This window comes from Pseudomonas fluorescens (assembly GCF_019212185.1).
Taxonomy (GTDB): Bacteria; Pseudomonadota; Gammaproteobacteria; order Pseudomonadales; family Pseudomonadaceae; genus Aquipseudomonas.
Window position 1 is genome coordinate 4,749,754 of the sequence record NZ_CP078138.1, and the last position, 115,343, is coordinate 4,865,096.

Here is a 115,343-nt window from a genome sequence, read left to right on the forward strand (position 1 = left end):
GCTAGCGCATCAGTCATCAGACGGAGCAATCAGCCTTGGATTGGCAAACCCTGCTTAATCGTGAACGCCTGGGAAAACCTGTACACAGTCCGCAGGAGCTCGGCCGCAGCCCGTTTCACAAAGACCACGACCGGGTCATCTTTTCCGGCGCCTTTCGCCGCCTGGGCCGCAAGACCCAGGTTCACCCCGTCTCAAGCAATGACCACATCCATACCCGCCTGACCCACTCGCTGGAGGTCAGTTGCGTAGGGCGCTCGCTGGGTATGCGGGTCGGTGAAACCATTCGTAGTGCCCTGCCTGACTGGTGCGAACCCAGTGACCTGGGCATGGTGGTGCAGTCCGCCTGCCTGGCCCATGACATTGGCAACCCACCTTTTGGTCATTCCGGCGAGGACGCCATTCGCTATTGGTTTCAGCAAGCGGCGGGCAAGGGCTGGCTGGATGCGATGAGCGAAGTCGAGCGCAACGACTTCCTCAACTTCGAGGGCAATGCCCAAGGTTTCCGGGTGCTGACCCAGCTGGAATATCACCAGTTCGACGGCGGCACCCGCCTGACTTATGCAACGCTCGGCACCTACCTCAAGTATCCCTGGACGGCGCGCCACGCCGACTCGCTGGGCTACAAGAAACACAAGTTCGGCTGCTATCAGAGCGAACTGCCCCTGCTGGAGCAAATCGCTCAGAAACTCGGCCTGCCTCAACTCGAAGAGCAACGCTGGGCACGTCATCCACTGGTCTACCTGATGGAAGCGGCGGATGACATCTGCTATGCCCTCATCGATCTGGAAGATGGCCTGGAGATGGAGCTTCTGCAGTACGCAGAGGTTGAATCGCTATTGCTCGGCCTGGTCGGAGATGATTTGCCTGAAACTTACCGGCAACTGGGTGCCAATGATTCTCGTCGCCGCAAACTGGCGATTCTGCGTGGCAAGGCCATCGAACACCTGACCAATGCAGCAGCACGAGCATTTGTCGAACAGCAGGACGCGCTCCTGGCAGGCACACTGCAAGGCGACCTGGTCGAGCACATGCACGGACCTGCCAAACGTTGCGTACTCAATGCCAAGGACATGGCCCGCAAGAAAATCTTTCAGGACAAGCGCAAGACCCTGCATGAAATCGGTGCCTACACGACCTTGGAAATTTTGTTGAATGGTTTCTGCGGGGCAGCCCTGGAGCAGCACGGTGGCCGTGCGGCTTCGTTCAAGAACCGACGGATACTCGATCTGCTGGGTAACAATGCGCCCGACCCTCAAGGCTCCCTACATGCTTCATTCTTACGCATGATCGATTTCATCGCCGGAATGACCGACAGCTATGCAAGCGACATGGCACTGGAAATGACAGGGCGCTCAAGCCACTCATAAAAGGTATCGAACAGTGACTGCACAACACGAGCCAGTCACTGTTCAGTTTCTCGCTCGACGTGTTTCCGACATTTTTCGAAACTTCTGACCACGATAAACATCATGTTTAATTCACTCCCTGCAATCATTACGACAGCCAAGACCACAAGAAACCACTTTCAACAATAAAAAGTGCAACACCGGAAATCTACACTGAGTTCTTTTAACGGAGAGCCCCATGTTCAAACACAACTGTAGAGTCCTGCTGGTGGAAGACCACCCCTTTCAACTCAAGGCAGCCCTATCCCTATTGGAAACTTATGGGTTCACTCACATCACGACGGCCGACAGCGCTGCCAACGCCTTGCAGCAGATGCAATTTGCCATTCATCCCTTTGAATTATTATTGTGCGACCAGCACCTTCCTGACTGCCCGGGCCTTGAGTTGATTCGAATTGCTCACCAGCGTGGTTTAGTTGAGCACGCCATACTCCTGAGCTGCCTGGAAATAGCCGAACTCGAGGCATTAAAGAAATCTGCACATGCCCAACGCCTGCCTCTACTGGGCTGCATGAGAAAGCCACTGAAACATTCTGAACTTATACTTCTATTGACTCCTCTGAATAACATCATTCAAACAGGCTAAACACAATCACACGCCATGCAAAAAGAAATACCTGATGAAGCACTTTGACCCCGGTGCAGGTCACACTTCAATGAAGGTGGCTTGCATTGACTAACACCATTAATCAACCGCTCACTTCCCCCCACCTACTCAACTACCCTGCTGCTTCGTAATCCCCTACCTTTTCTATTGTAGGACAAGTCCTAGATTGCATCCGTGAGGGCTTCGGTTAATACGTCAGTTCGGCTATCTGAGCTAAGGTGCTCGCTTTATTCGCGCACGTATGGGAATTGATTATGAACTCCGTTTTTATTGTCGACGATCACCCCGTCATTCGCCTTGCAGTTCGTATGTTGCTGGAGCATGAGGGTTACAAAGTCGTCGGTGAATCCGACAATGGTGTCGACGCCATGCAAATGATTCGCGAATGTATGCCGGACCTTATCATTCTTGATATCAGCATTCCCAAATTGGATGGTCTGGAAATTCTTTCTCGCTTCAACACCATGAACACGCCGCTAAAAATCCTGGTACTAACCGCTCAGTGCCCGAAACTGTTTGCCATTCGTTGCATGCAGTCCGGTGCTTGCGGCTACGTCTGCAAGCAGGAAGATCTCAGTGAACTGGTCAGTGCAATCAACGCCGTTTTCTCTGGCTATCACTACTTTCCCAGTCATGCACTGAACCCGACTCGCGGAAACGAAGAACAGTCGGTCGAGCTTGACCTGTTCAAGTCCGTCAATGATCGCGAACTGATGGTTCTGCAACTGTTTGCCCAAGGTCGCAGCAACAAGGAAATCGCCAAGGGCATGTTCCTCAGCAATAAAACTGTAAGCACCTACAAAAAAAGACTGATGCAGAAACTCAAGGCCAGATCCCTGGTCGAGCTGATCGAAATGGCAAAACGCAACGCTCTAGTGTGAGAAACAGGATGCCTAGGTCGTTAAAGGACTATTTGCTTTATTTGGGCACCGGCCTGTTCCTGAGTGTCTCAGTGTCCGCCGCAGAGCCCGGCGCAGGTCATTACACACTGCTCAGCCGCTCGACCGCCAATCAAATGGATGTCCAACTGAATAAAGCCCAATGGCAGTGGATAAAAAACAAGCGCAATCTGATTTTGGGCACATCCTCGCCTGACTACCCGCCCTTCGATCTGACAACCAGCGGGCGCGACTACGAAGGTTTCACCGCCGATTACGCCGGCATCCTCAGCACTACACTGGGCCTGCCCATCAGCATTCGTCGTTACCCCGACCGCGACACCGCGATCCGCGCACTCGAGTCAGGCGAAGTGGATATGCTCGGTACCGCAAATGGGTATGAGGCCCAGCGCTCGGACATTGAGCTGTCCACGCCTTACGCCATTGATCAACCTGTGCTGGTCACTCGGGAAACCGAAAGTCGCCCCTTGACCGAGGGTCTTGCCGGCATGCGCTTGAGCATGGTCTATCACTACCTGCCGATGGAGGTAGTGCGCGCCTTGTACCCCAAGGCCACCATTACTCCGTACCCGTCTTTCCAAAACGCCATAAATGCCGTCGCTTTCGACGAGGCCGACGTTTTCCTGGGCGATACCGTTTCAACACATTACATGATCAACAAGGGCTACCTGAAAAACGTGCGAATGGCTAACTTCGGTAAACACGAAGCCTTTGGCTTCAGCTTTGCGGTTAGCAACGACAATCAGGACCTATTGCCCATCATCAATGCGGTGCTCAAGGGAATACCGACCCGTGAACGAGAGAGTATCGCCAAGCGTTGGAGCGCAGGCAGCGACATCCTGCTCACCGACCGCAAGCTCCAGTTGACCGACCGCGAGGAGCAATGGCTGACGCAGCATCCAGTCGTCAGGGTAGCGGTCAGCGATGGCTCCGCGCCGCTGACCTTCTTCGACGCTGAGCAAAACATACGAGGAATTACCGCCGATCTCCTTGAATTGATCAGGCTGAGGACCGGATTGCGATTCGAAATTCATCGCAGCCAAAGCGAACGCAATATGGTCAACCTGATCGAAGAAGGTCAGGTCGACCTGATCGCGGCCCTGGTGCCCAATGCGGAATACGAGCAGCGCCTCAGTTTTTCACGCCCCTACCTTGAGAACTCCTACGTCCTGATAACCCGCAAAAGTGCGGCTGGTGCGCTCAATCTTGATCAACTGGCCGGCAAGTCCCTCGCCCTCACCCGAGGCAATCCACTGCACGACTTCCTGAGACTCGAGCACCCGAACATTCATCTGGTGGAAACGCCGGACACCTTCAGCGCCGTGGAGTTACTGGTCAAGGGTCAGGTCGAAGCCGCCGTCGATTCGTTGGTAATCGCCAACCACTTCATTTCGTCGCAGGTCTTCGAGGATAAGCTGCAGATCAGCGCAACTGTCGGTACCCAGCAAGCAGCCGTGTCACTTGCCACAGCGCGCAACGCCACCGAACTGAGCGCGATCCTCGACAAGGCTCTCCTGAGCATCAGCCCCGAAGAGCTGGGCATCATCAACAGCCGCTGGCGCGGTTACACCGGCACCTCCAGCAGTATATGGCGCAACTATCAGCGCCTGTTGCTCCAACTGGCGCTTGTCAGTGGCCTTTCCCTGCTGTTGCTCCTGGCCTGGAACACTCACATGCGACGCCAGATCAAACAGCGGCGCAAGGCGGAGCGCGCGCTCAATGATCAATTGGAGTTCATGCGCACTCTGGTTAATGGCACACCCCATCCCATCTATGTCCGTGACCGCCAGGGGCTGCTGCAAAGTTGCAACGACAGCTATCTGGAAACCTTTGGCGCCAAACGCGAAGACGTTATTGGCAAGACCATTATGCAAGGCGCCATAAGCAACGCGTTCGAAGCACGCGAATACCAGGCTGACTACCAGCGAGTGGTGGACGAAGGCGCCCCCTTGATTGTTGATCGGACCCTCAACATCGGCTGCAAAAAACTCACGATCTATCACTGGGTACTGCCCTACCGGGATTCTACGGGCGAAGTTCAGGGCATCATCGGTGGCTGGGTCGACATCAGCGAGCGACGTCGGCTGTTTGATGAGCTCAGAGCCGCCAAAGAACGGGCAGACGCCGCGAACCGTGCCAAGAGTACGTTCCTGGCCACGATGAGCCATGAAATCCGTACGCCGATGAATGCGGTGATTGGCATGCTGGAACTGACACTCAAGCGCGATGGCAATGATGCCCTGGACCGGTCTGCCATAAAGGTCGCCTATGACTCGGCCAAGGACCTGCTGGAGCTCATTGGTGACATTCTCGACATTGCCCGAATCGAATCTGGTCGCTTGAGCCTGGTGCCGGAACGGGTGAATCTCGGCGAAACCCTGGAAGGAGTGGTCAAAGTCTTCGAGGGACTTGCCCGGCAAAAAAATCTCGACCTGGTCCTGGACTTCCCCAGTCGCGATCAACAGCCTGATGTCATGACAGACCCTTTGCGCCTCAAACAGATAGTGTCAAACCTGATCAGCAACGCTATCAAGTTCACCGAGCAGGGCAAGGTCGAAATCATTGTGCGACTGAAGGCCGTAGAAGACTCGGACCAGTTGTCCATGGAGCTCCAGGTCAGTGACTCGGGCGCGGGCATCAGTGAAGACGATCAACGAAGACTGTTCCAGCCTTTTGTGCAAACCGACAATAACGGCCAGCAGGCCAGGAGCGGCGCAGGATTGGGTCTGGTGATCTGCCGCAGCCTCTGCGAGATGATGGGGGGCAATCTGCACCTGAGCAGCCAATCAGGCGTTGGCACCCAGGTTCGGGTCTGCCTGCACGTGAGCGCATTGCCTGACGCGCCCAGCGCGATCATTACGCAAGCCGCCTTGTTCACCCCTGCCCAGACGTCCTTGAATATTTTGGTCGTCGATGACCATCCGGCGAACCGGTTACTGGTGAGCCAGCAATTGGCCTTTCTCGGCCATCACTGCATCACCGCCAACGATGGGGAGGCGGGTTTTCGGGCATGGCGGGCGCAGCCTTTCGACCTGGTGATCGCAGACTGCAATATGCCTGTGATGAATGGCTATGAGCTGTGTCGGGCCATTCGCGAGGTCGAACAAGAAGAGCGACACGCCCCCTGTACGGTATTGGGGTTCACCGCCAACGCCCAACCCGAGGAAAAACAACGATGCCTGCAAGCCGGGATGAACGACTGCCTGTTCAAACCCGTCAGCCTGACGACGCTGAACCAATGCCTGGCAGCCCGCTGGGCGAACCCCGAAAACCAGCCTTTCAGCGCCGAGAGCCTGCAGACTCTGACTGGAGGGGACGAAGATCTCGCTCAACGACTGCGCAACGAACTGCTCAAGAGCAATCGCCTTGATCGCCAGGCACTGCTTGATTTACCGGCAGACAGTCCAAGCCAGGCGTTCGTCGATATCGCGCACAAAATCAAGGGCGCAGCACGCATCGTCCAGGCCAACAGGCTCATGGACAGCTGTGAAGCACTGGAGCAAATGTGCCACACGGACTTCAGCCTTGAAAACCTGAGCGCCTGTATCGCGGAAGTCGATAAAGCCATGCTCGAACTGGAACGAGCACTGCTTCGCCATTCTGCGGCGCACTACACTCCCTGACGCTCTGCCAACCAGCCTGCGTACGTTTGCCAGGCTGGTCGTTATTTGACGCGAGGATTCACGGCAAATAGCCACCGGCTTAACTATGCTTGCTCGCTTGGCAGTGCGTATTGACTTCGGAGAGCCCCCTGCAATGCCCAACTCACTGCTCCAGGAAACACGCCGCTTTCCGCTGCATGTTCATATCAGCGTGATGTTCACGCTCCTGCTGCTGTTCACGGGCATTGTCCTGGGCATTTTTAATTACCGGCAAACCACACAAATCATTCTATCCAGCAGCGAGGAGCTTTTTGCGCGCATAGAGCAGGACGTGCGCGACGATCTGCAGGCTACCTATCAACCCATTCGTCATCTGCTCAATCTGCTGGTGCACAATCCGGCGGTTCAAGGTCCGGATCTCCAACATCGACTGGAATTGCTCACGTCTTTCAGCCAGGCACTTATCGACAACCACGAACTCGCCTCTCTCTACGTCGGCTACGCCGATGGTGATTTCTTCATGGTCCGCCCACTGCGCAGCGACTCGCTGAAAAGCGCATTGGGAGCGCCTGACGGAGCGGCCTACCAGGTCTGGAGTATTGACCGCGACAGTCTGACCGGGATCAGCCACTCCCGATCACTGTTCTACGATCCGACTCTGAAGTTGCTGGCAAGCGTGGAAAATCCGCAGGAAACCTACGACCCACGCACTCGTAGCTGGTTCAAGAGTGCCGGTGCCCGTGATGAGCAAATCACCACCGAACCCTATATTTTCTTCTCGACCCACAACATCGGCACGACTCTCGCTCGTCGAATCGGCGCCAATGCCGTATTGGGCGCGGACCTGACCCTGGCCCAGTTGTCGGCGACCCTGGCCAGGCACAAAGTCACACCCAGCACCGAAGTCGCATTGTTCGACGGCGACACCAATGCCATCGCCTATCCCGATAGCAACAAACTGATCATCGAAGGCCAGAGTAACCATCTGGCCAAGGCCAGTGACTTGAGCCCGGCATTGGGCGCGTTATTGAACAACAACGCGCAAGGCAATCGCCTGGACATCAATCAACGCCCGTGGATTTTTGCCCGCAGCAGTATGCAAGAGGGAGGTCCGCGTGGATTACAGTTGGCGGTGATGGTGCCCGAGGATGAGCTACTGGCCGACGCCTTCCGGGTGCGCTGGCAGGGTGCGCTGATTACGTTGGCGACATTGCTGCTGTGTGTACCGCTGGGCTGGCTGACCTCGCGAATTCTGGTCAAACCCTTGCGCGCACTGGTCAGGGAAGCAGATGCCATTCGCAGTTTCGACTTCAATTATCCGATGGCTCGCCGCTCCCCCGTATTGGAGGTCGACCAACTGAGCGTCTCGATGGCCCGCATGAAGGACACGCTGGCAAGCTTCTTCGAAATAACCGACAGCTTGTCCGCCGAGACCCGCTTCGAGCCGCTGCTGCAACGCGTACTCTTCGAAACCGTCAAGATTGCACAGGCACAGGCCGGATTGATCTATCTGCGTGAAAGCGACGGCACCCACCTGATACCCCACGGCCTGGTGATCGATGGCGAATCACAGACACTCCAGGCGTTGAACATTCGTAGCCACGAACCGGAGAGCGCCGACGCGCCTACTTGGCTGCAAAAGCTAATGGACGAGGACTCCGTGGTCAAAACGCTGGGCTTCGAACAGGCCGGTGATTTGCAAAGCGTATTGCTGTCGATGCAAACCCCCAGCGTGCATCTGATCGGTATTCGATTGCACAACCAGCATAACGAAACCGTCGGCGCACTGGTTTTGCTGCTGCCCGACAGCGGCGCTCAAGCCGATCTGGAGAAACTGCGGCCGGACCGCATCGCATTCATCCGCGCAGTATCCGGAGCGGCCGCCGTAAGTATTGAAAGCCAGCGCCTGCAGGCTCGTCAAAAACTCTTGCTGGATTCTTTCATCAAGTTGATGGCCGGTGCGATAGACGCCAAGAGCCCCTACACCGGCGGCCACTGCCAACGGGTCCCGGCGCTGACGCTGATGCTCGCCCACGCTGCCGCCGCCAGCCAGGCACCGGAATTCATCGGCTACGATCCGACGGAGGACCAGTGGGAGGAGTTGCACATCGCCGCCTGGCTGCATGACTGCGGAAAAGTCACAACGCCCGAATATGTGGTCGACAAGGCAACCAAGCTTGAAACGCTCAATGACCGAATACATGAAATCCGCACGCGCTTCGAGGTGGTCAAGCGCGATGCGTGGATAGCCTACTGGCAGGGTGTCGCCCAAGGCGAAAGCCCGCAGCAGCTGGCTGAGGTACGTGATGCCACCCTCGCCGCCCTGGATGACGACTTTGCCTTCGTCGCCCGCAGCAACCTGGGTGGCGAAGCGATGGCCGATGCCGATCTACAGCGCTTGCACGACATTGCCCAACGGACCTGGAGTCGGACCCTGGATGATCGCCTGGGTGTGTCCTGGGAAGAAAACCGTCGCCAAGCTCGTAGCCACGCCCCCGTGCTACCCGTCGTCGAGTCCCTGTTGGCGGATAAACCCGAGCACTTATACGAGCGCGACGCTGCCGAACTCATTCCAACGGATAACCCCTGGGGTTTCAAACTCGACGTTCCACCGTACAAATACAACCGGGGTGAACTGTACAACCTGAGCATTACCCGAGGCACGTTGACCCGCGAGGAGCGCTACATTATCAATCACCACATGGTGCAGACGATCCTGATGCTCAGCCATTTGCCGTTTCCCGGGCACCTGAGCAATGTCATGGAGATTGCCGGTGGCCACCATGAAAAAATGGACGGAACCGGCTATCCGCGCCAACTCAGACGCGAAGAGATGAGCCTGCCTGCACGAATGATGGCCATCGCAGATATTTTCGAAGCGCTGACGGCCGCGGACCGCCCCTACAAGAAGGCCAAGACCCTGAGCGAAGCGCTGGGCATCATGGCCTTCATGTGTCGTGATGCGCACATCGATCCGGAGCTGTTCGCGTTGTTCGTCAACGAGAAAATCTACCAGCAATACGCCGACCGATTTCTTCAACCGCAACAAATTGATGCCGTAGACCCGCAGGCACTGCTGGCCAAGGCGGGCCTGGGCGCTTGATCAGCAGTCAGTCAGGCGCAGGAAAATCGCCGCCAATTGCTCGATACCGGCCTGGTCGTCGAGGGTAAATCGCGCCAACAACGGACTGTCCAGATCCAGCACGCCGACGAGCTTGCCATCCTTGACCAACGGCACCACCAACTCACTGTTCGAGGCGCTGTCGCAGGCGATATGCCCAGGAAACGCATGCACGTCCTCTACGCGCTGAGTGCTGAGGGTCGCCGCTGCCGCACCACAGACACCCCGCCCGAAAGGAATCCGCACGCAGGCAATTTGTCCCTGGAATGGCCCAAGCACCAACTCTTCATTGCGGTTGAGGTAGAAACCGGCCCAGTTCAGGTCCTCGACCTGGTTGAATAAAAACGCCGAGAACTGCGCGGCATTGGCGATGAAATCGCGCTCATCGGCCAGCAGCGACTCCAACTGCGCGCAAAGCAGACGATATCCGTCAAGGCCTGCGCCGCTGTTCTGCAAATCGATCATGCCTTGTGCTCCAACAATTTAAGCCCGACCCAATAGCGGGCGAACTGATAGGCGCAACGCCCGTTACGATTGCCCCGTCCAGTCGCCCAGCGCACCGCGAGGATCTCCAGTTCTTCATCACGTTGCCAGGCCAGTCCGGCCTTCGCGGCCAACTGCCCGATCCAATGCTCCACAACGTCGAGAAAGTGTTCCTGGGTAAAGGGGTAGAACGACAACCACAGGCCAAATCGATCGGACAGCGCGATCTTGTCTTCCACCGCCTCATTCGGGTGAAGCTCGCCGTCGACCATTTTCCAGTTTTCGTTATCACTTTCTTTCTCCGGCACCAGATGGCGACGGTTGGAAGTGGCGTATAGCAGCACGTTGTCCGGCGCCTGCTCGAGCGAGCCGTCGAGCACACTTTTAAGCACCCGGTAATCACCCTCGCCCGACTCAAAGGACAGGTCGTCGCAGAACAATACAAAGCGTTGCGGCAGCTTGGCGATTTGCTCGACCACACGGGGCAGATCCGCCAAGTGATCGCGCTCGATCTCGATCAGGCGCAGACCGCTACCGGCGTGTTCGGCCAACAAGGCCCGCACCAGCGACGACTTGCCCGTCCCCCTGGAGCCCCAGAGCAGCGCATGGTTGGCGGGCATGCCATCGAGAAATTGCCGAGTATTGCGCCCCAGTTGCTCCAATTGCTTGTCGACACCGATCAAGTCGGACAAACGCATGTCCAGACTCACCTCGAGCGGCAACAGAAACCCGCCACGGCCTTCGCGCTGCCAGCGGGCGGCCAGGCACTGCGTCCAGTCGATGGCGCTGCGCTGCATGGGCAACAGTGGCTCGATGCGAGCCAGTACCGCATCGGCGCGTTCTAGAAAGGCATTCAATCGAGAGTCCACGACTTCTCCTCAGGCACGTTCACGATAATGTTGGGGGGGCGGCGGTGTTCAGACAGTCCAGGAACTCCCGATGCCCATTCATGATCAGCTATGCTTGGCCCAGAACGGAAACGGAAGTGGTTCAGCACCCGATGGATATCAAATTCACCAACCGGCTCTCTTACAAGCAAGCCAAATTCACCGTGCTGGTCGGTTTCGTTCTGGGTATGGTGCTTAGCCTGGTACAAATAGGCATCGATTATGCCAGCGAAGACGCGTCCATCAACCGGGAAATACTCTCGCTGCTGGAAATCAGTCACAGCCCCGCGTCACGCATTGCCTACAACATCGATGCCGAACTCGCCCAGGAACTGACGCTGGGACTGCTGCGCTCGCCTGCGGTGATCGGCGCACAACTGACCGACAATAACCGTACGGTATTGGCCAACGTAAAACGCGCGCCCACGCAGAGTTCTTACCGCTTGGTCAGCGACTACCTGTTCGGTGCCAACCGCCTGTTCCAGGAACGATTGTTCCTCGAGCACTTGCCGGACGAATCCCTCGGGACGCTGCAACTTGAAGTAGACACCTACGCATTCGGCAGCCGATTCCTTCGCCGGGCTGAAGTCACGTTGTTCAACGGATTTGCCCGCAGCCTGATATTGAGCGGCATTCTCCTGGCGTTGTTCTATGTCATGCTCACCAAGCCACTGGTGCGCGTCATTCGCGAATTGAGTGGGCGCGATCCGCGTATCGCCGAGCAACCGCCACTCGAATGCCCCAAGCGGCATCAGAATGATGAAATTGGCGTGCTGGTCAAAGTCGCCAATCAGCAGTTCGCCAACATGACCACCGAAATCCAGCAACGGCGCGCAGCCGAGAATCGTCTGACCGACTACCTGGGACAGTTGGAAAACATCGTTTCCTCGCGTACCGCCGAATTGAAAGCCATCAATCGCCGGCTGACGGACTCCAACGAAGAGCTGGAAATCGCGCGGCAGACAGCACTGGATATGGCCCAGGCGCGCTCGGTTTTCCTGGCCAACATGAGCCATGAAATCCGCACGCCGCTCAATGGCCTGCTGGGCATGATTGCCCTGTCGCTCGACAGCCCGTTGAACGCGGAGCAACGCCAGCAACTTTCGATTGCCCATGATTCGGGAAAAGTGCTGGTCGAGTTGCTCAACGACATTCTCGATCTTTCGAAATTCGATGCCGGTCAACTGGAACTCGAACGTATTCCCTTCGACCTCGGCTCATTGGTGGAGGACACCGCCAATCTGCTCTCGCAAAACGCTGCACCCAATGTTGAATTGACCTGCCTGATCGACCCGAGCTTTCCGTTCCAGGTAATCGGCGATCCAACCCGGGTACGGCAGATTGTCAGCAACCTGTTGTCCAACGCCCTCAAATTTACCCGTTTCGGTCGAGTGGACGTACGCCTGAGTCAGCTTGCAGAGGGCATCAGAATTGAGGTGTGCGATACCGGAATCGGCATCCCGCAAGAGGCCCAGATCAGGATTTTCCAGCCGTTTACCCAGGCCGGCGCCGGTATCACACGGCAGTTTGGTGGAACCGGACTGGGCCTGGCGTTGACCTTCAATCTGTGCAACGCCATGCAAGGGCGCCTGAGCATCAGTTCGGAGTCCGGGTTCGGCAGCCAGTTCCGCGCCGACCTGCCCCTGCCCACCCATGTTCCGGCACTCGCACCAGCGCCACTGCGAGGCAAGGTCATCGCAATCACCTCGGCCAACAGCGGCCTCGCCGAACTGCTCGACAGCCTGTTGCCCGGCTGGGGTCTGGATTACCAGCAATACCCTCTCGACGCTCCATTGAGCGGTCTCGAAACTGACGTACTGATCACCGATTGCGCTGAATGCCTGTTTGGCGTGCGACCGACAATTGCCGCCCCCATCCTGCTGGTGACGGCCTACGGCAACTTCATGCCCAACGAAGAGAGCATCGCCCTTGCCCCTCTGCAACAACAGGCTCGGCCGTTGGCACGCAATGCGCTGTACCAGAGATTGCGCCACGCACTGAACGCCGGGCAGGACGAGGATCCGCAAACGCTGCAACTGATCAACGCAGTACAACAACGGGGAAGAGTCCTGCTGGTCGAAGACAACCCGGTCAACCAATTGGTCGCCAAGGGTATGCTGGGCAAATTGGGGGCGGACGTGATGGTGGTGTCGCACGGAGCCGAGGCGCTCGACCAACTGGAACTGAACCGTTTTGACCTGGTTCTGATGGACTGCAACATGCCGGTGATGGATGGTTATGAAGCCAGCCGACACATCCGCCGCAGCGGACGCTGGCCGGATCTTCCTATTGTTGCCCTGACCGCCAATGCCATGCCCGAAGAGCGTGAGCGCTGCCGGGCAGCGGGCATGAATGACTACCTGGCCAAGCCCTTTCGCCGCGAGGAACTGGCCGCCATGCTTGACCTGTGGGTGCCCCTCAGGAAAGAGCCTTGATCTGCCCCAGCAACTGATCAAGCCCCACCCGCAACTGATTCAATTGCTGCAAGTCGACGCCGCTGTCGCACAACAATCGCGCCTTGAGCGGCGCCACCTGATCACGCAGTGATTGACCGGCTGGTGCAAGACTCAAATGCACTTCGCGTTCATCTCGCGGTGAACGTTGACGCTGGACCAACTGCATCTGCTCCAGACGTTTGAGCAAGGGCGTCAGCGTCCCGGAATCCAGAGCCAATCGCTCACCCAGGGCCTTCACCGTCGGCTGCTCCGGCATTTGCGCCTGCCACTCCCACAACACCAGCATCACCAGGTACTGCGGGTAGGTCAGGCGCAACTGGTCGAGCATCGGCTTATAACCCCGAATCACTGCCCTGGACGCCGCGTAGAGCTTGAAACACAGCTGGCTGTCGAGCGCCAGCGAATCGCTTGGCTGATCATTCATTTGAGCAGGGCTTCAATCTCGCGGGTCAGGTCCTGCGGCTTGGTGGCCGGGGCGAACCGTTTGACCAACGTGCCGTCCTGACCAATCAGGAATTTGGTGAAATTCCATTTGATGCCCTGAGATCCCAGCACGCCAGGTGCGCGCTTTTTCAACTGGACGAACAAGGGATGGGCGTCGCTGCCGTTGACCTCGATTTTTTTGAACAGCGGGAAACTCACGCCGAAATTCAACTCGCAGAACTCCGAGATCGCCCCCTCGTTACCCGGCTCCTGTTTACCAAACTGATTGCACGGAAAACCCAGTACGACCAATCCTTGATCCTTGTAGGTCTGCCACAGCTCTTCGAGCCCCTTGTACTGCGGCGTGAACCCGCATTTGCTGGCGGTGTTGACCACCAGTAGCGCCTTGCCGGCGAAATCCGCCAAGGTCTTCTGCTCGCCCTTGATGGTGGTACAAGGAATGCTCAACAGGTTATCGGCCATGGGGGCAGGCTCCGCGCAGTAAAAAGGAAGATGTAAACATAGCGAGCAATTTGATTGTGCGCAATTTAATTACCCGTGAAATTGTGCGCACGGCCGGCCACCCCTTCGATGACCAGCCACTGCCCTGTCAGTCGCGCGGTACCAGATCCAGGCACACGGAGTTGATGCAATAGCGCAAACCGGTCGGTGGCGGACCATCGGGAAACACGTGTCCCAGATGCGCATCACACTTGGCACAAACCACTTCGGTGCGGATCATTCCGTGGCTGATATCTCGGATTTCGACCATGGCACTCTCGCCAATGGGCGCGTAGAAGCTCGGCCAGCCGCAACCTGAATCGAATTTCGTCTCAGAGTCAAACAACGGCTCGTTACAGCAGATGCAGTGATAAACACCCGCTGTTTTGGTCCCGTTGAACTTGCCCGAGAATGGTCGCTCGGTGCCTTTGAGGCGACACACGTTGTACTGCTCGGGGTCGAGCATCGCACGCCATTCCTCCAGGGTTTTTTCCAACTTTTCCATAGTCCTGCCTCGGCAATTTAAAAAGCCCGATCTGTACCTTTTCCACGGATCAGGCGGCACGTATGATTGCGCCTCGTCAAACGCCAGTCTGGCAGCCACGCTACACGCATTCAAACGGATTTTGCTGCGGTGTTGCGAGGCGCCGGGTCCACGTGAGAGCGCAGGACTCCCAGTACGGTAGTGCACACAACGTCTGGATCGTTCATTTTCGGGAACACATCGCCATGCAGGTCAGCAAATCGAACAAGCTCGCCAACGTCTGTTATGACATTCGCGGCCCGGTGCTCAAGCACGCCAAACGCCTGGAAGAGGAAGGCCATCGCATCCTCAAGCTGAATATCGGCAACCCGGCACCTTTTGGTTTCGAAGCACCCGATGAAATCCTTCAGGACGTCATCCGCAACTTGCCGACTGCCCAGGGTTACAGCGACTCCAAAGGCCTGTTCAGCGCGCGCAAGGCCGTCATGCAGTACTACCAGCAGAAGCAGGTCGAAGGTGTCGGCATCGAAGACATCTACCTGGGCAACGGCGTTTCCGAACTGATCGTGATGTCGCTGCAGGCCCTGCTGAACAACGGTGACGAAGTGCTGGTGCCGGCCCCTGACTATCCCCTGTGGACCGCCGCGGTGAGCCTGGCCGGCGGTAACGCCGTGCACTACCTGTGCGACGAAGGCGCCGACTGGTTCCCGGACCTGGCCGACATCAAGGCCAAGATCACTCCGAACACCAAGGCGCTAGTGATCATCAATCCGAACAACCCGACCGGCGCGGTCTACTCGCGGGAAGTCTTGCTGGGCATGCTGGAACTGGCGCGTCAGCACAACCTGGTGGTGTTCTCCGATGAGATCTACGACAAGATCCTCTACGACGACGCCGTGCACATCTGCACCGCCTCGCTGGCGCCAGACCTGCTCTGCCTGACCTTCAATGGCCTGTCCAAGTCCTACCGAGTGGCAGGCTTCCGCTCTGGCTGGATTGCCATTTCCGGTCCCAAGCACCACGCCCAGAGCTACATCGAAGGCATCGATATGCTGGCCAATATGCGCCTGTGCGCCAACGTGCCGAGCCAGCATGCGATCCAGACGGCGTTGGGTGGCTACCAGAGCATCAACGACCTGGTCTTGCCCCAGGGCCGCCTGCTGGAACAGCGCAATCGCACCTGGGAATTGCTCAACGACATTCCGGGAGTCAGTTGCGTCAAACCCATGGGCGCGCTCTACGCCTTCCCGCGGATCGACCCGAAAATCTGCCCGATCCACAACGATGAAAAATTCGTCCTCGATCTACTGCTCTCGGAAAAGCTGTTGGTGGTCCAGGGCACCGCATTCAACTGGCCATGGCCAGACCACTTCCGCGTAGTGACCTTGCCGCGGGTGGACGATCTGGATATGGCGATCGGACGCATCGGCAACTTTCTGAAGTCCTATCGCCAGTAATCACGCCGTCGTCGGGGAGTGCATGACTGACTCCCCGATGACTGATTCAGCAACATATCCTCCTGCCTCACCCGCCCGCTGCGCTTACGTCCTGATGCGATTGGCCGTTTGCCCTTGCTCGCGGGGCCCCACGTACGAAAATGCGCGTCGAATTTCACCGCAAGCCATGCGTGAAATATCCTGCAAGCATCTAGAATTTGGCTGTAGGACACAGTTTGAAATAGTCACCTGGTTGAATAGCCCGGTGCATCACCTTATATACCCCGCAGTAAGCTACATCTTTAGCATGAGGAGATTTCTACAACCATGATGCGCATCCTGCTGTTTTTGGCCACTAACCTGGCGGTCGTGCTGATTGCCAGCATCACCCTGAGCCTTTTCGGCTTCAACGGGTTCATGGCGGCCAACGGGGTTGATCTCAACCTCAATCAGCTGCTGATTTTCTGTGCAGTCTTTGGTTTCGCCGGTTCGCTGTTCTCGCTGTTCATCTCAAAGTGGATGGCGAAAATGAGCACCAGCACGCAAATCATCAGCCAGCCGCGCACTCGCCACGAGCAATGGCTGCTGCAAACTGTTGAGCAACTGTCCCGCGAAGCCGGGATCAAGATGCCCGAAGTCGGTATTTTCCCGGCTTACGAGGCCAACGCCTTCGCCACCGGCTGGAACAAGAACGACGCCCTGGTGGCGGTCAGCCAAGGTTTGCTGGAGCGCTTCTCGCCGGATGAAGTGAAGGCCGTACTGGCACACGAAATCGGCCACGTGGCCAATGGCGACATGGTCACCCTGGCATTGGTCCAGGGGGTGGTGAACACCTTCGTGATGTTCTTTGCGCGGATCATCGGCAACTTTGTCGACAAGGTGATCTTCAAGAATGAAGAAGGCCAGGGCATTGCCTACTACATCGCGACCATCTTCGCTGAACTGGTGTTGGGCTTCCTCGCCAGCGCAATCGTCATGTGGTTCTCGCGCAAGCGCGAGTTCCGTGCCGACGAAGCCGGTGCCCGCCTGGCCGGTACCAGCGCAATGATTGGTGCCCTGCAGCGGCTGCGTTCGGAACAAGGCTTGCCGGTGCACATGCCGGACACCCTGAATGCCTTCGGCATCAATGGCGGTCTCAAGCAAGGCTTTGCTCGCATGTTCATGAGCCACCCGCCGCTGGAAGAGCGTATCGACGCACTGCGTCGTCGCGGCTGATCCAGGCGAAATAGTAAAAGGGCGACCTCGGTCGCCCTTTTTGTGCCCATACGACTCAGCCGTTGGAGTCGAGAAGATAAACCCGCTCCTGCAAGCCAGCGACGCCAGCCTTGAGGAACTTCGGGCTCTCGCCGAGGATATCGGCTACCTCCAGGGTTTGCAGGCGCCAGCGCCCACCCAGCAAGACCTCAGCTTCTCCTTCGAGCACCGCAAAGGGCGGCCCCTCAATTTGCACCTGCGGATACTCAAGGGTGATCAACAGGCCCCGAGCACCTGAAGGAAGAATCTTCAGCAGATGCGCGGCATACCGTTCACGCATGGCCGGTGGCAGGGCGATCAGCGCCGCCCGGTCATAGAGCCCCGCACACTCGACCAAATCAGTTGCCTCCAGAGCGAAAAAATCGCCACACCATAGACGGATATTTCCGGCCTCAAATACCGTGAAAGCGCCACGCTGAGTCACGTTCGGCGTCAGCTCATGCCCGGCAAAAAAATCCTCTGCCGCCTTGCGCGACAACTCTACCCCCAATACTCGATGGCCCTGCCCTGCCAGCCACAGCATATCCAGGCTCTTGCCGCACAAGGGCACCAGCACCTGCGCGTCATCGGCAAGATTCAACTGCGACCAGTGCCGCTGCAAATATGGATTGATCTGCGCTTGATGGAAGCCGATCTGATTGTCGGCCCAACGCTTTTGCCAAAATTCCGGCTGCATGCATCACCCTGAAAATTCGATCAATATGCCCTAAAACTTATATTAGATTTAGATCAATGATCTGACTGAAGATGGTTCCATCTTAACGCTCAGGACCCTATCCATGTTCCCCAGCCTGTTTATCTCACACGGCTCCCCCATGCTGGCGCTAGAGCCCGGCGCCAGCGGGCCGGCCCTGGCCCGCCTGGCCAATGAACTACCAACGCCCAAAGCCATCGTGATCATCTCCGCCCACTGGGAAAGCCGCGATCTGCGGGTCAGCAGTGGCCAGAACCCGGAAACCTGGCATGACTTTGGTGGATTTCCCGCCGCCCTGTTTGCCGTGCAATATCCTGCGCCGGGCGCGCCACAACTGGCAGCCGAGGTGGCCGAGCTGCTGGCTGCAGACGGCCTGCCAGCGACACTGGATGACCTCAGGCCGTTCGATCACGGCGTCTGGGTGCCGTTGTCGCTGATGTATCCGCACGCCGACATTCCGGTGGTGCAAGTTTCGTTGCCGAGCCAGGCTGGCCCCGAGTTGCAGACGCGCATCGGCCACGCGCTATCCAGCTTGCGGGAACAGGGCGTGCTACTGATCGGCTCCGGCAGCATTACCCACAATCTGCGCGAACTGGACTGGCATGCCGGCCCCGAGAGCGTGGAGCCTTGGGCCTTGGCATTTCGTGATTGGATGGTCGACAAGCTGGCGGCCAACGATGAGGCCGCGTTGCATGACTATCGCCGGCAAGCACCGCATGCCGTACGCAGCCACCCCAGCGATGAACACCTGCTGCCGTTGTACTTTGCCCGTGGCGCAGGCGGTGATTTCAGCATTGCCCATCAAGGGTTCACTCTTGGCGCCCTGGGCATGGACATTTATCGCTTCGGTTAATTGATTGGGCTTTGCTAACGGCAAAAAAAATCCCCGAACCAGTCGGGGATTTTTTTATCTTCGATCAATCAGCCCGAGAGCAGATCAATCTTCGCGATAGCGACGCAGTTTCAGCTGCTTACCAGCAACGCGAGTGTCCTTCAGCTTGGTCAGGAGTTTTTCCAGACCATCTTCCGGCAGCTCCACCAGGGAGAAGCTGTCACGTACCTGGATACGACCGATAGCTTCGCGGGCCAGGCCGCCTTCGTTGAGGATGGCGCCCAGCAGGTTCTTGGCGGCGATACCGTCACGCGCGCCCAGCGCGGTACGGCAACGAGCACGACCTTCGGCCAGCGGGATCGGCGCACGACGCTCACGATCACCACGTTCCGGACGATCACCGGAACGCTCTGGACGATCGCCACGCGGGGCGTTGTTCGGCACCAGTGGACGCTCTTTCTCGATCGCGGCCAGGTTCAGCGCTTGACCGTTGGTTGCCTTGCGCAGCAGGGCTGCGGCCAGGGCACGCGGGCTGCAACCGATGTCGGCGGTCAGGCGATCAAGCAGATCACCGTGAGTCGATTCGGCGTCGGCCACCAGCGGCGACAGGCTGTTGGTCAGCTTCTTGATGCGCGCGTCCAGGACTGCTTGTGCGTCAGGCAGGCGAACTTCAGCAACCTTTTGCCCGGTTACACGCTCGATCACTTGCAGCATGCGGCGCTCACGCGGAGTCACCAGCAGCAGCGCACGACCTTCGCGACCGGCACGGCCGGTACGGCCGATACGGTGAACGTAGGACTCAGGATCGTACGGCATGTCAACGTTGAACACGTGAGTGATGCGCGGAACGTCCAGGCCACGAGCAGCAACGTCGGTCGCAACAACGATGTCCAGACGGCCATCCTTGAGGGAGTCGATCACGCGCTCACGCTGGTTCTGGGCGATGTCACCGTTCAGCGCAGCGGCTTTGTAGCCTTTGGCTTCCAGGGCACTGGCCAGGTCCAGGGTCGCTTGCTTGGTCCGCACGAACATGATCAGTGCGTCGAAATCTTCCACTTCCAGCAGGCTCAATACAGCCGAGGTCTTCTGGTCAGCGTGAACCAACAGGTGAGCCTGTTCGATCGCGGTCACGGTCTGGGTCTTGCTCTGGATCTTCACGTGCTTCGGATCGCGCAGGTGGCGCTCGGCGATGGCACGGATCGACTGTGGCAAGGTGGCCGAGAACAGTACGGTCTGACGGCTTTCCGGCATTGCCTTGAAGATGACTTCCAGGTCGTCCATGAAGCCCAGTTTGAGCATTTCGTCGGCTTCGTCGAGAACCAGGTGGTTCACGGTCGCCAGTACTTTTTCGTCGCGACGCAGGTGGTCGCACAGACGGCCCGGAGTGGCGACAACAATCTGTGCGCCATTACGGATTGCTTTCAGTTGTGGGCCCATCGGCGCGCCGCCGTAGACAGCCACAACGGTTACGCCCGGCATTTGCTTGGCGTAGGTTTCGAAAGCGGTTGCAACTTGTAGCGCCAACTCACGAGTTGGGGCCAGGATCAGAGCTTGCGGCTCGCGCTTGGACGGATCAATGCGGTGCAGGATAGGCAGGGCAAAGGCAGCGGTTTTACCGGTACCGGTTTGCGCCTGACCAATCATATCGTGACCGGCGAGGATGATCGGGATCGACTGCTGCTGAATGGCCGAAGGCTCTTCATAGCCGGTAGCGACTACTGCAGCGACAATACTAGGGTGAAGTTCAAGAGCGGCGAAGCCGCCGATTTCCTGGGTCATGGGTCTGCCTCTAAGTGCATCCGCAAAGACCCATGCTCCAAAGCTGCGCATGCCGTGTTGAGACTCAAGAGTCGCCCTGGCAGCTTTGTCGGCGGGGATTTGCGAAAACGAATGAATGAAAAAGAATCGTCAAGGAAGAGTCCGCTGGCGGACGTGCAGCCGAAGCTGACTTCGGGGAATTGCGCTACCTAAACGCGGCCCGGCTAAAGGCCGGCGCGTACTATACCGGAATTCGTTAAAAAAGGGAGCTTTATTTATATGAAAACGCCAGCTCACGCAGGAGTGTCCCAGGCTTTGCGGATAATCGTACAAGGGTCTATTTTTCAAAGGCCCGGTCCTGCTGGTCATCAAGCTTAAACGGTTCACCCTGCAGACTGGTACCGTCGCTCCGAGACGCCCCTACCCGCCCGAGGATTGCCAGCATGAATCAACCGGATTGCAGTCGTGTCAGCCGGGAACGGCGCGGTCATGTCTGGCTGATCGGACTCGACCGCGTGGCCAAGCGCAACGCCTTCGATATCGAACTGCTCAACGCCCTGAGCCTGGCCTATGGCGAATTCGAAGCGGACAGCGAGGCCCGCGTCGCGGTGGTGTTTGCCCACGGCGATCACTTTACTGCCGGACTCGACCTGGCCAGCGCCAGCGCATCCCTGGCCCAGGGCTGGCAGGTACCAGCTGGCGGTTGCGACCCATGGGGGGTGTTCGCCGGCCCACGAGTCAGCAAACCAGTGATTGTCGCGGCTCAAGGGTACTGCCTGACCATCGGCATCGAATTGATGCTCGCCGCCGATATTAACCTGTGCGCCAGCAACACCCGCTTTGCCCAGTTGGAAGTCCAGCGCGGGATTTTTCCTTTTGGTGGCGCGACGCTGCGCCTGCATCGGCTGTCCGGGTGGGGCAATGCCATGCGCTGGCTGCTGACCGGGGACGAGTTCGATGCCCACGATGCCTTGCACATGGGCCTGGTGCAGGAAGTGATGGCCAGTGAGGACTTGCTGCCGCGCGCCCTTGAGCTGGCCGAACGCATCGCCCGCCAGGCGCCCTTGGGCGTTCAGGCAACCTTGCAGTCGGCGCGCCAGGCCCACCTCGAAGGCGAGGCTGCAGCCGCCCTGGCTTTGCCGCTATTGGCAAAAAAACTGCTCAACAGTGAGGACGCCAAAGAAGGCCTGCGCTCGATGATCGAGAAACGCAGTGGGGTATTCAAGGGCTATTAGGTCGCCGGACGAATCGCCTTGATCAGTGGCTGCAATGAATAACCCAAGCGTGGCGCCAGGGCGTCGGCGCGGGCGCTGAGCCCGGCGATATCCAACCCTTGATCGAGATCGGCAGGCACCAGCAGGATGACGTTGCCCTCCTTTACCGGTAACTCCCAATAATGTCGGTGATAGAGCCCGCGCAACAAGGCCGCGCCCAATGGCTTGCCGTCATCGGTCGCCCACTGGTTGATGACCAGCCAGCCACCGGGGTTAAGGCGCTTCTGGCAGTTTTCCAGGAAACTCCAGGCCAGATGCCCTACACCCGGCCCGACATCGGTGTACAGGTCGACGAAAATCAGGTCGGCTGGTTCCGCCGTTTCCAGCAATTCCAGCGCATCGCCGATACGGATGTACAACCGCGGATCATCGTCCAGCCCCAGATACTCGATGGCCAGGCGTGGCACATCGGGGCGCAACTCGATCGCCTCGACGTCTTCCAGCGCCAGGAACTTCAGGCACGCCTGGGTCAGCGTCCCAGCCCCCAGACCGAGGAACAGCGCGCTTTCCGGCTGTTCATGGCATAACGCGCCGATCAACATGGCGCGGGTGTAGTCGTACTCGAGCCAACTCGGATCAGCGGTGAATACACAGCTTTGCTCGATCGCATCACCAAATTCGAGGAAGCGATAATCCGCCACTTCCAGCACGCGAATCATGCCGAACTCATCGTGCACTTCGGCGAGCAGATGCTCGACGCGCTCCTCAGTCATTTCCTCTCCTGGTCGTTGCCCGGCTGTTCCGCGGTTGCGGCAAAAGCGCAATTGTCCGCCAAGGGTCGGGAGCAGGTCACGCACTAATTTGCTGATAACATGAGGGCCCCGAGCGTAAACACTAGAGACCGTGATGAGCCAACCCTGGAGCCCTGAAAGCTGGCGCGCACTGCCGATCCAGCAACAACCCCACTACCCTGACGCGGCGCATTTGCAGGCTGTCGAGCAGAGCCTGGCCAGCTATCCTCCCCTGGTGTTTGCCGGGGAAGCCCGGGAGTTACGCCGTCAGTTTGCCGAGGTCACCCAAGGCCGGGCGTTTCTGTTGCAGGGCGGCGATTGCGCGGAAAGCTTCGCCGAGTTCTCGGCGGCGAAGATTCGCGATACGTTTAAGGTGCTGCTGCAAATGGCGATCGTCATGACCTTCGCCGCAGGTTGTCCGGTGGTCAAAGTCGGCCGCATGGCCGGGCAGTTCGCCAAACCCCGTTCGGCCAACGACGAAACCATCGACGGCGTAACCCTGCCGGCCTACCGTGGCGATATCGTCAATGGCATCGGCTTCGACGAAAAAAGCCGGGTACCGGATCCTGAGCGGCTGTTGCAGTCCTACCATCAGTCGACTGCTACCCTGAACCTGCTGCGGGCCTTCGCCCAGGGCGGCTTTGCCGACTTGCACCAAGTCCATAAATGGAACCTGGATTTCATCGCCAACTCGGCGCTGGCAGAAAAATACAGCCACCTGGCCGATCGAATCGATGAAACCCTGGCCTTCATGCGCGCCTGCGGTATGGACTCCTCGCCGCAACTGCGCGAGACCAGCTTCTTCACTGCCCACGAAGCCTTGCTGCTGAATTACGAGCAAGCCTTTGTCCGTCGCGACAGCCTGACCAATGACTACTACGACTGTTCGGCCCACATGCTGTGGATCGGCGATCGCACCCGCCAGCTTGATGGCGCCCATGTCGAATTCCTGCGCGGGGTGAACAATCCGATCGGGGTCAAGGTCGGGCCCACCATGAATACCGATGACTTAATTCGTTTGATCGACGTGCTCAACCCGGACAACGACCCCGGTCGCCTGAACCTGATCGCCCGCATGGGCGCCAATAAGGTCGGCGATCACTTGCCGCAGTTGATTCGCGCCGTCGAGCGCGAGGGCAAGAAAGTGCTCTGGAGTTCCGACCCGATGCACGGCAATACCATCAAGGCCAGCAGCGGCTACAAGACCCGCGACTTTGCACAGATCCTCGGCGAGGTGAAGCAATTCTTCCAGGTCCACCAGGCCGAAGGGACCTACGCCGGCGGGATCCATATCGAAATGACCGGACAGAACGTCACCGAATGCATCGGCGGCGCTCGCCCGATTACTGAAGATGGCTTGTCGGATCGCTATCACACCCATTGCGATCCACGGATGAATGCCGACCAGTCACTGGAGCTGGCGTTCCTGATCGCAGAGACCCTGAAACAGGTTCGCCGCTAACCTGCATCAGCCCGCCAACGCCACCCGCAACCGCGCCGCACTGGCGCGGGGGCAATTGAGCTGAATGCTGGACAACCCCAGCCAATCGGCCAGACGCCGCAGATTCAGAGCCAACGCCTGCATACCCTCCTCATCCAGCCCTCGGGTTTCTTCATGCACCGCATGCACAGCCAGGCGATTCAACGCGCGCTCGGCCCGCAAATCGACCCGCGCCGCTATGCGTTCGTGGTGCAAAAACGGCAAGACGTAATAGCCGTACTGGCGCTTGCCCGGCGGCGTGTAGATTTCCAGGCGATAGTGAAAATCGAACAGGCGCTCGGTGCGGCTTCGCTCCCAAATCAATGAGTCAAAAGGCGAAAGCAAGGCACTGGCGTTGACCTTGCGTGGCACAGTCACTTCCATCAGGCAGCAGCCTGGTTGCTTCCAACCCTGCACTTCGCAACGTTGCAACAAACCTTCCTCCAGAAGTCCGGCCAAGGCCTGGCGACACTCCAGGACGCCGAGCCGGAAATAATCGCGCAAATCCTTTTCAGTGCCGACACCTAACGCAGCCGCAGCGTGCAGCACCAGCGTGCGCTGCGCCTCGGACTCGCCCAGGACAGGCTGCTGAAGAATAGATACGGGAATCACTCGTTCCGGCAGGTCGTACAACCGCTCGAAACCACGGCGCCCCGCCACTGTGACTTCGCCGGCGGCAAACAACCATTCCAAAGCGTGTTTTTCAGCGCTCCAGTCCCACCAGGGTCCGGCCCGCTCCTGACGCGTCGACAGGCTACCCGCGCCCAACGCGCCCAACGCGCCCAATTCTTCCACCGACGCCAAGACCCGGCGAATGGTGTCCTGTTGCTCACGCCCAAAACGTGCGAGCTGCTGATAGATCCCCTGACCCTGCGCCGCACGCTGCATACGCCAGCGCATCAGCGGGTACATCGACAACGGAAGCAGCGAAGCCTCGTGCCCCCAATACTCGAAGAGGGTGCGCTTGCGCCCCTGACTCCAGGCCGCCAGGTCGAGTAGTTCGGGAGCATAGTTGCCGAGGCGGGAAAACAGCGGCAAATAGTGCGAACGCACCAGGGCATTGACCGAGTCGATCTGCAACACCCCCAGGCGTTCGATCAGTCGGTTGACCTGTGTCGACTTGACCTGCGCTGCTGGCTGGCGCCCGGAAAAGCCCTGGGCATTGAGCGCCAGTCGCCTGGCCTGTTTCAGAGAGAAAGCGAGGGAAGTAGTCATGGCGCGACTTTTTTGGGGGGACTCCCTTACCTTAGTGGCAAGCGAGACCGAGGCCAAGCAGATGGGTCAGCGTTTGAGGGGGTCATCCCAAAACGGCCGGGAGGTCTCCCTAAGCACATCCAGCCGATTCAGGCCAATGTCGCGCAGTTGCTCATTACTCAAGCGCGCCAACTCGGCGCGGTTCTGACTCAACTGCCGCCAGCGGTTCACTTGCGCCACAGCGCTGCGCAGGCGTTGACCGGCGGTACGGGCTCCAGCTCGAACGGTTGTTCTTTGTCGTTCCATGACACTACTCCTCGAAAAATGAGGGCGCAGTCTTGTCCAGGTGACGATGCCGGCCCAGCAAAGAACCGTGACCGCCGATGTCCTCAACAGCACAAGCCTCAACGCAGAGCCTTCGGCTATATGCGCTGAAGCCGTGACCGAAGATTTCAACAAGCGCTATTTACCTAACCCCATGGGGTCTTCCCAGAAATGTCGCTCAGACTCCTGCTCGACATCCGCCCGGCTCAAGCCAATGTCCTTCAACGCCTCATCACTCAGGCTGGCGAGCAACATGCGCTCGCGGTGGAGTTGATACCAACGCCCGAGTTTTTCCAGCATCAGGTGCGCTGAGAAACCAGGGTGGGAAACTGAATCAATCTGCTGGTACGCTTTTTGACCTTTCATCGTCTTGCCCTCCGTTGTGGATGGCTCAAGTTTCGCTCCGGGTTTATGATCAATCCAACGAATGTTTCTAATGCAACACATCTCGGAGATTGATGAGTGAGCCAATTCCCCAGCATCGAGACCGACGTTCTGCGCACTTTCGTCGCGATTGCCGACCAGGGTGGCTTCACTCGCGCAGGCGAAATGGTCAACCGCACGCAATCGGCCGTCAGCATGCAGATGAAACGCCTGGAAGAAGATGTGCTGCAACGCCAGCTGTTTCAGCGCGACGGGCGTCAGGTCAAGCTGACCGCAGAGGGTGAGGTGCTGCTGGGTTATGCGCGGCGTATCCTGAAATTGCACAGCGAGGTGTTCAATACCCTACGCGAGCCGCACATGGTGGGCACCGTACGCATTGGCACGCCGGATGACTATGTGATGCGCTTTCTGCCCGGAATTCTCTCGCGCTTTGCCCAGTCCTACCCGCTGGTGCAGATCGAGGTGCATTGCGAGTCGTCCAAGCAACTTCTCTTGCGCCAGGACCTCGACCTGTCCATCGTGACCCGCGAACCCGGCAACGAAATCGGCCAGCTGTTGCGCAAGGAGCGTTTTGTCTGGGCCCAGGCCCAGTGCTACAACCCTGTCGAGCAATCACCCTTGCCGCTGGCGATGTTCAACAGTGACTGCTTCTGCCGTCTTTGGGCCTGTAATGCGCTGGATGCCGCCGGACGTGAATACCGCATCGCCTACAACAGTTCGAGCCTGTCGGCGCTGATGGCAGTGGTCAGCGCCGGGCTGGCGGTGACCGCTCAATTGGAAAGCCTGATCCCGCAGGACATGCGCATCCTCGGCGAGGCCGAAGGCCTGCCCCAACTGCCCGAGGCGAGCATCATGCTGCTGCGCAATCTGCATAATCCGTCGCCGATTACCGAATGCCTGGCGGAGCACATCGTCGAAGGCTTCAAACTTTAAAGGCGAGCATCACCGCGCAGAGCACCAGAAAACCGCAGAACAAACCGCGTAGTAGCCGCTCCGGCAGGGCGTGGGCAATCTTCACGCCCCAACTGATACTGAGCAGACCGCCCACCGCCATGGGCAACGCGATGTGCCAGTCGACTTGCTGGTGCAGGGCGTAGGTCGCCAGGGTCACGCCGGTGCTGGGTAAAGCCAGTGCCAACGACAGGCCCTGGGCCACCACCTGGGTGGTGCCAAACAAGCTGGTCAATACCGGCGTTGCGACCACAGCGCCGCCCACCCCGAACAAGCCACCCATGACGCCGGACGCCGCGCCCAGCACCCCGAGCCAGGGCCACGAATAGCGCATCTGCGCAGTCGGTGCCGCCGCAGTCATGAACATGCGCATCAGGTTGTAGACCGACAAGGCCACCAGAAACACCACGAACCCGATGCGCATCACCTGAGCGTCGACCCCCACCGCCCAGATCGAACCGAGCCAGGCAAAGCAGAACCCCATGGAGGCCAACGGCAGCGCGTGGCGCAACTCGATGCGATTACGTTGGTGATAACGCCATAACGCCAGCATCACGTTCGGCACCACCATGACCAGAGCTGTGCCCTGGGCAAGCTGCTGATCCAGGCCAAATAACACGCCCAGAGCGGGAATGGCGATCAAGCCACCGCCGATTCCAAACAAACCACCTACGGTCCCCAAGGCTGCACCGAGCAGCAGGTACATCGTCAACTCAATCACAGGTCAAATTCCCTCACGTCAATGGGTGCATCCTACGCAGTCGGGGCTAGCGGGGAAACGCACAGCAACGCACAATGGCTATGCCAAATTCGCACAAGCAATCCTCCATGAACCCCACAACGCTCACCGATCAATTGGGTCTATTCCTTGATGTCGTGGAAACCGGCAGTTTTTCCGCTGCGTCCCGACGCCATCCGCTGACACCCTCCGCCGTCGCCAGGCGTATCGATAGTCTGGAACAGGCGCTCGACAGCCAATTGTTCGTGCGCACCACTCATGCTGTGCGTCCTACTCCAGCGGGATTGGCGTTTGCCGAGCGAGCCCGACGCATTGTCGGCGAGTTGCGCCTGGCGCGGGCCGAGGTCGCCTCCCTGAGCAGCGCGCCTGAAGGACTGATTCGGGTCGACGCCCCCGCAGCCTTCGGCCGCAGGCACCTGGCGCCGGTGATCGCCGACTTTCTCCTGCTCTACCCGGGGCTGGATGTGCAACTGCACCTGATCGACAGCTTCGTGGACATGCACGGCTCGCACCTGGGCAAAGTCGATCTGGTCCTGCGCGCAGGTCAATTGGCGGACACGCGCATGGTGGCGACGCCTTTGGCCAACATGGTGCGAATTGCCTGCGCCAGCCCGGAGTACCTGAAGCGTCGTGGTACACCGCAACAACCGAGCGAGTTGGTTAACCACGACGGCCTGGACTGGGATGGCCTGGCCCCGCCGTTCGCCTGGCGTTTCGAGCAGGACGGGCAAATGCAACTGCATCGGCCGCAACGCATCCGCTTGAGCGCCAACAATGCCGAAGCGTTCCTCTACGGTGCACTCTCGGGCTTGGGCATTGCTCACCTGCCCACTTGGCTATGCAGTGAATACCTGCTGCGTGGCGAATTACTGCCATTGTTCTGCGACAATGGTCTGCCAAAACCCGAGAATTCCGGGATCTATGCCTTGCGCCTGGAGCAACAGGCCAGTTCGCGCAGCCGCTTGCTCCTGGAGTACCTCAAGAGCCGTTTCAGCCCGGTGCCACCTTGGGATCTGGCACTGCAGCGCGACTTCAACCGCCTGTAACTGAATAATCCCTGGCGCGTTAAACACTCGCCCACTAGATTCATCACGACCACCGTTCAAGGTTTAAACATGACCCGCCAGAGCGATACCCCGGACCCTTGCGACAATCTGTTGTTGGACAATCAACTGTGCTTTGCCCTGCACTCCACCTCCCTGATGATGACCAAGGTCTATAAACCTCTGCTGCAGGCCTTGGGACTGACCTATCCGCAATATCTGGCGATGATGGTGTTGTGGGAAGAGGACGGGCTGACGGTAGGCGAAATAAGTGCCCGTTTGCTGACTGATCCCGGCTCCCTGACGCCGCTGCTCAAGCGGCTGGAAAGCGAAGGCCTGTTGAGCCGCACCCGCAGCCGCGAGGACGAACGGGTGGTGATCGTCAAACTGACCGAACGCGGCCAGGCCCTCAAACAACAAGCCCGCGACGTGCCGCCCTGCATCCTGGGCGCCAGCGGTCTGGCGCTGGAACAAATGCGCAAACTGCAAGAGGATCTGCAAAACCTGCGCAGCCATTTGCAACACAGCCTGTAATTCCTTCCTGACACGCGATCCGTACGCTTGATCCCACGCCACTTCCAGACAGTCACCTCGCGCTCGCGCTGATTTCGACAGACGAACGGCGAAACAAATTCGAGCATTTATCTTGCGCGCAAAACATTAGCGCGATACATTTATCTCGCACTTACTTAGCGCGCAAACCTTTAGCGCAAACACCCATTCAGAATGAGGCTCCCGTCATGCAAACCCTCTACACCGCAGTCGCAACCGCTACCGGTGGCCGTGATGGCCGCGCCGTCTCCAGCGACGGAATTCTCGATGTCAAACTGGCAACCCCCAAAGAACTCGGCGGTGCCGGTGGTGCTGCAACCAACCCAGAGCAACTGTTCGCCGCCGGTTACTCGGCCTGCTTCATCGGCGCATTGAAATTCGTTGCCAGCCAGACCAAGCGCAAAATCCCCGACGACGCCTCGATCACTGCCCACGTTGGCATCGGCCAGATCCCCGGCGGCTTCGGCCTGGATATCGACCTGCACGTCAGCCTGCCCGGCCTTGAGCAAACGGACGCGCAAAGCCTGGTTGATGCTGCGCATCAGGTCTGCCCTTATTCGAATGCCACCCGCGGCAATGTCGATGTGCGCCTGCACGTCAGCGTGTGATCCCTGGCAAACGCGCACAAAAAAGCCCGACTCAATGGTCGGGCTTTTTCTTGCCTACAAGAACGGTGCTTATTTAGCACGGCCTTTGTAAGAACCGCCTTCGCGGGTATCGATCTCGATCATGTCGCCGATTTCGATGAAGTCAGCAACCGACAGCTCGGTACCGTTCTTCAGTTTGGCAGGCTTCATCACCTTGCCGGAAGTGTCGCCGCGAGCGGAACCTTCGGTGTAGTCAACCTGACGCACGATGGTGGTCGGCAGCTCTACGGAAACCAGACGGTCTTCGAAGAACACGGCTTCGCAAACGTCGGTCATGCCTTCTTCCACGAATGGCAGAACGCTTTCGATGTCTTCAGCGTTCAGCTCGTACATGGTGTAGTCAGTGGTGTCCATGAACGTGTAGGTGTCGCCGCTGATGAAGGACAGGGTCGCTTCTTTGCGGTCGAGGATCACGTCGTCCAGTTTGTCGTCAGCGCTGTAAACGATCTCGGTCTTGTAACCGGTCAGCAGGTTTTTCAGCTTGGTCTTCATGATCGCGCTGTTACGACCGGACTTGGTGAATTCAGCTTTCTGAACCAGCCAAGGGTCGTTTTCGAGACGGATCACCGTACCGGGTTTCAGTTCTTTACCAGTTTTCATTGCGAATATCCGAATTTGGATGGGATTTACTAAAATCTAGGCCGCGTATCATATCCAATTTAGGTAAAACTGTACCAGCGCTGAGGCGAGATCAGGCTGCGAGGCCTGTTCCAGACACCAATCATCAGCGTGCTTTTGCAGTTCGGGCCAGTGTTCCAGGGCTAGAATCCACGCAGCGGCCACACCCGCGCCGGTGTTCCAGGCACGCCACAACCCCTCTAGCGCAACCCGGGCAGCAGGCGACAAGGATCTGCAATAGAGCGCCAGAAAGGCTTCGAGCTTTTCCAGATGGGCGTCATCTTCCTGTTGATAAATGTGCCACAACATCGGACGAGCGGCCCATTGCGCCCGTACGAATGAGTCCTCACCGCGCACCGCGTTGAAATCGCAGGACCAGAGCAGCTGGTCATATTGATCCTGACTGACAAATGGCAGCACCTGCACCGTCAGGGCACCCCGTTGCTCGATCGCCCCCACCGTCAACCCTTCAACCCCGAGCCAGCGTGCGACGTCACCCAGAATTCGGCCCTCGGGTACCAACAGTTGCGTCGGCCGGGCATCGCTGGCCATGACGTCCAGCCAATCGGCCAGCCCGGCATTTTCGTAGGCGAACAGCGACATCAATCGGGCGCCCTCGACACGCTGCACCCCAAGCTCCCACAGGAACTCACGTTGCGCATGGGCACTGGCTTGAAAACGCGTGCGGCTGGCCAACAGCTCGCGTTCACGCAGCAAGCCACCGGTTCCCACCTGGAAACCGGGGAAGAAAAAGTACTTCTGTACCTGCTTGAATTTGACCGAGGGCAGGCCGTGGCAGCCAACAACCCAGTCCTCTGCGCTGAGATAATCGAGGTTCATCCACAGCGGGGTCCGCTCTCGGGCAGCCATCGCGTCCATATAGGCGCTCGGCAATTGGCAGGCAAACGCTGCAATCACCACATCAGCGGCGGGAGTTGGCTGCCAGTCGCTCGACCAGTGACGCACCTCGACACCCTGTTGCCATTGCTGATCCCGGGTAATGTCGAGTTCCGGACACATGCGCTCGAACGCACGCAAATCATCGACCCACAAGCGCACCACGCAGGACTGCTCAGCCACCAGTTGCCGGGCGAGGCGCCAGGTCACGCCGATGTCGCCGTAGTTATCGACGACGGTGCAAAAAATATCCCAGTGGACTTTCATTCCGGGCTCCGTGGGCAAAGACCTCGATTGTCCGTATAAATCGTTGCGGGCAGAAGAGCCGACGTCGATTAATCTTCATGCGACAATCCAGCGTCGCCCAAATTGCCCCGCCAGGAGGCCACCATGCCCTACCGTCCGCCCGCTCGCCGCAGCGTGTCGATCACCCTCAACCCGCTGCAAGTGGTCGGCAGCATCGCGCTTGGCATGTGGCTGGGATTTGTGGCAATTGTCCTGACAGCGTGGCTGCTATCCAGACTGCTGTTTGGCGAGCAGTTGGCGGCGCTTTCCGAGATCGCTCATCAGGCAGCCCAGCCCAAACCGGTCGCAATCGAGTCGGCCGCGCCCAATCCGATGTTCGAGCAATATAAGGACAACCTCGCCAAACAGGCACAGCAGGAGTCTCTGGAACAAGCACGCAACAACCCACGCAATGAGTCCAATCCCACGTGTCAGTTCTGGTTGGCGCAAGACAAAAACATTCCCAGCGCAAAAAGTCGCGCCAACGTTCAGCAATTCTGCGATTGAAGATGAATAAACAAACCGTTCACAGCCTGATCCTGGAACAGCTCGCAGGCGATCTGGAGATCGCCCGGCGCGCGGCACAAACCGCCTACGAAACCGCAACCCACGAAGAGAACATTGCTGAAAACAAATACGACACCCTCGGCCTGGAAGCCTCCTACCTCGCTGCCGGCCAGGCCAGGCGAGTGGAGGAGATACGCCAGGCGCTGACGCTGTGCCAGAACCTCAGCCTGCGCCCTTACGACGATCAGTTGGGCATTCAGGTCGGTGCGTTAATGGCTCTGGAGGATGAGCAGGGGCGCCAGCAATGGCTGTTCCTGGCACCCGACGCAGCGGGATTGAAGGTCTACCTGGTGGGGCAGTTGATCACCGTCATCAGCCCCCGCTCGCCGCTGGGCAAAAGCCTGCTGGGCAAGTTCGAGGGCGACGAGGTTGAGATACTGGCAGGCGGCACCCGGCAACAGTTCACGGTCACCGAGGTCGTCTGACGGGTTTAGTGAACCGGTAGTTCGACGCCTTCGAACAACTCTTCCAGTTCCTGCTTGTTATGGCACTGGATGGCCTTGGCCATGACTTCACGGGTCAGGTGCGGCGCGAACTTCTCGATGAAGTCGCACATGAAGCCACGCAGGAAGGTGCCGCGACGGAAACCGATCTTGGTGATACTGGACTCGAACAGTTCGCTGGCATCCAGGACCACCAGGTCGTTATCGAGTTTGGTGTCGACCGCCATTTTCGCCACGATCCCGACACCCAGGCCCAGGCGTACGTAAGTCTTGATCACGTCCGCGTCGGCAGCGGTGAACACCACTTTCGGCGTCAGGCCACGATGGCTGAAGGCTTCGTCGAGTTTCGAACGACCGGTGAAACCGAAGACGTAGGTCACGATCGGGTATTCAGCCAAGGCTTCGAGGGTCAGCTTCGGCAGCTTGGTCAGCGGATGGCCCTGCGGCACCACCACGCAACGGTTCCAGCGATAGCACGGCATCATTACCAGGTCGCCGAACAATTCCAGCGCTTCAGTGGCGATGGCAAAATCCACGGTGCCGTCAGCCGCCATCTCGGCGATCTGCATCGGCGAACCCTGGTGCATGTGCAGCGCAACGTCCGGGTATTGCTTAATGAAGTTACTGATCACCGGTGGCAAGGCATAGCGCGCCTGGGTGTGGGTGGTGGCAATCGACAGCGTGCCCTTCTTCTCGTTGGAGAATTCCTGGGCGATCTGCTTGATGCTTTCGACTTTGCGCAGGATCTCGCCAGCGGTGGTGATAATGCGTTCACCGGCCGGAGTAACGCGGGTGAGGTGCTTGCCGCTGCGCGCGAAGACCTCGACACCCAGTTCATCTTCCAGCAGGCGGATCTGTTTACTGATGCCCGGTTGCGAGGTGTAGAGGCTTTGGGCGGTGGCGGAAACGTTGAGGTCGTGGTGCGCCACTTCCCAGATGTAGCGCAATTGTTGAAGCTTCATATGAATCCCTCAAAGCAGGTAGACGCCACGGGCATCAGCGACGATATATAACTATATTAATGGTTTGCAGAATAAATCTAGAACTTTTTCATCAAAAGGCCAGCACTCTCCCCTCAAATGTCACCGTGACGCCGGCGTTGGGACAGCGGCACCATGTACACCGGCACCTTCGACAGTTGCAGCACACGGGCTGCCGTACGCCCCAGGGGGGTCTCCCCGCCGGCCCCGTGGCTATGGCTACCGAGAATCAACAGATCCACCGACAGCTTCTCAGCCTGTTCGAGAATGACTTTAGACGGATCACCCTGGAATACCCTGACCGATTGGATCAGCTCAAGGTCCTGCTGCCCCTCCCCCAACTCTTCGCGCAAGCTGTCGAGCACCCGCTGCTCAATATTGATCATCACGGTGTTCAAACCCTGACTGTGAAACTCATTGAGGGCCTGCTCGTCCAGATAGCTTTGCAATACTGACTCCGCAAACAGTCCCATGGGTTCGACCGCATGGACCACATACAATTCGGCTTTGAATGTCCTTGCCAATGCCAGTGCGTGTTGCATGACAAAAGGTGCGTAGAGGCCGAGGTCAGTGGCGTACAACATCGAACGAATCATGTGACCTCCTCGAGTGCCAGGATGGCGGAGATGGATTCAGCTTAGCAGCGCTGCAAGGAGTGCGATGCGTCGCTCAAGCCCCGGAAGTCGGGGCCCGGACTTTCAACTCATTACTGATCCCGTGAGGCACATGACCGGTGGCCACCACCTCGCGTGCCAGCTCGCAATGGCCGGCCTGGTCGTCGAAAAATACATCGGCGGCGAAAGCCTCGAGGAACGCCGACTTGGTCAAGCCGCCGAGAAACAATGATTCGTCGAGACGAATGTCCCACTCGCGCAAGGTGCGGATCACCCGTTCGTGAGCGGGGGCCGAGCGCGCGGTCACCAGCGCGGTGCGAATCGGGCAATTGTCTTCGGTAAACTCGCGCTGCAAGGCGTTGAGCGCTGCAAGGAAACCCTTGAATGGCCCCCCACGCAACGGCTCACGCGCCGCTTCACGCTCACTTGCTTGAAAGGCCTCCAGGCCACCGGACTGATAGACCCGCTCCGACTCATCGGAAAACAGCACCGCATCACCATCGAAGGCAATGCGCAATTCCTCGCTGGCTGCGCGACTGGCGCCACCGGAAAGGATGGTCGCGGCGGCAAACCCGGCGTCCAGCGCGCTTCGCACATCCTCGGCGTGTGTGGAGAGAAACAGATCGCACTCGAAAGCCTTGAGATACGGATAGGGGCTGCGCCCACCGACAAAGGCCGCTCGGGATATCGCCAGACCGTAATGATGGATAGAGTTGAATACACGTAAACCGGTGTCGGCACTATTGCGCGAAACCAGCACCACTTCGACTCGCGCCTTGCCCAGGCTCGTGTTGAGATTCAACAGTTTTTGCACCAAAGGAAACGCATCGCCGGGTTCGAGGATCTCGTCCTCATGTTCGATCTGGTACTGCCGGTAGGCCTCGACACCACTGGCCAGATAAACCTTGTGACTTTCACTCAGGTCAAACAGCGCCCGCGAAGAAATCGCCAGCACCAGCTTGTCATCAATGCCCTTTGCCATCTGCTTCCCCCAGGCCGAACCCCTCAGCCGTTTCGCTCATCGATAAAACGCAAGGCTTGATACAACGCCTCGATTTTCGGCAACCGACAACCCGCAGCGTTGGCCGCGGCCAAAGGCGCCTGGTAAATAGCCGCCAGTTCCAGCGGCCGTTTATGAAGGTAGTCGTGATACATGCTCGGCCAATAATCGGGCATCTGCTCGGTGACCTTGAACAGATACTCGGCATAGCCCGGGGCCATGCTGTGCCCACAGGCCAGTGCACCTTGCACCACTTCGGCCATCAAAGCCTGGATCAGTTCCCGGCTGTACTCGCTCGCCATCAGTGGCGTAGTGCTCGCACCGAGTAAAACCGACAAGCCGTTATAGGGGATATTCCAGACCAGTTTCTGCCAACGCGCCTGCTGCAAATTGGCCATGGCCTGGGAATCGAGACCAGCGGCACGAAACAGTCCCGCGCCCTGCTCGACGATCTGCTGGCGCGCTGCCTGGTCGGTCCCTGCCGGACCGCTGTGATAGCCCACGTGGACGGCCCCAAGCGCCTGGTGTTCGATGATCCCGGGACCGGCACGGTGAACGCAGATGAAACATAGGCCGCCGAGCAGGTGCAGGGAATCGGGCAACAGATCACGCAAGCTGTCCTCCACATCCAGGCCGTTTTGCAGCAACAGGACTTTTGCCCCCGGCGCTGCTGCCTTGATGATCGCGGGCGCCAACTCGGCGTTGCCGGTGGTCTTAGTGCCGACCAGCAACCAATCGCACGCTGGCATGTCTTGCGCCGCGCTGTAAGCCTGCACGGGACTAAGCGTGATAGCACCATGGGCGGCGCTGCGCAGTTGCAAGCCGTGCTCAGCCACCGCTGCGAATTCGCTGCGCAGCAGGAAATGCACATCGAAACCGGCACGCGCCAGCATCACGCCGTAGAAGCCGCCAATGGCCCCGGTTCCGATAACGCCGATTTTCGGTCTGACTACTGATTCTGTCATGGCAACTCCTCAGGAATACGACACAGCGCCTGCCCCACTGCCGCATTCAGTTCGCTGCGGCTCAGGCGCGACTGGACTGCGCCAAAAAACTCACCGTCGCGTACCACAAACAACGCCGGCAAATGAAAGACCTGGTAACGCTCGACCGCACCGCCGTTGTCGCCAGCATCGATCCAGCACAAACGATCGACATCCAGCCCAAGCGTTGGCAGTTGCTGGCGTGCCCATCGGCAACTGGAGCAGCCGACACTGGTGAAAATCACCAGCGATACACCATTCATCGCCAACAGCTGTTGGTCGAGGTCAAAATCGGTCAGATCCGATTCGACCACTATACTGGGGGGAACACTGTCGAATGACCGACATTTGGAGTCCGTGTTCATGGGGCGTTTCATTCCTCATCCTGACGATGTGCCTGTCGAGCTGACGTTGCGCAAGCATGAATGTATCTCTCGGCAAGAGCTGCACACTATCAGTCTCGGCGGCGTGGCTTGCAATTATCACCGCGCCTGGCGCAAGGGAACGGCACTGGAAGTGCGCATGCCGACCCTGAGCGAACAGGTCTGCTACCTGGGCTACGTAGCCTGGTGCCTGCGTCGCAAGCACAGTTATCTGGTGGGCATCGCCTTCATCGACGAACAGACACTGTTCATGGCCCGCATGGGTGAGCAGGTCTGCCAGATCGAACGTTACTGCCGCCAGCAGCAACTCCAGGGCGAACAACCCGGCAGCCAGGCACTGGCCCTGCAATGGGTCGACCAGCACGCCAGCGAGTACTCGCACGAGACCGTTCGCCAGGCTTTTACGATTCCTGCACTGGATTAAACCGCTGCCTGCCCATTGTCGAGCCACCGTCTAACGCGCTAAGGTTCGGCTCCCCGCTGCGCTTAAATCATGCTGTGCTCCGCCGCGCGGGGATCGCTGGCGGCCGGCACCCGTGACCTGACGAGTAACACGATGGCTGATTTACCGATCAATGACCTAAACGTCGCCTCCAACGAGACGCTGATCACCCCTGACCAGCTCAAACGTGATATTCCCCTGAGCGATGCCGCCTTGCGCACCGTGACCAAGGGCCGCGAAGTCATTCGCAATATCCTGGATGGCACCGACCACCGCCTGTTCGTCGTTATCGGGCCTTGCTCGATTCACGACATCAAGGCCGCACACGAATATGCCGAGCGCCTCAAGGTCCTTGCCGCAGAAGTGTCGGACACCCTCTATCTGGTCATGCGGGTCTATTTCGAGAAGCCACGTACCACCGTCGGCTGGAAAGGCCTGATCAACGACCCGTACCTGGACGACTCCTTCAAGATTCAGGACGGCTTGCACATCGGCCGCCAGTTGCTGCTGGACCTGGCCGAAATGGGCCTGCCCACCGCAACCGAAGCCCTCGACCCGATCTCGCCGCAGTACCTGCAGGACTTGATCAGTTGGTCGGCGATTGGCGCACGCACCACCGAATCCCAGACCCACCGCGAAATGGCCTCCGGACTGTCCTCGGCGGTTGGCTTCAAGAACGGCACCGATGGCGGCCTAACCGTTGCGATCAACGCCCTGCAGTCGGTTTCCAGTCCACACCGTTTCCTGGGTATCAACCAGGAAGGTGGCGTGTCGATCGTGACCACCAAGGGCAACGCCTACGGTCACGTGGTCCTGCGTGGTGGCAACGGCAAGCCGAACTACGATTCGGTGAGTGTCGCGCTGTGCGAGCAAGCGTTGAACAAGGCCAAGGTCAAACCGAACATCATGGTCGACTGCAGCCACGCCAACTCCAACAAGGATCCGGCACTGCAACCGCTGGTGATGGAAAACGTCGCCAACCAGATTATGGAAGGCAACCAGTCGATTATCGGCCTGATGGTCGAGAGTCATTTGAACTGGGGTTGCCAGGCGATTCCCAAGGACCTCGCCGAGTTGCAGTACGGCGTCTCGATCACCGATGCCTGCATCGACTGGTCCGCGACCGAAACCACCTTGCGCAGCATGCACGCCAAGCTCAAGGATGTGCTGCCTAAACGTGAGCGCACCTGACCGGCATTTGCCGCACAAAAAAACGCCGGGCTCAGCCCGGCGTTTTTATTGGAAAATCCTGATCAAAGCTTGGCGGCGTGCCGCTGGTGACGCTCCATGTACCGCTCCACGTATGAGCATGAAGGGATGACGGTGTAACCCATTTTTTCTGCGTAATCGAGCGCCTGCTCGGTCAACGCGGCGGCAATACCACGGCCACGCAGCGCGTTGGGCACGAAGGTGCGATAAATATCCAGGGTCTGCTTACCCAGGTCCATATAGGTCAGGTAGGCACGATGACCGTCCACATTGGTCTCGAATTGATGACCAGCCTGGTCATGGTGGATGGACAACGCCTCGCTCATCACTACTCCTCGCGGGTCTTCAACTGACCCTACCTTACCGATGTTTGTCCGGCGAAGGAACCTCTACGCCACCCCGTGCCTGTGCGACACCGAGAAAAAGCTGGATCGATCTCACGCAGCCTGGCACGTGTCAAATAGTAGGCACCAAAGCCGTAAATGCTCAAGGCACGCTTGTCACGATGTCTGCTGCAAGGTTCGACACGCGTCACGTCGAGGCCGTTCGATCGAGACGCCTGGGTGGGCGGTCGCCTGAACATTGCCGGATATTGAGACTTGAGACGAAGCTCGCTAGTTAAAGTCACCTCTAACTGCAAAACAGACGTGAGAGACTGCACATTTCCTCAACAAAAGTGTAGACGAATCAATATAGAGCGACTTTAGGGCGTTACTGCGAACTGCTATCAGATTGCCTCGCAGGCTTCAACGGACTCGCTGAGGACGGGCCTCCTGGCTGCGCACTTTTTATACAGGACGATTAAAAGTTGCTCGAAAAAGAATCAGCGCCTACAATTTTTTTTGCTTCTTGCTCTACGTCAGTTTACTTACTAAAAGTAATGGGTAGTATGTACGCCGGCTGTTTCCTCACTCTGAGGTGATAGCTATTTAATAGAAAGTCCTTGAAGGGGAACACGATGAACAACGTTCTGAAATTCTCTGCTCTGGCTCTGGCCGCAGTTCTGGCTACCGGTTGCAGCAGCGTATCGAAAGAAACCGAAGCACGTCTGACTGCTACCGAAGACGCAGCAGCTCGCTCCCAAGCTCGTGCAGACGAAGCTTACCGTAAAGCTGATGAAGCTCTGGCTGCTGCTCAAAAAGCACAACAGACTGCTGACGAAGCTAACGAGCGTGCTCTGCGCATGCTGGAAAAAGCTAGCCGCAAGTAATAGTCCTTCGGGATTGTTATCAAGCCGATCCGTTTTTTGGGTCGGCTTTTTTATTGCCCGGCATTCGTCCAGGCAATAAAAAACCCGCCGCAGCGCTGAGGCTACGGCAGGTTCCTGACAGGCCTACTGCAGCTCGACCGGCGTGCTCGAGACCATCGGCGCAGCGCCGCTCGGTACGGCAATTTCTACCGGCAGGCCATCTTCAGCGGCGACCACATCGCGCACCACATCCCAATTCATGCGCATGTTGCTGGTGATGTCTTCACGCTTGAGCATCGCGTTGATCACCGCGGTGTGCTTGTCCACCACCGACGGATTGCCCTTGTCATCAATTGGCGTATGCGCTTCCAGATAAACCTTGCCGCCGCTCATGCCGAACTTGTACGGATCATTGAGGATGCGCACCGAAGTCCCCACCGGCACCATGCTGGCCATTTCCAATACGTTGTTGTTGAACATCCGGAAGCAGCCATGGCTGGTACGCATGCCGATGCCGAACTTCTTGTTCGAACCGTGGATCAGGTAGCCAGGGGTGCCCAGGGTGAACTTGAACGGCCCCAGCGGGTTGTCCGGACCGGCCGGGACCACGTTAGGCAACGGGTCGCCATCGGCGGCGTGTTCAGCCTTGATCGAAGCCGGTGGGGTCCAGGTCGGGTTTGGGGTCTTGGCCACGATGCTGGTATGGGCAATCGGCGAGCCCCAACCCTCGCGGCCGATACCCAGCGGGAAGGTGTAGACCACGTTGCGGCCTTTGGGGAAGTAGTACAACCGGTACTCGGCCAGGTTGATCACGATGCCTTCACGTGGCCCCGGCGGCAGGATGAAACGGGTTGGCAGGATGATTTCGGTGCCGGCACCCGGCAGCCAGGGATCGACGCCCGGGTTGGCCGCGACCATTTCCAGGTAGCCCAGATCATAGGTGGTACCCAGGTCAGCGAAAGTGTCTTCGTACTTGGCCTTGATCACCTGCACCTGGCCGACGATATCCTCGCCCGGCGGCGGCAGAGGCAGCTCCAGCGCTGCAACGGGACCCGCCACGCACAAGGCGGCAAGTGACAGGCAACGGGCGACAGCGGGAAAGCGCGACAACATCCGGAAAATCCTTTGCATGGTCGACGGAAAGATTAAAGGCGCGATTGTACACCGACGCTCATGCAATCGGGGAGCCGGGCGACAGTCCGCCCGTCATGGGAACTAGAGTTCGAAACGCAGTTCCGGCCAGATCGGCGAAGTGCCGCGCTTTTGCGATTCGAGGATCGCCCGGCACAGCGAGCACAGACGCTGGTCCTGGAACACCCGACGGTCCACGCTCGACCAGCGTGGCTGCGCAGGCAGCAAGGTGCCACACAGGGTACGGTCGGCAGAGCCCCCTAACTCCAGTTGACGCGTCACCAGATGCACCCGGACTTCCTGGCAGGCGAACAGATCCAGCTGCTCGTCAGGCTCGATCAGTTGGTAGGCAAACAGGGACCAGGCGGGACGCGGCATCGGGGGCTCCAGATCAGGGGGGCGCCACATTAGCCGAAAGCCCGTCGCTAGAAAAGCGTCAAAGCAGTGGTTTTAGCGTTGGCCAGACATTTTCCAGCATCTGGTCCTGGGCCCCGGCCGCCGGGTGGATACCATCGGCCTGCATCAGCTCGGGCTTGCCGCCGACGCCCTCGAGGAAAAACGGCACCAGCGGGACTTTTTTCTCGCTGGCCAGGGTGTCGTAGACCTGAGCGAATGCCTGGGTGTAACGCGGGCCATAATTGGGCGGCAGTTGCATGCCCAGCAACAGCACCTTGGCGCCACTCTCTCGCGACTGATCAATCATCGATGCAAGATTTTGTTGCAATTGTGTTGGCGGCTGTCCGCGCAGGCCGTCATTGCCTCCCAACTCAAGGATTACCAACTCCGGCTTATGGGCTGCAAGCAGCGCCGGCAGCCGCGCCTGGCCACCGGCACTGGTGTCGCCGCTGACGGACGCATTGATCACCGTATCGTCGTAACCCTCGTCGCGCAGCCGCTGTTCGAGCAGCGCAACCCAGCCCTGCCGGGTATCCAGGCCGAAAGCCGCGCTGATACTATCGCCAACGATCAGGACAGTACCCGCCGCTGCGTTCTGGGCCATGCACATCAGGGCCAGGCCAGCACTCAAAAACCACACACGCATCGGACTCTCCATGGGCGCAAGCATTCTCACTGCGCGGAACCTTAGCAAAGTGGTTCCCAGCGCGGAAGGTGAACTGACCATCCTGCACCAACTCAGCCTCGAACTGAACAAGGGCGACAGCCTGGCCATTGTCGGCAGCTCCGGTTCCGGCAAGTCCACCCTGCTCGGCCTGCTGGCCGGACTGGACCTGCCCAGCAGTGGTGAAGTCACCCTGGCGGGCCAGGCCCTGAGCCAACTGGACGAAGACCAGCGTGCACGCATCCGAGCCGAACATGTCGGTTTCGTCTTTCAGTCGTTCCAACTGCTCGACAGCCTCAATGCCCTGGAAAATGTCATGTTGCCGCTGGAGCTCGACGGCCGCAAAGACGCCCGCGAGCGCGCCACCGAGTTGCTGCGCCGGGTCGGCCTGGGCAAACGCCTGAGCCATTCACCGCGCCAACTGTCCGGCGGAGAGCAACAACGGGTGGCCATTGCCCGGGCCTTTGCCGCCGAGCCTGATGTGCTGTTCGCCGATGAACCCACCGGCAACCTCGACACCCACACCGGCGAGCACATCAGCGACCTGCTGTTCGAATTGAACAAGGAAAGCGGCACGACCCTGGTGCTGGTGACCCACGACGAGCGCCTGGCCCATCGTTGCCACCGCCTGATCCGCCTTGAAGCCGGCCTGATGGTCGCACCCCTGGAGCCTTGATGGCACGTTTGCCGCTGTTGCGCCTGTTCAGCCTCGCCATCCGCCAATTGCTGCGCGATGCTCGCGCCGGCGAACTGCGGGTCCTGTTCTTCGCGCTGGTGGTGGCCGTAGCGGCCAGCACCGCCATTGGCTACTTCGGCGCCCGCCTCAACGGGGCGATGCTGTTGCGCGCCACCGAATTCCTCGGCGCCGACTTGCTCCTTGAGGGCAGCTCACCTGCCCGTTCGGAGCAAATAGAAGGCGGCAAGACCCTAGGCCTGCAGCATGCGCAAGTCGTCGAGTTCTCCAGCGTCATCGCCACCGACAAGGGCATCCAACTGTCGAGCATCAAGGCGGCCGACAGCGCCTACCCTCTGCGTGGCCAACTGAAAAGCGCACCCGAGCCATTTGCCCCGGAGCAACCCGGTGGTGGTCCGCAGCCGGGTGAAGCCTGGGTCGAGGCACGCCTGCTCACCGCACTGGACCTGCACATTGGCGACAGCATCGACGTCGGCATGAAATCCCTGCGCCTGACCCGAGTGCTGACGTACGAGCCTGATCGAGCCGGCAACTTCTATAGCCTCACGCCGCGCGTGATGATCAACCTCGCGGACCTGGACGCCACCGGCGTGGTCCAGCCCGGCAGTCGCGTGAGCTACCGCGAACTGTGGCGCGGCAACGCCACGGCTTTGGAAACCTACCGGCAACAGGTCACCCCCGCACTGGCGGCCAACCAGCGCCTGCAGGACGCTCGCGACGGCAATCGACAAATTGGCGGCGCCCTTGGCAAGGCCGAGCGCTACCTGAACATGGCGAGCCTGGTGGCAGTGTTGCTGGCCGGGGTTGCGGTCGCGCTCTCGGCAAGCCGCTTCGCGACCCGGCGTTTCGACGCCAGCGCGCTGTTGCGCTGCCTTGGCTTGTCGCGCCGGGAAACCTTGCTGCTGTTTACCCTGCAACTGGCCGTGCTGGGCCTGCTAGCCAGCATCAGCGGTGCCGTCATCGGCTGGGTCGCCCAACTGGGGCTCTTTGCCCTGCTGGGCCAGCTATTGCCCAGCGACGTCCCACCAGGCGGCCTGCTTCCCGCCATCGCCGGGATCGGCACCGGGCTGGTGGCTTTGGCCGGTTTTGCCCTGCCACCTTTAGCCGCTCTCGGCCGCGTACCGCCGCTGCGGGTATTGCGTCGCGACATGCTGCCCATTCCCTCAAGCACCTGGATGGTTTATGGCGCCGCCCTGGCCGCGCTCGGCCTGATCATGTGGCGCCTGAGCCTGGACCTGGTACTGACTTTCGCATTGCTAGGCGGCGGAGTGATTGCCGCACTGGTGCTAGGTGGATTATTGCTGCTGGTGCTCAAGAGCCTGCGCCGCCTGTTGGCGCGCGCCTCCCTCCCGTGGCGCCTGGGCCTGGGCCAACTGCTGCGCCATCCGCTGGCGGCAGCGGGGCAATCCCTGGCGTTCGGCCTGATTCTGCTGTCGATGGCGTTGATTGCCCTGCTGCGGGGCGAGCTGCTGGACACCTGGCAAAACCAGCTGCCGAAAAATGCTCCCAATTACTTCGCGCTGAATATCCTGCCGGCTGAGAAGCAGGCGTTTACCGAGCGCCTGGTCAACCTCTCGGCGCAATCGGCGCCGCTGTATCCAGTGGTACCGGGACGCCTGATCAGCATCAATGGCGAACCGGTGCGCGGCATCGTCAGCAAGGACAGCGAAGGCGACCGAGCCATTCAACGCGACCTGAGCCTGACCTGGGCTGCCGACTTGCCATCGGGCAACGCCATCACCGAAGGCAACTGGTGGTCGGCACAACCCGAAGACGGCATTCCCGGTGTTTCAGTCGAGGGCAAAGTCGCGGCGAGCCTCAAGCTCAAACTCGGCGATCAGCTGGTGTTCACCGTCGCCGGGGTCAACCGCGAGGCCAGGGTCACCAGCCTGCGCAGCATCAACTGGGACAACTTCCAGCCGAACTTCTTCATGATCTTCCAACCCGGCACCTTGAAGGATCTGCCGGCAACCTACCTGACCAGCTTTTACCTGGCAGCCGGTCACGATCAGCAAATCGTCGAGCTGTCGCGGGCGTTTCCCGCGGTGACCATCCTGCAGGTCGAGGCGCTGCTGGCGCAATTGCGCAGTATCCTGGCGCAAGTGACCCTGGCGGTGGAGTACGTGCTGCTGTTCGTTTTAGCCGCGGGCATGGCCGTGCTGTTTTCCGGCTTGCAGGCGACGCTGGACGAGCGCATTCGCCAGGGGGCGCTACTGCGGGCGCTAGGTGCGGAACGGCATCTACTGGTCAAGGCGCGGCGGATCGAATTCGGCTTGCTCGGTGCGGTCAGCGGTTTGCTGGCGGCACTGGGATCGGAACTGGTCAGCCTGGTGCTGTATCGCTTCGCCTTCGATCTGCCCTGGCAGCCCCATCCCTGGTTGCTCGTGTTGCCGATAATCGGCGCCGTGCTGGTCGGCGGCGCCGGTGTGTTCGGCACGCGACGAGCATTGAACGCCAGCCCGCTGACAGTCCTGCGCGAGGGTTGATAGACTCGATGCTTTCCCCACACAAGAAACCGCAATGAGCCGTTACCGCCCTCCTCGTCCTGCCGGCACCGCCCTGATCACACCCGAAGGCGAAGCGCGGATGCGTGCCGAGTTCCATGAGCTCTGGCACGTGCGCCGGCCCCAGGTGACCCAGGCCGTCAGCGAAGCCGCAGCCCAGGGTGACCGCTCGGAAAATGCCGAATACACCTACGGCAAGAAGATGCTGCGCGAGATCGACAGCCGGGTGCGCTTTCTCACCAAGCGCCTGGAAGCGCTCAAAGTGGTCAGCGAAAAACCCAGCGACCCGAACAAAGTTTATTTCGGCGCTTGGGTGACCATCGAGGATGAACAGGGCAAGGAGTCACGCTATCGCATCGTTGGCCCGGACGAACTGGACCTCAAGCAAGGCCTGATCAGCATCGACTCACCGCTGGCGCGAGACTTGATTGGTAAAGCGCTGGATGCGGAAGTGCGGGTGCAGACACCGGAAGGCGAGCAGTTCGTCTACATCACCGCGATCGACTACCCCTGACATTCAGCGGCGAGCAATCAAACCCTGACGGGCCACACGCACCAATTGCGTGATCACTTCGCCGGCCTCTTCGGCAGAGGGCGACTGGATCACCGCGAGATCGAAACTGTCGCTGGCAAAGCGCGCCAGTGACTCACCGTCTTCGACGAACTGGATCAGGAAGGCCGCCGGGCCATTGTTGCGCCGTGGCCAACCGTCCAGATAACGCAACAGCGTCGGCTGGTGATTACCGCCAAGCAGGATTTTCGGGTTGCGTTGAGTCAAATGGGCCGTGATCGGCGCGGGACGTACTGGCGGGTGTAGTGCATTCATTATGTCGTGTCTCTGCCCCAGAGGTCTGCATGGCAGGTGAGAGGCAACACCGAACCAGCGCTTTAGCGGTATTTCGAAGCTTGCTGCAGCTTCTGACGGCAACGGATAGGTCACCTGGCGCCCCGCAAGTAGCTGTTTAAATCGGCGCATGACAATATCCTAGAGAAGCTGACCGGACAGTGTCAAGAATCGCCAATAACAAAAAAGGCCCGCACAATGCGGGCCTTAGCCTTGAGCCAGAGCACTTAGCCAACGATGGCACGGTCTACCGACAACTTGCCGGCCCCTTCCACCAGCACCGCGATACTGCCGCCCAGTAATGCCAGCGCAAACTCGTAGCCGTTGTTGGCCATGAACAGGCCGTTACTGATGTGCACCGAGAAGATCGCCACCAGGGACAAGACCGTCAGCCCCAGGGCGGCCGGGCGCACCAGCAGGCCGATGATCAACGCCAGTCCGGCAAAGAATTCGGTCCCGCCGGCCAGGATCGCCATCAACTGACCCGGGGCCAGGCCAATGCTTTCCATGTACTGCGCCGTCCCGGCAATCCCGTAGCCACCGAACAGGCCAAAGAGTTTCTGCGCGCCGTGGGCTGCGAAGATGATGCCGACGAAGAGGCGCACCACGGTGAGGCCGTAGCCGGCGCGAGTGGAAAGTACCTTGTTGATCATTGTGTTCATGCTCTGCCATCCAAGTGAGAGTGTGTTGGTTGGCCGCCATCATAAACAGTAAAATGAATGAGAAAAGCGCAAAAACCTCCGCAAACAAATCAACTTTTTCGATTACTTACGAGACACAACTTTCTGCGTCTGCGGCTCCAACGACTCTCGTTGCCGGTCATAGGCCAAGTAATACTTGTTTACGCTGTTCACGTAGCTGACCGGGCCCATTCCCACCTGCTCCATGGCAATGCGCTCGACCTGGAAGAACCACTGATTGGGATTCAAGCCGCGACGCCGGGCCTCGGCGCGCATGCCCTGGACCCGTTCCGGACCGATGTTGTAGGCGGCCAGGACAAACGCCATGCGCTCACGCTCGTTGAGTTTGGGGCTGGCGAAAAACTTGCGGCGAATCAAGGCCAGGTACTTCGCTCCAGCCTGAACGTTGTTGTCCAGGGATTGAACATTGTTGACCCCGACCCGCTGCGCCGCAGACGGGGTAATTTGCATCAGTCCGGTCGGACCGCTGCCACTGCGGGCAGTGGGCTGCAACGCCGACTCCTTGAACGCCAGCGCCGCGAGATTAAGCCAGTCCATGCCTTGCTCCCGGGCGTGCTTTTGCAGGACGCTGCGCACCTTCTCCAGCCGTTGCCGGTCGGCGCGCGCCAGCGGATCGCGTACCTGATACAGGCGGCGATAGACCCGCAGGAAGGCCACGTCCTGGTCGGACGGCGGTTTGTAGGTGGTCAGGAAACGGTCGATGCTGGCTCGCAGCATCGACGCGTCGCGGCGTACGAACCAGTATTCCTCCCCCGGCTCACTGATCAGCACCTGACGATCGAAACGCAGTTTTGGCAGGATCTTGCCCCAGCGCTCGGCAATCGGTTGCTCGACAATGGTCAGGTGGAAAATCCCGCCCTGGACCATCTCCAGCACGTCCTCGACCGCCAGGCTCGGATCGACCCACTCGATGGTCACCGGTGGCAACTTGCGTAGCGCCAGTTTCTGGTTGATCTGATTGATTGCCTCGCCAGCGGCGCTCCCAGTGGGCAGCGCCAGGGTTTTGCCGGAGAGTTGCTCAAGCTTGGTATAGCGACGTTCGCCCTTGATCCCCACCAGCAGCAACGGCACGTTGCTGACAATCGGCTCACTGCTGCTGACCGCATGAATACTTTGCGCGTCGAGCAACTCACCCGGGGCTACCAGATCGCCTTCGCCGCGTTGCAGGGCGCCAAGCAGTTGATCTTTAGCCTTGGGAATAATCTTCAGGGAGATTTCCTGGCCATCCCGGGCATGGCCATTGAGGTACTGCTCGAAAGCGCGCAGACGATGGTATTCCATGCCGATGCTCTGGCCCTGGACTTCTGCGGAACTGTTGCGGCTCTGATTGACCAGCACCCGCAGCACGCGGCTGGCGCGGATCTGCGCCAAGTCACGAACCTTGGCCGACGGCAGCGCTTCCACTGGCCCGGCCAGCCGCGCCTGCGCCGGAAACGGCAGCAGCATCGACAAGCACAGCACAAGTAAAACCTGGAGTCGCGTCATCCGTTCTCCGGAAAGAATACTGTCCCACTGCCGGAAAAAATCGGCAGAAGGTCGACAGAAACAGAGCGCCTGGAGCGCTGGCAACGAGCGGAGGCAGGAGCAACGACGGAAGACAAATCCGACGAGGCGCACTGCCGGCATCAAAAGACAGCTTTAACTCTTTGTAGTTCTTGGTTTTTCTTATAAATCTACAGCTCTGCTATGCTTTCCGGCCGCAGACCCAGGGTAGCACCATGCAACTCATCGATATCGGCGTCAACCTGACCAACCCCAGTTTCGCCGACAAACACCAGGCGGTACTTGATCGCGCCTACACCGCCGGCGTCTGCCAATTGGTGCTCACCGGCACCAGTGTCGAGGGCAGTGAACAAGCCCTGGAACTGTGCCAGCAACTGGATGAAAGCGGCCAGCGCCTGTTCTCTACCGCCGGCATTCATCCTCACAGCGCCAGCGACTGGAATGCCGACAGCGCCCGGCACCTGCGCGACTTGCTCAAGCAACCGAGCGTGCGCGCCGTGGGTGAATGCGGGCTGGATTTCAATCGCGATTTTTCGCCACGCCCGCAGCAGGAGAAAGTCCTCGAAGAACACCTGGCATTGGCGGTTGAACTGCAACTGCCGGTGTTCCTCCACGAACGCGATGCCAGCCAGCGCCTGCTGGAGATCCTGCGGGACTTCCGCGACCGCCTGCCCGCCGCCGTGGTGCACTGTTTCACCGGTGAAAAGAAAGCCCTGTTCAGCTACCTGGATCTGGACCTGCACATTGGCATCACCGGCTGGATCTGCGACGAACGCCGTGGCACCCACTTGCACCCACTGGTGCGCGAGATTGCCCGTGGTCGCCTGATGCTGGAAAGCGATGCGCCTTACTTGCTGCCGCGCAGCCTGCGCCCCAAGCCGAAGAATGGCCGCAATGAGCCGGCTTACCTGACTGAGGTCCTGCGAGAAGTGGCGCTGCATCGGGGCGAAAGCATCGAAGATCTTGCAACCCATAGCACTGCATGCGCACGGGCTTTTTTCGCTTTGCCTACGCTTGCCGATAGCGACTCTTGACCCATATCAAGACACAGCGTCTCTCATAGCGGCACAATGATGGCACCTTGCCAATGTTGTTTCCGCTATCAGAGAAGACCTCCATGGGTGCCTGGCTTAGCAATATCTCGCTGAAGTACAAATTCTGGGCGGTCAATGCCGTCGCCTTCGTCACCACCCTGCTCCTGGTGCTGTACGCGGTGCAGCTTGAGCAACAGGCTCGCCATCAGGCGGCACGCCAGGGTGCCGAGGCACAGGCGCAGTTGATCCGTCACTGGCCCGCCGATCAAGCGTTGCCGAAATCCGACTCACTGCTGAGCTACGGATCGGAGCAAATTCCAACCCTGAACCAACAGCCCTTGCCCCAACTGAGCCAGGCCAGCGGCTGGGTACCGCTCAACTCCATGCCGGTGTTTGGCCGCGACCTGCTGATCGGCGCCGAAGTCGTGCCCGGTGCTGAGGGTCAGCGCACGGCCGTACTGGCCTACGGACCCAGCTTGACCCAGGTCTTCAGCGACCGCTTCATGAACTATGCGCTGGCCGTGTTGATCCTGATGCTGGCCATGCTCGGCGCATCGCAGTTGTTGATCCGCTTTTTGCTCAGCCAACTCAACACCCTCAAGGATGTGATGCTGCACGTGGAGAAAACCGGCGACCTGGCGGCTCGCGTACCGCTGTCCTGCGCCGATGAAGTGGGTCAGATGGCCAGCGCCTTCAACGCCATGCAGGCCGGCTATCAACGGGTCGTAACCACAGTGGCCGACACCGCACGCCAACTCGATATTGGCGCCGCACGCCTGGCCAGCAGCATGAACGACGTGCGTCATGGCATGCTCGGTCAACAAAGCGAGACCGACCAGGCCGCCACCGCGATCAACGAAATGTCCGCCACGGTTCATCACATTGCCCAACACGCAGGCGCCACCCGTGATCTGTCGCAAACCGCCGACAACCTCGCAGGCAGCGGCCAGCAAGTGGTCAGCCGGGTGCAGGACTCGATTGCCGGGCTGTCCACCGGTGTGCAACAGACCGCCGAGATGATCCAGCGCCTGGCCGAGGACAGCCAGAAAATCAATGGCGTGGTCAGCGTGATTCACAGCATTGCCGAGCAGACCAATCTGCTGGCCCTCAACGCCGCCATCGAAGCCGCCCGCGCCGGCGAAATGGGCCGCGGCTTTGCAGTGGTCGCCGATGAGGTGCGTAACCTGGCCAAGCGCGTGCAGAGTTCCACCGACGAAATCACCCGGATGATTTCAGCGCTGCAGGCCGGGACGCGCGACGCCGTGGATTTCATGCAGGAGAGTTCGTTCAAAGCCGACGACTGCGCGCAGCAGGCGCAGGAAGCGGGAAGCGCGCTGGCAAAAATCACTGGCGCCGTGGCACAGATGCGGGAAAGCAATACCCAGATCGCGGTGGCCGCCGAGCAGCAGAGCCAGGTTGCCGAAGAGATGAATCGTGCGGTGGTGAGTATTCGCGATGTAACCGAGGACACCGTGCAGCAGACCGTGGATTCGGCGACCACCAGCCACGAGCTTGCGACCTTGGCCGGCCAACTGAACAAGGCGATTGGCCAGCTCAAGCTTTAACTGAAAAGCCCACTATCAACTCGATAGCCAACCTTGATTCGCCGGCCACCACGGGCCGGCCTATTCTTCAACCATGTGTTTCACACGGATCGAGGAGTAGCTTCATGGGCAAACGTCACCCCAACCTTCCCGCCTGGCAATGGCGGGCCTACCCGAACAATCACCAGCACCCGACCAACCTGGTCCTGCATCTGATTGCCGTCCCGCTGTTTATCCTGGCGTTTCTGTTGATCGTGTCCGGCGTGTTCAGCCTGAGCTTCACCAACGTTGCGATTGGCATCATCGGGTTGCTCGCCGCACTGGGTCTGCAGCGCCATGGGCACAGCCTGGAAGCGGAGGCGGCCGAACCTTTCAGTGATCGCAAGGACGCCCTCTCGCGCTTGCTGGTCGAGCAGTTCCTGACCTTTCCGCGCTATGTCCTCAGTGGCGGCTGGTGGCGCGCCTGGCGTGAGCGCCACCGCCGCTGAGCGGCATCAGGCGAAGATCGTCACCGTCTGCCGGCTCAAAGCAATCAACTTGCCCTCGGCACTCCACAGTGCCGCCGCGGCGTGCCCGTAACCATCGCGGGCATGCTCGGTGGTGACGCAGTACTTGCACCAGTCCAGCGTACTGAGCTCGAGCAACGGCTGGACGAATTCGATGGTCCAGGTCAGGGTGCTGCCGGCTGCGGGCTTTTTCAGGTGCGGCAACAGCGCCGGTGGCCAGGCGTCGACCAGCGCCAGGATGCAGGCTTCGCTGAGCGGTTGCGCGTCGACTTCATTGCGCAATCGAACCCAGCCGCCCATTTCCCGCGAAGTGTTGCCGGTAAACGGTAAGCCGCCGATGCTCCAGCGCATCGCCAGATGGCGCATGAATTCGGGCGTCACTCCCGGGATGTACGGCAACTCCTGGCAATCGTCCCAATGCTTCATTTGCGGCGCAGGAGCGGCCGCGATCTCGACTTCGGAAGCACGCGAGGCGCCGAAGCTGCCCTGTACCAGCGTGACCACCTGGCCATCTTGCATGGCGCGTCCCAGTACCTGACTCACGGCCTTGCCTTCGCGCAGCACCTCCACTTCAAACTGAATCGGCACGTCGGGCGCGGCCGGTCCGACGAAGGTGATCGCCAGCGAGCGCACCGGGCGATCCGCCGGGACCCTGGCACGCATGGCTTCGTACTGCAGAGCCGCGACCAGGCCGCCAAAACTGGCGCGTCCCTGGCTCCATTGGGCAGGGATCACCAACCCGGCAGGTGAGCGCCGAACCGCATCGATCAATTCTGAAAAGCGCATGGAAACCTCGGAACAGGGCGTAGGAATTATCCGATCTTACCCAGCCCGAAGGCTCTACACAGCACCTGTTTAGGCCAAAGTGACTGACAGATACGCCGCCGCTTCAAGATTTGAAGCAGGCCGCACTCAACTTGTCGAGCACCCGATCAGCGCGCTCCTGTGCCTCAAGCATGGTCTGCTGCCAGACCGCAACGCAGGGCACCAAGTCCGATTCGTGCTCGACACGCGCCAGCCATTGCCAGCAATCATGCCAGTCGCCCAGGGCACTTTGCGCCGCCTTGAGCCGTGGCATGGCGGCGGCCGGCAAACGGTCAAGTTCGGGGTAGGCTTCGATGGCGTACCGCACACGCTTGATCAGCAGGCGCAGGCGATGCCGATCATGGGCTGGGTCATGGAGGGTCCGGTCGAGGGTTTTCCATTGTTTGGCCAGGCGCTTTTCGATACGCCAGCGCAAGCCCTTGAGCAACCCCTGGCGTTGGGAGGCTCGCAAAAAGCGTGGGAACACATCGAGCACCATCAGCAATTGCGACAGTTGAGCGCTGTCCGCTACTTCGGGAAAGGCCGTGGCCATTTGCCGAATCCGCCGCTCGGCCGCTTGCATATGCCCCTGCTCGAGCAGGTAGGCGGCCAACACTTCACGATCGCGCAGCGGCGTGGTCAGTTCGCCGACGCTCGCCGACGCTGCTTCCAGTTGCTCGACCCCGGGCAAGCCACGCAAGGGCCGTAACAGGCTGCGCAAGCGGCGAACCGTGGTGCGTAAATCGTGCAAAGCCTCTGGGTCGGTCCTGGCACTCAAGCGCGCCTGACACGCCAGTAATCGCACCTGCACGCCCAGCACCTGAGCCACCAACCGATCAACCAACACTGACATACCGAACTCCACACTCAACCTTCACCCCATTGCACCCATGATCGGCACAACTCCAGACACCGGTATTGCCCCGGATCAACCGGAACTCAACGACCGGCGCGGGATTCGCGAATGTAGAAGCGCGCTTTCTCAGCCTTGTTGCTGCAACCTTCAAAGGCTTCGAATTGCTGCTGGGTCTTGGCGCCGGTCAGCAGCGACAGGGCCTTGGAATAACTCACGGTGCCGGCAAATCCTTCGGCCTTGGCCAGGTCCAGTTCTTTCCAGGCGGCATCCAGTTGGCTGGCGCAGCTATCGCGATAGGCGGTCTTTCCTGCGCAACCGGCCAACAGCAACGCAACCAATGGCAGACAAATCCATGCTTTCATCAAAGACACCTCAAGGTAGAAAAACAATCGTGCTGGGTATGACGGTCAACGCGAGCAAAAGTGCCTTGCCTGAGCGTTGGAAACAATAGCGCCGGCGAGAATACCCATCTGCCGTCATGCAGTGTCGAAAAAACGGCATGAACGAGTCAGTGTGATTGAAGCACGCCCCCGAAAAGGTGCATTGTTAAAACCTGCTTGGGCAAGGAACACCTACATGAAGAAGCGCGTCGCACTGGTACTCGGCTCCGGTGGCGCCCGGGGTTATGCCCATATCGGGGTCATCGAAGAAATTGAACGACGCGGCTACGACATTGCCTGTGTCGCTGGCTGCTCCATGGGGGCCGTGGTGGGCGGCATCTACGCGGCTGGCAAACTGAACGATTACCGTGACTGGATTGAAAGCCTGGATTACCTCGATGTCCTGCGCCTGGTGGACGTCAGTTTTCGTCTGGGTGCTATACGGGGGGAAAAAGTTTTCGGGCAGATCCGCAAGATTGTCGGCGAGATCAACATTGAAGAGCTGCGCATCCCTTACACCGCCGTAGCCACCGACCTGACCAACCAGCAGGAAATCTGGTTCCAGGAAGGCTGCCTGCACCAGGCCATGCGTGCCTCGGCGGCGATTCCCAGCCTGTTCACCCCGGTGATGCAGGGCAACCGCATGCTGGTGGATGGCGGCCTGCTCAATCCCTTGCCGATCGTGCCGGTGGTGTCGAGCCATTGCGACCTGATCATCGCGGTCAATCTCAATTCGACCAACCAGAAACACTACCAACTGCCAGTGATCCAGCGTCCGGCAGCCTTCAAAAGCCGCTTCGACAGCCTGCTCAACTCTCTCGGCTCGCATATGCCGTTCCGCCGCAAACAGGCCGAGCAACTGCTTTTGCTGGAACAGGAAGCACTGCGCAGTGAAGCCGCGGAGTTCAACCCCTGGATCGAGCCCGCCGAACCCGAAGCCCAGCAACCGGCCAACGGTCCGGAAAACGAAGGTGCGCCAAAGTCGGCCACCGGCTCGTTTATCATCGATAACGTCGGCCCCGCCTCATTGCTGGACCTGATCAACCAAAGCTTTGAGGTGATGCAAACGTCCCTGGCGCAGTACAAGATCGCCGGTTATCCACCGGACGTCCTGATCAACGTGCCGAAACGGGTCTGCCGGTTTTTCGAGTTCTACAAGGCGCCGGAGTTGATCGCCCTGGGACGTGAGATTGCGCGGGACACCCTGGACCGCTACGAGAATGAGCGCGACTGATCTGCAAAGAACAATGGTTCACGTCTCGCTGAGCAAGCGATAGCCCACACCCGCCTCGGTCAGAATGAACCGCGGCCGGGTGGGATCATCTGCCAGTTTCTGGCGCAGATGCCCGACGACGATGCGTAAATAGTGGCTGTCCTCGGTATGAGTAGGCCCCCAGATGTCCTTGAGCAGTTGCTGCTGGGTAATCACCCGGCCGGCGTGACGCGCCAGTTGCGCGAGTACCGCGTACTCCTTGCGGGTCAATGCGACATCGACCCCGTCGAGCTGCACTCGTCGATAGGCCAGGTCCACCGTCAATGGACCGAATTTCAGTGCCGCCTCCGGTGCCTCTGCGCCCGGTGCCTGGCGCAATAGCGCACGAATTCGGGCGAGGAACTCCTGAATACCGAACGGCTTGGTCACGTAATCGTTGGCGCCGCCATCCAGCGCCTCGACCTTCTGGCCTTCACTGGCGCGTACCGACAGCACCAGCACCGGCACCGTCGACCATTCGCGAAATTCGCGCAACACCTGTTGGCCGTCCATGTCCGGCAAGCCCAGGTCGAGCACCAGCACGTCCGGTTTGTTCAGCGCCGCCAGGGCCAAGCCCTCGGCGCCGGTGCCCGCCTCCAGCACTTTGTAGCCCTGGGAGGCGAGGCTGATACGCAGGAATTTACGAATCTGCGGCTCATCATCAATGACCAGGATGGTCGCGGTCTGCGTCATGTATTCAATTCAGCTCAGGTTAGTGGCAAGAGAGTAGCGCAGCAGGCATCAGGCTTCACCCTCAAGCCCCGGTTGCTCCTGCAGGGGCAGGTGCAGAGTAATGCAGGTGCCCCGCGCTTGAATGCCACTGGCCACGCTGATCCGCCCGCCATGGGCACCGACCATGCCCTGGCAGATGGCCAGGCCCAGCCCGGTGCCCTGCCCGCCCCGATCACCCCGCGCCGCGGTGTAGAACATGTCAAAGATCTTGCTTCGTTCGTCCTTCGGAATCCCCGGACCTTCATCGCTGACCGAAAAAAACACTTCGCTGTCGCCAGCGCCCGCACTCACTTGCAAGCGGCCGTGGGTGGGAGAAAAACGCGCGGCGTTTTCCAGCACGTTGACCAGCGCCTGCTCGATCAACGCGGCGTGGACGAACAGCAGCGGCAACTCGCTCGGCACCTCGATGATCACCTGCAGCGGCGCCAGCACCGCGCGCAGTCGGTTGAGCGCACTGCCGACGATATCGGCCGGAGCCACCCAGTCGCGCGTAAGCTTCAGCGCACCATGCCCCAGGCGAGTCATGTCCAGCAGGTTCTGGATGTAGCGATCCAGTCGCTCGGCCTCATCGCGGGTGCCTTCGAGCAACTCTCGACGATCTTCCAGCGGGATAGCCTCGCCCAAGGCCAACAAACTGTCGATGCTGCCGCGCATGGAGGTCAATGGCGTGCGCAGATCGTGGGACACCGAGGCCAGCAAGGCGCTGCGCAACTGCTCAGTCTCGCCATGCAGGCGCGCGGCCTCCAGGTCCTCGGCCAGGCGGGCCCGGGCCAATGCCTGGGCCAATGGTTGGCTAAGTGCGGTCAGCAAGCGTCGGCGCTGGGCGCTGAACACCTCTCCCGCCTTGGGACAAACACCCAGCAAACCCAGGGGACCGTCATCCACCGACAACGGCCACCACCACCAACGTCCGAAGGGCAACGTCCCGGTGCCCATGCCCGCCGGCTGATCGTGCTGCCAGGCCCAATCGGCGGCCGCGCGCTCGGCTTCATTGAACTGCAGCGGGCCGCCCGTCTCGACTTTCCAGCCGCCCTGCCCGTCCCGATTTACCAGGCACAGCTGCAGATCGTTCCAGCCCAGCAGATGCTGCGCCGCGGCACTGACCACCGCCTGCCGATCGGTGGCCGCAGTCAGTTTGCGCGACAGATCGAGCAGTTCACTGGTTTCCTCCTGAGTATCGCGCAGCGCTTGCAATTGCCGGCGCTGACGTGCGGCGAGGTTGCCTGTGAGCGCCGCCATCAGCAGGAAAAACAATAGAGTCAGCACGTCCTCTTCACGCTGAATCGCGAAGGAGAAATTCGGCGGGATGAACAGAAAATCGTAGGTCAGGAAAGACAGCACCGCACACACCAGCGCCGGCCCCAGACTGCTGCGCACCGCCACCAGCAATACGGCGGCCAGAAACACCAGGGAGATGTTCGGCAGCGGCAACACACTCGACACGGCCCAGGCCAGGGCGCTGGCCAGCACCGTCGCCACCGGTGCCAGAGCGTAATCGAACCACACCAGCGACTGCACCGGACGCTGGCGCGGCTGATGTTGTTCTTCGTCGCTGTCCAATACGTTGATTTCCAGGCCACGGGCATTGCGCAACAACCGTGAAGCCAGTCCACCGCCGAACAGCCGGCGCCGCAGACGCGGCTGGGACTGACCGACCAGCACCAAGCTGGCGCGCCGTTCGGCAGCATGCTGGATCAAGGTTTTCGCCACCTCACCCGCCCGCAGCAACACCACTTCGCCGCCCAACCGTTCGGCCAGTTGCTGGGCGCTTTGCAGGCGCAGCCGCGCCTGCTCATCGCGTACGCTGCCGTTGTCCACATGCACCAGGCTCCAGGGCAAATGCCGACGCTGCGCGACGCGACTGGCATGGCGTACCAGGCGCTCGGCCTGGGCATCGCCGTCGACCCCCACCAGCAAACGCCCGCGCACCGCCGGCGCCGCCTGGCCCAATTGCCGATAGCCGCGACTGAGGTCATCATCGACCTGCGCCGCCGCCGTCTGCATCGCCAGTTCGCGCAGCGCAGTGAGATTGGTCTGCGTGAAGAACGCGTCGATCGCCGCCCGCGCCTGCTCCGGCACATACACCTTGCCGTCACGCAGACGCTCCAGCAGTTCACGCGGCGGCAAGTCGATCAGCAGCAGTTCATAAGCCTCCTGCAGTACCCAATCGGGCAAGGTTTCGCGCACTTGCACGCCGGTTATGCCGCGCACCTGATCATTGAGGCTTTCCAGGTGCTGCACGTTGACCGTGGTATAGACGTCGATCCCGGCGGCCAGCAATTCCTGAATATCCTGCCAGCGCTTGGCATGCCGACTGCCGGGGGCATTGCTGTGGGCCAACTCGTCCACCAGCACCAGCTTCGGCTTAGCCAGCAACAGGCCATCGAGGTCCATTTCCTCCAGCTGTACGCCACGGTACTCACTGCGCAGCAAGGGCTGTTGCGGCAAGCCGCCGAGCAAGGCCTCGGTTTCCGCACGGCCGTGGGTTTCGACCACGCCCGCAATGACTGACACGCCCTGGCGCAAGAGGCTGTGGGCGGCTTGCAGCATGGCGTAGGTTTTGCCGACGCCCGGAGCGGCTCCCAGGAACACCTTGAGCCGGCCGCGCCCCTCGCGAGGTAAATCAGCCAGCAATGCGTCGGCGCGGCCGGAATCACTCATCGGGAACTCTCTTTGTTCGAGTTAATGGATTCATCAACAATTACAGCCTTTCCAAAGCCCTGTTCAACTCCAGCACATTCACCACTGGCGGGCCTACCAGCGGCCGCTCGATATGCGCCTCGAACAACTGCTGCAGAGTGGCCTGCGAGAGGTTGCGAGCGGCGGCAACCCGCGCCAGTTGATAGGCAATTGCCTCAGGTGGCAAGTGCGGATCCAGGCCGCTGCCGGAAGTGGTCAGCAAGGCCAGCGGCACCGGCCCCTGCCCTGCAACCTGCTGCTGAGTGGCCGCCTCGATTACTCGCGTGGCCAATGCCGGATTACTCGGAGCGAGGTTGCTGGCGCTGCTGGAAACGGTCGCAAACGCACCCGCTGACGGCCGTGGATGAAACCAGGCATCACCGACGAAATCCTGGGCGATCAGAGCCGAGCCACGCACCTTGCCATCGGCGTCCCGCAGCAAGCTGCCGTTGGCCTGATCGGGAAAGGCAACCTGGGCGATACCGGTCACCGCCAAAGGATAGGCGACGCCTGTAATCAGGGTCATGAGCACCAGAAGGCTCAACGCCGGGCGAATCATTGTGGACATGTCTGAATCCTCGAATCGGTTTGAACGCCGCGCACCTGGCGCGGCACGCAGCGCTTACACCAGGTGCAGCGCGGTCAATAGCAGGTCGATCAGCTTGATCCCGGCGAACGGTACGATGATCCCGCCAACCCCGTAGATCAGAAGGTTGCGCCGCAGCAGATGGGCCGCACTCGCGGCTTGCACCCGCACGCCACGCAAGGCCAGCGGGATCAGGGCGACGATGATCAGTGCGTTGAAGACGATGGCCGAGACAATCGCGCTTTGCGGACTGCTCAGGTGCATGATGTTGAGCACGCCGAGCTGTGGATAAATCGAGGCGAACAGCGCCGGCAGGATCGCAAAGTACTTGGCCACATCGTTGGCGATGGAAAAGGTGGTCAGCGCCCCACGGGTCACCAGCAATTCCTTGCCGACCTGTACCACGTCCAGCAACTTGGTCGGATCGCTGTCGAGATCAACCATGTTCGCCGCTTCCCGTGCCGCCTGGGTGCCGTCGTTCATCGCCATGCCGACATCCGCCTGAGCCAGCGCCGGCGCATCGTTGGCACCGTCGCCACACATGGCAACCAGGCGCCCGTCATTTTGCTCGTGGCGGATGCGTGCCAGTTTTTTCTCCGGCGTCGCTTCGGCCAGGACATCGTCGACCCCCGCTTCGGCAGCAATCGCCGCTGCCGTCAACGGGTTGTCTCCAGTGACCATGACCGTGCGAATCCCCAGCTTGCGCAGTTCGGCGAAGCGTTCGCGAATCCCCGGCTTGACCACATCCTTGAGATGGATCGCGCCCAACAACTTGCCATCGACACACACCAGCAGCGGCGTTCCGCCACTCTGGGCAATCCGCTCGATTTCCCGCACCATCGCCGGTTGCAGGTCGGTGCGGCTCTGGCCGATAAAGGCGAGCAACGAATCCACCGCGCCTTTACGGTACACGCGGCCCTGACAGTCGACACCGGACAAGCGGGTTTCAGCACTGAAGGGCACGGCAGTCAGGGCGTCGGCCGTCGGTTCAGCCTGTGGATAAAGCCCACGCAGGTACTCGACGATCGACTTGCCTTCAGCCGTGTCATCGGCCAGCGAAGCGAACAATGCCCCCTCGGCCAGTTCCTTGGCCGTCACGCCGGGCGCGGCATAAATGGCCGAGCAACGACGGTTACCGAAGGTGATGGTGCCGGTCTTGTCCAGCAACAGCACATGCACGTCCCCCGCGGCCTCTACGGCTCGGCCGGATTTGGCGATGACGTTGAGGCGCACCAGGCGGTCCATGCCGGCAATCCCGATGGCCGATAACAGGCCGCCGATGGTGGTGGGAATCAGCGTCACCAGCAGCGCCACGAGGAATACCAGCGGCAGGCTGCCATTGGCGAAATGAGCGAAAGGCTGCAAGGTCACGACCACTACCAGGAAGATCATGGTCAGGCCGATCAGCAGGATATCCAGCGCCACTTCGTTGGGGGTTTTCTGGCGCTTGGCGCCTTCCACCAAGGCGATCATCCGGTCCAGCGTCGATTCGCCGGGGTTGGCGGTGATGCGCACCAGCAGCCAGTCAGACACCAGTCGCGTATTACCGGTGACCGCCGAACGATCACCACCCGACTCTCGAATCACCGGGGCCGACTCACCGGTGATCGCCGCCTCATTGACGGCGGCAATTCCCTCGATGACCTCGCCGTCCCCCGGGATCATTTCCCCGGCGGCAACCCGCACCACATCACCTTTGCGCAGGCTGGTGGCGGGCACCACCTGAAAGCTGCCATCGGCCTGTTTGCGCCGGGCGCTGAGGCCCTCGCTCCCGGCCTTGAGACTGTCAGCCCGAGCCTTGCCACGCCCCTCGGCGAGCGCTTCGGCAAAGTTGGCGAACAACACGGTAAACCACAGCCACAGCGCAATTTGCGCCGCGACCAGGGTCGGCACCGCAGTGTCCGGGACCAGGCATAACAGGGTGGTGAGTATCGCGGTCAATTCGACCACCAGCATCACCGGCGAACGCTTCAATTGTCGCGGATCAAGCTTGACGAAGGCTTGCACCAGCGCCGGCCGCCACAGGGCCGAGATCGCGGTGTTGGGTTGCTCCGGCGCCTTGGCGGCGACGGCTTTGGTTGCGGGCATGTTCATCATCCAGCTCCAGGAAAAGAGGCTCAGAAGCCCAGGCTCAAATGTTCAGCGATGGGACCCAGCGCCAAGCTCGGCAGGAAGGTCAGGCCGCCCACCAGCAAAATGGTCACGGTCAATAGCGTCACGAACAGCGGACCATGGGTCGGGAAACTGTTCTGGCCAATCGGCGCGGTCTTTTTCATCGCCAGGCTGCCGGCCAGTGCCAGCACCGGGAGGATGTATCCGAAGCGGCCGATCAACATGCCCAGACCGAGCATCAGGTTGTGGAACGGCGTATTGGCGCTTAGCCCGGCGAAGGCCGACCCGTTATTGGCGCTGGCCGAGGTGTAGGCGTAGAGCAACTGGCTGAAGCCGTGAGGACCGGGGTTGCTGATGGTCGCGGCCGGGCCGGGCAGACTCGTTGCCAAGGCACCCAGCACCAGCACACCCAGCGGCATCACCAGCAGCGTCACCACCAGCAACTGCACTTCCCTGGCCTGCAGTTTCTTGCCCAGGTACTCGGGGGTGCGGCCAATCATCAACCCGGCAAGAAACACCGCGATCAGCACGTTGAGCAACATGCCATAGAGGCCTGCGCCCACCCCGCCGAAAATCACTTCGCCGACCATCATGTTGACCAGGGCCACCATGCCGCTCAGCGGATTGAGGCTGTCATGCATGCCGTTGACCGAACCATTGGAGGCTGCCGTGGTGGTCACTGACCAGAGCACCGTCCCTGTGGTGCCGAAGCGCGCTTCTTTACCTTCCAGTGGCGCCGCCTGTTCCACCGCAACGTTGTTCAACAGAGGGTTGGGTTGGTACTCCGCCCACAACGACACGGCACCGCCGATCAGGAACAGGGCCAACATGCAGGCGATGATCGCCCGGCTCTGGCGCAGATCCTTGACGTAATGGCCAAAGGTAAACACCAGCGCCACCGGGATCAGAATGATCGAGGCGAGTTCGAACAGATTGCTCCAGGCCGTCGGGTTCTCGAACGGATGGGCCGAGTTGACGCCGAAGAAGCCGCCACCGTTGGTGCCCAATTGCTTGATCGCGATCTGACTGGCAGCCGGCCCCAGAGGTATGACCTGATCCGCGCCCTGCAGGGTCAGCGCATTAACGTACTGAGCAAAGGTCTGCGGGACGCCCTGCCAGACCAGAAACAGTGCGAGCAACAGGCACAGTGGCAGCAAACCGTAGAGCGTGGCGCGGGTCATATCGACCCAGAAGTTGCCCAGGGTCTGCGTCGACTTGCGAGCGATCCCCCGGCACAGCGCGACCAGCACGGCGAGGCCCGTCGCCGCGCTGACAAAGTTCTGCACCGTGAGGCCAACCATCTGACTCAAGTAACTGAGGCTGGCCTCACCACTGTAAGACTGCCAGTTGGTATTGGTCATGAAACTGACCGCAGTGTTGAAGGCCTGGGTCCACTCCTGGGCCGGCAGGTTCTGCGGGTTGAGCGGCAAATGGTCCTGGAACAACAGGATCATGAACAGCAACACAAATCCCGCGAGGTTGAAGGCGAGCAACGCCAGGGTGTACTTCTGCCAGCTCTGTTCCGTCTGCGGATCGACACCGGCCAGACGATAACAACCCCGCTCGACCGGCCCAAGCAGCGGCGACAACCAAGTGCGCTGGCCTTCCATCACCCTGTAGTAGAACCGCCCCAAAAACGGTGCCGGAATCAACACCAGGGCGAAGAAGGCAACAATCAGCCAATAGTCATAACTGTGCATAGCCGCCCTACCCCTGATCCGCGCGCAGAAGCGCAACCAACAGATAAATGAACAGTCCCACTGCCAACAGCAGGGACACCCCGTCCAGAACGCTCATGGAATTTCTCCGTGTTACGGCGTATTGCCGCGTGTGGAGGAATTTTCCGTGGTCAGGGCGTAAAGGTGCGAGATCGAGGGGGCAGGCCTGGCATAAAGAAAGTGTAAAGAGTGACCTGCAACGCAACTGCTGCGGGACTCACCGCGCTGGTGTTCCATGGAGGCGATTGTTCGCATTCCACCGACAGTTTGGGTAAGAATGTCGGCCATCAATATCTACTGCTGGAGAAAGTGATGAATGTAGTCCCCACCGATCTGCCCGGTGTTCTAATTCTCGAGCCAAAGGTGTTCGGTGACGAGCGAGGTTTCTTTTACGAGAGCTTCAATGCGCAGGCCTTTGAGCAGGCGACGGGATTGACCACCCAGTTTGTGCAGGACAACCACTCTCGTTCGCAAAAGGGTGTTCTACGCGGCCTGCATTACCAACTTGAAAACACCCAGGGCAAGCTGGTGCGTGTAACGGCGGGTGAAGTGCTGGACGTTGCGGTGGACATTCGCCGAAGCTCACCCCACTTTGGAAAATGGGTCGCGGTTCGCTTGTCGGCAGATAACCATCGCCAATTGTGGGTTCCAGAAGGCTTCGCCCATGGATTTGTAGTGCTGAGCGAGTTTGCCGAGTTTCTTTATAAAACCACTGATTACTACACACCTGCGGCAGAACGGAGTATTCGCTGGGATGACCCAGACCTCGCTATCGACTGGCAAATGGATCAAGCACCTCGGCTTTCCGCCAAAGACGAGGCGGCGTCCTTCTTCAAAGATGCCGACGTATTTCCTTGAAGCCGACTTCAAGTACCCAAGACCTCGAAGGGAACGTTGGGCTGTGCTATGACTCAAAAAGGAAGTACGTGAGATATCTACGCGAAACCGTTCGCCTCGACACGTATCTTTAAGGAGAGCCCTATGCCTTGGTATGCCTGGTTGATTCTGGTGGTAGCGATCGGATCGATCGTCGGAGGTTTAATGATGTTGCGCGATACCGCGAACAAAGTCGAACTGACCGATGAGCAACGTAAACGCGTGGCTGAGCGTAACGCAGAGATGGACGCCAAAGACGCTCAAGACCGCTAAGAGATGACCGCGCCAGTTGCTAACTTCCGCTATCAACAGCGATACCACAGCTAGCGCGGCATAACTTGGTTGCATCTGCATGGCATTTGCGAGTAGAAGTACAATCACCATTCCATAAAGCTTGGTTAATATGGCGCATTATCATGGAGATTACTGATGCGCTACTCGCAAGACCATAAGGCCCAGACCCATGAGCGAATCATCAAGGAAGCCGCTGCACGCTTTCGTCGCGACGGAATTGGCGCCACTGGTTTGCAACCCCTGATGAAGGCATTGGGCCTGACTCACGGCGGTTTCTACTCACACTTTGCCTCCAAAGACGAACTGGTTGAAAAGGCCTTGCAGGCGGCAGGTAATGAGCTGGATGTTCATTGCGCAAAGCTGTTTGCAGAAGACCGTCCACTGGAAGCTTTCATCGACAGCTACCTTTCCGAGTGGCATCAAACCTCCCCCCACGAAGGTTGCCCGTTACCGACCATGTCCTCGGAGCTCGGCTTGCGCGGCCAACCGAGTCCAACGACCGACGCAGTGCTCGATGCGCGTCTTGAACAGGTAGCGAACGCACTCGGTAACGACAGCGCTGATGATCAGAGTGTGGTCATCATGTCGACGCTTGTCGGTGCATTGCTGCTGTCACGCAGCGTCGAGAATCCGCTGCTTGCTCAGCGAATCCTCAATGTCACCCGCACGCACCTCAAGAATTCAATCAAGTGAAAACTCTGGTCGGCTGAACGTCCTTAACCTTCCGTGCGGGAATGACGCAAGTAGTGACGCTCGAGCGTTATGCCTCGGCAAGTCCTGGATGGTAGACACAAAAAAGCCGGTCAATGACCGGCCTCCAAAACGATATAGTTTGCTTAGTTCACTTCGAGCTTCTCGCGATTTTTCTCGAGTATCGCCTTGCCGATACCGTTGACCTCCAACAGTTCGTCCACTGAGTTGAAAGCTCCGTTGCTTTCACGATATGCAACAATTGCTTGCGATTTGGTTGCTCCAACTCCGGCGAGCTCACGCTGCAAGGTGGCAGCGTCCGCCTTGTTCAAATCCAGTTTTTCCGACATCGCCGCCGCCGAAGGTTGCACAACTGCGGTAGGAGCCGGCTCGTTCTTCGCTGCAGGAGCCGCATTCGTCGCGACGGAGAGGCTGGTTAGCAGGGCGAAAACCAGAGAGGAGAAGTAGCTGTTGCGCATAAGTGACACTCCATGACCTAGTTGGGAAAAGCAGCTTTCCGAAGCTGCTTCTCAAACTTAGGACATAGGAGTGATCTGTCAAAAAACCGTACGTTGCAGCGTGTGTAACAATCAGGGCTCTAGACGACGTTGCTGATAGATCCAGTCGACGATCTCGCCATCGGGAGCATAACCGCTGACCGTCTCGCGCAAGAGTTGCCGAACCCGAGCGTAGTCGTCGTGTTCAACAGCGCTGAGTAACTCGGTCAACTTGAGCTTGAGCACGTCCCAGGACAGGTGATCTTCGTTGGCGGTCATGATCATCGGGTGTTGAGTTGGAGCAACGTTATCCCCGATCAGTAATTCTTCGTAGAGTTTCTCGCCAGGGCGCAGGCCGGAAAATTCAATCGAAATGTCACCATGGGGATTCTTGTCCGAACGTACGCTCAAGCCGGACAGGTGGATCATTTTCTCTGCCAACTCGACGATTTTCACGGGTTCGCCCATGTCCAGTACAAACACGTCCCCCCCCTGCCCCATCGAGCCGGCCTGAATCACCAGTTGCGCCGCCTCCGGGATGGTCATGAAATAGCGAGTGATTTTCGGGTGAGTAACCGTCAGCGGGCCGCCTGATTTGATCTGCTTGTGGAAAAGCGGAATGACCGAGCCGGAGGATCCCAGTACGTTTCCGAATCGCACCATCGTGAATCGCGTCTTGTTGACCCGAGACACGTTGGTCTTGTCACCAAACATCACCGGCGCCTGTTCGCGACTCAATGCCTGCAGGGTCAATTCGGCCAAGCGCTTGGTACTGCCCATCACATTGGTTGGGCGCACCGCCTTGTCCGTGGAAATCAGCACGAAGTTCGCCACACCTGCCTGCAGGGCAGCCTGGGCGGTATTGAGCGTGCCAATAACGTTGTTAAGTACACCTTCGGCGATATTGTGCTCGACCATGGGAACATGCTTGTAAGCCGCCGCATGATAGACCGTATCGACGTGCCAGGTTTTCATCACATCCAGCAATTTGTGCTGATTTCGCACCGACCCCAGGATTGGCAACAGCCGGACTGGAAGAGACTCGCGGGCGATGCGCTGCTCCAGCTCCGACAAAATGCAATAGAGGTTGAATTCGCTGTGCTCGAACAACAAAAGCGTGGTTGGCTGCAGCGTGAGTATCTGCCGGCATAACTCCGAACCAATGGAGCCGCCTGCCCCTGTTACCAGCACCGATTGGTCCTTGATGCAATGCTCGAGCAGGTCGCCTTGCGCAGGTACAGCGTCACGACCGAGCAAGTCGGCGATATCGACCTCCTGGATGTCATCGACCTGCACTCGACCGCTGGCCAGATCCATGAATCCCGGGACGCTGCGAACATGCAGTGGAAAACTTTCCAGAAACCCGAGGATTTCACGGCGTCGGCCACGATTCGAGGAAGGAATTGCGAGCAGTATTTCCTGAGCACCCGTGCGATCGATCATTCGCTGGATATGCTTTGGCTTATAAACCTGCAAGCCGGAAATGATTCGGTCAGCAATGCTGTTGTCATCGTCGATAAACGCCACCGGACGCATGGCGCGGCCCATTCGCAGAGCCGCTACGAGTTGATTGCCCGCAGCCCCGGCGCCATAAATGGCGACCCTCGGCAAGCCATCGTCTCGGCTTGTGAACGGAACATGCTGAGCCGCAGAAAACCAGTCGCCAAGGAAATACTGGCGCATGGCTAAACGTAGACCGCCTACCAGAATGAGGCTCAACCACCAATAATTGAAAATAATTGACCGCGGCACAACGTTCTGGTGGTTGCTATACCAATAAACCACGATACCAAGAATCAATGATGAGAGGCTCACTGCCTTGATAATTGCGATAAGTGCATCATTACCGAAGTAACGCATCACGGCTCGGTACATGCCGAAACGAATAAACAACGGAATAGCAACAACCGGGGCCGCTATGAACAACCAGACATGTTGAGTCAAAGGGTTGTTCATCTCATCAATGCCCAAGCGCACTGCGAACGCCGTCCACAAGGCCAACCAGACCAGCAGGCAGTCCGTGATGACTTGCAACGTGCGTTTCTGTTGACGCGGCAGATTTAGCAAATACGCCCGTACTGTATCCATAACCGTATTTCGCACCCCTGCAACTCCCAGCACTCAATCCTGCAATTTCAGGTATTCAGGCATTGAAATACCTAAACAGCTGCTTGACCCATGATCGGACAAATCAATTCTAACTCACCTTCTCCAACGCTCCGGCGTGAAATCTGATCGCTAGCAGGATGAGTGGCAGATAAGCGAGCAGCAATCCTGTCAAACCATCAAACCCAAACACACCAACGCTTATCGCGATCGGTAGCAGCCATACCAGGTTGATGAAAATGACTGCCAGCGTAACCGGTAAATGGCGTCCAGCCTGACGCGAGGCGAATTGGTAGGCATGGCTGCGGTGAGCCTCGTAGACTTTGTCACCACGAATCAATCGACGCATCAGGGTAAATGTCGCATCGACGATAAAGACGCCCAAAAGAATCAACCAAACCCACAGCAATGCCGATGATTCCCAGGCGGCCTGTAGAGACAAAACACCCAGGGCGATGCCCAGAAATCCGCTCCCGGCATCCCCCATGAAAATGCGCGCCGGCGGGAAATTCCAGAACAGGAAGCCCAGCACCGCCATGGCCAGAATCAGCGGCCCCCATGTAAGAGACGTCGTGCCGTTGAGCCAGTAAATCAAGCAGGCACCAAGGCAAACACACAGCGCTTCCACGCTGGCTATACCGTCAATGCCATCCATGAAATTATAGAGATTCAGCATCCAGACCAGATAAAAAGCTGCAAGGATATGACCGAACCAATGCAGATCCAGACTCAAGCCGAACATCACGATCGGAGGCAAACCGCCCAACCATGCCAACGACCATATGGCCGCAGTGAAATGCCCCAAAAGGCGCCAGCGTGCGGCAATATGCCCGTGGTCATCCATGAAGCCTATGACGGCAACCAAGGCGCCCGCGCCACCGATAGCAATCAGTTGCAACCACGGGACCCAGCCGATGGCGCCCAGGATTGGAAGGGCGATGAGAAAGGCAACAACGATCGCCACGCCGCCCCCACGAGGAGTTGGAACGGAGTGAGAACTTCGCGCATTGGGAATATCGATGATGCTTCGACTCAATGCGTAGCGGCGTAAAACGCCTGTCAACACCAAGGAAAGTACGGCGACAGCCGGAATCAACCACATGTAACTCATTATTATTGATGTTCCTTGAAGTGTAACGCCGTTGTCGTCAGCGCCTCATCGACACTGACCGGGGGCGCCCAACCCAAAAGCGTACGAGTTTTTGTTATATCGACTTGCAAGGATCCGCAGAGTCGCTGGGAAAGCGCTTTTTTCCCCAACATTGAAGCTCCTGACTCAAGTATCCAGCTCGGCACCGGAATCAGTCGCGCCGGTTTTTTCAGCGCTTTGGCCATTTTGCTCAACAATGCTGTCGTGGACAAATCATCACCGTCGCTCACTAGAAAAGTCTGGTTGGCTGCAGCCGGATGATGGATACAGGTCAATAACAGATCCACCAGGTTATCCAACGCTACCAGGCTTCGCCGGTTGTGGATCGCGCCGAAAGGCAGCGGGATGCCCTTGCTCAACCAGCGCATCATATTCAGGAAATTAGCTTTGACACCTGGACCATAAACCAACACGGGACGGACGATCACAACTTCCATGCCGGTTCGTGCTGCCAGCTCTCGAAGCCCCTGCTCCGCTTCCATCTTCGATATGCCATAAGGATCCGCCGGAGCGGGCACGTCATCAGCGGTATAAGCAGTCCCTGGTTTCGTCCCTTCCCCATTTACCTTGATCGAACTGACAAAAATGAATCGCCGCACACCGGAAGCGGCCGCCTGACGGGCAAGATTCAGAGTGCCATCGACATTGACTTTGCGAAATGCTGCCAACGGATCGGACTCGACGTCATTCATGACGTGCACTCGTGCCGCGGAATGAATAATCACATCGGCATTTTGGAGGTTGTCATGCCACTGTGTATCACCATCGAAGGTAGCAATGCGTATCAGTGGAACAGCCTTCGCCTGGAGCGAGGACTCACCCCGAACAACCGCAACCACCGGGTGATTCTGTTCGCGCTGCAAACGGTTAAGAGTGGCTCCCCCCACAAAGCCCGTCGCGCCTGTCAAAATAATCTGGTTGCGCATAATCAATTGAATTCTCTTAAATGGTTGTCGGAAAGATCCTGCAATCAGGCCAAAAGATCGGATTCAGATCAGTAGTTCAAGTGAAACGTTCCGTAGGACTCGCTCATGGCGTTCAATCACACAAAATCTGTATTTACCCAGACCAACGGACTCACGTTGCCTGTCCTGGCGTATCACCCAAAGCGTGGTAAACCGCCCCTTGAATCGTCGACTAGACCCTCCACCTCGCCGATATTCCCAAGGTATCGCCTTGCTTAAGCAAGAAAAGCGGGACCTTGGCGGATAGGAATCTTCTTAATCCAATTGTTTGCCTTCAGATGAATCAGTAATGCATCTGCTTGCGCAAACATATCGAATCACCTTTACACCGCTGATGACGGCAAAGTACAGGATTATATGGTTCACATCCCTAAGTTAGTCACAGTAAACGATATCGGATTCTATTTGCTGCTCTAGCGAGGGAAAAAGTAACCTAAACCGCGATCATTTGCCGCTCTTGTACGTCAGCATCTAGCTCCGATCAGGACTTGAATCTCAGCGTATAAAAATCGAAAATCTTGACAATCCTCAATCAGGGAGTCAAGCAATGAATCGCATCGTTCGTAACTCGTAACATCAAAAACCCTCCCTCGCAAACCAGTCTTGACCAGACCAACCCGCCCCCCTATCCGAATTTCCTGTCCCTCTTTAGTTCTGCTCCCCTAAGCAACCGCCACCGATGCACATAGTAGACGGAGCCGTGCAGCTCAGCACAATTGGTTAGCGCGCCCTTTGGCGGGCGTCAGCCACGGCGCAGCATAGGAAGGGACCTGAACAAGCGCTTCACAAAATGCTCGTCTATCAGGCCGGAACTGTGGATTTCCGTTATTTCTCAGGCTCCGTTGTGCGCGAATGCATAGCCCTCCCTGACGCACCCGGGCGTGCTATTCTGATTAGCTTTCATGATCTCAACAGCAGGATTATCGATATTATTCAACCCGATAAAAGACGCCACCCCAATAGATACAACCGCAGTCTGTTTGGATCCCGCGAGCATGGCATTCAAGAAATCAGCAGGCCTCCCTGCGGCAAGCCCGATGCGCGGTTGATTGTTGCCGAGTATCTCTGGGTTCTGGTCTCAGCCATTCAAACTGACATACGCTCCTCATTGATAGCGACGACAGCAAAAATGATTGCCTCCAAAGCACGAGTGGCACTCCTGCGATCCATGTTTCGAATGTCAAAGATCTTCCGCTCAACGGTCCAAATTGGAAGCTCCCTGACCTGTCGCGAAAAGCCTCAACCCAACTAATTAATAACGAGATTGTTCCATGTGCGGTATTGCTGGGTTTTGGCACCCTAACAGCCAAGGCAGGTATGACGGGCTGACGACTCTCACCCGCATGACCAACGCCATTCTCCGCCGAGGCCCTGATGATTCTGGCGCTTGGGAGAACGGAGCCGGGTTGTTTCTTGGCCACCGTCGCCTTGCGATTGTCGATCTATCGTCGGCCGGGCACCAGCCAATGGCATCTCCGACCGGTCGCTATGTCATCGTTTTCAATGGGGAGATTTACAACTTCCAGGCCCTGCGCAAGGCGCTCGACGCGTCACAACAGAGCTCGATGGCATGGCGAGGCCACTCGGACACCGAGGTGATGCTGGCCGCGTTCGAACACTGGGGAATCAAAGAAACACTAAGCAAATTAGTCGGCATGTTCGCGCTGGCAGTATGGGATCGCACCCGTGAAACCCTGACACTAGCGCGCGACAGGATGGGCGAAAAACCACTCTATTACGGTATCAATAAAGGCGCGTTGATTTTCGCCTCAGAGTTGCAGGCATTCGATGCGCACCCTAGTTTTGAGGCTGAGGTGTCGCGCGAGAGCCTCGCCCTCCTTCTGAAGTATGCGTATGTGCCATCACCTCACTCCATTTATAAGGGTATTTACAAACTACCGCCCGGCACATGGATTGAGCTGGATCGCTCGACACTCGAAAGCGGCATCGTTGGTGCACCGAATGCGTATTGGGAACTGCCTGATACTCAGTCTACGAATCGACTGACCATTTCCGACTCGGAAGTCATCGACCAACTTGAAGAGTTGATGCGCACCACGATACGTGAGCAAATGATGGCAGACGTACCGCTCGGCGCGTTCCTGTCCGGAGGCATTGACTCAAGCCTGATCGTCGGCCTGATGCAATCGCTCTCGCAACAGCAGGTCAAAACGTTCACCATCGGTTTTGACAATCCTGGTTACAACGAGGCTGAACACGCCAAAGCGGTGGCCCGTCACCTCGGCACCGACCACACGGAGCTTTACGTTACAGGTAACGACGCCCTTAACGTTGTACCGAAATTACCCGATATCTACGGCGAACCCTTCGCCGACTCATCGCAGATCCCCACTTATCTGGTTTCTCAACTGGCACGCAGCCAAGTTACGGTGAGCTTGTCTGGCGACGCGGGAGATGAATTGTTCGGCGGGTACAATCGTTATCAGTACCTTCCGAACGTTTGGCGCAAACTCAAGCGCGTCCCCGGACCTGCTCGCAGGCTGGCCGCACGGATGATTGAGTCAGCCTCCCCCGGTCAATGGGACTCCCTCGCCAGTGGATTGATGCCGATTACTCCGGCAAGGCTCCGCGTCAGACTGCCGGGAGACAAACTGCACAAACTCGCCACCGTCATGCGTCACGATACTCCTGGCTTGATGTATGATCGCGTGGTTTCGCAGTGGCCAAATGCATGGGACGTGGTCAAAGGCACCCGCTCCAACCCCAATTTGGCATCCGTTGGAGATAGCGATTTCGCCGCCTGGATGATGCGCCAAGACACATTGAGCTACTTGCCTGACGACATTTTGGCCAAAGTAGATCGAGCAGCCATGGCGGTAAGCCTGGAAACCCGCGTACCGTTCCTCGACCACCGGATCGTCGAATTCGCGTCATCGCTGCCAATGTCATTCAAAATACGCAACGGCAATACCAAGTGGATTCTGCGCCAGCTACTCGATCGCTATGTTCCAAGAGAACTTATCGAGCGCCCTAAAATGGGCTTCGGGATACCCTTGCACGAATGGCTCCGTGGCCCATTACGTGAATGGGCTGAGGCTTTGTTGGACCCGCAACGATTAGCAAGCGAAGGTTATTTCGAACCTAGCCCAATCCGGGCCATCTGGGAAAGACATCTTCGAGGGCAGGGAAACTACCAGCACCAGCTTTGGCCCGTGCTGATGTTCCAGGCATGGCTCGATCGAAAACGAGTCATCTGAATACAAGATTTCATTTATTAGAGGAATATCCATGCATCTCAGAAAGGTATCAGTGGTCGGGCTGGGCTACGTAGGTCTGCCGGTAGCTGTAGCATTTGGCAAGCACGGACCTGTAATCGGATTCGACATCAATGAATTACGACTGCAAGAACTAAGAGCAGGTAATGACCGCACTAACGAAATAACCGAAGAAGAATTGCGGCATTCACAAATAGAATTTACCAGCAAAACCGAAGTTCTTGCAAAAGCGGACTTCCATATCGTTGCCGTTCCCACGCCTATTGACGATGCCCACCAACCGGATCTCACTCCGGTCCTGAAAGCCTCCGAGACGGTTGGTAAAGCGCTGAAGGAAGGCGATATCGTAGTCTACGAATCGACTGTTTACCCTGGGGTTACGGAAGACATCTGCGTTCCTATCCTTGAACGTGTGTCGGGTTTAAAGTGCGGCATTAACTTCACTGTTGGTTATAGCCCGGAGCGTATTAACCCTGGCGACAAAGAGCACACATTTACCAAGATAAAGAAGGTGGTATCCGGTCAAGACGCCTCCACACTCGATATTGTCGCCGACGTGTACGAATCGGTAGTAACGGCAGGCGTTTACAAAGCCGCCTCCATCAAGGTAGCTGAAGCTGCCAAAGTCATTGAAAACACCCAGCGAGATCTGAACATCGCCCTGATGAATGAACTGGCGTTGATCTTTGATCGAATGGATATTGATACACTGGACGTCCTCGAAGCAGCAGGCACCAAATGGAACTTCCTGAAGTTCAAGCCCGGACTTGTTGGTGGGCATTGCATTGGCGTAGATCCGTACTACCTAACCCATAAGGCCGAGAAACTGGGCTACATTCCTCAGGTCATTCTCGCGGGTCGCCGAATCAATGACAGTATGGGGGCGTTTATTGCTCAGCAGACGATCAAGCAGATGATCCATGCCGGCCATCCGATTGCAGGATCTGTCGTCACAGTGCTTGGATTAACTTTCAAGGAAAACTGCCCTGATCTTCGCAACTCTCGCGTTATCGATATTATTCGAGAGCTCGAAGACTTCGGCGTCAAGGTCCAAGTCTTTGATCCAGAAGCCGAGCCCGCGGAAGCTCTGCACGAATATGGTGTATCGCTACGTAAACTCGACGAACTACAGCCTGCCGCCGCCGTTGTGATTGCCGTTGCACACAGCGTTTACGCGAACTGGAAAACCGAGGAATATCTGAAGCTTATGCACGCTGACCCAGTTGTCATCGATGTTAAGGGTGTTTGCGACGGTCAAGCCCTACAAAATGCTGGATCTCGCTTCTGGCGCCTTTAAAGGAGACCCCCGTGAGTACTTACGAAACAGTGCGTCAAGACTTGATGGCCTCGCCGCGTACATGGCTCATTACCGGCGTGGCCGGTTTCATTGGTTCGAACTTGCTGGAGACGTTACTCCAGCTCAATCAACGCGTGATTGGCTTGGACAATTTCGAGACCGGCCACCAGCGCAATCTTGATTTGGTGCAGCAGGCCGTTTCCGAATCAGCCTGGGCACAATTCGAGTTTTTACAAGGTGACATCCGCAAGTTGGAAGACTGCCAGCGCGCCTTGGCAGGTGGAGTTGACTATGTTCTTCACCAAGCCGCTTTGGGCAGCGTACCTCGCTCACTGGAAGACCCAATCCGCACCAACAGCACAAACATTGACGGCTTCCTGAATATGCTCGTCGCCAGCCGGGACGCAAGCGTCAAGCGCTTTGTCTATGCTGCATCAAGCTCCACTTATGGTGATCACCCTGGCCTGCCCAAAGTTGAGGATCGAATTGGTCGACCACTCTCGCCTTATGCAGTCACCAAGTATGTAAATGAACTGTATGCAGATGTCTTTGCACGCAGTTACGGACTGGCGACTATCGGGTTGCGTTACTTCAACGTATTCGGTCCGAGACAGGACCCCGATGGTGCCTACGCAGCCGTGATTCCAAAATGGTTTGGCGCCCTGCTCCGTGACGAACCCATTTACATCAATGGTGATGGTGAGACCAGTCGTGATTTCTGCTACATCGCCAATGCGGTGCAAGCCAATATCCTGGCTGCTACGACAAATGAAGCAGAGGCAGTGAACCAGGTATTCAACGTTGCAGTAGGTGATCGCACCACATTGAACGACCTGTTTGCGCATATCCGCGATCTCGCGAGCGCCAACAAGCCCGACCTCAAGGAAGTCACCCCAGTCTACCGCGACTTTAGAGCTGCCGATGTGCGTCACTCCCAGGCGGATATAAGCAAAGCGCAAACCTTGCTGGGTTATGCTCCCACACATCGTATCGCTGCCGGGCTGCAGGATTCGGCTACCTATTACACAACCCATGTAGGCAAGCATGTCTAAGATTGTCGTAATTGCCGGGCACGCCGAATCTCTTATTCGGTTCCGCGGAGACCTTTTGGACTCCATGCGGGCCAATGGTCATGAAGTCGCTGCGATAGCGCCCGAAGATGATGACTCTGTGCGAAAGCGACTCGCTGAAAAAGGCATCCCCTATCACGTTGTGCCGGTATCACGTACAGGAGTGAACCCTTGGGCCGATCTACGCTACTTGCTTCGGCTACGGCGGTGTCTGCTAAAGATAAAACCTGACGTGGTACTCGCCTACACGATCAAACCAGTAGTCTACGGCTTGCCTGCCGCACGCCTGGCGGGCGTCAAGCGTTGCTATGCGTTGATTACCGGGCTCGGCTATGCCTTTACCGAGGTGGAGGCAAGCTTCAGCCGACGCCTCTTGAATCGCATTGCATCAACCTTGTATCGCTTCGGACTGCACTTCGCCAGCGGAGTGTTTTTTCAGAACCCGGACGACCGCCAGCTTTTCAAGGAACAGAAGCTCTTCAATGCAGCTACCCCGGCCTGGGTAATTAATGGTTCCGGTATTAACACCGATCGTTTCCCAGTAACCCCTCTCCCGGCCTTCCCGAGCTTTTTGTTTGTTGGTCGACTGCTACGCGATAAAGGCTTAGTCGAGTATGTGGAAGCCGCCCGGTCACTGAAACCCACTCACCCACAAGCTACTTTTCATTTAGTGGGCCCTTTGGACTCAAACCCATCGGGCATTAACGCAGACACTGTTGCAAGTTGGGTAAAGGAGGGGATAGTAAATTATCACGGGCCGGTGAGCGATGTGCGACCTTACCTTGCTGAATGCAACGTATTTGTACTCCCTTCATATCGGGAAGGCACATCACGCTCTGTGCTTGAAGCGATGTCGTGCGGACGAGCAATAATCACGACTGATGCGCCCGGATGTCGGGAAACGGTGGAAGACGGGCTCAGCGGCATACTTGTGAAGCCCCGCAGTACAAACGACTTAGCAGACGCGATGGCACGCCTGTCAGACTCAAAGGAGTTGCGCGAGCAAATGGGTCGTGTAAGCCGCGAACTTGCGGAGAGTAAATATGATGTACATCGAGTGAACACGGCGACGCTCGAAGCGATGAGTTTGAAGAGCTGACTAACGAGTTAGGCCCGGCGTGGCACTTATATCCGACGCCGGGCTTAGCCAACATTATCTACAGCCACTCTTCCGAGTCTACAGCGCTACAACTGCCTTTACCATCCAATGTATCGATAGCAGGTAACGTATAAAACACACTGGCGATACGTACTGGAAGTTATCAACGAAATTTTTTCTACGTGCAAACTTGGCTTACGGACTAGATATTTTTTTGCGCAACCACTTCATTGAACACTTTTCTGAGTGCCAAGACCTGAACATGTAGAGTGTATTTATTTTCCACCGCCACCCTCCCCGCCGAGCCATAACGCCGTCGCTGATCATCACTACCTAACAACTCACGTAACGACGCCTCCCACTCCACAGAGCTATCGGCTAACAATCCACATTGGCTTCCGGCGACAATTTCAGTGTTGACTCCCACAGGAGACGCGACTACCGGAACACTGGAAGCCATATACTGAATCAGCTTGTAGCCGCACTTACCTTTTTCCCATGGACCATCAATCAACGGCATGATGCCTACATCGATTTGTCTAATAAAGTCCACCTCACGATCCTCGGACCAAGGGAGTACCTCTACACTTATCCCGGGAAGATCCTGGACAATGTCTGGCGTGGCTCCCATCAACATGATGCGCGCACCAAACTCTCCACACACATTGTGAAGTGCTTGTCGAATTGCAACTACATATTTTTGTGTTGAAGGTGAGCCAATCCAACCAATCACCAGCGATTTGCCATTGTCATCCCGCTTGGCCAGATAACGACTTTTGTCGACTACGGTAGGTACTACAACGATATTTTTTGAGCCTGCCGTTGCCGCACGAGTTGCGAGATAATCATTACCTGCAACTACGCATCGCGCGTTTCGCATCACAACATCGATTTTTCTACCTAATAACTTTCGAATCATTGAGCTGGAAGAAAGATCATAGCTATGGAACACGGCATCATCATAATCCACAACATAGGGAGGTGCGAAAACTTTCAAAAGCCTTTCTATTATCGCAGGAAAATAAGGAAAAACTTCTTTTTCTATCCAGATCAAATCATATTTTCGGACGGACAGTAGCGTAAACAAACGTGCCAAGTAGCAATATACTGACCTAATTAAAGGACGCCTTCCCGTTTGGTATAAGTGTGTAAGGTATGCGTCATCAAACAAACACTTTACTTCTACTTCAACACCCTGTTGCTCAAGAGCAGGAATATATTGTAGAAAGCGAAGTCGACTACTCGCCCCCAACCGGGAATACTTGGACAGTAACAGGACCTTCATGCTCAATTAAATCTCGCTGATAAATACAACGTCAAAATTGACTCGCCACCCGATTCGCCGCAATGCTTGGAGCGATAGCTCGCAATTAGGTCGCTGTTTGTCCTTTGAAAATCCATTTAGGTAGCCAACCTATCAGAAGTCCGTAGGCAATCCAGGTTTCTTTGACAGATGATAAGGATCCACGCAAAGCTGAGATCGCCGTTCGCGACAATGGCTCAAGCAACAACGTACTCAAAAGAACCGATGTCGCTCCGAAGAACCCAAAATGTTTGTACGAATAGATAATCTTGCTGCGTTGCGAATAAAAAAGACGTCGAGCCTTGATTTGGTCAGAAGTCCCGCCACCCTTATGAAAGGCTTGAATATGACTCAGGAACTCAACTCTCCAACCTTCACTCTTGACCCTTCGAGAAAGATCTAGATCTTCTAGATACACGAAGAACCTTTCATCAAATCCATGCAACTGGTCAAAAATCTCACGTCGAATCAGATAAAAAGCACCTATTACATGATCTACAGAGCGATCACTCGCGTGATCCCACTCTCTCATAAAGTGACCAAGCTTCGGAATAAAGTGGTCTAGACCAACAGTGTGGGCCAAAAAACCTAATACAGTTGGAAATCTGGTACAGCTACGCGAGATGTGACCGCTTTCGTCTTTCAGTTGCACCCCACAGACACCGACATCCTGGTTACCAGGTTTTTCCATAAATTCGATCACTGAAGTCAATGAAGCAGGGTAGACCGCAGCGTCCGGATTAAGAAAGAGAATGTACTCAGCGCGGCCTTGACGAGCGCCCAAGTTGCAAGCCTTCCCGAACCCCAGATTCTGACCAGCCATAATCAAATGGACATTCGTAAAGGACTGCAGTCGTGCTTCCGAGCCATCGGTGGAACCATTATCCACAACGAACGTTTTCGCTAGATTTTCATCACCACTTTCAACTATCGAGGAAACACACTGAAAAAGCTGCTCCCCAGAGTTCCAGTTCACAATGACTACATCTATTTTATTGCTCACTTTTGACACCATCGTCCTTTTCAGCGCAGCCAAAACCAACAAGCAAGGCCAAAAACACCCAAAAGCTAGTAATGTACTGCTGTGTAAAGTGCGGATCTTCAACCATCAATGCCATCATGATGATCAAAAATCCGAAGAACACATTTCTATCACGACGATAGACCACGCGTCCTATGAAGAAAAAGAAACCTAAAGAAACCAAAACTGCAGCGGCTGACTGCTCAATCAACGTAGTCATCCAAAAATTATGAGCCGACAGATCAAAGTAGAATAGTGAAGAATAATAGCCGATCGGCTCAAAAGGGTGGATCATCAGAAAATCAATTTTTTCAGTCAGTGTTTGTAGCCGGCCATTTCCTGTCGCCAGGATTTCAACATTCGTCCGGGATGATACAAACGTGTCAAATCCAGACAGGTCCCACCCCGCAAACATTACCATGTAGGCAAAAAACGCAGCTAACAACACACAAGATAACCCACCCAACACGATAAGTTGACGAAACCTGAAAACGAAAAAAAACAGCACAAACAGGAGCAGCATATTGGATCTGGAAAATGTCAGGCAGATACCTAAAACGATGACACCAAACATCAAAAAATCTGACTTGCGACGCTCACTCAACACCATGTATGACACAGCAGAAAGCAATAGAACCTGGGCAATCGTATTACTAGCCCCCCAAGGAAGAGACATCGCCCCCCCCACATACCGCTCCAATATAACCTGTTGAACACCAAGCTCTATAGAGCTAAAACAGAAATTGACTATGAAATACACAGCCAACGTTGCACCCGAACATATTAAAACCCTGGCAAGCGTATCAACCGACAACCGCCCACTTAGAAAACTGCAGACCAGACCTAAATAAATAACAAAACCAAGTACATTAAAAAATGCTCTAACCGACGACTGAAAAGGACTGAAAGCAAAAACTGTCATTGCTACAATCAACAGTATGTGCAAAAGAGGAAATAGAAAAAACCTCCAATCCATATAAGTCCAGTAGCGAAAAATAACAGGCACAAAGCCAAGGATGGCAATGATAAAGAAAGGCGTACCGAAGCTAAGTACCCCTCCATCTTCAGGGGATGTACTAAAACCCAACAGAATCATACCAAGCACGAAAAATGTCTGATATGTCGGAAGCCTAATATTAAACATAGCTTGACCGTTTGATTTTTGTAAAATAAAAGAGACCAAGTGCATCAAAAGCTACCCGAAAGGTCCATGCCATTGCCGCACCAACAACCCCGAAATATGTAATCAGCATGTAAAGAGCCCCTACAAACAGCGGCAATTCAATCAAATGCAAAATAGCCGTTTCCTTTGACCTGCCAGAAGCATGGAGAAAAGAATAAAACATTGAGCCAACTGCATTGAAAAACACACCGACACAAAGGATCCGCCCCACCCAAGCGGACTCATCCGACACGTATTTTCCGACCCAAAGATTCAATATAAAAGGCATGAGCAATGCAACGCAACTCATCACACAGAACATGATGAATGAAACCCATATAAGCCATCGATTGAATACACCATGCGCTTTATTTATATCTTCTTGTAGCAAATTGGCAATTACCGGAAAAGCAACCGTAGTAATAGCTCCAACCAAAATCATCGCTTGCACTGTGATCTCGTAGGGAATTACATAAGCAGTTACAGCTGCTGCTGATATGAGCACCCCAACAAAGAAACGGTCCGCCTGTACTAAAAATGGGCTGACAACACTGCTAACCGTTACCCAACCTCCAAACGCAAGCAGCTTGTTGGCTTGTAGCTTTGAGAACTCACCTTTTTCATCCTCGCCACCCGGGAGGCATTGATAGGCAAACTTTCTATACATAAACAATGCAATCAATCGCGAGAGTACCAATGTCGCAATCAACCAATACAGCTGAGTAGTGATCTGCGCCACAAGGAACGGAGCCCCAAAATTTGCAGCACCGAGTGCGACACGCAAAAAACTGATGTTCTTGAAATTCAGATACGCTTCATTTACTCCTCGATAAGTCGCACTAATGGCCTGCATTGGTATCGCTACCGCTAGCAGCAGCAAAGAAAATAGAACCTCAGCGGCACTAACACTCTGCCGCGGCACCAAATTATACCCACCCAGAAAGCTTCCCAATACAATCAGGACGAACCCGATAAGTCCGACAACCATTGTGATTCGAACTGCCGTACTAACCACACCAGGAATTTCATTATCAACATCTCTCCCTCTGAGAGACGCAAGCCTTTGCGTAACCGCCCGACCTACTCCAAGATCCAGCGCTCCGGCGTAGCCTATCAATCCCCAAGCGAGGGCAAGGAAACCAAATCGCTCAGTACCTATCACGGAAATCAAGCTGGGGACGGTCAGCGCAGCGATCAGTAGAGGTAAACCGAGGCCTAACAGATTCCAAATAATATTTTTATAGTGCACTGCAACCTCGCGCGGGTATATTACTTAACTAGCCAATCGCGTCGATGAATAATCTCGGCAGACATCGAAAAACAGATGGCGCAAGGATATTCGACCATTTCTAAATTCGTAAACTCTGTGACTGAACACGCCAGCAAACTTTAGCCACAGCGTACATATCTTCATTATTGTCGCAACAGCAAGCGAATCAGATCAAAAAACAATACCCGCTTTCGAAACAACAGACGTTAATCTAATGCGGCGATTATAAACTAGATGACATCCCCGCCTGACGAATAGCAAGCATACAACTCAATCAATGCCGCCATTTCAACTCCACTCACCCTAGTTACCTACCAACTTTCGAAGAATTACCTTTAAAAATGGTGACGTATTTTCAACACTCGGACGTTTCCCAAGCGTAAATACGTCGCCATTTACCTCAACAATTGAAGATAATTTAAAGTAGAGAGCCGCCTAAACTTTCCAACGCACAACTCTTGAAAGCAATCATGAAGGGTAAACCTCGCGATTATGGCGAATTAGAGTTCTAAATATGGCTACAAATACACCAACAACCCCGCCCAGCAGTATCGCCACAGCCAGGATCAATATTTTCTTAGGCTTGACAGGCTTATCCGGTGTCTCAATCGGACCGTCTAGACGGAACACTGCAACATCTTCAGGGCTTACTGCCAACTCTTTATAGAAGGAATATTTTAGCTGCAAATCCCGAAGCTTAACGATAAAAGGGTCGTTCAACTTTCGCTCTTTCAAGTTATTGATTTCAGCCTGAAGTGCCTTGCTACCACGAATGTAAGTCAATTCTCCATTCATATTAGCTGAAACCTCACTGGACAAATCCCCCCGTATGATTGGAGGTTTTTCCAGACCAATAGCTTCTGCGATACGGAGCGCTTCATTTAAACGGGTAATATGATCTTCACGAACCTTCTCACCATTTTCACGCTGCGCATTTATCTGTTGTTCAAGGTTTCGTGCTCGAACCTCGGCCTCTCTTTTAACTCCATCGATCATTTCCCCAACGGCGACAACTCTGGCCTGATCCACAAATGCTTTTACCCACTCAACAATTTGGGCTGGGTTACTGCCTTGGATTGCGACAGAGTAACGATCCGGAGAACTCTTATCCGCGAGCGCAACACTCAGGACATTGCTAAAACGATCATAAATTCCCTCAAGGGACCCTTTGCGCTCTTCCTCACTGAGTGAGGGAAGATAGTACTTTTCAAAAAAATAGCGGCGCAATGACTCAGCTTGCAGATTGCGTAAAAAAACCTCATATACGCTTTTCACACTGAACGGCTCAAGCTCGGAGTCTTTGGTTCGGCCATAGTTAAAATTGGCAATATCTTTTTGTGCCGGCGGAATTACAATAACTTTAGCTTCGTAAATAGGCTTACTAAGAAAAGCATAGCTCCCACCCAGCAACGCAAAAACCAGGACAAAAGCCAAGATCAGCCATTTTTGAAGCCATAAACCATTCATAACGTCTATCAGGCTAGCTTCTTCATAAGCTTTGGCCCCAGTTGGCTTATTGCGCATTTAGTACGTTATCCTTGGTAGTCACAAATCACTATGTTTCAGGCGATTAACCCGCTCGATCAGAACGTAACGTCCTCATCTCACCGAGAAGATGATTCCAGCAACTTCTCGAGATATTTCCCGTAACCGGTCTTTTTCAGAGCGCTCGCTTGCACTGTCAATTGCTCGGCAGTAATCCAGCCAAGGTTGTAAGCAATCTCCTCCAGGCAAGCCACTTTCAGGCCTTGTCGCTGCTCGATCGTGTGCACGAAATGGCTAGCTTCCAGCAACGACTCATGTGTCCCCGTATCAAGCCAAGCGAAGCCACGACCAAGAATTTCGACATTCAGGGTCTTACGCTCGAGGTACGCACGATTGATGTCGGTGATTTCCAACTCACCACGAGAGGATGGCTTGATGCCCTTGGCAATCTCGACAACATCATTGTCGTAAAAGTACAGACCGGTGACTGCATAGTTGGATTTCGGTTTGAGTGGTTTCTCTTCAATGCTCAACGCTCGTCCAGTACTGTCGAACTCAACAACACCAAAACGTTCTGGATCGCTGACGTGATAGCCAAATACAGTAGCGCCTTGCTGCTGAGAACTGGCAGAACGCAGATTGTCCGAAAAATGCTGACCGTAAAAAATATTATCACCGAGGATCAAGCAGCAAGGATCTTTGCCAATGAACTCTTCGCCAATGATGAAGGCTTGTGCCAGACCATCAGGACTCGGTTGCTCGGCATAAGTAAGCTTGATCCCGTAAACGCTGCCATCCCCTAGCAACTTGCGAAAACATGGCAAATCTTCAGGCGTAGAGATAATCAAAATTTCACGCATACCCGCGAGCATCAGCACCGAGAGCGGATAAAAAATCATCGGCTTGTCGTAGATTGGCAGCATCTGCTTCGACACACCGAGGGTCAGTGGGTGCAATCGAGTACCCGAGCCGCCGGCGAGGATGATGCCTTTACGATTTGTCGTGGTCATTTGTTCAGAACTTCCCTAAGCATTCGGGTTACGCCACTTTGCCATTCTGGCAAGTGTAGAGAAAAATTGTCGCGCAGCTTCTGAGTATTCAAACGCGAATTCAACGGGCGATGCGCAGGTGTTGGATAAGCGGTCGTTTTGATTGGATTGATGGTCGCAACGGCGAGTTCTTCGCCGTTGGCTTTGGCAAAACCGATAACATGATTGGCGTAGCCGCACCAGGACACTTCACCGGCGGCAGCCAAGTGATACAGGCCTGCCAGTTCAGGAAACTGCAGGACTTTCTGAATGGTCAAAGCCGTCACGTCCGCGATCAGGTCTGCCCCCGTCGGAGCGCCCATCTGATCAGCGATGACGTTCAAGGTTTCGCGATCCCTGGCCAAGCGCAACATGGTCTTGGCAAAGTTATTGCCGCGAGCGCCGTAAACCCAACTGGTGCGGAAGATCAGGTGCTTACAGCCCGAGGCGATGATCGCTTGCTCACCAGCCAGCTTACTGGCACCGTAATGATTCACAGGGGCGACAGGATCTGTCTCTTGCCATGACTTCAGGCCCTCGCCGCTGAACACGTAGTCTGTGGAGTAGTGAACCAGCAAAGCCCCCAGCACCGCGGCCTCTTCAGCCATGACCCCACTTGCCTGACCGTTCACACGGTCAGCCAGATCCGTTTCGGACTCAGCCTTATCGACGGCAGTGTAGGCGGCAGCGTTGACGATGACGTCGGGATTGACCCTACGGATTGTCGCGCGCAGTGCTTCGAGGTCAGACAGATCACCACTAAGACCATCAACCGGGTGCCGATCAAGAGCAATCAACTCACCAAGCGGCGCCAGCGAGCGTTGCAACTCCCACCCGACCTGGCCGTTTTTTCCAAACAGAAGGATTTTCATGCGTTGCCCGTACGGTCCGCATAGTTCTGGTCTATCCATTGCTGATAGCTGCCACTCTTCACGTGAGCAACCCAAGCCGAATTGTTGAGATACCACTCAACAGTCTTGCGGATGCCAGACTCAAAGGTTTCTTCAGGCGCCCACCCAAGTTCACGCTGGATTTTACTGGCGTCGATGGCATAACGCTGGTCGTGGCCTGGGCGATCCTGAACATAGGTGATCAGGCTGGCGTGCGGACGATGAGCAGAGTCTGGACGCAGTTCATCGAGGAGCGCGCACAGGGCATGCACCACTTCGATGTTCTGTTTTTCGTTATGCCCACCGATATTGTATGTCTCGCCGATAACACCTTCGGTCACCACTTTGTACAGCGCGCGAGCGTGGTCTTCGACATAGAGCCAGTCGCGGACCTGATTGCCTTTGCCATAGACCGGCAACGGTTTGCCTTCAAGCGCGTTGAGAATGATCAGAGGGATCAACTTCTCCGGGAAGTGGCAAGGGCCGTAGTTGTTCGAGCAATTGGTGACCAAGGTCGGCAAGCCGTACGTACGAGCCCAAGCGCGAACCAGATGATCGGAGCTGGCTTTACTGGCGGAATATGGCGAGCTTGGCTGGTACGGGGTGGTCTCAGTGAAGAGATCGTTCGGACCTTCCAGGTCTCCGTAAACTTCGTCAGTCGAAATGTGATGGAAGCGAAAAGCAGCCTTGCGCCCATCATCCAGCGCCGCCCAGTAGTGGCGGGCAGCTTCGAGCAATGTGTAGGTGCCAATGATATTGGTCTGAATGAACTCGGACGGACCGGAAATCGAACGATCAACATGAGACTCCGCCGCCAAATGCATGATGGCATCGGGCTGATGCTCACGAAGAACGCGGTCCACTTGATCGCGATCACAGATATCGACGCGCTCGAACGCATAACGAGGGCTCTGGCTGACTTCGGCCAACGACTCAAGGTTACCAGCGTAAGTCAGCTTATCGACATTGACGATGGAGTCGGTGGTATTGGAGATAATGTGACGAATGACTGCCGAGCCGATAAAGCCGGCACCACCGGTTACTAGAATTTTCACGCGAAACCACACCCTTGAATTGCTGACAGAGCCTTTTTTCGAGCGCTGTCTGGTATATGAAGACAAAAGCCGCCAAATCACCTGAGGCTTCTGAAAAAAGTCAGTCTGAATCGAAAGGAGCACTGCCCCTCTACCCAGACAGGCGCAGCATATTACAGCTTAGTTCGGGTTTTACTATTGGTTAAGGTCGACAGGTGATGCAGGCATATTCCGTATAGGGCACTACCGTATTCGGACCTGGCGTCTGCCCACGACACGAGCAAAGATCCACCCTAAAATCGGGCCAATCAACATGCCAAACAGAAGTGCGAGCACGACCACTATCGACAAAGGTAACTGAGGGCCTGTCCAGCCGAAGAATAGCAAAGAAACCGATTGTTGATTTTCCAGAATGAACACCAACACGACCGCGACCAGCAAAATTAGAGCGAAAGCAATAAACACGCCCTTGGGATTACGCATCATTCGCTCCTTCTAAAACGGCTGTCAAAGCCCTTCTTCCTCATCTTCATTCACCCGATCCCGCAGTTCCTTACCTGGCTTGAAATGCGGCACGAATTTGCCGTCGAGGCTGACGGACTGACCCGTCTTCGGGTTTCGCCCTACACGAGGCGCGCGGTAGTGCAGTGAAAAGCTGCCAAAGCCGCGGATCTCGATACGATCACCGGTGGCCAGGCATTGGGACATCTGTTCAAGCATAGTCTTGATAGCCAGCTCTACATCTTTGGATGAAAGCAGGCCCTGATGGGTGACAATTCGTTCGATCAACTCCGACTTCGTCATATTTTTCCCTTCTTTTTCAAGCAGCTAGGTCAGCGCTTCAAAGGTTTTAGCATGCCCGACGATATTTGAACAGCCCACGCATTGACTAATCTGCAGAAGAGCCAACTCGCAGAACCATTGTAATTTTTCCGACATTTGATTCGGAATCGTCAGACACTTGATCACCGACAAATGACCAACATGGTCCGCGTCAGATAACCCGCCGGATTCCAGCCAAACGGATAATCCCCCTCCTCCTCCTTGGCATCGCTCGATCTGACAACCACCTTGTAGCCCTGAGCCTTGCACTCCCTGTCTGCGCGCTTGTAGCACTTGTCCCAGCCCGACCCCAGCCCTGAACAGTCGATCTCGATACCGCTGACACCTCGTACCGCATGAGTCTTCACGTTCGTGGTACAGCCTGCCAGCACCAGCACAACAAGCAACACTCCGAATCTGTTCATTCACTTCCTTAGACTGGGCATTTGCCCTGTCGTCGATGACTTCAGGCTAAGCCTAGCTCAAATAAACGAATGATCTGCTTGAAGAAAAAGACAACAGCTACCCGCTTTTGGTTTCACCAAAGCATTCAGCACTGAATTCCAGCCACAAAAAAGGGCGACCGAAGTCGCCCTTTTTTTATGGTCTGACAGAACTTAGTTCTGCTTTTCCATTTGTGCACGCAACAGGTCGCCCAGAGTGGTAGGACCAGCAGCGATGCTGTCCGAGGCTGGCTTGTCGCGCAGGCTCTGGATAGCTTCTTTCTCGTCTTCAACGTCTTTCGACTTGATCGAGAGCTGGATTACGCGGCTCTTGCGGTCAACGCTGATGATCTTGGCTTCTACTTCTTCGCCTTCTTTCAGAACGTTACGTGCATCTTCGATGCGGTCACGGCTGATTTCGGAGGCTTTCAGAGTCGCTTCGATATCGTCGGCCAGAGTGATGATGGCGCCTTTAGCGTCAACTTCTTTCACGATGCCTTTAACGATTGCGCCTTTGTCGTTCTCTTGAACGTACTCGGAGAACGGATCGCTTTCCAGTTGCTTGATACCCAGGGAGATACGCTCGCGCTCTGGGTCAACCGACAGGATAACGGTGTCCAGCTCGTCGCCCTTCTTGAAACGACGCACGGCTTCTTCGCCCACTTCGTTCCAGGAGATGTCGGACAGGTGAACCAGACCGTCGATGCCGCCGTCCAGACCAATGAAGATACCGAAATCGGTGATCGACTTGATGGTGCCGGAGATTTTATCGCCCTTGTTGAACTGGCCAGAGAAATCTTCCCATGGGTTAGATTTGCACTGTTTGATGCCCAGGGAGATACGACGACGCTCTTCGTCGATGTCCAGAACCATAACTTCCACTTCGTCGCCGACTTGTACGACTTTCGAAGGGTGGATGTTCTTGTTGGTCCAGTCCATTTCGGAAACGTGTACCAGACCTTCAACGCCTTCTTCCAGCTCAGCGAAGCAGCCGTAGTCGGTCAGGTTGGTTACACGCGCGGTTACGCGAGTGCTTTCTGGGTAACGAGCTTTGATAGCAACCCATGGATCTTCGCCCAGTTGCTTCAGGCCCAGGGAAACACGATTGCGCTCGCGATCGTACTTCAGAACCTTGACATCGATCTCGTCGCCAACGTTGACGATTTCCGATGGGTGCTTGATACGCTTCCAAGCCATGTCGGTGATGTGCAGCAGGCCATCGACGCCACCCAGATCGACGAATGCGCCGTAATCGGTGAGGTTCTTGACGATACCTTTGACTTGCTGGCCTTCCTGCAGGGATTCCAGCAGAGCTTCACGCTCAGCGGAGTTCTCGGCTTCGAGGACGCTACGACGGGAAACGACAACGTTGTTGCGCTTCTGGTCGAGTTTGATGACCTTGAATTCCAGCTCTTTGCCTTCCAGGTGCGTGGTGTCGCGCACTGGACGGACGTCAACCAGGGAACCTGGCAGGAACGCACGGATGCCGTTAACGTCGACAGTGAAGCCGCCTTTAACCTTACCGTTGATAACGCCCTTGACCACTTCCTCAGCTGCGAAGGCTGCTTCCAGAACGATCCAGCATTCAGCGCGCTTGGCTTTTTCACGGGACAGCTTGGTTTCACCGAAACCGTCTTCAACCGAGTCCAGAGCAACGTGAACTTCGTCACCGACGTTGATGTTCAGTTCGCCAGCGTCGTTGTAGAACTGCTCCAGAGGGATCAGTGCTTCGGACTTCAGGCCAGCGTGAACAGTTACCCAGCGAGCTTGGTAATCGATATCAACGATAACACCGGTGATGATGGAGCCTGCCTGAAGGTTCAGGGTCTTTAGGCTTTCTTCAAAGAGTTCCGCAAAGCTTTCGCTCATTTTAATTCCTGTTGATAAGGGCGAAAAATACGCCCATCTCCACATCCCAGACGATGTGGGTCAGTTTCATTTAAAAGAAGCACCGCAGGACTATGACTGGTCCCCTGTGGCCTTCTTGGTCACCCGGCGATATCGCGAATGGCGATCTCGCTCATGATGCGTTCAAGCACCTGATCGATGGACAACTCCGTGGAATCCAGCTGGATCGCGTCGGCCGCCGGCTTGAGCGGGGCTACAGCGCGCTGGGTGTCGCGCTCATCGCGCACACGGATCTCATCTAGCAGACTCGACAGACTAACATCCTCGCCTTTGCCCTTCAACTGCAAATATCGGCGACGAGCCCGCTCCTCGGCGCTGGCGGTCAGGAAAATCTTCAACGGCGCATCGGGAAACACCACGGTGCCCATGTCGCGACCGTCAGCCACCAGGCCCGGAAACTCCTGAAAGGCGCGCTGGCGTTGCAACAGCGCGTCACGCACCGCAGGCAGCGCAGCAATCTGCGAAGCGCCGGCACCGGCGCTTTCGGTACGAATAGCATCGCTGACTTCATCACCTTCAAGGATGATCCGCTGCAGTTGACCGTCCGTCGCCGCGATGAATTGCACATCCAGATGCGCGGCAAGTTTTGTCAGCAACTCTTCATTGGTCAGGTCGACACCATGATTGCGTGCAGCGAATGCCAGCAGCCGATACAGCGCTCCGGAATCCAGCAGATTCCAGCTCAGGCGCCTGGCGAGCATGCCGGCAATAGTACCTTTGCCAGACCCGCTAGGGCCGTCGATGGTGATAACGGGAGCAATGCTTTTCACGACTGAGCCTCTTCGGCAACACGGATACCGACCTGCGCGCACAACGCCAGGAAGTTCGGGAAGGATGTCGCGACGTTGGCGCAATCATGGATGCGGATCGGCGCATTAGCCCGCAACGAAGCGACGCTGAATGCCATGGCGATTCGGTGGTCACCGTGACCATGGACTTCGCCGCCGCCGATCTGGCCGCCATCAATGATGATGCCATCGGCAGTAGGCTCGCATTTCACGCCCAACGCCAGAAGACCATCGGCCATGACCTGGATGCGATCGGATTCCTTGACCCGCAGCTCTTCGGCACCGCGCAGGATGGTCCGGCCTTCAGCACAGGCTGCGGCGACGAACAATACTGGGAACTCGTCGATCGCCAGCGGTACCAATTCCTCGGGAATCTCGATGCCCTTGAGCTTGGCCGCGCGCACTCGCAGGTCCGCAACCGGCTCACCGCCGACTTCACGCTGGTTTTCCAGGGTAATGTCGGCGCCCATCAGGCGCAGGATATCGATAACGCCGGTACGGGTCGGGTTGATGCCAACGTGCTCAAGCACCAGCTCGGAACCCTCGGCAATCGACGCCGCCACCAGGAAGAATGCCGAAGAAGAAATATCACCCGGCACTTCAATGTGGGTAGCGGTCAGTTTATGGCCAGACTCGACCGAGGCGGTTGCGCCCTCGACGCTGACCGGGTAACCGAAACCACGCAGCATACGCTCGGTATGATCTCGGGTAGGCGCCGGCTCGGTCACGGTGGTTTTACCTTCCGCGTACAAACCCGCCAGTAACAGGCAGGACTTAACCTGGGCACTGGCCATTGGCATGGTGTAGGTCAGGCCCTTGAGTGCATGACCACCGCGAATGATCATCGGTGGACGGCCGTCGGCGGCGGTTTCGATCACTGCACCCATTTCACGCAGCGGGTTCGCCACGCGATTCATTGGACGCTTGGACAGCGACGCGTCGCCAGTCAAGGTGCTATCGAAGCTCTGTGCGGCCAGCAGGCCGGACAGCAAACGCATCGAAGTACCGGAGTTGCCCAGGTAGATAGGGCCTGGCGCCGGTTTCAAGCCATGCAGACCCACACCATGAATAGTCACGCGACCATGGTGCGGACCCTCGATGACCACGCCCATGTCGCGGAAGGCTTGTAGGGTTGCCAGGGCATCTTCGCCCTCGAGGAAGCCTTCGACTTCGGTAACACCTTCAGCCAGCGAGCCGAGCATGATCGAGCGATGGGAAATCGATTTGTCACCTGGTACGCGAATCCGACCGGACAAGCGGCCACCAGGTTGAGCCAGGAAAATCAGATCGTTGGAATTCATAGCGTCCACATAGGCCCGGCGGGCAAGGATTTTACTGAAATGCTCGCGGGCAACCCGGGCGCGCGTGAACACGCCCAATAATTGGTGCCCATCCCCTGCATCGACCGCGTCGCGCAAGGCGTCGAGGTCGCTGCGAAATGTATCGAGTGTGCGCAGGACAGCTTCGCGATTAGCGAGGAAGATGTCGTGCCACATGACCGGGTCGCTTCCGGCGATTCTTGTGAAATCACGGAAACCGCCCGCAGCGTAACGGAAGATCTCGAGATTTTCATTGCGCTTGGCCAGCGAATCAACAAGACCAAAGGCCAGCAAGTGCGGCAAATGGCTGGTAGCCGCCAGCACTTCATCGTGGCGCTCCACCTGCATGTGCTCGACATCGGCACCCAACTCGCGCCACAGCCGATCCACCACGGCCAGCGCCGCAGGATCGGTCTGCTCCAGCGGCGTGAGAATCACCTTGTGCCGACGGAACAGCTCGGTGTTGGAAGCCTCCACCCCACTCTGCTCGGAGCCGGCGATGGGATGCCCTGGCACGAAACGCGCTGGCATGCCGCCAAAAGCACGGGTCGCAGCGCGTACCACATTACCTTTGGCACTACCGACGTCGGTGAGGATCGCCGACCCGAGGTCCATGCCAGCCAGGATCGCCAGCAGTTTTTCCATCGCCAGGATCGGCACTGCCAACTGAATGACATCAGCCCCCACACAGGCGCTGGCCAAGTCATCCTCGCAACGATCGACCACTCCCAACTCAACCGCGAGCTTGCGCGATTGCGGATCCAGATCGACGCCGACCACTTCCCGGCACAAGCCGCTTTCACGCAACCCCTTGGCGAACGACCCACCGATCAAGCCCAGGCCGACCACCACCAGGCGGCCGACCACAGGTACGACAGGTGCCACGGCAATCACATCAACCACGTGCCAGAACCTTGCTCAACGCCTCGAGGAAGCGTGTGTTTTCTGCCGGCAGGCCGATGGTGACGCGCAAGTGGTTCGGCATACCGTAGTTGGCCACCGGACGCACGATCACCCCTTCACGCAACAGCCCCTGGAAGATAGGCGCAGCCACCTGCCCCAGATCCACACAGAGGAAATTGCCTCGCGACGGAATCCAGCTCAACCCCAATGCACGAAAGCCCGCTTCCAACTGCTGCATGCCGGCATCGTTCAGACGGCGGCTTTCAGCCAGGTACTCTTCGTCTTTCAAAGCTGCGCAGGCTGCGGCCAATGCCAGGCTATTGACGTTGAACGGCTGGCGTACACGGTTCAGCACATCCGCGACCACCGCTGTCGACAAGCCATAACCCACGCGCAGCGCTGCCAGGCCATAGGCCTTGGAGAAGGTACGCGACACCAGCAGGTTCGGGTACGCGGCGAGGAAGTCCAGGCCGTCCGGCAAATCACTGCCCTCGGCATACTCGATGTACGCCTCGTCCAGAACTACCAGTACACCCTCAGGCACGTCCTGCAGGAACTCATCCAGCGCTTCGGCACTGAACCAAGTCCCGGTCGGGTTGTTCGGGTTGGCGATGAATACCACGCGGGTATTGCTATCGATCGCCTGCAGCATGGCCGCCAGGTCGTGCCCCCAGTCTTTCGCCGGGATCACGCGCGCGTCGGCACCGACCGCCTGGGTGACAATCGGATAAACGGCAAACGCGTGCTCGCTGAACACCGCGTTCAAGCCCGGAGCCAGGTAGGCACGCGCCACCAACTCGAGGATGTCGTTGGAGCCATTGCCCAAGGTCACCTGATTAAGGTCGACCCGGCACTGCTCGGCCAGCAGGCTCTTGAGCGCGAAGCCGTTGCCATCCGGGTAACGGGTCAGCTCGGCCAGCTCTTCACGGATCGCCGCCAGAGCCCTGGGACTGGCGCCCAGCGGGTTTTCGTTGCTCGCCAGCTTGACGATGCTGGCCGGCTCCAGATCCAGCTCACGGGCCAGTTCGTCCACGGGCTTGCCCGGAACGTAAGGCGAAAGTTGTTGCACGCCCGGCTGCGCCAGGGCGAGGAAGTCGCCGCTCATTGTCTATGCCCTTAGAGAACTGCTTTCGGGTAGGAACCCAGCACTTTGAGTGCCACTGCTTCCTGACTGATTTTTTCCAGCACACCTTTTACCAGCGGATCACGGTGGTGGCCGACGAAATCGATGAAGAACACATAGGTCCACTTGCCACTGCGCGACGGACGAGTCTCGATACGCGTCAGGTCGATCCCGTTATCGTGGAATGGCACCAGCAACTCATGCAGCGCACCCGGCTTGTTGCTCATCGACACAATGATCGACGTCTTGTCGTCACCGGTCGGCGGCACTTCCTGGTTACCGATCATCAGGAACCGCGTGGAGTTGTCCGGACGGTCCTCGATTTTCTCGGCCAGGCGGGTCAAGCCATACAGGCCGGCAGCCATGTCGCCGGCAATCGCTGCCGAGTTCCACTCACCCTTGACCCGCTTGGCCGCCTCGGCATTGCTCGACACGGCAACACGCTCGACGTTCGGGTAATGGGCATCCAGCCACTTACGGCACTGGGCCAGAGACTGGGCGTGGGAGTAAATGCGGCTGATGCTGTCAGTTTTGGTGTTTTCACCGACCAGCAGGTGGTGGTGGATCCGCAACTCGACTTCGCCACAGATGACCATGTCGTGCTCGAGGAAACTGTCCAGGGTGTGGTTGACCGCGCCTTCAGTGGAGTTTTCCACCGGCACAACACCAAAATTCACCGCGCCCGCCGCCACTTCGCGGAACACCTCGTCGATGGCTGCCATCGGCTTGCTGATCACCGCGTGACCGAAATGTTTCATCGCCGCCGCCTGGGTGAACGTACCCTCAGGGCCGAGGTAAGCCACTTTCAGCGGCTGCTCGAGCGCCAGGCAAGAAGACATGATTTCGCGGAACAAACGCGCCATCTCTTCGTTGCCCAGCGGCCCCTGGTTACGCTCCATCACGCGCTTGAGCACCTGAGCTTCACGCTCGGGACGGTAGAACACTGGCACTTCGCCTTCGGCCAGCGAGGCCATCTTTACCCGCGCGACTTCCTGGGCGCAACGTGCACGCTCACTGATCAGCTCCAGGACTTTAGTGTCCAGGGCATCAATGCGAACGCGCAGTGCCTTGAGTTCTTGCTCAGACATTAGCCATGTTCCTTCTCGAACTCTGCCATGTACGAAACCAGCGCGTTGACACCATGGATGTCGACGGCGTTGTAGATAGAGGCACGCATGCCGCCGACCGAACGGTGACCCTTGAGGTTGAGCAGCCCGCGCGCCTCGGCACCGACCAGGAACGGCTTGTCCAGGCGATCATCGGCCAGGCGGAACGGCACGTTCATCCACGAGCGATCGGACTTGTTGATCGGGTTGTTGTACAGGCCACTGGCGTCGATGAAGTCGTACAGGGTGCGCTGCTTGACGTCGTTGAGCTTGCCGATGGCTTCGACACCCCCCTGCTCTTTCAACCACTCGAAGACCAGCCCCGAGAGGTACCAGGCCAGGGTCGGCGGGGTGTTGTACATCGAGCCATTATCGGCTGCTACCTTGTAGTCGAGCATGGTTGGGCACAGCGAGCGCGCCTTGCCCAGCAGGTCTTCGCGAATGATGTTGACGACGATGCCGCTCGGGCCGATGTTTTTCTGCGCACCGGCGTAGATCATGCCGAAACGCGAAATATCCACAGGACGCGAGAGAATGTCGGAAGACATGTCGGCCACTAGCGGCACATCGCCGACTTCCGGAATCCACTGAAACTCAAGACCGCCAATGGTTTCGTTCGGCGCGTAGTGAACGTAGGCCGCGTCCTTGGACAACTTCCACTCGTTCTGGCCGGGAATGGCGAAGTAATCGTAAGGCTTGGCGGTCGCGGCAACATTGACGTGGCCGTAGCGCGAGGCTTCTTCAATGGCTTTCTGCGACCAGATACCGGTGTCGATATAGTCGGCGCTGCCATTTTCCGGCAACAGGTTCAGCGGAATCTGGGCAAATTGCTGGCTGGCGCCGCCCTGCAGAAACAGCACTTTATAGTTCGAGGGGATATTCAGCAGATCACGCAGATCCTGCTCGGCCTTGGTCGCAATGGACACGAACTCATCGCTGCGATGGCTCATTTCCATGACCGAAAGGCCCTTGCCGTGCCAGTCGAGGAGTTCACCCTGGGCGCGCTTCAGGACAGCTTCGGGAAGCGCCGCAGGACCGGCACAGAAGTTATAGGCTCTCTTGCTCACATCCACTCTCGCTCTGATTTGGTGGTATCTACATTCAATCAACCCTTGTAGGAGCGAGCTTGCTCGCGAGAAACCTGAGGACGCTGCGCGATACCAGAATTCCCGCGTTATCGTTGTCGTCCATCGCGAGCAAGCTCGCTCCTACAGGGGCAAAAAATTCAAAAGGGATAAACAACAAGGGGGCGAATTCTCATCCGCCCCCTGCTTGCCTGTTTATTCCTGCGGCTCTTCGTCAGCGGCGGCGTCGAGCTGCTGGTCCTCGGCAAGATCGTCAATCACGATCTCGCCCTCGAACACTGCACCCTCTTCACCTTCCAGCTCTTCACCTTCGACTTCCGACGGCTCCTGTACCCGCTCAAGGCCTACCAGCGTTTCGTCGCTGGCCAGCTTAATCAGGGTCACGCCCTGGGTGTTACGACCCAGGCTGGAAACTTCGTCGACACGGGTACGAACCAGAGTGCCCTGGTCGGAAATCAGCATGATTTCCTCGCCGTCGAGCACCTGCACCGCACCGACCAGACGGCCGTTACGGTCGTTGCTGACCATGGCAATAACACCCTGGCCGCCACGCTTGTACTCCGGGAACTCGGTGATGGCGGTACGCTTGCCGTAACCACGCGCCGAAGCGGTGAGGATCTGACTACCTTCTTCCGGGATCAGCATGGAAATCAGCTTCTGGCCTTCCGGCAGGCGCATGCCGCGAACACCACGAGCAGTACGGCCCATGGCGCGTACGTCGGATTCCTTGAAGCGAGTTACCTTGCCACCGTCGGAGAACAGCATGACTTCACGCTCGCCATCGGTGATGGCTGCAGAGATCAGCACGTCGCCTTCGTCCAGTTCCAACGCGATCAGACCAACGCTGCGCTGACGGCTAAAGGATTCCAGCGGGGTCTTCTTCACGGTGCCGTTGGCGGTGGCCATGAAGATGAAGTGACCTTCGGTGTACTCCTCGACCGGCAGCATGGTGGTGATGTACTCACCATCATCCAGTGGCAACAGGTTGACCAGCGGACGACCACGGGCAGCGCGGGACGCTTCCGGGATTTCGTAGGTTTTCAGCCAGTAAACCTTGCCCTTGCTGGAGAACAGCAGCAGCGTGGTGTGGCTGTTGGCAACCAGCAGGTGGGCGATGTAGTCCTCATCCTTGACGCCGGTAGCCGATTTGCCTTTACCGCCACGACGCTGGGCCTGGTACGCAGCCAGCGGCTGGGTCTTGGCATAGCCGCCATGGGAAATGGTCACGACGCGCTCTTCTTCCGGGATCATGTCACCCAGGGTCAGGTCCAGGCGGGCATCGAGGATCTCGGTGCGACGCACATCGCCGTACTCGGCACGGATCACTTCCAGCTCTTCGCGGATCACTTCCATCAGGCGCGTGGCGCTATTGAGGATGCGGATCAGCTCGCCGATCTGGTTGAGGATTTCCTGGTACTCGGCCAGCAGCTTCTCGTGCTCCAGGCCGGTCAGGCGGTGCAGACGCAGCTCCAGAATGGCTTGCGCCTGCTCTGGTGAGAGGAAGTACTTGCCGTCGCGCAGACCGTATTGCGGATCGAGGTTTTCCGGACGGCAGGAATCGGCGCCGGCACGCTCCACCATCGCAACGACGGCCGAGGATTCCCAAGGCGTGCTGACCAGCGCTTCCTTGGCTTCCGACGGCGTTGGCGAGGCCTTGATCAGGGCGATGACCGGGTCGATGTTCGACAGGGCAACCGCTTGACCTTCAAGGATGTGACCGCGTTCACGCGCCTTGCGCAGTTCGAACACGGTACGGCGGGTCACCACTTCGCGACGGTGACGGACGAAGGCTTCCAGCAGATCCTTGAGGTTGAGGATCCGTGGACGGCCGTCGATCAGCGCAACGATGTTGATACCGAACACCGCTTGCAGTTGGGTCTGCGCGTAGAGGTTGTTGAGGATGACCTCAGGCACTTCGCCGCGACGCAACTCGATCACGACGCGCATGCCGTCCTTGTCGGACTCGTCGCGCAGCTCAGTGATACCTTCGAGCTTCTTCTCTTTAACCAGCTCGGCGATCTTCTCGATCAGGCGCGCCTTGTTCAACTGGTAAGGAAGTTCGGTGATGACGATCTGCTGGCGACCGCCGACCTTGTCGATGTCCTCGATGGTCGAGCGAGCACGCATGTAAATGCGGCCGCGACCGGTACGGTAGGCCTCGATGATGCCGGCACGACCGTTGATGATCGCAGCAGTCGGGAAGTCCGGACCGGGAATGTATTGCATCAGCTCGTCGACAGTCAGCTCGGGATTGTCGATGAGCGCCAGGCAACCGTCGATCACTTCACCGAGGTTGTGTGGCGGGATGTTGGTCGCCATGCCCACGGCGATACCGCTGGAGCCGTTGACCAGCAGGTTCGGAATACGGGTCGGCATGACCGCCGGGATCATTTCTGTGCCGTCGTAGTTCGGCACCCAGTCCACGGTTTCCTTGTGCAGGTCAGCCAGCAGCTCATGCGCCAGCTTGGTCATGCGCACTTCGGTGTATCGCATCGCCGCGGCGTTGTCGCCGTCGACCGAACCGAAGTTGCCCTGGCCGTCGACCAGCAGGTAACGCAGCGAGAATGGCTGCGCCATACGAACGATGGTGTCGTACACCGCGGTATCACCGTGCGGGTGATACTTACCGATCACGTCACCGACTACACGGGCAGATTTCTTGTACGGCTTGTTGAAGTCGTTACCCAGCTCGCTCATCGCGAACAGCACTCGCCGATGCACGGGCTTCAAGCCATCGCGCGCATCAGGCAGTGCCCGCCCGACAATTACGCTCATTGCGTAGTCGAGGTAGGACTGCTTCAGCTCGTCTTCGATATTGACCGGTAGGATTTCTTTGGCCAGTTCGCCCATGAGAAGCCTGATTCCTTTTTCTGGTGAAACTTCGTCAGGACCAACGAAGCTCGTCGCTGCAGGCTGAGTGCCATACATCGACTTACGACAAATCAACGAGTTAAGCCATGGATCTGCGCAGTGAAGGCATCCCCGCAGGGCTGCCTTGGAAACCGCCGGATGTTATCACAAGAGCCGCCACGCACCTATCCCCCAGATGCGCATGGAGCATAGTTAGTTGACCGATGACAGGCTTGAGCAAGAGCTGAGGGGCTCTGAGAGGTTTCGCGAGGGGAAACTGTGCCGAAATCGGGCGATTTCATTGCACTTTATGGCGTCATCGCGGCGGTGCGATGGGGCCCACCCACCCTCAATGCAACCGCTTGCGGCACATCAACTGCGCCATTTTCGCGGTATCTGGCCGCTCGACGATGCCTTTTTCGGTGACGATCACGTCAATCAGGTCCGCCGGGGTCACATCGAACACGGGATTGAAGACCTCGACATCCGCCCCCACCCGCACGCTGCCGACGGCGAGCAATTCGTCACCATCGCGCTCTTCCAGCGGAATGTCCTCGCCACTGGCGGTGTGCATATCGATCGTCGAACTCGGCGCCACCACCATGAAACGCACGCCGTGATGCATGGCATTGACCGCCAGCTGATAGGTACCGATCTTGCTCGCCACATCGCCATTGGCGGCGATCCGGTCGGCACCCACTATGACCCAGGTAATACCCTTGGCCTTGAGGATATGGGCCGCCGCGGAGTCGGCATTCAGGGTCACCGGAATCTCTTCGTTGAGCAGTTCCCATGCAGTCAGCCGCGAGCCCTGCAGCCAGGGACGGGTTTCATTGACGTAGACGCGCTCGACCATCCCTTCCAGGAACGCCCCGCGAATCACCCCCAGGGCAGTACCGAACCCACCCGTGGCCAACGCGCCAGCATTGCAATGGGTCAGGATCGCCTGGGCATTGCCCTGATGCCTGCGGATCACGTCCACACCCAACTGGGCCATGGTCAGGTTGGCTTCGCGGTCGCTTTCATGGATGGCAACGGCCTCGGCCTCCAGGGTCGCCACCGGATCGGCATTGTCCTTTAGGCGATCCAGTCGATCATGCATACGGTTCAGCGCCCAGAACAGGTGTGCCGCCGTAGGACGAGCGTCAGCCAGCAGTGCGAAATCTTCTTCCAGCGCCGCGTACCAGTCACTGCCTTCGGCAATCCGCGCGCGCACGGCGAGCACCATGCCATAAGCAGCAGCAATGCCGATTGCCGAGGCACCGCGCACCTGCATCGAACGAATGGCCTCAGCCACGCCGGACACGTCGGTGCAGGCAATCCAGGTCTGCTCGAACGGCAAAACACGCTGGTCCAGCAGGAACAGCGTGCCATCGCGCCAATCGATGGCTTTCACCTTTTCAGTAGCCAACAGTCGATCGCGCATCCCTTACCCCGTAGCCATGAACAAAAGCCGTCGATTATAGCGATCCCCCCGCGAAGACGCTCGGGTATACTTCGCCATCCTTCATAAAAGCACTGGACCGAATTCTTGATGCCCACCCCTGTTGCTGCGCTTGACCTTCTCCTGCTGCCGACCTGGCTGGTGCCTGTCGAACCTGCCGGCGTGGTCCTCAAAGAGCATGGCCTGGGCATTCGCGATGGGCGCATTGCCTTTATCGGCCCGCGCCGCGAAGCACTGAAGCTTGCCGCCAGGGAAATCCGCGAGTTGCCGGGCACGTTGCTCAGCCCCGGCCTGATCAATGCCCACGGACATGCGGCGATGACGCTGTTTCGCGGTCTGGCCGATGACCTGCCGCTGATGACCTGGCTGGAGCAGCATATCTGGCCAGCCGAGGGCAAATGGGTCGACGAGGCGTTCGTGCGCGATGGCACCGACCTGGCGATTGCCGAGCAGATCAAAGGCGGCATCAGCTGTTTTTCGGACATGTATTTCTTCCCGAAAGTTGCCAGTGAGCGGGTGCACAACAGCGGAATTCGAGCACAGATTGCCATTCCAATCCTTGATTTCCCGATCCCTGGAGCCAGCAACGCCGACGAAGCGATTCGCCAAGGTGTCGAGCTGTTCGGCGATTTGAAGCACCATCCGCGAATCAAGATCGCCTTCGGCCCTCATGCTCCCTATACCGTCGGCGACGAAAACCTGGAAAAAATCCGGGTGATCGCTGAGGAACTGGATGCGCCCATCCACATGCACGTCCACGAAACCGCCTCGGAGGTGCAACAGGCGGTCGAGCAACACGGCGAACGACCGCTGGAGCGCTTGGCACGGATGGGGCTGCTCGGACCCCGCTTCCAGGCTGTGCACATGACCCAGATCAGCGATGACGACCTCGGACTGCTGGTAGAAAGCAACAGCAGCGTGATCCACTGTCCGGAATCCAACCTGAAACTGGCCAGCGGCTTCTGCCCGGTGGAACGCCTTTGGCAGGCCGGCGTCAATGTGGCAATCGGTACCGATGGCGCGGCCAGCAATAACGATCTCGACTTACTCGGCGAAACCCGCACCGCAGCCCTGCTGGCCAAGGCTGTCGCCGGCTCGGCCGCAGCTCTGGATGCCCATCGCGCGCTGCGCATGGCCACCCTCAACGGCGCCCGCGCGCTCGGCCTGGAAAGCGAAATCGGCTCGCTGGAAGTCGGCAAGGCGGCCGACCTGGTGTGTTTCGACTTGTCTGGACTGGCTCAACAGCCGATTTACGACCCGGTGTCCCAGCTCATTTATGCCACTGGCCGCGATTGTGTGAAACACCTGTGGGTCGCTGGCAAGCAATTGCTCGACGACCGGCGCCTGACGCGCCTCGATGAACAACAACTGTGCGCCACAGCCAATGCCTGGGGCCAGCGCATCAGCGGTCATACCCAATAGAATGGAGCCTTGAGCCGCCCTCAAGGCTGACAGCAGAATTTTTCAGATTCAGAGGAATATCCATGAGCAACGTCGACCACGCTGAAATTGCCAAATTCGAGGCCCTGGCCCATCGCTGGTGGGACCGCGAAAGCGAGTTCAAGCCCCTGCACGATATCAACCCGCTGCGGGTCAACTGGATTGACGAACGCGTCAAACTGGCCGGCAAGAAGGTGCTGGACGTCGGCTGCGGCGGCGGCATTCTCAGCGAATCCATGGCCCAGCGTGGCGCCACGGTGATGGGCATCGACATGGGTGAGGCACCGCTGGCTGTCGCCCAACTGCACCAACTCGAATCCGGTGTCAGCGTCGAGTACCGGCAGATCACCGCCGAAGCCCTGGCTGAAGAGATGCCGGAGCAGTTCGATGTGGTCACCTGCCTGGAAATGCTCGAACACGTACCCGATCCATCGTCGGTGATTCGTGCCTGCATGCGCATGGTCAAACCCGGCGGCCAGGTATTCTTCTCGACCATCAACCGCAACCCGAAGGCCTACCTGTTCGCCATCGTCGGCGCCGAATACATCATGAAGCTGCTGCCTCGCGGCACCCACGACTTCAAGAAGTTCATCCGCCCTTCCGAACTGGGTGCCTGGAGTCGCGCGGCCGGCCTGACCGTCAAGGACATCATCGGCCTGACCTACAACCCGCTGACCAAGCACTACAAGCTGGCCGCCGACGTTGACGTCAACTATATGATCCAGACCCTGCGCGAGGAGTAAGCCCATGGCAATCAGAGCAGTTCTTTTCGACATGGACGGCACCCTGCTCGACACCGCGCCGGACTTCATCGCCATCTGCCAGGACATGCTCCTCGACCGCCAGATGCCAGCTATTCCGGACAAGCGCATTCGCGACGAGATCTCCGGCGGCGCCCGGGCGATGGTCGCTGCCACCTTCATGATGGATCCGGAGTCGCCCGGCTTTGAAGAGCTGCGCCTGGAGTTCCTCGAGCGCTATGTCAAAGGCTGCGCGGTGCACAGCAAGCTGTTCGACGGCATGGGCGAATTGCTGGCCGATATCGAACAGGCCAGGCTGATCTGGGGCGTGGTCACCAACAAGCCGTTGCGCTTCGCCGAACCGATCATGCAGCAACTGGGGCTCGCCGAGCGCTCGGCCCTGCTGATCTGCCCGGACCACGTAAAGAACAGCAAACCCGATCCCGAGCCGTTGATCCTGGCGTGCAAGATGCTCGACCTCGATCCGGCCAGCGTGCTGTTTGTCGGCGATGACCTGCGCGACATCGAGTCGGGGCGCGATGCCGGCACCCGTACCGCCGCTGTTACCTACGGCTACATCCACCCGGACGACAACCCGAGGAACTGGGGCGCCGATGTGGTGGTGGATCATCCGCTGGAACTGCGCAAAGTACTGGACAACGCCCTTTGCGGCTGCTGAGCAGGCTGATCACGAGATGAAGGCACGGTGCTCGCCACGAGTCCGGCGTTCATCCTCCTGTTGAATTTGTCATGAGGTTTTTATGTTTGATTATTCCGCTCGCCCGGAACTGCTCAAGGGCCGAGTCATTCTGGTGACCGGCGCGGGTCGCGGCATCGGTGCCGCCGCCGCCAAGACCTACGCCGCCCACGGTGCCACCGTGCTGCTGCTGGGCAAGACCGAGGCCAACCTGAGCCAGGTCTACGATGAAATCGAGTCCGCCGGTCATCCACAGCCAGCGGTGATCCCCTTCAACCTGGAAACCGCCCTGCCGCACCAGTACGACGAACTGGCGGCCATGATCGAGACCGAATTCGGCCATCTCGACGGCCTGCTGCACAACGCCTCGATCATCGGCCCACGCACGCCGATCGAGCAGTTGTCCGGTGAAAACTTCATGCGCGTCATGCAAGTCAACGTCAATGCCATGTTCATGCTGACCAGCACCTTGCTGCCGCTGCTCAAATTGTCCAGCGACGCCTCGGTGATCTTCACGTCCAGCAGTGTCGGTCGCAAGGGCCGCGCCTACTGGGGCGCCTATGGCGTGTCGAAGTTCGCCACCGAAGGCCTGATGCAGACCCTCGCCGACGAAGTGGAAAATGTCGCGCCTGTTCGCGCCAATAGCATCAACCCCGGAGCGACGCGCACCAGCATGCGTGCGCAAGCGTACCCAGGGGAAAACCCGACCAACAACCCTGCGCCAGAGGACATCATGCCGGTCTACCTGTACCTCATGGGTCCGGACAGCAGCGGCATCAACGGCCAGGCATTCGACGCCCAGTAAATGCGCCGTCCGAGCCTGGCATGCCGTCAAGCCAGGCTCGGAAAAGTCACTCCAGTAGGTTCAGGCTCAAAGGAACCGATCGCCGGTCTTTCGCTCTAAGTGGCGAGAAGCAGGCAGTGTTTGAGTGATAAAAACCATGAAATCTCCTACCCAGCCCCAGGCTATCGACTTTGATAGCGCCAAATTGCAACGCCTGGGCTTTGGACAGATCCCCCCGCTGTTGCCCCGGCCCGCGAGCCTGGCCCAGTTGCGTCAGCGGATGAGCCAGCAGCTGCAAACCAGCCTTGAGCCGCAGCGCATCCTCGGCCTGTTTTTTCGTGAGTTGCAACGCCTGGTGCCAGTGGACGCACTGGTCTATCAGTACGCCGCGAGCGATCTACGCCTGGAATTCGGCCAACGCGGGCATCATTTGGTGAGTTACAGCTTGAGCCACGAGGGCCAGCACCTGGGCGACCTGGTGTTTCGGCGTAATCAACGCTTCAGCGATCACGAGCAGGCCCAGCTTGAATCCCTGTTATCGACGTTACTGTTCCCGATCCGCAACGCCTTGCTCTATCGTGCCGCGACGCAAAGGGCGCTGCGCGACCCGCTGACGGGTACCGGCAACCGCATCGCCATGGAACAGACCCTGCAACGGGAAATCGACATGTCGAGGCGTCACCGGCAACCCCTGTCATTGCTGATGCTGGATATCGATCACTTCAAGAGCGTCAATGACACCCACGGCCACGCTGCCGGAGATCATGTGTTGAGGGAGGTCGCTGCGTCGATCAAACAGCAACTGCGCAACGTCGACATGGTGTTTCGTTATGGCGGCGAGGAGTTTTTGATTCTGCTTTCCAACACCAGCCGAGAGTCGGCCGCACTGGTCGGCGAGCGCCTGCGTTATGCCGCGCAGAGCACTGACTATTGGGCCGCCAACACACGCATCGAGCTGACGGTCAGCCTGGGCTGTTCAACCTTGTTGCCAGGGGAGTCTGCGGACAGTTTGCTGCGCCGCGCCGATAATGCACTGTACGTGGCCAAGCGCGAAGGGCGCAATCGGTTGGCGATGGCGGGATAAACAGCAGCTTGCCAAACAGGCAAGCTGCTATCGACGGTCGGACGCTTAACCTTCTACCAAGGCCAATCGCTCCCGAGCCAACGGAGCCTTTTGCGCAGACTCCAACTGCATGCAACGCTCCAGGAACAGGTACATGTAGTCATAGCTCTTGCACACGGCCTGACGCAGCTCTGCCTGCAGTGCCCTGCTTGGGTTGAGGCCCGCCAGCGTGCAGATTATTTCCAGCGCCTCCCAGGGATGGGCATCATCGTATTGAGCGTGCATTTTCAGCCACTTCATCGCACGCTTGCGTTCGTCTTCAGGGAAGGCAGCCGCGTAGATGCCGTTGGAACAGACCACCGCCGACCACTCCCCTGTCGCCCCTTCAATTGCGTAGTTGGTCGCGGCAATAGCGACGATTAATGAATCGGAAGAACTGGTGTGCCAGCACCAATGACTCAACGCGTGCAACTCAGGGTCAACCTGCTGTGCCTGCAAGTCCTCGAGACTGACGCCATGGGCTGCACTCCAATTCACCCAGTAATCGGCGTGGTTAAGTTCAACCCGTATATTGCGCATCAACCAGCGACGCGCCATATCCTCACCGGGATGGCGGGCGAAGCGAGTCTTGGTCAGGTTCTGCGCCATATACGAGGCAAACTGCTCGACAACCGGCCAGCCACCGATCAGGTACTGACGCATGGTTTTGCCACTGAGTTTGTTGTCACGCATCCGCTGATACAGTTCGTGCTCGACAACCCGACGCTTGCTCTCGCTGCAGGCCTGGATAAGTTGCTGAGCCCAAACCGGATAACTTGCAGCTTCCATAAGCGGGCCAGATCTGTTGAATGATTCGATCACTGTCGCACTCCTTTTGATTGTGATTGTCCGGATCGACGGAAACTTCAACGAAATGTGCCTGGCGCCTTGAATAACAAAGGCCGCGGACGAGCCGGCCGGGTTTGCAAACTGTCACACGTAAACAACTGCGGACGTTGAATAATGTAGCCCTGAGCATAATCCACGCCGATCTCCAGCAAGGCCTGCTCAATCTGGGGTGTCTCAACAAACTCGGCAATTGTGCGTTTACCCATGACATGGCCGATGTGATTGATCACCTCGACCATGGCCCGATTTATCGGGTCGTCCAGCATATCCCTGACGAAACTTCCATCGATCTTCAGAAAGTCTACAGGCAAATGTTTCAAGTATGCGAACGAGGACATTCCGGCACAAAAGTCATCTAACGAAAAGTGGCAACCTAAGTCTTTGAGCTCATTGATAAATTTAATTGCACTGGCCAAATTTGAAATTGCGCTAGTTTCTGTAATTTCAAAACAAATCATTTCAGGCGGCACAGCATAAGTTACGAATTGTTGGCGTAGAAAGATTAAGAATTCATCATCACCAATAGTATTACCTGACAGATTAATCGCACACATAGCCATAGGCCGCGGGTCTTGGCGAGTCATACATTGAGCAATGATCTTGAAAACATTCTCCACGACCCAACGATCCAGAGAAGTCATCAAACCATAACGTTCGGCCGCCGGTATAAAGCTGTCCGGCAGAATCATGCGTCCGGCTTCGTCATGCAAGCGCAGCAAAATCTCGACATGCCCGCCCGCCCCTCCGACATGCCCCAGGCTGGCGATTTCCTGGGCGTATAAACAGAAGCGGTTTTCTTCCAGCGCCATGTGCAAGCGCTGCACCCAGGCCATCTCGCCAAAGCGCAAGGACAACTCGGAATCGTCGGGATGGTACAACTGGACGCGGTTGCGCCCCTTCTCCTTGGCCATGTAGCAGGCCATGTCCGCTGCGCGCAGCAGAGACTCCAACGTAGCCGGCGATTGCGTAATGTGGACCAGGCCGACGCTAACCGTGGTCACGAATGGCCGGCCTTTCCAGACAAAATGCAGGTTCTGCACAGTCTGACGCAGATTCTCGGCAATTTTCTCCGACGCCTCTGCCGTACAGTTTTCCAGGAGAATGCCGAACTCATCGCCGCCCAGCCGCGCCAGGGTATCGCCCTCGCGCAGTCCCGATTGCAACAACGCGCAGATATGTCGCAACAGTTCATCGCCTGCCGCATGCCCGCAGGTGTCGTTGACCAACTTGAATTGGTCGAGATCAAGGAACATCAACGCGTGACGGGCAGGCTGTCGACTCAACTGATGCAGCGTCTGCTCCAGGCGAAACTCGAACTCGCGACGGTTGGCCAGCCCGGTCAGGGCATCATGGGTTGCCTGCCAGGACAGGTTGGCGATGTATTGTCGCTCCTGGGTCATGTCATGCAGCACCAGCACGGTGCCGCTGACCTTGCCGGTGGTGTGGATGGGTGAGCCGACCAGCGTGACCGACACCGTACTGCCATCCAGGCGCTGGATCAGCTTGGAATGATCACTAACGCCACCGCTCAGTTGGCCGCTGAGGATATGCTCGATCAGGGTGAAGCTGTCGGCCTGGGCGTTTTCGTCCAGCAGATTGAACAATGCAGACAGTGGCAATCCAACAGCCTGTTCGGCCTTCCAATGGGTCAGCACTTCGGCCGCAGGGTTCATATAGGCAATGGCGCCATCGACGTCAGTGGTAATCACCCCATCGCCAATCGACTGAAGCGTGATCTGCGCGCGTTCTTTTTCCTGCTGCAAGGCATCGGCGAAAGCATGCCGTTGTGCCAGCAACTTGTGGGTACGCAACAAGGCCAGCACGATCAGCCCCAGTGCCGTTGCCAGGTTGACCACCAGCAGCAACCGCAGAATCAGGCGCGACCCTTCCCCAAGCGCATCACTGAAGGCTCGGGCGGCGGGGGTTACGGCCTCGTTGATCGCAAAGATTTCCTCTTTCCAGCCCTCGACTTCGGCAGCCGAAGCCTGGCCGGCAACGAACCGCTGATGCATGTCTTGAGCGACCTGGTCCAACTGGACCAGATAGGCATCGCCGACGATCCAGCGATCAATGGCCCGCTCCAGGTAGCTGAAATGACGGAAATTCAAGTACAGCCAGATCAGGCTCGGAACGTCGTCGGGGTGATTGCCCCCTTTCAGAATGGCCCGACGGGCAGCTTCCAGGTCGGGCGGCTGGCGGTCCAGGGCAACCCGTAGCTCATGCCCGCCCTGGGGAACCGCCATGGCTTTCTGATATTTGCCAAAGATCGACTCGTCACGACTGTCGGCATAGAGGTTCAGGTAATAGATCGCGTCTTTCTGACCTTTGGACCAAAGGCTTTCGCCGGCCACGTAACCACGTACCGCAGACATCATATAAAGGCTGACGCCGCCCAGAATGGCTTGAAACAGCACAACGGCAATAAATGGCCAGACGATGCCCAGCAGGCGTGGTGTTCCGAGAGTCCTTTTTTGCTTCATGAGGTCCTTAGTGCGCGCTGCCATCATCGAAAGGAGACCGCTAGAGCTAGCCTAGGGTGCGTTCAGGATCCCGGCAAGTCGGATGGGCTCCCGCCCTACCTGTGTACCGCACGATGGTTTCCGGGGATCGCTGTAATCGGAGTCGATCTTCAATGCTCATCCGAGCACGTGGAGCCATGCGCCTCTCTGAATAAGTGACAGCCTCATGCAAACCGAATCGAACCACAGAGTAAAAACCGCACCCACTGCTGCCCAACGCCATAACAGCCAACTTCAGGATTATGAGTTGCTGTTGAACGCGTTGCGTCCCTATGAGTTTTTCCTGTCCGTAACGCCTGCGAAACTCAGCAAGATGATCGATCTGGCAAAGCTGCGGATAAAACCTTCCGAGTTTTCCGCACTGAAAAAACTCGACATTGCCGGCACGGTCAGCGTTACGCAAATGGCCATGTTTTATGGGATAGCGCCTTGGGACACGACCAATCCTGTGGCACTTCGCGCCGTCATCAAAGCCCTCGAGGAAAAACAGGCAAGTTATCGCCTGATGCTGGAAGACAGCACCAACATCGACGGCCTGATTCGCCCCCCTATCGAAAAGGACCGCCAACGCTTTGCTGCCGAACGGCTGGCGTCAGCTGATCCTGACAGTGTCGATATGGAGGAAGTCCAGAAGACAGTGATCACCAGAGAAGTCATTGACACCCTTAAAGCACTTTTGCCCGAAGGTGAAACGTCCCCATTCAGTTACCTGGCCCGCGACATACTGTTGACTGCCAACATCGAACAACTGCGCGCTACACCCAGCGTTTATCTGGAAAAAATCCTGCAAAGCCCACTTGCCCAAAGCATGGCAACTGCCGTGCTCTCGACACTGACGTGGTACGGCGGGGAGAGCGCGGAAAAAACCTCGCCTCATATCCGCAATAGAGCCTTGGCCAATGCCTTGGTGAACGGGTTCGAAGACGCCTATCGCAATCCCCAACAGATAGTCGGCTTTGACTGCCAAGCGCGGACTCATTGGGGAAAGAGTTACGCAACGCTTCGCAGGGAATTCGAAAACCACTTGCTCACCTCACGCCAGGCCGCGTCGGCGAAAGAGGCGATTATTTTGGCCCGGCTGTTCTTAAATCGATTTCCGGTCGAGTTCCGAGTGCCCGATATCCCGCCCGAAATCAGCTACCGCAACTCCGTTGTTTGGGTGAACTTTCTGAATGGCGTCAACTTGATCACCGCCAACCAACCCGAAGCGCTATGCCGGATGAGTTTTCAACAGTTGCTCGACCTTCCCATCAAGCAAGCCGAAGGTGCAACCAATGAGAAACTCAAGGAAATCAGCCTCGCAAGGTTGCTGCCCACACTCGACTGGGCTGTCACCCAAGGCTATCTCCCTGAAAAAGCCTTCGAGACGTTGAGCCAGTCAGAGATTGAGCAGGCCATTCGCAAACTGGATGAACGTACCGCGGAACTTAATAACGCCATTACCGAAATCAACGAAGCCCCACCCAAGCGCCTGACGATGGCCAAAGATCTCGCCGAGAAGGTCTTCGGAAAAACCTTTGTGGAGGGAAACACCAGACTGGCCAGGAAAAGACCTGACTATATTCGATGGAACACCACGCCAGGAGAAGTGCATGACTTCTACTCGCTCGTCGACATCATTGCCGAGGACAAATGGGGTCATGACGAGAAGTGGTACTACACGACAACTGATCGTGCCGTCACACCCTGGTTTTTCCGTATCAACAAGGCTAGAAGAATCACCTCGCCCTACTACTTTGATAAACCAGGTATCCCGCTGACTTACGGAGACTTTCCCAACATCAAGTCAATGTTTCACCAACGATTCCAGAGCTATATGGAGCGACAGACCGCTGCTTACTCAACGCTGCTTCGCACTCTTTTGACCTCATTGCCCTTTGAAGATCGCGTGGCCATCGAATGCGGACAACTGCGCATCTACAGTTTGAGAAAGGAAACTAGCGGGATTGAAGCCCAGAATGAAACGGCTGAAGACGTTCTGCCACTGCGCAGCCGCAACGGATTAATTTTACTGACCAGCCAGGCCGGACTGACACGCACCTACGAACTGATCCCCCGCGCAGGCCTTATACGCCGTATCAACAATCTTGAGTCGTCCTTGTTCGGTGGCCTGAAAACAATCGAACACTGGCGCTTGAAGGGGGGAAGAGTTTCAGTTTCGGTGTTGCGCAACCGGCAACTTCCGTTCGACTGGAATGCTCATTCGACCGGTAGCACCCCCGAGGCGGGAGCAACCTGCGAGGCGATCATCGAGCAACTCGGCGACGCATTTCCGGCGGCATCCGACCATCAGCAAACGCCCCTGACCTTTGACTCGGCACGCTGCCAGGCGATCAGCCTGCGCATCACTGGCTCCCTGCATTACGACGACCCTCGGCAACTGCGCGTATTCTGCAACGGCAAGACCCTGTTCGAACGCAAGGATGAGGCTTACAACAAAATCCTCGATGTTTACAAAAGGCTAGTGCCATTCTGGGGAAGCATTGAAGACCTGATGTCTGGCAACAGGATCCGCCAGATCAATGGTGCCTTCGGCCTGTTCATCGATTTCATCCCCTTCGTTACGCCGATCGGAAAATTCGTTTCGGGCTCGGTGAAACTACTCAGCAACGCCAATCGACTGACATTGAGCGCCAGACTGCCGGCATTCAAATCCTTGACCACGGAACTCCTGGCACAAAGCATACAAGCGCTGAATCCGGTGGACGGCATCGTCTTGCTGCTCCGCGCACTGGCGGCAAAAGGGCTGAAAATCGCCCGGGTCGGCCTTTTCCAAATCAAGGAACTGGGGGGAAGAGCCGGGCGCTACGAATTCGTCAGCAGGCTGCCGCAGATCGACAATCCCGGAAGCTGGAAACCGCTCAACACCACTGATCAACTGGCCACCGTCAGAGGTATTGAAGATGTTCAGGTACGCAACGTCGACAGGCTTTTCCCGCGATTTCATATGGTCGACCCGCTGACAGACCTGCCGTTCGGGCCACGACTGTCACCACGACATATTGGGATGTCCCTCGGGCGCTCGCGCTTCAATACAGTGAAAACAGACGAGGAGCATGTTTTCGTCCAGATGCCAGAGCAGGCGCGCATTCAGCACATTCCAGAAATCGATGGACGCACTACAGTACTCATCGATGAAGTCCCCTATCGACTGGATACCGGGACGTTACGACGCGTCGACCTGATCGATGACAGCCCAGCCATGCAGCGACTGCCCTGTCGCCCCCGGCGCGCTCCGGGCAGCACTGATTGTCGTGTCAGCTATGTCAGGGACGGGCTCGCCCCGACCCCGGAGGTCGGGACCATCGACCGCACTAAGGGCTACGCACCATGGTTTGGCGACCGGATTTCCGCAGCCGGTTCCGTCCCTCGCCGTGAGGGTGAATTTCTGGCCGTGGATGCCCAGCTCTATCAGATACTGGATGACCGACCAGTACGCTACACCGGCGATCTGACCCGACTTGGGCTCAAGCGCGGCCCTTTGCTGCCTAGACCGCAGATACAAGCGACGTGGCAGTTTCGCAAAGGTATCTATGCCCGCGTGAGTGTCAAAGGTACGTATCAAGGTGTCGACGATACGCACCAGGTGGGGGCCATTGTGGTGCCTGCCATCGATGACACGGCCAACTACGCATTCTTCCGGGTGAACACCCGCGAGTATTACCTGGCGACCGTCCCCAAGACCCGGACATCGCCCAATGAGCTGACCTTCACGCGCCTGACCCCTGATGACTTGGTAGAAGGCACGCTCGGTGCTGAATTATTGAAGGTGTATACCGGCTCGCTGCATGCCAACAACATGGTGCGTTTCCACGGCGCCGATGCTGTCGAACGAGCCATGAAGGCCATGGAAGACATCGCCATCCCCCTTGGCACCACAGCTAACCCTTCTGCCAATATGAGATTCATCAAAGTCGACACCAGCCCCGGTGAGGCGCTGATGTTCGATCACTCGACGCGCATGATTGTGGCTCGCTTGCCAAAAGGTGCCGCCAACTGGACACGCAGCAAGGAGGCTCCGCAGCGATTTCGGGAGCGAACGGCGGAGATTTTCGACAGACTTTTTCTGTCGGAAACCATTACACACAGAGGTGCCGACGCCGCGCTGCGTATCGAACAGTCAATGCAGAAACTGCACAACTTGCTGCCCCGCTACGAACGTCCACTGAATCCGCGCAACATCGCTTACGCCGACGTGACCACCGCGAGCGGCCACAGAGAAGTCTATGTCAGCGTCTCCGGTGCCCAAGGTTCCACGACCCGCTTGCCGCTATTCCGGCACCTGGGCGCCAATCATGTACGCATGGGGGATACGACCTACATCAACATCGACTACAGCAACAGCGTCCCGAAAACCTCGCTGGACGTCACCCTTGAGGGACGGTTGCTGGCAGTGCCTTTGACCCTCAAGGATCCAGGCAAGTACACAGCGGCAACGTTCGCCCGCCCGACCTCGCTCGACAGCGAAAGCAAACTGATTCGAGTCATACAGGAAAAATACCCGGACCCGAAGGAAATCAGCTCAGTGGATATCGCCACTACCATGCGCCCTTGCGAATCCTGCTCCGTGGTCATGAAGCAGTTCGGACATGACGGCACCGAGGGTGCACTTCAGGTGTTGTGGAACTGACCTACAACTGCTGCAAATGCCCATACAGCTTGGCGTACAAGCCACCCTCGGCAATCAATTGCTGGTGGTCGCCGTCTTCGGCGATCTGCCCGCCATCGAACACCAGCACCCGATCCGCCTGTTTAACCGCCGACAGGCGATGGGCGATGATCAAGGTGGTCCGGCCACTGAGAAACCGGGCCAGGGCCTGGTGCAGGTTGTACTCGGTGGCGGCATCCAGCGCCGAAGTGGCTTCATCGAGAATCACCACCTTGGGCTCCGCCAACACCATGCGCGCGATTGCCAGGCGTTGGCGCTGGCCACCGGACAGGCGTACCCCGGAACGCCCGACAATACTGTCCAGGCCATGCGGCAGCGACCTGACCGTGCTGTCGAGTTGAGCAATCTGCAGAGCCGCCCAGCACGCCTCGTCACTGCGCTCGCGGCCCATGGTCAGGTTGGCGCGGATGCTGTCGTTGAATAACGCCGGGTGTTGCAGCACCACGGCGACGTTCTCGCGGATGGTGTCGAGGCCAATCTCCTGCTGCGTTGCGCCACCGAACCGAATGGCCCCGGCTTGCGGCGTGTAGAGCCCCAGGAGCAACTGCACCAGGGTGCTCTTCCCGCCACCGCTGGCACCGACAATGGCGACCTTTTCCCCCGGGGCGATGATCAGGTTCATCTGATCCAGCACAGGTTCGTCGCCATAACTGAAGCTCAGGCCCTGGACCTCGATGCCCACGGTGTCTCGCCCCTTGAACGGGTCGACGCCTGCCGGGTACTGCGGTTCGTCAGCGCGCGACAGCAACTCGTTGATCCGCGTCAGCGCACCACCGGCGGCGTAATAGGCGTATTGCAGGTTCAGCAATTGCTCGACCGGGCCAATCATGAACCACAGGTAGCTGAACACCGCGAGCATCTGGCCGATCGACAGGTCGGAAAACAACACGGTGAGCATGGCCGCGGCGCGAAAGATATCGATGCCGAACTGGAACAGCAAACCGCTGGCACGGCTCGACGCATCACTCTTCCATTGCGAATTGACTGCATAGTTGCGCACCTCTTGCGCGCGGCTCCCGAGTCGGCCGAGGAAAAAGCCCTGGCGGTTGCCGGCGCGGATTTCCTGGATCGCATCGAGGGTTTCGGTCAGCGCCTGGGTGAAACGCGAGGTGCTGTCATTCTCCAGCTTCTTCAGGTGCTTGACCCGCTTGCCCAACTGCACCGTGGCGTAGATCACCAGCGGGTTGAACAGCAGGATCAGCAATGCCAGCTGCCAGTGCATCCACATCAGTATCCCGGCGGTGCCCACCAGTGTGAGCATGGCCACCAGGAAGCGACTCAGGGTTTCACCGACAAACTTGTCCAGGGTGTCCAAGTCGGTGACCAGGTGGGTGGTGACCGTGCCACTGCCCAGGCTTTCGTACTCGCCCAGAGAAATACGCTTGAGACGCTCAATCAGGCGCAATCGAATGCGGTAGACAATGTCCTTGGCCAGACCGGCGAACAGCTTGGCCTGGACCACGTTGAACAACAGGGCTGAACAACGCAGCGTCAGGGTAATCAGCAGCATCAGGCCGATGTAGCCAGCAGCGCTTTGCCAGGCCGTTGGCAGTGCGTGGTTCATGACTTTCAACGCAGCATCGCCATGCCCGAGCAGCACTTCATCCACCAGCAGCGGCAGCAGCAAAGGAATCGGCACACTGCACAGGGTCGCCAGCACGGCGACGCCGTTGGCGATCCACAAGGCTTTTTTGTGTTTCAGCGCCAGACGACGGATTTCGGCCCAACTCAGTCGATCTACCCGTTTGGATTGTGGCCCACCGTCAGGCTGGTCATACACAGGCGGCGCGCTCCAGCCAACGACCGAGCAGCGGCGACAGCTCGCTGAGCGGTTGATAGCCATTGGTCAACAAAGCCAGTTGACCATTGCGCTCGGCCAGCAGGGTCGGAAAGCCGGCGATGCCCAGATCCTGGACCCAAGTAAAATCGGTAGCGGTGGCCGTATGCTGCTCGGCACGGTCGAACACGTCGGCGAATTCGATACGCGGCAGGCCCGCTTGTTCGGCCAGTTCCACCAGCACGCTGGCGTGGGTAACGTCGCGACCCTGTGCATAAAACGCCTGCTGAATCAGCTTCAGCAGTGTCCACGCACAATCCGGTGCCAGGCTGCGCGCCGCGACCAGGGCCCGGCACGCGGGCTCGGTGTCGTAGACAAAACCGTCGGGCAGCGCGCCGTCGAACTTGAACGGCTGACCGGTGGCCTCATGGACCGCCTGCCAGTGCTCGAGGATATACCGTCGGGTCGTAGGCTCCAGCGCCGCGCCGCTACCGGTGCGCAGACCACCCACCACAATGTGCAACTCGACGCCTGCGGCCTGCGCCTGCTCGACCAATGCCTCGGCCACCGGGGCGAACCCGTAGCACCAGGAACACATCGGGTCCATCACATAGAGCAGGCGCGCGGACATGGTTCAGGCCTCGGTCGATGGTTGCTTGTAGTTGTAGCCGATCGGGTGCGGCTGGTTGCGAGCCTTGGCCAGTTCGATCTGCTTCTGCCGGTCGATGGCACTGCGGCGGGTTTTCTCGCTCAGCGTATCCCAGCAATGCGGGCAACTGATGCCGGCCACGTAATGCTCGGACACACGGTCTTCAACGCTTACCGGCGTACGGCAGGCATGACATTGATCGTAGTCGCCTTCGCTCAGGTCGTGACGAACCGTGACCCGGTTATCGAACACGAAGCAGTCGCCCTGCCATTTGGTTTCTTCCTGCGGCACTTCTTCGAGGTACTTGAGGATCCCGCCCTTGAGGTGGAAAACTTCGCCGAAACCCTCGCTGAGCATGTAGCTCGAGGCTTTTTCGCAACGAATGCCGCCGGTGCAGAACATCGCGACCTTCTTGTGAACCGCCGGGTCGAAGTTGGCTTTGATGTAGTCGGGGAATTCGCGAAAGCTGGTGGTCTTCGGGTCGATGGCGCCTTCGAAGGTGCCGATCGACACTTCGTAGTCGTTACGGGTATCGATCAACAGCACTTGCGGGTCGCTGATCAACGCGTTCCAGTCTTTTGGATCAACGTAGGTGCCGACCTTTTTGTTCGGGTCGACGCCTTCAACGCCCAGGGTGACGATCTCTTTCTTGAGCTTGACCTTGGTCCGATAGAACGGCTGCTCGTCGCAGTAGGATTCCTTGTGATCGATATCGTGCATGCGGGGGTCGTTCTTCAGCCAGGCAATCAGGCCATCGATCCCTTCACGGCTGCCGGAAACGGTGCCGTTGATGCCTTCTTCGGCAATCAGCAGGGTGCCCTTGATGCCGTTATCAACCATTGCCTGCAGCAGTGGCTCGCGCAGGGCGACGTAATCTTCCAGGGTGACGAACTTATACAGTGCCGCCACGACAATGGCTTGTGTCATGGGTATTTCTCCAGGTGGCTACCCTCGCAAAGGGTGAACCGGATCAAAAAAAAACGCGCCGACTGTGCGGCGCGTTGCGGATTCTAGCAAAAACCGAAGTTTAGTGCTTGCTGCCGCCGGCACAGGTCGGTGACGCAGGCGCGACGCCGATCTTTGCCCATTCTTCAGGGGTGTAGGTGTGCAGCGCCAGGGCATGGAACTCGCCCATCAGGTCACCCAGGGTGGCGTAGACCTTCTGGTGACGCTTGACGCTGTTGAGTCCGGCGAACTGCTCGCTGACCACGACTGCCTTGAAGTGGGTCTGCAGCCCGCGGCTGTGCATGTGACTTTCGTCCAGCACCTCCAGGTGAGCAGGCTGCAACGCGCTCAGCGTCGACTCAATACGTTGTTGCATGGTCATTGCGGGCTCCGCTTATGGCTTTTTCTTCGCGGCGGCGGCCGCTTTTGGATCAAGTTCGGCCGTCATGTCGGCCAACAGCTTGTTGACCACCGGCACTGCGCTTTCCAGCTTGGC

General features: G+C 57.8%; 106 protein-coding genes (1 of these 106 running past the window's edge). 41 read left to right on the forward strand and 65 right to left on the reverse strand.

The features are described from left to right. Nucleotides 1-35: 35 nt before the first annotated feature. The 5 genes from KW062_RS21115 (at nucleotide 36) to KW062_RS21135 (ending at nucleotide 9,617) form a co-directional block, all read left to right on the forward strand. Nucleotides 36-1,367 (forward strand): deoxyguanosinetriphosphate triphosphohydrolase, encoded by a 1,332-nt coding sequence (locus KW062_RS21115; RefSeq protein ID WP_027620191.1) that lies wholly within the window; start codon nucleotides 36-38, stop codon nucleotides 1,365-1,367. A gap of 217 nt (nucleotides 1,368-1,584) precedes the next feature. Further along, complete coding sequence (locus tag KW062_RS21120) at nucleotides 1,585-1,992, forward strand: response regulator (protein ID WP_027620190.1); 408 nt, start codon at nucleotides 1,585-1,587, stop codon at nucleotides 1,990-1,992. A gap of 275 nt (nucleotides 1,993-2,267) precedes the next feature. Then, nucleotides 2,268-2,894 (forward strand): response regulator transcription factor, encoded by a 627-nt coding sequence (locus tag KW062_RS21125; protein WP_105753763.1) that lies wholly within the window; start codon nucleotides 2,268-2,270, stop codon nucleotides 2,892-2,894. A gap of 8 nt (nucleotides 2,895-2,902) precedes the next feature. Beyond that, nucleotides 2,903-6,535, forward strand: coding sequence for a transporter substrate-binding domain-containing protein (locus KW062_RS21130; protein ID WP_105753764.1), 3,633 nt, complete (start codon nucleotides 2,903-2,905; stop codon nucleotides 6,533-6,535). A 133-nt stretch (nucleotides 6,536-6,668) separates the two neighbouring features. Further along, nucleotides 6,669-9,617, forward strand: a complete 2,949-nt coding sequence (locus KW062_RS21135; RefSeq protein WP_105753765.1) for an HD domain-containing phosphohydrolase — start codon at nucleotides 6,669-6,671, stop codon at nucleotides 9,615-9,617. Here the strand turns inward: KW062_RS21135 and KW062_RS21140 are convergent, their stop codons facing one another. Continuing rightward, nucleotides 9,618-10,100, reverse strand: coding sequence for a GAF domain-containing protein (locus tag KW062_RS21140; RefSeq protein WP_027620177.1), 483 nt, complete (start codon nucleotides 10,098-10,100; stop codon nucleotides 9,618-9,620). Next, a complete protein-coding gene (locus KW062_RS21145) occupies nucleotides 10,097-10,987 on the reverse strand; it encodes an ATP-binding protein (RefSeq protein ID WP_027620176.1) in 891 nt (296 codons plus the stop codon). Before KW062_RS21145 ends, KW062_RS21140 begins: the two co-directional genes overlap by 4 nt. Before the next feature lie 131 nt (nucleotides 10,988-11,118). On the opposite strand from KW062_RS21145, the gene KW062_RS21150 reads away from it, so the two are divergent. Further along, the gene (locus tag KW062_RS21150; RefSeq protein ID WP_105753928.1) at nucleotides 11,119-13,440 is read left to right on the forward strand and encodes a hybrid sensor histidine kinase/response regulator; all 2,322 of its coding nucleotides are present in this window, start codon (nucleotides 11,119-11,121) and stop codon (nucleotides 13,438-13,440) included. Here the strand turns inward: KW062_RS21150 and KW062_RS21155 are convergent. The 3 genes from KW062_RS21155 to msrB form a co-directional block, all read right to left on the reverse strand. Continuing rightward, nucleotides 13,424-13,885 (reverse strand): MarR family winged helix-turn-helix transcriptional regulator, encoded by a 462-nt coding sequence (locus KW062_RS21155; protein ID WP_027620174.1) that lies wholly within the window; start codon nucleotides 13,883-13,885, stop codon nucleotides 13,424-13,426. The two genes, KW062_RS21150 and KW062_RS21155, sit on opposite strands and share 17 nt — an antisense overlap. Beyond that, on the reverse strand, nucleotides 13,882-14,367 hold the full coding sequence (locus tag KW062_RS21160; protein ID WP_027620173.1) for a glutathione peroxidase: 486 nt from the start codon (nucleotides 14,365-14,367) through the stop codon (nucleotides 13,882-13,884). Before KW062_RS21160 ends, KW062_RS21155 begins: the two co-directional genes overlap by 4 nt. A gap of 127 nt (nucleotides 14,368-14,494) precedes the next feature. Continuing rightward, nucleotides 14,495-14,890, reverse strand: a complete 396-nt coding sequence (msrB, locus tag KW062_RS21165; protein ID WP_105753766.1) for a peptide-methionine (R)-S-oxide reductase MsrB — start codon at nucleotides 14,888-14,890, stop codon at nucleotides 14,495-14,497. A gap of 224 nt (nucleotides 14,891-15,114) precedes the next feature. On the opposite strand from msrB, the gene KW062_RS21170 reads away from it, so the two are divergent. Further along, nucleotides 15,115-16,326, forward strand: a complete 1,212-nt coding sequence (locus tag KW062_RS21170; RefSeq protein WP_027620171.1) for a pyridoxal phosphate-dependent aminotransferase — start codon at nucleotides 15,115-15,117, stop codon at nucleotides 16,324-16,326. A gap of 306 nt (nucleotides 16,327-16,632) precedes the next feature. Next, nucleotides 16,633-17,520, forward strand: a complete 888-nt coding sequence (htpX, locus tag KW062_RS21175) for a protease HtpX (RefSeq protein WP_027620170.1) — start codon at nucleotides 16,633-16,635, stop codon at nucleotides 17,518-17,520. A 55-nt stretch (nucleotides 17,521-17,575) separates the two neighbouring features. Here the strand turns inward: htpX and KW062_RS21180 are convergent, their stop codons facing one another. Next, nucleotides 17,576-18,235 (reverse strand): thiopurine S-methyltransferase, encoded by a 660-nt coding sequence (locus KW062_RS21180; RefSeq protein ID WP_027620169.1) that lies wholly within the window; start codon nucleotides 18,233-18,235, stop codon nucleotides 17,576-17,578. Between the two features lie 103 nt (nucleotides 18,236-18,338). Here KW062_RS21180 and KW062_RS21185 point away from each other — a divergent pair, with 103 nt between their 5' ends. Further along, nucleotides 18,339-19,106 carry a DODA-type extradiol aromatic ring-opening family dioxygenase gene (locus KW062_RS21185; RefSeq protein WP_105753767.1) on the forward strand — a complete coding sequence of 256 codons (768 nt, stop codon included), beginning with the start codon at nucleotides 18,339-18,341 and terminating at the stop codon, nucleotides 19,104-19,106. Between the two features lie 84 nt (nucleotides 19,107-19,190). On the opposite strand, the gene KW062_RS21190 is transcribed toward KW062_RS21185, so the two are convergent. Continuing rightward, nucleotides 19,191-20,864 (reverse strand): DEAD/DEAH box helicase, encoded by a 1,674-nt coding sequence (locus KW062_RS21190; RefSeq protein WP_105753768.1) that lies wholly within the window; start codon nucleotides 20,862-20,864, stop codon nucleotides 19,191-19,193. 422 nt (nucleotides 20,865-21,286) lie between these two features. On the opposite strand from KW062_RS21190, the gene KW062_RS21195 reads away from it, so the two are divergent. Beyond that, nucleotides 21,287-22,078, forward strand: a complete 792-nt coding sequence (locus tag KW062_RS21195) for a crotonase/enoyl-CoA hydratase family protein (RefSeq protein WP_105753769.1) — start codon at nucleotides 21,287-21,289, stop codon at nucleotides 22,076-22,078. Here the strand turns inward: KW062_RS21195 and KW062_RS21200 are convergent. Next, nucleotides 22,075-22,830, reverse strand: a complete 756-nt coding sequence (locus KW062_RS21200; RefSeq protein ID WP_027620165.1) for a spermidine synthase — start codon at nucleotides 22,828-22,830, stop codon at nucleotides 22,075-22,077. The two genes, KW062_RS21195 and KW062_RS21200, sit on opposite strands and share 4 nt — an antisense overlap. Nucleotides 22,831-22,963: 133 nt before the next feature. On the opposite strand from KW062_RS21200, the gene KW062_RS21205 reads away from it, so the two are divergent. After that, nucleotides 22,964-24,310, forward strand: coding sequence for a class II 3-deoxy-7-phosphoheptulonate synthase (locus tag KW062_RS21205; protein WP_105753770.1), 1,347 nt, complete (start codon nucleotides 22,964-22,966; stop codon nucleotides 24,308-24,310). 6 nt (nucleotides 24,311-24,316) lie between these two features. Here KW062_RS21205 and KW062_RS21210 read toward each other — a convergent pair whose 3' ends face one another. The 3 genes from KW062_RS21210 to KW062_RS21220 all read right to left on the reverse strand — a co-directional run bounded on the left by KW062_RS21210 (nucleotide 24,317) and on the right by KW062_RS21220 (nucleotide 26,212). After that, nucleotides 24,317-25,543 carry a winged helix-turn-helix domain-containing protein gene (locus KW062_RS21210; protein ID WP_105753771.1) on the reverse strand — a complete coding sequence of 409 codons (1,227 nt, stop codon included), beginning with the start codon at nucleotides 25,541-25,543 and terminating at the stop codon, nucleotides 24,317-24,319. A gap of 66 nt (nucleotides 25,544-25,609) precedes the next feature. Continuing rightward, nucleotides 25,610-25,828 (reverse strand): DUF1127 domain-containing protein, encoded by a 219-nt coding sequence (locus KW062_RS21215; RefSeq protein WP_105753772.1) that lies wholly within the window; start codon nucleotides 25,826-25,828, stop codon nucleotides 25,610-25,612. A gap of 156 nt (nucleotides 25,829-25,984) precedes the next feature. Continuing rightward, complete coding sequence (locus KW062_RS21220; RefSeq protein WP_027620161.1) at nucleotides 25,985-26,212, reverse strand: DUF1127 domain-containing protein; 228 nt, start codon at nucleotides 26,210-26,212, stop codon at nucleotides 25,985-25,987. 96 nt (nucleotides 26,213-26,308) lie between these two features. Between KW062_RS21220 and KW062_RS21225 the strand changes: the two genes are divergently transcribed. Further along, a complete protein-coding gene (locus KW062_RS21225) occupies nucleotides 26,309-27,163 on the forward strand; it encodes a LysR substrate-binding domain-containing protein (protein WP_027620160.1) in 855 nt (284 codons plus the stop codon). Here the strand turns inward: KW062_RS21225 and KW062_RS21230 are convergent. Continuing rightward, entirely contained in the window at nucleotides 27,153-27,902 is a 750-nt protein-coding gene (locus KW062_RS21230; RefSeq protein ID WP_027620159.1) for a sulfite exporter TauE/SafE family protein, read from the reverse strand. The genes KW062_RS21225 and KW062_RS21230 overlap by 11 nt on opposite strands. Nucleotides 27,903-28,009: 107 nt before the next feature. Between KW062_RS21230 and KW062_RS21235 the strand changes: the two genes are divergently transcribed. The 3 genes from KW062_RS21235 to KW062_RS21245 all read left to right on the forward strand — a co-directional run bounded on the left by KW062_RS21235 (nucleotide 28,010) and on the right by KW062_RS21245 (nucleotide 30,123). After that, the gene (locus tag KW062_RS21235) at nucleotides 28,010-28,966 is read left to right on the forward strand and encodes a LysR family transcriptional regulator (protein ID WP_027620158.1); all 957 of its coding nucleotides are present in this window, start codon (nucleotides 28,010-28,012) and stop codon (nucleotides 28,964-28,966) included. A 69-nt stretch (nucleotides 28,967-29,035) separates the two neighbouring features. Continuing rightward, nucleotides 29,036-29,497, forward strand: a complete 462-nt coding sequence (locus KW062_RS21240) for a MarR family winged helix-turn-helix transcriptional regulator (protein WP_027620157.1) — start codon at nucleotides 29,036-29,038, stop codon at nucleotides 29,495-29,497. A 206-nt stretch (nucleotides 29,498-29,703) separates the two neighbouring features. Then, entirely contained in the window at nucleotides 29,704-30,123 is a 420-nt protein-coding gene (locus KW062_RS21245) for an organic hydroperoxide resistance protein (RefSeq protein WP_027620156.1), read from the forward strand. A 69-nt stretch (nucleotides 30,124-30,192) separates the two neighbouring features. Here the strand turns inward: KW062_RS21245 and KW062_RS21250 are convergent, their stop codons facing one another. Together KW062_RS21250 and earP are read right to left on the reverse strand one after the other, a co-directional pair. After that, nucleotides 30,193-30,762: an elongation factor P gene (locus KW062_RS21250; RefSeq protein ID WP_002554550.1), complete on the reverse strand. Its 570-nt coding sequence runs from the start codon at nucleotides 30,760-30,762 to the stop codon at nucleotides 30,193-30,195. Nucleotides 30,763-30,810: 48 nt separating this feature from the next. Next, nucleotides 30,811-31,944: an elongation factor P maturation arginine rhamnosyltransferase EarP gene (gene earP / locus KW062_RS21255; RefSeq protein WP_027620155.1), complete on the reverse strand. Its 1,134-nt coding sequence runs from the start codon at nucleotides 31,942-31,944 to the stop codon at nucleotides 30,811-30,813. A 123-nt stretch (nucleotides 31,945-32,067) separates the two neighbouring features. On the opposite strand from earP, the gene KW062_RS21260 reads away from it, so the two are divergent. Further along, nucleotides 32,068-32,469: a hypothetical protein gene (locus KW062_RS21260; RefSeq protein ID WP_027620154.1), complete on the forward strand. Its 402-nt coding sequence runs from the start codon at nucleotides 32,068-32,070 to the stop codon at nucleotides 32,467-32,469. Between the two features lie 2 nt (nucleotides 32,470-32,471). Beyond that, on the forward strand, nucleotides 32,472-32,954 hold the full coding sequence (locus KW062_RS21265; protein ID WP_027620153.1) for a GreA/GreB family elongation factor: 483 nt from the start codon (nucleotides 32,472-32,474) through the stop codon (nucleotides 32,952-32,954). A 5-nt stretch (nucleotides 32,955-32,959) separates the two neighbouring features. Here KW062_RS21265 and cysB read toward each other — a convergent pair whose 3' ends face one another. The 5 genes from cysB to KW062_RS21290 form a co-directional block, all read right to left on the reverse strand. Further along, on the reverse strand, nucleotides 32,960-33,934 hold the full coding sequence (cysB, locus tag KW062_RS21270; protein WP_027620152.1) for an HTH-type transcriptional regulator CysB: 975 nt from the start codon (nucleotides 33,932-33,934) through the stop codon (nucleotides 32,960-32,962). Nucleotides 33,935-34,047: 113 nt separating this feature from the next. Beyond that, nucleotides 34,048-34,548, reverse strand: coding sequence for a universal stress protein (locus KW062_RS21275; RefSeq protein ID WP_027620151.1), 501 nt, complete (start codon nucleotides 34,546-34,548; stop codon nucleotides 34,048-34,050). 73 nt (nucleotides 34,549-34,621) lie between these two features. Continuing rightward, complete coding sequence (locus KW062_RS21280) at nucleotides 34,622-35,548, reverse strand: 5'-nucleotidase (protein ID WP_105753773.1); 927 nt, start codon at nucleotides 35,546-35,548, stop codon at nucleotides 34,622-34,624. A 23-nt stretch (nucleotides 35,549-35,571) separates the two neighbouring features. Continuing rightward, entirely contained in the window at nucleotides 35,572-36,531 is a 960-nt protein-coding gene (locus KW062_RS21285) for a putative 2-dehydropantoate 2-reductase (protein ID WP_027620149.1), read from the reverse strand. Next, complete coding sequence (locus tag KW062_RS21290) at nucleotides 36,528-36,914, reverse strand: thioredoxin family protein (RefSeq protein ID WP_105753774.1); 387 nt, start codon at nucleotides 36,912-36,914, stop codon at nucleotides 36,528-36,530. The genes KW062_RS21285 and KW062_RS21290 overlap by 4 nt, the downstream gene beginning before the upstream one ends. Between KW062_RS21290 and KW062_RS21295 the strand changes: the two genes are divergently transcribed. Next, entirely contained in the window at nucleotides 36,913-37,356 is a 444-nt protein-coding gene (locus tag KW062_RS21295) for a PilZ domain-containing protein (protein ID WP_027620147.1), read from the forward strand. The two genes, KW062_RS21290 and KW062_RS21295, sit on opposite strands and share 2 nt — an antisense overlap. Before the next feature lie 132 nt (nucleotides 37,357-37,488). After that, entirely contained in the window at nucleotides 37,489-38,565 is a 1,077-nt protein-coding gene (locus KW062_RS21300) for a 3-deoxy-7-phosphoheptulonate synthase (protein WP_027620146.1), read from the forward strand. 62 nt (nucleotides 38,566-38,627) lie between these two features. Here KW062_RS21300 and KW062_RS21305 read toward each other — a convergent pair whose 3' ends face one another. Then, on the reverse strand, nucleotides 38,628-38,909 hold the full coding sequence (locus KW062_RS21305) for a GNAT family N-acetyltransferase (protein ID WP_027620145.1): 282 nt from the start codon (nucleotides 38,907-38,909) through the stop codon (nucleotides 38,628-38,630). 632 nt (nucleotides 38,910-39,541) lie between these two features. On the opposite strand from KW062_RS21305, the gene oprI reads away from it, so the two are divergent. Continuing rightward, the gene (gene oprI / locus KW062_RS21310; protein WP_003172710.1) at nucleotides 39,542-39,793 is read left to right on the forward strand and encodes an outer membrane lipoprotei OprI; all 252 of its coding nucleotides are present in this window, start codon (nucleotides 39,542-39,544) and stop codon (nucleotides 39,791-39,793) included. Nucleotides 39,794-39,916: 123 nt separating this feature from the next. Here the strand turns inward: oprI and KW062_RS21315 are convergent, their stop codons facing one another. The 3 genes from KW062_RS21315 to KW062_RS21325 all read right to left on the reverse strand — a co-directional run bounded on the left by KW062_RS21315 (nucleotide 39,917) and on the right by KW062_RS21325 (nucleotide 41,945). Continuing rightward, complete coding sequence (locus KW062_RS21315) at nucleotides 39,917-40,885, reverse strand: L,D-transpeptidase family protein (protein ID WP_027620144.1); 969 nt, start codon at nucleotides 40,883-40,885, stop codon at nucleotides 39,917-39,919. Between the two features lie 102 nt (nucleotides 40,886-40,987). After that, on the reverse strand, nucleotides 40,988-41,281 hold the full coding sequence (locus KW062_RS21320) for a hypothetical protein (RefSeq protein ID WP_027620143.1): 294 nt from the start codon (nucleotides 41,279-41,281) through the stop codon (nucleotides 40,988-40,990). A 58-nt stretch (nucleotides 41,282-41,339) separates the two neighbouring features. Beyond that, nucleotides 41,340-41,945 (reverse strand): arylesterase, encoded by a 606-nt coding sequence (locus tag KW062_RS21325; protein ID WP_027620142.1) that lies wholly within the window; start codon nucleotides 41,943-41,945, stop codon nucleotides 41,340-41,342. Between the two features lie 10 nt (nucleotides 41,946-41,955). Between KW062_RS21325 and KW062_RS21330 the strand changes: the two genes are divergently transcribed. The 3 genes from KW062_RS21330 to greB are packed head-to-tail and all read left to right on the forward strand — an operon-like array spanning nucleotide 41,956 to nucleotide 45,675. Next, the gene (locus KW062_RS21330; protein WP_027620141.1) at nucleotides 41,956-42,639 is read left to right on the forward strand and encodes an ABC transporter ATP-binding protein; all 684 of its coding nucleotides are present in this window, start codon (nucleotides 41,956-41,958) and stop codon (nucleotides 42,637-42,639) included. Continuing rightward, nucleotides 42,639-45,143, forward strand: coding sequence for an ABC transporter permease (locus tag KW062_RS21335; RefSeq protein ID WP_027620140.1), 2,505 nt, complete (start codon nucleotides 42,639-42,641; stop codon nucleotides 45,141-45,143). The genes KW062_RS21330 and KW062_RS21335 overlap by 1 nt, the downstream gene beginning before the upstream one ends. A gap of 34 nt (nucleotides 45,144-45,177) precedes the next feature. Next, nucleotides 45,178-45,675, forward strand: coding sequence for a transcription elongation factor GreB (gene greB / locus KW062_RS21340; protein ID WP_105753775.1), 498 nt, complete (start codon nucleotides 45,178-45,180; stop codon nucleotides 45,673-45,675). 3 nt (nucleotides 45,676-45,678) lie between these two features. On the opposite strand, the gene KW062_RS21345 is transcribed toward greB, so the two are convergent. The 3 genes from KW062_RS21345 to KW062_RS21355 all read right to left on the reverse strand — a co-directional run bounded on the left by KW062_RS21345 (nucleotide 45,679) and on the right by KW062_RS21355 (nucleotide 48,191). Continuing rightward, on the reverse strand, nucleotides 45,679-45,987 hold the full coding sequence (locus tag KW062_RS21345; protein ID WP_027620138.1) for a hypothetical protein: 309 nt from the start codon (nucleotides 45,985-45,987) through the stop codon (nucleotides 45,679-45,681). A gap of 245 nt (nucleotides 45,988-46,232) precedes the next feature. Further along, nucleotides 46,233-46,667 (reverse strand): DoxX family protein, encoded by a 435-nt coding sequence (locus KW062_RS21350; RefSeq protein ID WP_027620137.1) that lies wholly within the window; start codon nucleotides 46,665-46,667, stop codon nucleotides 46,233-46,235. A 102-nt stretch (nucleotides 46,668-46,769) separates the two neighbouring features. Continuing rightward, nucleotides 46,770-48,191, reverse strand: a complete 1,422-nt coding sequence (locus KW062_RS21355) for a transglycosylase SLT domain-containing protein (protein WP_027620136.1) — start codon at nucleotides 48,189-48,191, stop codon at nucleotides 46,770-46,772. Between the two features lie 233 nt (nucleotides 48,192-48,424). Between KW062_RS21355 and KW062_RS21360 the strand changes: the two genes are divergently transcribed. From KW062_RS21360 to KW062_RS21370, 3 genes are all read left to right on the forward strand, one after another. Next, a complete protein-coding gene (locus tag KW062_RS21360) occupies nucleotides 48,425-49,243 on the forward strand; it encodes a TatD family hydrolase (RefSeq protein ID WP_027620135.1) in 819 nt (272 codons plus the stop codon). 83 nt (nucleotides 49,244-49,326) lie between these two features. Then, the gene (locus KW062_RS21365; protein ID WP_105753776.1) at nucleotides 49,327-50,808 is read left to right on the forward strand and encodes a methyl-accepting chemotaxis protein; all 1,482 of its coding nucleotides are present in this window, start codon (nucleotides 49,327-49,329) and stop codon (nucleotides 50,806-50,808) included. A 104-nt stretch (nucleotides 50,809-50,912) separates the two neighbouring features. Next, nucleotides 50,913-51,275, forward strand: a complete 363-nt coding sequence (locus KW062_RS21370) for an Mpo1-like protein (protein WP_027620133.1) — start codon at nucleotides 50,913-50,915, stop codon at nucleotides 51,273-51,275. Nucleotides 51,276-51,281: 6 nt separating this feature from the next. Here the strand turns inward: KW062_RS21370 and KW062_RS21375 are convergent, their stop codons facing one another. The 3 genes from KW062_RS21375 to KW062_RS21385 form a co-directional block, all read right to left on the reverse strand. Beyond that, nucleotides 51,282-52,079, reverse strand: a complete 798-nt coding sequence (locus tag KW062_RS21375; protein WP_027620132.1) for an acyl-CoA thioesterase — start codon at nucleotides 52,077-52,079, stop codon at nucleotides 51,282-51,284. Nucleotides 52,080-52,182: 103 nt separating this feature from the next. Further along, nucleotides 52,183-52,950 (reverse strand): CHAD domain-containing protein, encoded by a 768-nt coding sequence (locus tag KW062_RS21380; RefSeq protein WP_027620131.1) that lies wholly within the window; start codon nucleotides 52,948-52,950, stop codon nucleotides 52,183-52,185. 86 nt (nucleotides 52,951-53,036) lie between these two features. Next, the gene (locus KW062_RS21385; RefSeq protein ID WP_027620130.1) at nucleotides 53,037-53,315 is read right to left on the reverse strand and encodes a hypothetical protein; all 279 of its coding nucleotides are present in this window, start codon (nucleotides 53,313-53,315) and stop codon (nucleotides 53,037-53,039) included. Nucleotides 53,316-53,529: 214 nt separating this feature from the next. Between KW062_RS21385 and KW062_RS21390 the strand changes: the two genes are divergently transcribed. Beyond that, nucleotides 53,530-54,567: a patatin-like phospholipase family protein gene (locus KW062_RS21390; RefSeq protein WP_027620129.1), complete on the forward strand. Its 1,038-nt coding sequence runs from the start codon at nucleotides 53,530-53,532 to the stop codon at nucleotides 54,565-54,567. Between the two features lie 18 nt (nucleotides 54,568-54,585). Here the strand turns inward: KW062_RS21390 and KW062_RS21395 are convergent, their stop codons facing one another. The 6 genes from KW062_RS21395 to kdpF are packed head-to-tail and all read right to left on the reverse strand — an operon-like array spanning nucleotide 54,586 to nucleotide 62,491. Continuing rightward, a complete protein-coding gene (locus tag KW062_RS21395) occupies nucleotides 54,586-55,278 on the reverse strand; it encodes a response regulator (protein WP_027620128.1) in 693 nt (230 codons plus the stop codon). A 48-nt stretch (nucleotides 55,279-55,326) separates the two neighbouring features. Next, the gene (locus KW062_RS21400; RefSeq protein ID WP_027620127.1) at nucleotides 55,327-57,978 is read right to left on the reverse strand and encodes a sensor histidine kinase; all 2,652 of its coding nucleotides are present in this window, start codon (nucleotides 57,976-57,978) and stop codon (nucleotides 55,327-55,329) included. 40 nt (nucleotides 57,979-58,018) lie between these two features. Continuing rightward, the gene (kdpC, locus tag KW062_RS21405) at nucleotides 58,019-58,564 is read right to left on the reverse strand and encodes a potassium-transporting ATPase subunit KdpC (protein WP_027620126.1); all 546 of its coding nucleotides are present in this window, start codon (nucleotides 58,562-58,564) and stop codon (nucleotides 58,019-58,021) included. A 54-nt stretch (nucleotides 58,565-58,618) separates the two neighbouring features. Next, entirely contained in the window at nucleotides 58,619-60,676 is a 2,058-nt protein-coding gene (kdpB, locus tag KW062_RS21410; protein WP_027620125.1) for a potassium-transporting ATPase subunit KdpB, read from the reverse strand. 23 nt (nucleotides 60,677-60,699) lie between these two features. Continuing rightward, entirely contained in the window at nucleotides 60,700-62,394 is a 1,695-nt protein-coding gene (kdpA, locus tag KW062_RS21415; RefSeq protein ID WP_027620124.1) for a potassium-transporting ATPase subunit KdpA, read from the reverse strand. Nucleotides 62,395-62,401: 7 nt separating this feature from the next. Next, the gene (gene kdpF / locus KW062_RS21420; RefSeq protein ID WP_081786396.1) at nucleotides 62,402-62,491 is read right to left on the reverse strand and encodes a K(+)-transporting ATPase subunit F; all 90 of its coding nucleotides are present in this window, start codon (nucleotides 62,489-62,491) and stop codon (nucleotides 62,402-62,404) included. A 233-nt stretch (nucleotides 62,492-62,724) separates the two neighbouring features. On the opposite strand from kdpF, the gene rfbC reads away from it, so the two are divergent. From rfbC to KW062_RS21435, 3 genes are all read left to right on the forward strand, one after another. Continuing rightward, complete coding sequence (gene rfbC, locus KW062_RS21425; RefSeq protein ID WP_027620123.1) at nucleotides 62,725-63,270, forward strand: dTDP-4-dehydrorhamnose 3,5-epimerase; 546 nt, start codon at nucleotides 62,725-62,727, stop codon at nucleotides 63,268-63,270. Between the two features lie 123 nt (nucleotides 63,271-63,393). Continuing rightward, a complete protein-coding gene (locus KW062_RS21430) occupies nucleotides 63,394-63,561 on the forward strand; it encodes a DUF2897 family protein (protein WP_071554261.1) in 168 nt (55 codons plus the stop codon). Nucleotides 63,562-63,717: 156 nt separating this feature from the next. After that, entirely contained in the window at nucleotides 63,718-64,275 is a 558-nt protein-coding gene (locus tag KW062_RS21435) for a TetR/AcrR family transcriptional regulator (RefSeq protein ID WP_027620122.1), read from the forward strand. Nucleotides 64,276-64,418: 143 nt separating this feature from the next. Here the strand turns inward: KW062_RS21435 and KW062_RS21440 are convergent, their stop codons facing one another. The 4 genes from KW062_RS21440 to KW062_RS21455 all read right to left on the reverse strand — a co-directional run bounded on the left by KW062_RS21440 (nucleotide 64,419) and on the right by KW062_RS21455 (nucleotide 68,951). After that, complete coding sequence (locus tag KW062_RS21440) at nucleotides 64,419-64,751, reverse strand: ComEA family DNA-binding protein (RefSeq protein ID WP_027620121.1); 333 nt, start codon at nucleotides 64,749-64,751, stop codon at nucleotides 64,419-64,421. Between the two features lie 111 nt (nucleotides 64,752-64,862). Beyond that, nucleotides 64,863-66,857, reverse strand: coding sequence for a polysaccharide biosynthesis protein (locus tag KW062_RS21445; protein ID WP_027620120.1), 1,995 nt, complete (start codon nucleotides 66,855-66,857; stop codon nucleotides 64,863-64,865). A gap of 109 nt (nucleotides 66,858-66,966) precedes the next feature. Further along, the gene (locus tag KW062_RS21450) at nucleotides 66,967-67,986 is read right to left on the reverse strand and encodes an MraY family glycosyltransferase (protein ID WP_105753777.1); all 1,020 of its coding nucleotides are present in this window, start codon (nucleotides 67,984-67,986) and stop codon (nucleotides 66,967-66,969) included. A gap of 2 nt (nucleotides 67,987-67,988) precedes the next feature. After that, nucleotides 67,989-68,951, reverse strand: coding sequence for a UDP-glucose 4-epimerase family protein (locus tag KW062_RS21455; protein WP_027620118.1), 963 nt, complete (start codon nucleotides 68,949-68,951; stop codon nucleotides 67,989-67,991). Nucleotides 68,952-69,780: 829 nt separating this feature from the next. Between KW062_RS21455 and KW062_RS21460 the strand changes: the two genes are divergently transcribed. The 5 genes from KW062_RS21460 to KW062_RS21480 are packed head-to-tail and all read left to right on the forward strand — an operon-like array spanning nucleotide 69,781 to nucleotide 75,692. Continuing rightward, nucleotides 69,781-70,242: a hypothetical protein gene (locus KW062_RS21460; protein WP_146118202.1), complete on the forward strand. Its 462-nt coding sequence runs from the start codon at nucleotides 69,781-69,783 to the stop codon at nucleotides 70,240-70,242. A 19-nt stretch (nucleotides 70,243-70,261) separates the two neighbouring features. Continuing rightward, nucleotides 70,262-72,208, forward strand: coding sequence for an asparagine synthase (glutamine-hydrolyzing) (asnB, locus tag KW062_RS21465; protein WP_027620117.1), 1,947 nt, complete (start codon nucleotides 70,262-70,264; stop codon nucleotides 72,206-72,208). A 31-nt stretch (nucleotides 72,209-72,239) separates the two neighbouring features. Further along, the gene (locus tag KW062_RS21470) at nucleotides 72,240-73,523 is read left to right on the forward strand and encodes a nucleotide sugar dehydrogenase (protein ID WP_027620116.1); all 1,284 of its coding nucleotides are present in this window, start codon (nucleotides 72,240-72,242) and stop codon (nucleotides 73,521-73,523) included. Nucleotides 73,524-73,534: 11 nt separating this feature from the next. Beyond that, nucleotides 73,535-74,575 carry an NAD-dependent epimerase/dehydratase family protein gene (locus KW062_RS21475; RefSeq protein WP_027620115.1) on the forward strand — a complete coding sequence of 347 codons (1,041 nt, stop codon included), beginning with the start codon at nucleotides 73,535-73,537 and terminating at the stop codon, nucleotides 74,573-74,575. Further along, nucleotides 74,568-75,692 (forward strand): glycosyltransferase family 4 protein, encoded by a 1,125-nt coding sequence (locus tag KW062_RS21480; protein ID WP_105753778.1) that lies wholly within the window; start codon nucleotides 74,568-74,570, stop codon nucleotides 75,690-75,692. Before KW062_RS21475 ends, KW062_RS21480 begins: the two co-directional genes overlap by 8 nt. Before the next feature lie 202 nt (nucleotides 75,693-75,894). Here the strand turns inward: KW062_RS21480 and KW062_RS21485 are convergent, their stop codons facing one another. The 19 genes from KW062_RS21485 to mtnA form a co-directional block, all read right to left on the reverse strand. Then, nucleotides 75,895-76,788, reverse strand: coding sequence for a glycosyltransferase family 4 protein (locus tag KW062_RS21485; protein WP_256350832.1), 894 nt, complete (start codon nucleotides 76,786-76,788; stop codon nucleotides 75,895-75,897). A 274-nt stretch (nucleotides 76,789-77,062) separates the two neighbouring features. Next, on the reverse strand, nucleotides 77,063-77,998 hold the full coding sequence (locus KW062_RS21490; RefSeq protein ID WP_218187468.1) for a glycosyltransferase family 2 protein: 936 nt from the start codon (nucleotides 77,996-77,998) through the stop codon (nucleotides 77,063-77,065). Continuing rightward, complete coding sequence (locus KW062_RS21495) at nucleotides 77,988-79,205, reverse strand: hypothetical protein (RefSeq protein ID WP_146118203.1); 1,218 nt, start codon at nucleotides 79,203-79,205, stop codon at nucleotides 77,988-77,990. Before KW062_RS21495 ends, KW062_RS21490 begins: the two co-directional genes overlap by 11 nt. Continuing rightward, the gene (locus KW062_RS21500) at nucleotides 79,153-80,427 is read right to left on the reverse strand and encodes a flippase (RefSeq protein ID WP_051550568.1); all 1,275 of its coding nucleotides are present in this window, start codon (nucleotides 80,425-80,427) and stop codon (nucleotides 79,153-79,155) included. Before KW062_RS21500 ends, KW062_RS21495 begins: the two co-directional genes overlap by 53 nt. Nucleotides 80,428-80,916: 489 nt before the next feature. After that, nucleotides 80,917-81,972, reverse strand: coding sequence for an LPS O-antigen chain length determinant protein WzzB (locus KW062_RS21505; RefSeq protein ID WP_027620110.1), 1,056 nt, complete (start codon nucleotides 81,970-81,972; stop codon nucleotides 80,917-80,919). Nucleotides 81,973-82,052: 80 nt separating this feature from the next. Next, nucleotides 82,053-82,943 carry a glucose-1-phosphate thymidylyltransferase RfbA gene (gene rfbA, locus KW062_RS21510; RefSeq protein ID WP_027620109.1) on the reverse strand — a complete coding sequence of 297 codons (891 nt, stop codon included), beginning with the start codon at nucleotides 82,941-82,943 and terminating at the stop codon, nucleotides 82,053-82,055. Continuing rightward, nucleotides 82,940-83,833, reverse strand: coding sequence for a dTDP-4-dehydrorhamnose reductase (gene rfbD, locus KW062_RS21515; RefSeq protein ID WP_027620108.1), 894 nt, complete (start codon nucleotides 83,831-83,833; stop codon nucleotides 82,940-82,942). The genes rfbA and rfbD overlap by 4 nt, the downstream gene beginning before the upstream one ends. Next, nucleotides 83,830-84,906: a dTDP-glucose 4,6-dehydratase gene (rfbB, locus tag KW062_RS21520; RefSeq protein ID WP_027620107.1), complete on the reverse strand. Its 1,077-nt coding sequence runs from the start codon at nucleotides 84,904-84,906 to the stop codon at nucleotides 83,830-83,832. Before rfbB ends, rfbD begins: the two co-directional genes overlap by 4 nt. A gap of 222 nt (nucleotides 84,907-85,128) precedes the next feature. Then, entirely contained in the window at nucleotides 85,129-85,368 is a 240-nt protein-coding gene (locus KW062_RS21525; RefSeq protein ID WP_027620106.1) for a LapA family protein, read from the reverse strand. A gap of 24 nt (nucleotides 85,369-85,392) precedes the next feature. After that, nucleotides 85,393-85,689, reverse strand: coding sequence for an integration host factor subunit beta (gene ihfB, locus KW062_RS21530; RefSeq protein ID WP_003369729.1), 297 nt, complete (start codon nucleotides 85,687-85,689; stop codon nucleotides 85,393-85,395). Between the two features lie 161 nt (nucleotides 85,690-85,850). After that, nucleotides 85,851-86,132: a hypothetical protein gene (locus tag KW062_RS21535; RefSeq protein WP_027620105.1), complete on the reverse strand. Its 282-nt coding sequence runs from the start codon at nucleotides 86,130-86,132 to the stop codon at nucleotides 85,851-85,853. Between the two features lie 192 nt (nucleotides 86,133-86,324). Further along, nucleotides 86,325-88,019 carry a 30S ribosomal protein S1 gene (gene rpsA, locus KW062_RS21540; RefSeq protein ID WP_027620104.1) on the reverse strand — a complete coding sequence of 565 codons (1,695 nt, stop codon included), beginning with the start codon at nucleotides 88,017-88,019 and terminating at the stop codon, nucleotides 86,325-86,327. A 119-nt stretch (nucleotides 88,020-88,138) separates the two neighbouring features. Beyond that, nucleotides 88,139-88,828, reverse strand: a complete 690-nt coding sequence (gene cmk / locus KW062_RS21545) for a (d)CMP kinase (protein WP_027620103.1) — start codon at nucleotides 88,826-88,828, stop codon at nucleotides 88,139-88,141. Next, nucleotides 88,825-91,032 (reverse strand): bifunctional prephenate dehydrogenase/3-phosphoshikimate 1-carboxyvinyltransferase, encoded by a 2,208-nt coding sequence (locus KW062_RS21550; protein ID WP_027620102.1) that lies wholly within the window; start codon nucleotides 91,030-91,032, stop codon nucleotides 88,825-88,827. The genes cmk and KW062_RS21550 overlap by 4 nt, the downstream gene beginning before the upstream one ends. A 28-nt stretch (nucleotides 91,033-91,060) precedes the next feature. Next, the gene (gene hisC, locus KW062_RS21555; RefSeq protein ID WP_027620101.1) at nucleotides 91,061-92,173 is read right to left on the reverse strand and encodes a histidinol-phosphate transaminase; all 1,113 of its coding nucleotides are present in this window, start codon (nucleotides 92,171-92,173) and stop codon (nucleotides 91,061-91,063) included. Between the two features lie 11 nt (nucleotides 92,174-92,184). Then, nucleotides 92,185-93,279, reverse strand: coding sequence for a prephenate dehydratase (pheA, locus tag KW062_RS21560; RefSeq protein ID WP_027620100.1), 1,095 nt, complete (start codon nucleotides 93,277-93,279; stop codon nucleotides 92,185-92,187). Next, on the reverse strand, nucleotides 93,279-94,364 hold the full coding sequence (gene serC / locus KW062_RS21565; RefSeq protein ID WP_027620099.1) for a 3-phosphoserine/phosphohydroxythreonine transaminase: 1,086 nt from the start codon (nucleotides 94,362-94,364) through the stop codon (nucleotides 93,279-93,281). The genes pheA and serC overlap by 1 nt, the downstream gene beginning before the upstream one ends. A gap of 213 nt (nucleotides 94,365-94,577) precedes the next feature. Beyond that, the gene (gene gyrA / locus KW062_RS21570) at nucleotides 94,578-97,232 is read right to left on the reverse strand and encodes a DNA gyrase subunit A (RefSeq protein ID WP_027620098.1); all 2,655 of its coding nucleotides are present in this window, start codon (nucleotides 97,230-97,232) and stop codon (nucleotides 94,578-94,580) included. A gap of 349 nt (nucleotides 97,233-97,581) precedes the next feature. Continuing rightward, complete coding sequence (mtnA, locus tag KW062_RS21575; RefSeq protein ID WP_027620097.1) at nucleotides 97,582-98,658, reverse strand: S-methyl-5-thioribose-1-phosphate isomerase; 1,077 nt, start codon at nucleotides 98,656-98,658, stop codon at nucleotides 97,582-97,584. A gap of 108 nt (nucleotides 98,659-98,766) precedes the next feature. On the opposite strand from mtnA, the gene KW062_RS21580 reads away from it, so the two are divergent. The 5 genes from KW062_RS21580 (at nucleotide 98,767) to KW062_RS21600 (ending at nucleotide 103,421) form a co-directional block, all read left to right on the forward strand. Then, nucleotides 98,767-100,098 carry a TRZ/ATZ family hydrolase gene (locus KW062_RS21580; RefSeq protein ID WP_027620096.1) on the forward strand — a complete coding sequence of 444 codons (1,332 nt, stop codon included), beginning with the start codon at nucleotides 98,767-98,769 and terminating at the stop codon, nucleotides 100,096-100,098. 62 nt (nucleotides 100,099-100,160) lie between these two features. Continuing rightward, complete coding sequence (ubiG, locus tag KW062_RS21585) at nucleotides 100,161-100,859, forward strand: bifunctional 2-polyprenyl-6-hydroxyphenol methylase/3-demethylubiquinol 3-O-methyltransferase UbiG (RefSeq protein WP_027620095.1); 699 nt, start codon at nucleotides 100,161-100,163, stop codon at nucleotides 100,857-100,859. Between the two features lie 4 nt (nucleotides 100,860-100,863). After that, entirely contained in the window at nucleotides 100,864-101,535 is a 672-nt protein-coding gene (gene mupP / locus KW062_RS21590; RefSeq protein WP_027620094.1) for an N-acetylmuramic acid 6-phosphate phosphatase MupP, read from the forward strand. A gap of 82 nt (nucleotides 101,536-101,617) precedes the next feature. Then, nucleotides 101,618-102,358, forward strand: coding sequence for a YciK family oxidoreductase (locus KW062_RS21595; RefSeq protein ID WP_027620093.1), 741 nt, complete (start codon nucleotides 101,618-101,620; stop codon nucleotides 102,356-102,358). Nucleotides 102,359-102,494: 136 nt separating this feature from the next. After that, nucleotides 102,495-103,421 carry a GGDEF domain-containing protein gene (locus tag KW062_RS21600; protein ID WP_027620092.1) on the forward strand — a complete coding sequence of 309 codons (927 nt, stop codon included), beginning with the start codon at nucleotides 102,495-102,497 and terminating at the stop codon, nucleotides 103,419-103,421. 45 nt (nucleotides 103,422-103,466) lie between these two features. Here the strand turns inward: KW062_RS21600 and KW062_RS21605 are convergent, their stop codons facing one another. Continuing rightward, nucleotides 103,467-104,261, reverse strand: a complete 795-nt coding sequence (locus KW062_RS21605) for a TenA family transcriptional regulator (protein ID WP_027620091.1) — start codon at nucleotides 104,259-104,261, stop codon at nucleotides 103,467-103,469. 44 nt (nucleotides 104,262-104,305) lie between these two features. Further along, nucleotides 104,306-106,768, reverse strand: a complete 2,463-nt coding sequence (locus KW062_RS21610; RefSeq protein ID WP_027620090.1) for an EAL domain-containing protein — start codon at nucleotides 106,766-106,768, stop codon at nucleotides 104,306-104,308. 205 nt (nucleotides 106,769-106,973) lie between these two features. On the opposite strand from KW062_RS21610, the gene KW062_RS21615 reads away from it, so the two are divergent. After that, nucleotides 106,974-111,437: a deaminase domain-containing protein gene (locus KW062_RS21615; protein ID WP_146118204.1), complete on the forward strand. Its 4,464-nt coding sequence runs from the start codon at nucleotides 106,974-106,976 to the stop codon at nucleotides 111,435-111,437. 1 nt (nucleotide 111,438) lies between these two features. Here KW062_RS21615 and KW062_RS21620 read toward each other — a convergent pair whose 3' ends face one another. The 5 genes from KW062_RS21620 to KW062_RS21640 all read right to left on the reverse strand — a co-directional run. Further along, on the reverse strand, nucleotides 111,439-113,256 hold the full coding sequence (locus KW062_RS21620) for an ABC transporter ATP-binding protein (protein WP_027620088.1): 1,818 nt from the start codon (nucleotides 113,254-113,256) through the stop codon (nucleotides 111,439-111,441). Then, complete coding sequence (locus KW062_RS21625) at nucleotides 113,249-113,851, reverse strand: DsbA family protein (protein ID WP_177327275.1); 603 nt, start codon at nucleotides 113,849-113,851, stop codon at nucleotides 113,249-113,251. The genes KW062_RS21620 and KW062_RS21625 overlap by 8 nt, the downstream gene beginning before the upstream one ends. 36 nt (nucleotides 113,852-113,887) lie before the next feature. After that, nucleotides 113,888-114,829 carry an oxygen-dependent tRNA uridine(34) hydroxylase TrhO gene (gene trhO, locus KW062_RS21630; RefSeq protein WP_027620086.1) on the reverse strand — a complete coding sequence of 314 codons (942 nt, stop codon included), beginning with the start codon at nucleotides 114,827-114,829 and terminating at the stop codon, nucleotides 113,888-113,890. Between the two features lie 100 nt (nucleotides 114,830-114,929). Further along, nucleotides 114,930-115,229 carry a BolA family protein gene (locus KW062_RS21635; protein WP_027620085.1) on the reverse strand — a complete coding sequence of 100 codons (300 nt, stop codon included), beginning with the start codon at nucleotides 115,227-115,229 and terminating at the stop codon, nucleotides 114,930-114,932. Nucleotides 115,230-115,241: 12 nt separating this feature from the next. After that, nucleotides 115,242-115,343 carry the final stretch of a DUF2059 domain-containing protein gene (locus KW062_RS21640; protein ID WP_027620084.1) on the reverse strand. It continues 420 nt past the right edge of the window, so the window shows 102 of its 522 coding nt (coding positions 421-522); the start codon falls outside the window, past its right edge; the stop codon is at nucleotides 115,242-115,244.

Coding starts and splice junctions, on each gene's coding strand:
- KW062_RS21185 (WP_105753767.1), top strand. CDS start 18,339: ATGTTCCCCAGCCTGTTTATCTCACACGGCTCCCCCATGCTGGCGCTA.
- ihfB (WP_003369729.1), bottom strand. CDS start 85,689: ATGACGAAGTCGGAGTTGATCGAACGAATTGTCACCCATCAGGGCCTG.
- KW062_RS21480 (WP_105753778.1), top strand. CDS start 74,568: ATGTCTAAGATTGTCGTAATTGCCGGGCACGCCGAATCTCTTATTCGG.
- msrB (WP_105753766.1), bottom strand. CDS start 14,890: ATGGAAAAGTTGGAAAAAACCCTGGAGGAATGGCGTGCGATGCTCGAC.
- KW062_RS21435 (WP_027620122.1), top strand. CDS start 63,718: ATGCGCTACTCGCAAGACCATAAGGCCCAGACCCATGAGCGAATCATC.
- hisC (WP_027620101.1), bottom strand. CDS start 92,173: ATGAGCGGCGACTTCCTCGCCCTGGCGCAGCCGGGCGTGCAACAACTT.
- KW062_RS21170 (WP_027620171.1), top strand. CDS start 15,115: ATGCAGGTCAGCAAATCGAACAAGCTCGCCAACGTCTGTTATGACATT.
- KW062_RS21240 (WP_027620157.1), top strand. CDS start 29,036: ATGACCCGCCAGAGCGATACCCCGGACCCTTGCGACAATCTGTTGTTG.
- KW062_RS21355 (WP_027620136.1), bottom strand. CDS start 48,191: ATGACGCGACTCCAGGTTTTACTTGTGCTGTGCTTGTCGATGCTGCTG.
- KW062_RS21265 (WP_027620153.1), top strand. CDS start 32,472: ATGAATAAACAAACCGTTCACAGCCTGATCCTGGAACAGCTCGCAGGC.
- KW062_RS21610 (WP_027620090.1), bottom strand. CDS start 106,768: ATGAAGCAAAAAAGGACTCTCGGAACACCACGCCTGCTGGGCATCGTC.
- KW062_RS21370 (WP_027620133.1), top strand. CDS start 50,913: ATGGGCAAACGTCACCCCAACCTTCCCGCCTGGCAATGGCGGGCCTAC.
- KW062_RS21130 (WP_105753764.1), top strand. CDS start 2,903: ATGCCTAGGTCGTTAAAGGACTATTTGCTTTATTTGGGCACCGGCCTG.
- KW062_RS21455 (WP_027620118.1), bottom strand. CDS start 68,951: ATGCGCAACCAGATTATTTTGACAGGCGCGACGGGCTTTGTGGGGGGA.
- KW062_RS21285 (WP_027620149.1), bottom strand. CDS start 36,531: ATGACAGAATCAGTAGTCAGACCGAAAATCGGCGTTATCGGAACCGGG.
- KW062_RS21250 (WP_002554550.1), bottom strand. CDS start 30,762: ATGAAAACTGGTAAAGAACTGAAACCCGGTACGGTGATCCGTCTCGAA.
- KW062_RS21535 (WP_027620105.1), bottom strand. CDS start 86,132: ATGAACAGATTCGGAGTGTTGCTTGTTGTGCTGGTGCTGGCAGGCTGT.
- trhO (WP_027620086.1), bottom strand. CDS start 114,829: ATGACACAAGCCATTGTCGTGGCGGCACTGTATAAGTTCGTCACCCTG.
- KW062_RS21380 (WP_027620131.1), bottom strand. CDS start 52,950: ATGTCAGTGTTGGTTGATCGGTTGGTGGCTCAGGTGCTGGGCGTGCAG.
- KW062_RS21260 (WP_027620154.1), top strand. CDS start 32,068: ATGCCCTACCGTCCGCCCGCTCGCCGCAGCGTGTCGATCACCCTCAAC.
- kdpA (WP_027620124.1), bottom strand. CDS start 62,394: ATGCACAGTTATGACTATTGGCTGATTGTTGCCTTCTTCGCCCTGGTG.
- ubiG (WP_027620095.1), top strand. CDS start 100,161: ATGAGCAACGTCGACCACGCTGAAATTGCCAAATTCGAGGCCCTGGCC.
- KW062_RS21345 (WP_027620138.1), bottom strand. CDS start 45,987: ATGAATGCACTACACCCGCCAGTACGTCCCGCGCCGATCACGGCCCAT.
- KW062_RS21330 (WP_027620141.1), top strand. CDS start 41,956: ATGGGCGCAAGCATTCTCACTGCGCGGAACCTTAGCAAAGTGGTTCCC.
- KW062_RS21320 (WP_027620143.1), bottom strand. CDS start 41,281: ATGCCGCGTCCCGCCTGGTCCCTGTTTGCCTACCAACTGATCGAGCCT.
- KW062_RS21125 (WP_105753763.1), top strand. CDS start 2,268: ATGAACTCCGTTTTTATTGTCGACGATCACCCCGTCATTCGCCTTGCA.
- KW062_RS21580 (WP_027620096.1), top strand. CDS start 98,767: ATGCCCACCCCTGTTGCTGCGCTTGACCTTCTCCTGCTGCCGACCTGG.
- cysB (WP_027620152.1), bottom strand. CDS start 33,934: ATGAAGCTTCAACAATTGCGCTACATCTGGGAAGTGGCGCACCACGAC.
- KW062_RS21205 (WP_105753770.1), top strand. CDS start 22,964: ATGAGCCAACCCTGGAGCCCTGAAAGCTGGCGCGCACTGCCGATCCAG.
- KW062_RS21300 (WP_027620146.1), top strand. CDS start 37,489: ATGGCTGATTTACCGATCAATGACCTAAACGTCGCCTCCAACGAGACG.
- KW062_RS21190 (WP_105753768.1), bottom strand. CDS start 20,864: ATGACCCAGGAAATCGGCGGCTTCGCCGCTCTTGAACTTCACCCTAGT.
- KW062_RS21280 (WP_105753773.1), bottom strand. CDS start 35,548: ATGGCAAAGGGCATTGATGACAAGCTGGTGCTGGCGATTTCTTCGCGG.
- KW062_RS21155 (WP_027620174.1), bottom strand. CDS start 13,885: ATGAATGATCAGCCAAGCGATTCGCTGGCGCTCGACAGCCAGCTGTGT.
- kdpB (WP_027620125.1), bottom strand. CDS start 60,676: ATGAACATGCCCGCAACCAAAGCCGTCGCCGCCAAGGCGCCGGAGCAA.
- KW062_RS21440 (WP_027620121.1), bottom strand. CDS start 64,751: ATGCGCAACAGCTACTTCTCCTCTCTGGTTTTCGCCCTGCTAACCAGC.
- KW062_RS21210 (WP_105753771.1), bottom strand. CDS start 25,543: ATGACTACTTCCCTCGCTTTCTCTCTGAAACAGGCCAGGCGACTGGCG.
- KW062_RS21460 (WP_146118202.1), top strand. CDS start 69,781: ATGCTCGTCTATCAGGCCGGAACTGTGGATTTCCGTTATTTCTCAGGC.
- KW062_RS21600 (WP_027620092.1), top strand. CDS start 102,495: ATGAAATCTCCTACCCAGCCCCAGGCTATCGACTTTGATAGCGCCAAA.
- KW062_RS21385 (WP_027620130.1), bottom strand. CDS start 53,315: ATGAAAGCATGGATTTGTCTGCCATTGGTTGCGTTGCTGTTGGCCGGT.
- KW062_RS21200 (WP_027620165.1), bottom strand. CDS start 22,830: ATGACTGAGGAGCGCGTCGAGCATCTGCTCGCCGAAGTGCACGATGAG.
- KW062_RS21445 (WP_027620120.1), bottom strand. CDS start 66,857: ATGGATACAGTACGGGCGTATTTGCTAAATCTGCCGCGTCAACAGAAA.
- oprI (WP_003172710.1), top strand. CDS start 39,542: ATGAACAACGTTCTGAAATTCTCTGCTCTGGCTCTGGCCGCAGTTCTG.
- KW062_RS21245 (WP_027620156.1), top strand. CDS start 29,704: ATGCAAACCCTCTACACCGCAGTCGCAACCGCTACCGGTGGCCGTGAT.
- greB (WP_105753775.1), top strand. CDS start 45,178: ATGAGCCGTTACCGCCCTCCTCGTCCTGCCGGCACCGCCCTGATCACA.
- KW062_RS21375 (WP_027620132.1), bottom strand. CDS start 52,079: ATGCGCTTTTCAGAATTGATCGATGCGGTTCGGCGCTCACCTGCCGGG.
- KW062_RS21395 (WP_027620128.1), bottom strand. CDS start 55,278: ATGACGCAGACCGCGACCATCCTGGTCATTGATGATGAGCCGCAGATT.
- KW062_RS21275 (WP_027620151.1), bottom strand. CDS start 34,548: ATGATTCGTTCGATGTTGTACGCCACTGACCTCGGCCTCTACGCACCT.
- rfbC (WP_027620123.1), top strand. CDS start 62,725: ATGAATGTAGTCCCCACCGATCTGCCCGGTGTTCTAATTCTCGAGCCA.
- mtnA (WP_027620097.1), bottom strand. CDS start 98,658: ATGCGCGATCGACTGTTGGCTACTGAAAAGGTGAAAGCCATCGATTGG.
- gyrA (WP_027620098.1), bottom strand. CDS start 97,232: ATGGGCGAACTGGCCAAAGAAATCCTACCGGTCAATATCGAAGACGAG.
- KW062_RS21595 (WP_027620093.1), top strand. CDS start 101,618: ATGTTTGATTATTCCGCTCGCCCGGAACTGCTCAAGGGCCGAGTCATT.
- mupP (WP_027620094.1), top strand. CDS start 100,864: ATGGCAATCAGAGCAGTTCTTTTCGACATGGACGGCACCCTGCTCGAC.
- KW062_RS21180 (WP_027620169.1), bottom strand. CDS start 18,235: ATGCAGCCGGAATTTTGGCAAAAGCGTTGGGCCGACAATCAGATCGGC.
- KW062_RS21470 (WP_027620116.1), top strand. CDS start 72,240: ATGCATCTCAGAAAGGTATCAGTGGTCGGGCTGGGCTACGTAGGTCTG.
- KW062_RS21335 (WP_027620140.1), top strand. CDS start 42,639: ATGGCACGTTTGCCGCTGTTGCGCCTGTTCAGCCTCGCCATCCGCCAA.
- KW062_RS21360 (WP_027620135.1), top strand. CDS start 48,425: ATGCAACTCATCGATATCGGCGTCAACCTGACCAACCCCAGTTTCGCC.
- KW062_RS21315 (WP_027620144.1), bottom strand. CDS start 40,885: ATGTTGTCGCGCTTTCCCGCTGTCGCCCGTTGCCTGTCACTTGCCGCC.
- KW062_RS21615 (WP_146118204.1), top strand. CDS start 106,974: ATGCAAACCGAATCGAACCACAGAGTAAAAACCGCACCCACTGCTGCC.
- KW062_RS21400 (WP_027620127.1), bottom strand. CDS start 57,978: ATGAGTGATTCCGGCCGCGCCGACGCATTGCTGGCTGATTTACCTCGC.
- rfbD (WP_027620108.1), bottom strand. CDS start 83,833: ATGAAAATCCTTCTGTTTGGAAAAAACGGCCAGGTCGGGTGGGAGTTG.
- pheA (WP_027620100.1), bottom strand. CDS start 93,279: ATGTCTGAGCAAGAACTCAAGGCACTGCGCGTTCGCATTGATGCCCTG.
- KW062_RS21495 (WP_146118203.1), bottom strand. CDS start 79,205: ATGCACTTGGTCTCTTTTATTTTACAAAAATCAAACGGTCAAGCTATG.
- KW062_RS21135 (WP_105753765.1), top strand. CDS start 6,669: ATGCCCAACTCACTGCTCCAGGAAACACGCCGCTTTCCGCTGCATGTT.
- KW062_RS21150 (WP_105753928.1), top strand. CDS start 11,119: ATGGATATCAAATTCACCAACCGGCTCTCTTACAAGCAAGCCAAATTC.
- rfbA (WP_027620109.1), bottom strand. CDS start 82,943: ATGACCACGACAAATCGTAAAGGCATCATCCTCGCCGGCGGCTCGGGT.
- KW062_RS21450 (WP_105753777.1), bottom strand. CDS start 67,986: ATGAGTTACATGTGGTTGATTCCGGCTGTCGCCGTACTTTCCTTGGTG.
- KW062_RS21635 (WP_027620085.1), bottom strand. CDS start 115,229: ATGACCATGCAACAACGTATTGAGTCGACGCTGAGCGCGTTGCAGCCT.
- KW062_RS21365 (WP_105753776.1), top strand. CDS start 49,327: ATGGGTGCCTGGCTTAGCAATATCTCGCTGAAGTACAAATTCTGGGCG.
- KW062_RS21625 (WP_177327275.1), bottom strand. CDS start 113,851: ATGTGTTCCTGGTGCTACGGGTTCGCCCCGGTGGCCGAGGCATTGGTC.
- htpX (WP_027620170.1), top strand. CDS start 16,633: ATGATGCGCATCCTGCTGTTTTTGGCCACTAACCTGGCGGTCGTGCTG.
- KW062_RS21305 (WP_027620145.1), bottom strand. CDS start 38,909: ATGAGCGAGGCGTTGTCCATCCACCATGACCAGGCTGGTCATCAATTC.
- KW062_RS21325 (WP_027620142.1), bottom strand. CDS start 41,945: ATGCGTGTGTGGTTTTTGAGTGCTGGCCTGGCCCTGATGTGCATGGCC.
- KW062_RS21120 (WP_027620190.1), top strand. CDS start 1,585: ATGTTCAAACACAACTGTAGAGTCCTGCTGGTGGAAGACCACCCCTTT.
- KW062_RS21140 (WP_027620177.1), bottom strand. CDS start 10,100: ATGATCGATTTGCAGAACAGCGGCGCAGGCCTTGACGGATATCGTCTG.
- KW062_RS21295 (WP_027620147.1), top strand. CDS start 36,913: ATGGGGCGTTTCATTCCTCATCCTGACGATGTGCCTGTCGAGCTGACG.
- KW062_RS21350 (WP_027620137.1), bottom strand. CDS start 46,667: ATGAACACAATGATCAACAAGGTACTTTCCACTCGCGCCGGCTACGGC.
- KW062_RS21290 (WP_105753774.1), bottom strand. CDS start 36,914: ATGAACACGGACTCCAAATGTCGGTCATTCGACAGTGTTCCCCCCAGT.
- KW062_RS21195 (WP_105753769.1), top strand. CDS start 21,287: ATGAATCAACCGGATTGCAGTCGTGTCAGCCGGGAACGGCGCGGTCAT.
- KW062_RS21215 (WP_105753772.1), bottom strand. CDS start 25,828: ATGGAACGACAAAGAACAACCGTTCGAGCTGGAGCCCGTACCGCCGGT.
- KW062_RS21160 (WP_027620173.1), bottom strand. CDS start 14,367: ATGGCCGATAACCTGTTGAGCATTCCTTGTACCACCATCAAGGGCGAG.
- KW062_RS21430 (WP_071554261.1), top strand. CDS start 63,394: ATGCCTTGGTATGCCTGGTTGATTCTGGTGGTAGCGATCGGATCGATC.
- asnB (WP_027620117.1), top strand. CDS start 70,262: ATGTGCGGTATTGCTGGGTTTTGGCACCCTAACAGCCAAGGCAGGTAT.
- KW062_RS21235 (WP_027620158.1), top strand. CDS start 28,010: ATGAACCCCACAACGCTCACCGATCAATTGGGTCTATTCCTTGATGTC.
- KW062_RS21505 (WP_027620110.1), bottom strand. CDS start 81,972: ATGCGCAATAAGCCAACTGGGGCCAAAGCTTATGAAGAAGCTAGCCTG.
- earP (WP_027620155.1), bottom strand. CDS start 31,944: ATGAAAGTCCACTGGGATATTTTTTGCACCGTCGTCGATAACTACGGC.
- KW062_RS21220 (WP_027620161.1), bottom strand. CDS start 26,212: ATGAAAGGTCAAAAAGCGTACCAGCAGATTGATTCAGTTTCCCACCCT.
- rpsA (WP_027620104.1), bottom strand. CDS start 88,019: ATGAGCGAAAGCTTTGCGGAACTCTTTGAAGAAAGCCTAAAGACCCTG.
- KW062_RS21525 (WP_027620106.1), bottom strand. CDS start 85,368: ATGCGTAATCCCAAGGGCGTGTTTATTGCTTTCGCTCTAATTTTGCTG.
- kdpC (WP_027620126.1), bottom strand. CDS start 58,564: ATGTCCACAATGATTCGCCCGGCGTTGAGCCTTCTGGTGCTCATGACC.
- kdpF (WP_081786396.1), bottom strand. CDS start 62,491: ATGAGCGTTCTGGACGGGGTGTCCCTGCTGTTGGCAGTGGGACTGTTC.
- KW062_RS21390 (WP_027620129.1), top strand. CDS start 53,530: ATGAAGAAGCGCGTCGCACTGGTACTCGGCTCCGGTGGCGCCCGGGGT.